The organism is Modestobacter sp. Leaf380, from assembly GCF_001424485.1.
GTDB lineage: Bacteria > Actinomycetota > Actinomycetes > Mycobacteriales > Geodermatophilaceae > Klenkia.
This window is the reverse complement of record NZ_LMQC01000012.1, coordinates 621039-736381: the sequence shown is the minus strand read 5'-3', so window position 1 is coordinate 736381 and position 115343 is coordinate 621039. Positions and strand designations below refer to the sequence as shown.

The window sequence follows — 115343 nt, the reverse complement described above, 5'->3', positions numbered from 1 at the left end:
AACCTGGTCTGGGTCAACGACTGCCACGGCGACACCTACGCCAGCGTCGCGTTCCGCGGCGCGCTGTACCTGGCCGGGCACCCGCACGTCTGCGAGTCCATCGGCGGCTACCCCGAGCAGGACCCGCGGGTCAGCAAGTTCGCCGTCGCCGTCGACCTGGCCGCCCAGGGCACCAACACCTGGGGCTCCTTCTACGGTCAGCCCTCCTCCTCGCTGCTGCACTGGTACCCCGACCTGAACGTCGGCTCGGTCAGCGGCTCCTACCAGGCCGGCTGGGACGTCGCGGCCTCCGGGGACTACCTGCTCTACGGCGGTGAGTTCACCCGCGCCGGTGGCACCGCCCAGCAGGGCCTCGTCCGCTTCGCGATGCCCAACGCCGCCCCCAACAAGGTCGGCCCCGTCTCCGACGTCGGCATCACCCCCACCGCGGTGTCCGTTGCCGCGGGCTCGGTCCGGGTCACCTGGACCGCCGCCTACGACAACGACAACGCCAACCTCAGCTACAAGGTCGTCCGCGCGGACAAGCCCACCACGCCCGTCTTCGAGACGACCGGCAGCTCCAGCTGGTGGAACCGCCCGACCATGGGCTTCGTCGACCGCGCCGTCGTCGCCGGCACCAGCTACACGTACCGCGTGACGGTCACCGACCCGGCCGGGAACACGGCCACCCGGGGCAGCGTCACCGTGCGCGCCTCGTCGGCCGCCCTGTCCCCCTACGCGCAGACGGTGCTGTCCGACGGCGCCACCGGCTACTGGCCGCTGGACGCACAGACCGGTGCCACCAGCTACGACTACGTGGGCATGTCCGACGTCGTCTCGGCCGGTGGGCTCACCCCGGCGCCGGGTTCCGCGCTGGGCACCACCTCGCTGTCCGGTGACGGCACCGCCGCGGCCCGGGGCACCGTCGGTGCCACCGGCGCCGCCACGAAGGTCCCGGACACCTTCAGCGTCGAGCTCTGGTTCTCCACGACGGCCACGACCGGCCGCCTGGCCGGCTTCGGCAACTCCACGACCGGCGGCAACTCCGCCTACGACCGCCACCTCTTCCTCGACGGCAGCGGCAAGCTCGTCTTCGGCGTCTACACCGGTGCGATCGAGACCCTCACCACCTCCCGCCCGGTGAACGACGGGCAGTGGCACCACGCGGTGGCGACGATGTCGGACCAGGGGCAGGTCCTCTACGTCGACGGCGTCAAGGTCGGCTCCGACCGGCGGGTCACGGCCGGCCAGGACTACCGCGGCTGGCTGCAGTTCGGCACCGGCAACCTCGGTGGCTGGGGCGTGCCCGCTGAGTTCAGCGGCCAGCTGTCGCAGGCCGCCTTCTACCCGACCGCGCTGGGCACCGCCCAGGTGCGTGCCCACTACACGGCCTCGGGCCGCACGCTGAGCAGCACCCCGGCCCCGACCGACGTCTACGGCGCCGCCGTGGCAGCGGACGAGCCCACGACGTACTGGCGCCTGGACGACGCGGCGAACGCCACCAGCGCGGTCGACGCCTCCGGCTCCGGTGCCGTCGGCACCTACACCGGCGAGGTCTCCCGGGCCCAGTCCGGCGTGACCCTGCCCGGCACCGACTCGCGGGCCATCGACCTGGACGGTCGCGGCGGCTACGTCGTGTCCTCCCAGCGCACCGACGACCCGACCACCTTCACCGCTGAGACCTGGTTCAACACCACCTCGAGCAACGGCGGGCGGCTCATCGGGTTCGGCAGCACCCAGGACGCCTGGAGCAACAACTACGACCGGTTCGTCTACATGTTCGCCGACGGCCGCCTGCGGTTCGGCGTCTGGGCGCCGGGTGAGGCCGTGATCGACACGCCGCGCGCCTACAACGACGGCGACTGGCACCACGTCGTGGCGACCTTCGGGTCCACCGGCATGGCGCTCTACGTCGACGGCGCGCTGGTGCAGACCAACGGCAACACCTCGGTCGCCGGCTACGACGGCTACTGGCGGCTGGGCTCGGACAACATCTGGGGCGGCGCGAACACCGCGGCCTTCGACGGCCTGCTCGACGAGGCCGCCGTGTACGACCGTGCCCTGACCGCGCAGCAGGTCGCCGCGCACTGGACCGCCGCGGCCCAGGCCTCCACCACCCCGACCCGTCCGGCGGACGCCTACGGTGCCGCCGTCTACGACTCGGCCCCGTCGCTGTTCTGGCGGATGGACGAGGCGTCGGGCTCCTCGGCCGCCGCTGCGGGCCCGGCCGGTGGCCGCGGCACGTACACCGGCGACCCGACCCTGGCCGTCGCCGGCCCGCAGCTGGCGGGCACCACGGCCAACACCGCGGTGACCTTCGACGGTGTCGACGACGGCCTGTACTCCCGCACGGCGGTCACCAACCCGACCGTCTTCACCACCGAGCTGTGGTTCTCCTCCACCACGACGCGGGGCGGCAAGCTGATCGGCTTCGGCACCCAGCAGTCCGGCCGCAGCGGCGGCTACGACCGGCACGTCTACCTCGAGCCCTCCGGGCAGCTGACCTTCGGCACCTACAACGGGAACCTGAACACGGTCACCAGCCCGGCGGCCTACAACGACGGCACGTGGCACCAGGTCACCGCCTCCATCGGTGCCGAGGGCATGCGGCTCTACGTCGACGGCGCCCTCGTGGGGTCCTCGACGAACACGGAGTCGCAGGTCTACACCGGGTACTGGCGGGTCGGCGGGGACAACAGCTGGTCCGGTGACCCCTACGTCGCCGCGACGATCGACGAGGTCGCCGTCTACGACCGGCAGCTCGCCGCCGCCGAGGTGGCCGCGCACTTCACCGCCTCGGGCCTGGGCCCCGACGCCACCCCGGTGGCCCGCTTCACCTCCACCGTGGACGGTCTCAGCGCCACCTTCGACGCCTCGACGTCCTCCGACGTCGAGGGGCCGGTCGCGGCGTACAGCTGGGACTTCGGCGACGGCAGCACGGCGACCGGCACCCCGGTCACCCACCGGTACCCGACCGCCGGGGACCACGTGGTCACGCTGACCGTCACCGACGCCAAGGGCCAGGAGAGCAGCACGACCCAGACGGTGACCACCGTCCTCCCGCCGCCCAACCAGCTGCCGACGGCGTCGGCCACGGTGACCGCCACGGGTCTGGACACGGTCGCCGACGCCAGTGGGTCGACCGACCCCGACGGCTCGGTCGTGTCGTGGACCTGGGAGTTCGGTGACGGGTCCTCGGGGTCCGGCGTCTCGGCCGCCCACACCTACGCCGGTGACGGGACCTACGTCGTCCGGCTGACCGTGACCGACGACGACGGCGGCACCGCCTCCACCACCCGCAGCGTCACGGTGGCCGCGCCCAACCAGGCGCCGACGGCGCTGGCCCGGGTGACGGCGACCGACCTGGTCGTCGCCGCCGACGGCCGGGGCTCCGCCGATGCCGACGGCACCATCGCCTCCTGGGCCTGGGCCTTCGGGGACGGCGGCACCGGTACCGGGGAGACCACCTCGCACACCTACACGGCCGCGGGCACCTACACCGTGGGCCTGACGGTGACCGACGACGAGGGGGCGACCAGCTCGACGACCACCTCGGTGACCGTCGCGCCGGCCCCGCCGGCGAACACCCCGCCGACGGCGGTGGCCTCGGCCACCGTGACCGACCGCTCGGTCAGCGTCGACGGCCGGTCCTCGACCGACGCGGACGGCCGCATCGTCTCCTGGGCCTGGGCCTTCGGGGACGGCGCGACCGCCACCGGGGCCACGGCGTCGCACACCTACGCGACCGCCGGCACCCGCACCGTGACCCTCACGGTCACCGACGACGCCGGCGCGACGGCGACGACCACGCGTGACGTGGTCGCCACCGACCCGCCCAACCAGGCGCCGACGGCGGGCATGACCGTGTCCGGTTCCGCCCTCACGGTCTCCGTGGACGGCCGGGCCTCGGTCGACGCGGACGGCACCGTGGCCGCGTGGTCCTGGACCTTCGGGGACGGGCAGTCGACCACCGGGGCGACGGCGACGCACACCTACGCGACGCCGGGCACCTACACGGTGACCCTCACCGTCACCGACGACCGGGGCGCCACCGCCTCGACCACCCGGTCGGTGACCGTGGCGCCGGCCTCGCCGACGGTGCGCGCAGCGGACGCCTTCGGGCGCACCGTCACGGGCGCACTGGGCACCGCCGACACCGGCGGCGCCTGGACCCCGAGCTTCGGGGCGGCCCGCCTGTCGGTCACCCCGGGGACGGCCCAGCTCGCGCTGACCAGCCCGACGAACCAGACCGGGGCCTTCCTGGCGGGCGTCTCGTCCTCCGCGGTGGACCTTCGCACGACGGTCAGCCTGTCGGGTGCGGTCACCGGGGGCGGCACCACGGTCTACGTGACCGGACGCCGGGTGGGGCTCAACCAGGAGTACCGCCTGCGGCTGCGGTTCCAGTCCAACGGAGCTGTCGGCGTCGCCGTCACGCGCCTGTCGGGTTCGGCCACGGAGGTGGTCCTCGGCAACGAGGTCACCCTCCCGACCCGCTACACCGCCGGGCAGGTGCTCCAGGTCGCCCTCACCGTGACCGGCACCGGGACGACGACCGTCAGCGGTTCCGTCTGGGCCGAGGGGGCCTCGGCCCCGACCACGCCGACGCTCACCCGGACCGACACGACCGCGAGCCTGCAGGCCCCCGGCGGGGTGGCCCTCACGGCGTACCTGTCCGGCTCGGCCACCAGCGGGACCGTGGCCCGGTTCGGGGCCCTGACCGTCACCGACGTGCCCTGACCGGCGCCCGGCGGGCACCCCGCTCCTGACCCACCCGGACCGGGCGGCGTCGACCTCACGGTCGGCGCCGCCCGGTCCGTGCGTACGCCCCCACGCCGTCGGCGTGACGCAGCGTCATCCGGCACGGACGACGCGTCCGCGCGCGCCCGTACGGGGGACACCGCGCCCCGAGATCCCCCGCTCGGGTACTACCCAGAGTGACCGCTCGCAGGACAGGCTCCCAGGTGGCTGCTCTCAGCCCTCGTGCTCCTTCACGGACGGTGACCAGAACTGTGAACCCCTCTCCTCGGCCGCGCCGGCTGACCCGCGTGCTCAGCGCCCTCGTGGCGGGCCTCGTCGTCGGCACCCTGCCGGGGGCTCCCGCGCAGGCTGCCGACGACGCCCCGGTCCTCGCGACCACGAGCCCGGCGCCGGCCACCACCGTGGCCGCGGACGCGCTGCCGACGGTCCAGGTCGACGGGGTCGTGTGGTCCCAGGTGGTCGTGGGGGACACCGTCTACGTCGCGGGCCGGTTCGCCAACGCCCGCCCGGCCGGTGCCGCGGCCGGCACCAACCTCACCCCGCGGGCCAACCTGCTCGCCTACGACATCCGCACCGGGGCGCTGCTGCCCGGCTGGGCGCCGGCGCTCAACGCCCAGGCGCTCGTCGTCACCGCCTCCCCGGACGGGTCCCGGGTCTACGTCGGCGGCGACTTCACCACCGTGGACGGCGAGACCCGCCGCCGCGTCGCGGCCCTGGACCCGGTCACCGGTGCGCTGGTCCCGGGCTTCGCGCCCGCGGTGACTGCCTCGGTGCGGGCCCTCGTGGCGACGGCGGACACCGTCTACGTCGGCGGCGACTTCAACGCCGTCGGCAGCGCGTCCCGGCTGCGGCTGGCGGCCTTCAGCGCCGCCGGCGCGCTGCTGCCGTGGGCGCCGGCCACCGGCCCCGGGCGGAACCGGGACGGCAGCACCGCCACCAGCGCCGCCGTCAGCAGCCTGGTGCTCACCGGCGACCAGGTCGTCGTCGGCGGGCGGTTCGGCTCGATCAACGGGACGGCAACCAGCGGCGTCGGCGCGGTCGACGCGGTCACCGGCGACGTCCGGCCCTTCGCGCTCGGCCAGCGGATCACCAACCAGGGCGACGACTCCGGCGTCACCAGCCTGTCCACCGACGGCAGCACCGTGTGGGTCGGGGCCTACGACTTCTCCGGCCCGGGCAACGCCGAGGGCGTGCTCGCGGTGACCGCGGCCGGCGGCGCCCTGGTGTGGGACGCGGACTGCCGCGGTGACACCTACTCGACCTTCCCGGTCGCCGGCGCGGTGTACGTCGCCGGCCACCCGCACGTCTGCAGCAACATCGGCGGCTTCCCCGAGGTGAGCCCCCGGGTGAGCCGGTTCGGCATCGCCTACACGCAGGCGACGACCGGCACGGTGGGCAACGGCACCTGGGGCAACACCGCGTTCCGCGGCGCCCCTGCCCCCTCGGTCATGGACTGGTACCCGACCATCACCCCCGGCACCTTCACCGGTCAGGGACAGGCCGGCTGGAGCGTCACCGGCACCGCGGACTACGTCGTCTACGGCGGGGAGTTCCCCCGCGTCAACTCCGTGGGCCAGCAGGGCCTGGTGCGGTTCGCCGTCCGGGCGAAGGCCCCCAACCGGGTGGGCCCGGTCGCCGGGAGCCTCGCGGCCCCGACAGTGACGGCCGGTGGCGCCGGTTCCCTGGCGGTCACCGTGCCGACGACGTCGGACCGGGACGACCGCTCGCTGACCTACACGCTGCTGCGCGACGGCGACCCGACCCCGGTGGACACCCAGGTCGTGGACTCGCTGTTCTACGCACCCCGCACGGTCGCCCTCACCGACCGCGGTCTGGACCCCTCCTCGACCCACTCCTACGTCGTCCAGGCGCAGGACGCCTGGGGCAACACCGTGCGCAGCGCCGCGACGACGGGGACCGTCAGCGCCGAGCCGCTGCCCTCGGCCTACACCGACCGGGCGGTGGCCGACGGCGCCACGTCGGCGTGGCCGCTGGGGTGGCTGTCTGCGGGGTCCAGCGGTGACGCCACCGGGCGTGCCCCGCTGACCGTCCCCGCCGGTGTCTCCGCCCAGCCGACCGGCGCGATCGCCGGCGACACGAGCGGGTCCTTCCGGCTCGACGGCACGACCGCCTCCCGGATGGTCGCCGGGGTGGCCGCCGGCGCCAAGGCCGCGCCCTCGACCTTCTCGCTGGAGCTGTGGTTCGCCACCTCCTCGACCACCGGCGGCCGGCTGGCCGGCTTCGGGAACTCCGCCACCGGCGCCAACGGCAGCTACGACCGGCAGGTCTACCTGGACGCATCGGGCCGGGTGCACTTCGGCGTCAACAACGGCAGTCGCCGCACCGTCGCGGGCCAGGCGGCCTACAACGACGGTGCCTGGCACCACGTCGTCGGCAGCCTGGGCAGCGGCGGCATGTCGCTGTGGGTGGACGGCGTCCTCGTGGGCACCGACGCCTCGGTGACCAGCGGCGCTGCCTACAACGGCTTCTGGCAGGTCGGCGGGGGGCCGCTCAGCAGCTGGCCGAACGTCGGCCGGACCGACCTGGTCGGCCAGGTCGACGCGGTCGCGGTGTACCCGACCGTGCTGCCCACGGCGACGGTCCGGGCCCACGTGCTCGCCGCGGGTGCCCCCGGCCGGTGGACCTCGGCGCCCACCGACCCCTACGGCGCTGCCGTGCACGCCGACGCCCCGTCGCTGTCCTGGCGCCTGGACGAGCCCTCCGGCACCCGCGTGGCGGGCAACCAGCCCACCGGTGACGGCGGGACGGGCCTGCTCACCGGCGGCGCGTCCCTCGGCGCGGCCGGCAGCACCGAGACCCCCGGCCGCGCCGCGGGCTCGGCGCTGTCCCTCGACGGGTCCGACGACGGGCTGGTGACGACGGTGTCGCGCCCGGCGCCCACCACCTCCTCCCAGGAGCTGTGGTTCGCCTCCACGACCACCCGCGGTGGCGAGCTCATCGGCTTCGGCAGCGCCCAGTCCGGCACGTCGGCCACCACCGACCGGGTGCTGTCCATGCGCACCGACGGGCGGCTGAGCTACACCGCCACCGCCGGCACGTTCCTGGGCGCCACGGTGACCCTGGCGTCGCCGTCGGCCTACAACGACGGGCGCTGGCACCACGTCGTGCTGACGTCCGGCGCGGGCGGCACGGCGCTCTACGTCGACGGCCGTCCCGTGGCCGCGGACACCCGCACCGTCGGCCGGTCGATGACCGGCTGGTGGCGGGTCGGCGGCGACCGTGGCGGGTCCGGCATCGGCACCTGGTTCGCCGGCCGGGTCGACGACGTCGCCGTCTACCCGACGGTGCTGTCCGCCACGCAGGTCTCCGCGCACTGGGCGGCAGCGCAGACCGTGCCCAACCAGGCCCCCGCGGCGGCGTTCACGGCCACCACGACGGATCTGTCGCTGGACGTCGACGCCGGGTCGTCGACCGACGCCGACGGTCAGCTGACCGCGTGGGCGTGGGACTTCGGCGACGGGACCACGGCGACCGGACCCACCGCGACGCACGTCTACGCCCGTCCCGGTGACCGCACCGTGACCCTCACGGTGACCGACGACGACGGCGCCACGGCCACGGCGACCCGCACGGTCACGGCCACCGAGCCCCCGAACCGGGAGCCGGTCGCGGCGTTCACGGCGACGCCGGCGGACCTGGTCGTGCAGCTGGACGGCTCGGCCTCGGCCGACCCCGACGGCACGGTCGCGGGCCTGGCCTGGGACCTCGGTGACGGGCGGACCGCCACCGGGGCGCAGGTCACGCACACCTACTCCGGGCCCGGCACGTACCGAGTCCTGCTCACGGTGACCGACGACCGGGGCGCCACGGCGACCACCGAGCGCCAGGTCACCGTGACCCGGCCCGCGGTCTGGGTGCTCGCCTCCGACGCCTTCACCCGGACCACGGCCCCCGGCCTGGGGACGGCGGACGTCGGGGGACCGTGGACCACGGCCAACGGCAGCACCCGGCTGTCCGTGGCCGACGGGGCCGCCCAGCTCGCCCTGCCCACCGCCGGCAACCTGACCGGGACGTACCTCGGGGGCGTCTCCGCCACCGGTGTGGACGTGGCGACGTCGGTGCGGCTGACCTCGGCCCCCACCGGCGGCGGGACCTACGCCTACGTGACGGGCCGCCGGGTGGACACCAACCTGGAGTACCGGGTGCGGCTCCGCTTCCTCACCGACGGCACCGTCCGGGCCGCGGTCACCCGGTTGTCCGGCACCACCACCGAGGCCCTGCTGGGCGCCGAGGTCACCGTGGCCACCGGCCACACCGCCGGCCAGCTGCTCCAGGTCCGGCTGCAGGTCGCGGGCACCGGGACGACGACGGTCACGGCGTCCGTGTGGGCCGACGGCGCCGACCGGCCCGCCACCCCGTCGCTGACCCGCACCGACGACACCGCCGCCCTGCAGGCGGCCGGCGGGGTGGGCCTCGCCGCCTACCTGACCGGGTCCTCGACCGCCGGGACCGCGGTCCGCTTCGGACCGCTGACGGTCACCGCCGCGCCGTGACGCGGGAGGTGCCGGTGCGGCGGGTCACCCCGGGAGCCCTCGCACCGGCCCCGCCCCGCGCGGCGACCACGGCCCGCCCGCCCGACGTGCTGGGCTGTCCGGCGTGACGCAGCCCCCCACCAGTCCGCCTCCCACCGGCCCGGCGCGGCCGGCCCCGCCACGGGACCGGCGGCGGCTGGTGGGGGCGTTGGTGGCCCAGGGCACCCTCGCCGTCTCCGGCCTCGTGCTGCAGGTGGCCGCCGCGCGTGAGCTCGGTGCCGCCGGACTGGCCGCGTTCTCGCTGGGTTATGGCGCCGTGGTCCTGGTGACCGCGGTGTGCAGCGGTCTCGTCGGTGACTCGCTCACCGTGCTCGACCGGCACGACCCCGGGGTCCGGGCGGCGCTGCACCGGCTCGCGACGGGCGTCGCCGTGGGGACCGGCCTGCTCGGGGCCGTCCTCGCGGCCTGGGCCGGGTGGGGCGGGCTGGCGGCCGCGGCCTGGGTGGGCCTGGCCACCCTCGCCTTCGTGGTCGAGGACGTGCTGCGGCGGCTGATGATGGCGACCGGGGGCTACTGGAAGCTCCCGGCCGTCGACCTGGGGGGCGCCGCCGTCGCACTCGGCGTCCTCGCGGTGTCCGCCTCGCGGTCCCCGCTGGAGGTGGTGGACCTGTTCGCGGCCCTGGCCGTGGGCCAGCTGGTCTCCTGCGCCCTGGCGGTGCTGCTCCTGCCCGGTGGGGAGCGGCCGGGCCGGCCGTGGCGCGGTGCCCACCTGCGCGTGGTGCTCGCCTTCGGCGTCTGGCGGGCGGCCGGGCAGACGGTGCGCCCGCTGACCCTCACCCTGGTCCGGCTGGTGGTCATCGGCGCCGCGGGGGCGGCGGCGTACGGACCCGTGGAGGCGGCCCGTGTGCTGACCTCGCCCACCCTCGTGCTCGTGGCCGGCCTGGGGTCCTTCCTGCTGCCGTGGTTCGCCGCGGCCCGCCACCGGCCGCCGGGCGAGCTGCTCCGGCGGGCGGACCGGGCCGCCCTGGCAGCCGCCGGTCTGGTCGCCGTGGTCGTGGGCGTCACCGTCCTCGCCACGCCGTGGCTGGGGCCGCTGCTGACCGACGGGGACTACCCGGTCCCGTCGGCCTCGGTGGCCGGGTGGGGCGCCTACGCCGTCACCGGCGCCCTGCTGCTGCCCTACGCGGGGCTGGCCTCGGTGCACGGCGCGCAGCGCGCCGTGCTGGGTTGGCGGACCGTGGAGATGGCTGCGCTGCTCGGGGTCCTGGTGCTCGTGGTCCTGCGCCCCACGGCCGCCGAGTGGGCACCAGCGGTCCTGGCCCTGGGCCCGGTGGGTGCAGCCGCCGCCGTGCGCTGGCGGGTGCTGGTCCCGCGGTCGCGCCCGGCCGTGCCGACGTCCTGAGCGGACGGGCTCAGCGGCGCCGGCGTCCCGCGACCGCGGCCACCCGGGCGACGATCGACTCCTGGTACTGGCCGATGCCGAACCGGGCGACGGCGGAGTCGCGGCCGGCGTCGGCCAGGGCCGCAGCGCTGTCGGGGTCGCGCAGGAGCTCCTCCACCGCGTCGGCGAGCGCGGTGGGGTCCCCCGGGGGGACCGACCGGCCGGTCCGTCGGTCGGTCACGATCTCCCGCAGGCCCTGGACGGCGCTGGCCACGACGGGGCGCCGGGCCAGCTGCCCCTCCACCGCCACGTTGCCGAACGGCTCCGCGCGGGAGGGCACCAGCACGACGTCCGCACGGTCGAGCACCGGCCAGGTCGGCGAGGTGTAGCCGGCCAGCCGCACGTGTCCGGCGAGGTCAGGGCGGGCGGCGCGCTCGCGCAGCTCGTCCTCGAACCACTCGTAGCCGGGGAAGACCGTGCCGTGCAGCTCGAGGTCGACGTCCAGCCCCCGGGCCCGCAGCAGGGCGGTGGCCTCGACAGCGACGTCGCTGCCCTTGCGCGGGGCGAGCCGGCCGACGAGCACCAGCGTCGCCGGTCCCGTACCGCGGGGCTCCACGCGGGGCTCGGCGGGCGGGCCCGGGACGCCGTTGTGGACCACGGTCGTCCGGGCCCCGAGCCGGGGGAGCGCCCCGAGCAGGGCGTCCCGTGCCGCGTTGCTGTTGACCACCACGCTCGTGGCGAGCAGCAGTGGCGCGTTGAGGACCCAGGCCTGCCAGCGGGGCAGGTCGGACTCCGCTTCGTGCACGTGGACCAGCGCGGGCACCCCGAGCGCGCGGGCGAGGGGCAGCCACGAGGGGACGGTGACGGTGTTGACGTAGACGGCGTCCGGCCGGGTGGAGCGGAGCAGCCGCCAGCAGGGGACGACGCTGCGCAGCACGTCCCGCACCAGCGTCAGCGCCCCGCGGGGGCGCAGCAGGGCCTTGCGGAGCACCGGGACCGGGAGCGCGACGACGCGCGCCCCGGCTGCGGTCAGCGGAGGGGTCAGTGGCCCGTCCGCCGGCAGGGTGACCGTGACCGTCCACCCGGCGCCGACGAGGGCCCGGACGCTCTCGACCAGCTGGAGGTCCGACCCGTACAGGTCCGAGGAGGGGTGCGCGACCAGGACGCGCGGTGCACGGTCAGCCACGGGAGCCCACCAGGACGGGGTCCGCGGGCGCAGGTGACCCGGCCGCCGGGGGCGGGTCGGCCACCGGGAGCCCCCGGGTGCCGCGCTCGCCGGCGAAGGACACGGTCAGCAGGACCAGCAGGGCGGGCGTGGCGTCGAGGAGGCCGCTCTCGAGCAGGCTGCGACCGCACACGAAGAACAGCAGCCCCGCGGCGGCCGGCCAGGCTGCCGCCTCGAGGTGCCGCAGACCGCGGGCGGCCGCGACGACCCACGCGGCTGCAGCCAGCACACCGACGACACCGGCCTGCACGAACGCCGAGACCCAGCTGCTGTCGAGCAGCTGCTCGTTCCACCACTGGCCGGCGACCGGGATGAGCTTCACCGAGAGACCGGCCCCGAAGGCCCACTGCCAGGTCGAGTCGGCCCAGTCCAGCGCCGCCTCCCAGGCGATGAACCGGGAACCCAGGGTGCTGTTGCCGGAGGCGTCGGTGCGGTCGACGAAGGAGCTGACGGCACTGGTGGAGGCGATGAGGAGGGCGCCCGCGGTGACCGCGAGCCCGGCGCCGGCGACCAGGCCGACCTGGGGGCGGCGCAGCCGCAGCGCGCCCACGCCGACCGCCAGGAGCACGACGAGCAGCGAGGTGCGGGACCCCGTCAGCCACAGGACGCCCGCGGCGACGAGGAAGACCACGGCGTGGCGTGGGCGGCCGCGGCCCAGCAGGGTCGGCCAGGCGGCGCCGATGACGACGACCCCGGCCAGCAGGGCGATCTCGTTGGGGTTCAGCGGGGGCAGGCCCCCGAAGAGCCGTCCGCCGGTCCAGGTCGCCAGGCCGGTCAGCGCGGCGACGCCGCCGACGATGCCGCAGGCCCAGACCACCGCGGTGAGCAGCGCTGTGGCGCCCACCGCGCGCAGCAGCAGCCGCACGGTGACGGCCATGATCGCGACCCGGACGGCGACGACGGCTCCCGCGACCAGCGTGCCGTGCTCGGCGGCACCGAGCACGGAGGCCACGAGGAGGACCGCGAGGACCCACAGGGTGCCGGTGCCGACCCGTCGTCCGGGCCGGCCCGAGCAGTCCAGCCGCCAGGCCAGGACGAGCGCGGCCAGGCTGACCAGTGCCTTGGCGGCGACGACGGGGTCGACACCGCCGGAGAAGACGTCGCCCCGCCGCCAGGCCACGCTGCCGGCGACCACCAGGAGGGTGGGCAGCAGCGCGGCCAGCGGCGGGCGGGCGAGCTCCGAGCGGGTACCGGGAGTGCGGGTCACCACGTGTCGGAGCGGGGCACGCGGGCCGTCACCCGGGCGGGACGACGGCCGGAGGCGGCCGAGGCCCGGCGCGACGCCCCGGCGACCCGGTTGCTGCGGGGGACGGCGGCCGGCTCGACGCCGGACAGGACGGGCCGGGCGGCTGCGTCGGCGGCCTCGTCCGGCGTCCCCGGTTCGGCCGGGAGGGCAGGTGCGGGGGAGGTCAGCGGTGCCCACCCGGGGTCGGCCGCGACCAGTCGGGGCGCGGCCGGTCGATCGGCCGCCAGCTGACGGGCGGGGGTGAGGCCGGGGACCGTGCCCCGCGCCGGCCCGGTCCGCTGGGACACGGCGGAGGTGGGGGCGGTGGTCGCGGTGGGGGGCGGGGTCTCCGCGGTGGCCGGGGCCGAGGGGACGCGGGCGCTGTCGCCCGCGGGCTCTGCCGGGACGCTGGTCGAGGGTGCGGTCGCCGCGCCGGGGACGGGAGCCTCGGTCTGGCGTCGGCGGGTCCGACGTCCGCGGCCGGGGAACCCGCCGGAGGGGCCGGAGAGGAAGACGACGCCCACGACCGTCGCCTCGACGCCGTCCAGCAGCTGGCCGAGCTCGAAGACGTCGACCCGGTCGGCGCTGCCCGCAGGACAGACGACGACGACCCCGTCGCTGGCGGCGACCTCGCTGCGCCAGCGGGTCAGCGCGGCGTCCCAGGGGACGGTGACGAACTCGACGTCGGGACGGGCGGACGCGGTCTCGGACCCGGCGAGGCTCTCGGCGAGGACGGGACGGGTGCGCGGGGCGCCCTCGGCCGGTGCGGCCGGGGTGGTCGACACGTCGGGCTGGTCGGCGCCGACGGCGGACGTCGTCCGGCCGACCCCGACGCCCCGGCGGGTGAGCACCTGGGTCAGGTCGTCGGCCAGGGCGGCGACGGCACGGTCGCCGCGGTCGGTGGGGGACACCAGCACCACGCGGACCGGGCCGCTCTGCGCGCGGCGCTCGATGCGGCGCGCGAGCACCTGGGCGGCGCGGTCGGAGGGCTCGCGGCTCGTCCCGGAGGACAGCACGTCGGGCACCGAGGCGCCCCAGGCAGCGCGCACGTCCTCGGGGGTCCAGACCCGGAGGTCCATCCGGTCGCGCAGCAGGGCGGCGGCGAGCCCGGAGCCCAGGCCGCACACCAGACCGAGCGCCAGCAGCAGCACCACCTGGGGACTGGTCGGCGACGTCGGGACGGTCGCGGGGTTGGTGACGGTCAGCGCCACGGGGCTGGTGCCCTCGCCGGTGGTCTCGAGCCGCTCGACGGCGGAGCTGAACTCCTCCGCGACCGCGTCGGCGATCCGGGCCGCGCGCTGGGGGTCGGCGTCGGTGACCGAGATGTTGATCTGCGAGGTGTCGGCGGGGTTCTCCGCCACGATGCCCGCGCGCAGCTCGGCCAGCGTCGTGTCCAGGCCGAGGGTGCCCAGCACCGGCTCGAGCACCTCGGCGCTGCGGGCGACGTCGGGGTAGCTCTTGACGCGCTGCTGGACGAACTGCGAGCTGGTGTTCGTCTCGGTCGTGCTGGACACGAACACCTGGGTCTGGGCGGTCCACGTCTTGGGGCTCGCCAACGCGGCGAACAGGGCGATGCCGAGGCAGACGACGAGCAGCGCCGCCAACCACCTCCAGCGGCGCGTCAGCACCGCCGCGTACTCGCGCAGCTCCACCAGTCCTCCGTGACCACTCGTCTGGGCGCCGTGTGGTCACGGTGCCGTCGTCCTGCAACGGAAACTACGGCCGCCCGGGGCCCAGGACACCGCCCAGCGCCGTCGCCGCCACCCGTCCGAGGGAGGACCACTTCCCTGATCACCGGACATGGTGCCAGACTCCCAGTCACTCTCGGTGGTCGAGCCGTGACCAGCACATGCAGCGCTGAGCTGCGGTCTTGCGGTCCAACGACTCACACCGACGAGTGGTGACGCGCTGCTTCGTCACACAGAGTCGTCTTCTCGCCCTAAGCTCGGTCCGCCCGGTCCCGGGCCGGCCATCGTCGTTGGAGGAACCCCTTGCCTGTCGTCGGCTACGCACCCGGTGCTTACGACCTGTTCCACATCGGGCACCTCAACGTGCTGCGGCACGCGGCGGAGCACTGTGACCACCTCATCGCCGGCGTCGTCGCGGACGACGTCCTGGAGCTGACGAAGGGCCGGACCCCGGTCATCCCGCTCGCGGAGCGGATGGAGATCGTCGGCGCCCTGCGCTTCGTGGACCAGGTGCACGCCGAGGTCGTGCCGGACAAGGTCGAGACCTGGCGCCAGGTCGGCGGGTTCGACGTCATCTTCAAGGGCGACGACTGGCGTGGCACCGAGAAGGGCGAGCGCCTCGAGGCCGACTTCGCCGCTGTCGGTGTCCGGGTGCACTACTTCCCGTACACGATGCACACCTCGAGCACGATCCTGCGCCGCGCCCTGGACGTCATCGACGCCCCGGAGCCGGTCGGCCGGGTCGCTCGCGCCCTCACCTCCTGAGCCGCAGGCTCAGCCCACGCCCCACGGACGGGTGTTGACCACCCGGTCCGCCGTGATGCCCACCTGCGCGGCCCGCTCGCACCCGGCGCCCTGCCAGTCGAGCTGACCGGGCGCGTGCGCGTCAGTGTCGATGGAGAAGTCGCAGCCGATGTCGGCGGCCAGCTGCAGCAGCCGCATCGGCGGGTCCAGCCGCTCAGGGCGTGAGTTGATCTCCACCGCGGTGCCGTTGTCCAGGCACGCGGTGAAGACGGCCTCGGCGTCGAAGTCGCTCTCCGGCCGGGGCCGCTGCTTCTTGCCGCCGGCCTGCTCCCGCTCCACCAGGAGACGGCCGGTGCAGTGCCCGAGGACGTCGGTGTGCGGGTTGGCGACGGCGGCCAGCATCCGCTCGGTCATCTGGGCCCGGGTGGCCCGCAGCTCGGAGTGCACGCTGACCACGACGACGTCCAGGCGTCCCAGCAGCTCGTCGGACTGGTCGAGGGAACCGTCGCTCAAGATGTCGCACTCGATGCCGGTGAGGATGCGGAAGGGCGCCAGCTCCTCGTTGAGCTCGGCGACGACGTCCAGCTGGCGGCTGAGCCGCTCCGCGGTCAGGCCGTTGGCGACGGTGAGCCGGGGGGAGTGGTCGGTCAGCGCCAGGTAGTCGTGCCCGATGTCCCGGGCGGCCTCGGCCATCTCGCGGATGGGGCTGCCGCCGTCGGACCAGTCCGAGTGGCTGTGCAGGTCGCCCCGGAGCGCGGCCCGCAGCTCGCCGGCGGGACCGGTGAGCGGCTGCACGGCGTGCCGCTCCTCCAGGTCGCTGAGGTAGGCGGGCACGTCGCCGGCCTGCGCCTCGACGATGACGGCAGCGGTCTTGTCGCCGATGCCCTTGAGGTCCTTGAGGGTCCTGGTCCGCACCCGGCGGGCGATCTCGGCGTCGTCCAGACCGTCGACGACGGTGGCGGCGGTGCGGAACGCCTTCACCCGGTAGGACGGCTCGCGGGCGCGCTCCAGGAGGAAGGCGATCCTCCGGAGCGCGCCCGCGGGTGTCATGGCCGTGCTGATCGGTGCGTGGTGCTCAGAGGCCCGCGGACTTCTTGGCCTTCCTGGCCTGCTTCACGATCTTCTTCTGGGTCTTGCCGCGGCTGGCCTTCTTCTGGGCCTTCTCCGCCTTCTTCTGGGCCTTCTCGAACTTGGCCTCGGCCTTGGAGATGGCCTTGTCGCTGGCGCGACGGACCCGCCAGCTCGCGGAGGGCTTGCCCTCGGTGTCGACGGCGGCGATCAGCAGCCCGCCCAGCAGGCCGGCGTTCTTGAGGAAGTGCGCCTGGTTGGAGAACTTCTTCTCGTCGTCGCTGTCCTCCCAGAAGCGGTGGCCGGCCAGCGTCGTGGGCACGATCGAGCCGGCGAGGGCGAGCGCCGACAGCCGGGGGAAGACGCCCAGGGCGAACAGGGCGCCAGCACCGACCTTGATCCCGGCGTCGACCTTCACCCACTGCTCGACGTCCTTGGGGACCTCGATGGGCAGCTGCTTGTCGGCCTGGTCGGCGATCTGGCCCACGATCTTGCGGGCTCCGGGGACCCGGCTCTGCGGGTTGCGCAGCGTGCTGATGCCCCCGTACACGAACGAGGCGGCGAGCAGGGGCCGAGCGATCCGGCGGACCAACATGGGGGTACCTCTTCCTTCGACGACGTCAGCGCGTTCTGTGCCCCCTCGTGCAGCGGGGCAACCCTGATCGCGACCGTAGTGAGCTGTGGCCCGCGGCGCCTGGGGAGCAGGGTGCCGCCGGGGCCGTCCGCGCTCAGTCGTACGGGTTCGTCAGGACGGCACCGGCCTCCAGGACCGCGAACGTCACATCGGGTCCGTCGGTGGTCGTCGTGCCCGGGACGGCGACCTGGGCGCCGCCGTCGACGCTGAACGTGCCGCCCCAGGTCACGGTGAGGTTCGCCGTGTACGTGCCCGACGAGTAGGAGTGCGTGACCGTCTGCGCCGGGTAGGGCGCCCCCGGGTCGCTGGTGGTCAGGTCGGTGCCGTCCCCGGTGTGCCAGGTGAACGTCTGCGCGCCCGCCACGATGACCACGGCGAAGCCCCGGATGTCGACGGTGAACGTCTGCTGCGTCGGGCTGTCGGTGAAGAACACGACCGGGAGCCCGACCAGTGCGTTGCCGGGTGGCTGCTGGCGCGTCGTCAGCTGGGGGAGCGGCAGGGTCTGGAAGTAGCGGAAGACCTCGTCGGGTGACGGAGGTGGGTTCAGGGCGGTGACGTCGACGCAGGACTGGCCATTTGTTGCCCACCCCCCGAATGGCGTTCCAGGGGGCGCATCGATAGCTGCTGGTAGAAGCCCATCAACGGGAACGGGCTGCCCCACTGCGTCGAGGGCTTGGGCAAGACGTTGTCGTTGAATCAAGTAGTACGTGATCACCCGCCCTTCAGTCGCAGGGCAGGTCGTGGTGCCTCTGTTGCAGGCGCCGTTGTTCGCGTCATCGACTTGGCATGGTGTCTGTAGACGCCACCGGTACAAGGGGGCCGGCGGTGCGGTATTTGTCGCAATCCGCAGCCCAAGGGCATCCGCGTCAGAAACGTCTGCTGCATACAAGCTGATTGATCCCTCGCCCGCACCTGTCTCAAGGCAGTTCAAGAGCGGACACGGTGCGGGGGCTGCAAGGGCTGTCGCGGTCAGGGGGGTCAGAATGAACGCGCCGACCAATCCGATCAGCGCGAACAATCGCCTCATTCGATTGTCAAGTCGGAGACGGTCCAGGAATCCAGGGCGGACGCCCACGTCAGCTGACCGCCTGAGCTTCCGTATCGGGACTCGGCCGCCGTGTAAGCGGGAACCTCGGCGCCCGTTCCGTCAAGGACGCGAACCTGGGCCTGAGACAAGTCGACAGAGAAGTCCATCGTGTCCAAGATCGCTGTCGGTAGGGAAAGCGCATTGATGGTAATTGCGCCTCCGTCGTAGCGAAACCCTTGAGCAGAGAAGTAGTCGACACCGTCCGCGAGTCTGCGGCATGTCGTGCATTCGGCGCTCAGCTGCCGGATGAAGTCACTTTGGAGGCTCACTTGGCTTGCGTTAATTAGGGCCACGTAATATTCGACGAAGGCCTCGGCTCCCGCGGGCGTTCGCTCCCGAGCCTCCACTGGCATCGGCAGGTCAGCCGGCCCCAGCGGCTCCAACTCCGCGGAGCTCTCCGCCCCCTCCGATGCGGTCGGGAGGGTGTCGTTCGCCGGCGTCTCCGCGGTACACCCGCTCACCAGCACCGCCCCGACCACAGCGACCAGCAGCACCCGCAGACCTCGTACCCGCATCCCACGCCCCCGAGCCGACCGACAGTGCGCGGGAGTCTATGCAGGTCAGGGCCTCGTCACGAACCTCGCTGTGGACGGGGACCGTCAGCGACTGCAGTACACGGTCAGCTGCTGACGCTTGGTGAAGACGAACTCGGTCTGCGCGGCACCGGTCTCGCCGTCGTAGGCCACCGTGAGCGGGCCGGACCGCGACTGCACCCGCAGCTCACGCACCTGGAACTGCGCGTAGGACCGGCTGTGCTCGCTGGCCCCCAGCAGGGTCGCCAACACCGCCCGGCTGCGGCCGAAGCGCAGGTCGGCCCGCAGGTACTGGACGTCCAGGAGCCCGTCGGCCAGTGAGGGGCGCCAGGCGGGGGACAGTCCGCGCGGGGTGTAGACGCCGTTGCCCACGAAGAGGATCCACACCGACACCTCCCGGCCGTCGACGACGAGCCGCACGGGGTGCCCGGTGCGCAGCACCTGACCGGCGGCCACGGTCATCGCCAGCCACTTGCCCATCCGTCCGGACAGGCGGTCCCGGCGCCGCACCATCTCCGGGTAGCTGCCGATGCTGGCGGTGTTGAGGAACGGGGTGCCGTTCACGGTGGCCACGTCCACCTGGACGCCGTCGCCGGCCTCGACGGCGGCCGCCGCCTCCACCGGGGTGGCGACGCCGACGTCGCGGGCGAAGTGGTTGAGCGTCCCGGCCGGCAGCACGGCCAGGGGCAGCCGGTGCTCGAGGGCGACCGCAGCGGCCGCGGCGACGCTGCCGTCGCCGCCGGCCACGCCCAGGGCCCGCGCGCCGTCCCGAACGGCCTGCTGGAGCACGTCGGTCACCGACTCCTGCGGCGTGATGTCCCGCACCACGGCCCGCGGCAGCAGGGAGGCGATGTCACTGGCCGGGTCGTAGTCCTCCCGCCCGGAGCGCGGGTTCACCGCGATGACCATGCCCTCGCCGCCGGGCAGCGGGGGAGCGTCGAACGCCGTCCGCACCCGGGCCGGCTCGGTCGGGCGGACCCGCCACCAGTGCTGGCTGGCCGCGGCGATCGCCCCGCCGACGGCGAGACCGGCGACGACGTCACCCGGGTAGTGCACGCCCACGTGCACCCGGGAGTAGCCCACGCCCAGCGCCACCGGCGCGACCAGCGCCCCGGCCCACGGGCTCTCCAGGGCGACCCCGGTGGCGAACGCCGCCGCCGACGCCGAGTGCCCGCTCGGGAAGGACAGCGTGTGCGGTGCGCGGTCGAGCGCCCGGGACGACGCGACCGCGTCCAGGTCGGGCCGCACCCGCCCGAACACCCGCTTGAGGACGACGTTCACCAGCGCGCTGGACACCGCCATCGACCCCAGCCCGCGGACCGCGGCCCGGCGCGGTGCGCCCTTCTTCCAGCCCAGCAGCAGACCGACGACCAGCCACAGCTTCCCGTGGTCGGCGAACTCCGACAACCGGCGCAGCCAGCCGTCCACGCGGGTGGTGGGCAGCCGGCGCACACGGGCCTGCAGCCGGGCGTCGAGCAGACGGGGGGAGGGCACGGGGTCCGACGCTACGACCCGCATCCCCCCGTGGGGTGAGACGCCCTCCAGGTCAGGGGTGCTGCCGGTCGATGGACGGGGTGACGACGACGGAGCTCCACCGTCACCACACGAACCACCACACGAGGGACTGACACGACGTGCGCACCAGGGTCCGACTCCTCCCACTGCTCGCCGCCACGCTGATCGGCGCCACCGCCACGGCGGGCCCGGCGCTGGCCGAGGACCCGGTCAGCCCGACCACGGACCAGACCGCGCCCGACCCCTCGACCCCCACTCCGCCGCAGCCGCCCACGCCGCAGCCCCCGGCGACGACGCCCACCCCGCCGGCGCCGGTCGACCCGGTCCCCACGCCCGCCCCGACCCCGGTCGCCAGCGACCCGGTGCCCGTCGCCGTCACCCCGCCCGTCGTCGAGGCCCCGCCGGTCGCGGTGGTCGACGCCGGGCCGGCCCCGGTCGCCGCCCCCGTGGTCGCCGCTGGTCGGACCCCCACGCGTCCGGCCGCGGGGCAGGTCGCGCCGCGGACGTCGCAGCCGCAGGTCGTCGTCCCCGAGCAGCCGACCACCGGCGGTTCGGCCGAGGCCGACACCGCCACCGGCATCGCCGCCTCGGCCGCTGACCAGGCCCGTCAGGGCGCCCAGGCCGCCGCCGAGAGCGAGACCGGGCAGCTGCTCGCCACCTCCTACGCCGCCCGCGCCCAGGCCGCTGCCGGCGCCGACGCGTCGGCCTCCGCCACCCTGGTGGCGCTGGCCCTGGACGAGGCCCGCACCGCGCAGGAGCTGCTCGCCGGTCAGGTCGAGGCCATCGGGGCCTCCGCCGCGGAGGCCCACGCCGCGCTCGTCGCGGCGAGCACCGCCCGCGACCAGGTCGCCGCACTCCCGCAGTCGGCACCCGGCGTCGCCGGGCAGACCGCCTTCGCCGAGACCGTCGTCGCCGCTGCCCGGGTGTCGGCCGACCGGGCGGACGCCGCCGTCGCCGCCGTCGGCGCGCTGACCGCCCCGGTGCAGGACGCCGTGGCCACCCTGGCCTCGCTGCTGGACCGGCTCGACCCGGCTGCCAGCAGCACCCCGCTGCCCGACGTGGCCGCCGTCTACGCCCTGGGCGGGGTCGTCGTGCTGGGGGTCGGCGTCGCCGGCACGACGGCGCTCAGTGCCCGCCGCAGCACGGTGCGCCGTCGCGTGGCGGCCCGGCACTTCGCCTTCTGAGCGCTCAGCTCCTCTGGCGGGCCCGGTAGGCCGCCACCGTCGAGCGGGACGAGCAGGTGTTGGAGCAGTACCGCCGGCTCGCGTTGCGCGAGGTGTCCACGTAGACGTTCCCGCAGCCCTCGGCGGCGCAGACCCCCAGTCGCTGCCAGCCGTGCTGCACCACGAGCTGGGACAGCCCCATCGCCACCGTGGTCGTCAGCTGGTCCAGGGCGCCGGCCTCGGGTGCGGCGTAGTGCAGGTGCAGGTCGCCGTCGTGGTCGGTCGCGTAGGGCCGGGGCGCGGCCAGCGCGAGCAGTGCGTTGAGCCCGCCGATGACGTCGGCCTGCGTCTGGGCCCGGGCGACCTCGCGGACCAGGTCCGACGTCGAGGCCACCGCCTTCGCCTCGCGCGCGGTGAGGTCCAGTGACGTGCCCTCGGTGAACCACTCGTCGTGTGCGGTCAGGAAGGCCGGCAGCCAGTCCTCGGCGGACCGGTCCACGTTGGCCAGGTCGATCGCCAGCTCGACGGCGTTGGAGCCGTAGTCGTCGTAGTCCATGGGACCCCTTCGCCCTCGACACGCCCTGTAGGCGTCGTCACTTGGTTGACTCCCTACGCACGATCTCCTACCGTCGGGAAGACGTAGGGACCCAACGGGTGTTGGCCCCCTACGATTCCCCACTCGTACGTCTGAAGTGAGCACAGTCATGCGTCAGTACCTCACCGTGTGGCGGCTGCCGTCCGCCCCGGTGCTGCTGGTGGCCGGCTTCGCCGGTCGCCTGCCCTCGGCGATGGTCCCGTTGGCCCTCCTCCTCCTGGTCCAGCAGCAGACCGGTTCCTACGCCGTCGCCGGCCTGGCCTCGGCCACCTACGGGATCGCCATGGCGGTGATGGCCCCGGTGCTCGGCCGTCTCGCCGATCGTCGCGGAGCACGGGTGATCCTGCTCGTGCAGTCCGTCACCTACCCGCTGCTGCTCCTGGCCCTGGCCGCCGTCGTGCTGACCTCCACGTCCACCCCGGCCGTCCTCGGCGCCTCGGCCGCGGCCGGGATGAGCACGCCGCTGGTCAGCGGCACCGTGCGCGCGCTGTGGTCCCGGGTGGACCCCGCCGTCCGGCCGACGGCCTACGCGCTGGACGCCACCACCACCGAGCTGGTCTTCGTCGCCGGCCCCACGACGGTGGCCACGCTGACGCTGTTGGCCAGCCCGGTCGCCGCGATCGCCGTCGCCGGTGTGCTGACCGTGGTCGGCACGCTGGGCATCGCGTCCTCCGGCGCGATGCGGGCCTGGCAGCCCGCCGTCCCGGTGCAGCGCAGCCTCTTCGCCACCGTCCGGGTGCCCGGCATGCCCCGGGTGCTGGTCAGCGGGACGGCGCTGATGCTCGGCTTCGGTGCGATCGAGGTGGCCGTCCCGGCGTTCGCCGACGCCGCCGGCTCGCCGGGCCTGTCCGGCGTCCTGCTGGCCACCTGGTCGCTCGGGTCGGTCGCCGGTGGGCTCTGGTTCGGCGCCCGGGTGCTGTCGGCGTCCCTGCCCCGGCTCTACCGCTGGGGTCTGCTGGGGACGACGATCGGCATGCTCCCGCTGGCCGCCGTCTCCTCGCCCCTGCTGCTCGGGGCCCTGCTCTTCCTGGGTGGTACCGCCATCGCCCCGACGCTGACCGTGCAGAGCTCGCTGGTCGGGTCCATCGCCCCGGCCGACGCCACCACCGAGGCCTTCACCTGGCTGTCGACGATCGCCTTCGGCGCGTCGGCGGTCGGGGCGGCCCTGGGTGGGGCGCTCGTGGAGACCACGTACGGGGTGGGCGGTGCGTTGGTGCTGGCCACGGGCGCGGCGGCCCTGGCCGTCGTCGTCACCCTGCTGCCCGGACGCCGGGTGCCGGTGTCGGCCGTCCGGGAGACCGTCGCCGCCTGAGGGACCCCCCCGGTGGCACCGGTCGGAGGCGCTGGTAGTCTTCGTCCTCGGTGCCTCCGGGGGAACCTGGTGGCCCGGGAGGCTTCGCCTAGTCCGGTCTATGGCGCCGCACTGCTAATGCGGTTTGGGTTTTGGCCCATCCCGGGTTCAAATCCCGGAGCCTCCGCGCGACAACTGAACAGCACGACCACGCACCCGTAGCTCAACGGATAGAGCATCTGACTACGGATCAGAAGGTTAGGGGTTCGAATCCCTTCGGGTGCACGTCTGGTTGAGACAGCGCCGGCCCCCGCACTCCTCGTGAGTGCGGGGGCTGACGTCTTTCTGGGGTCAGCCCCACGGGCCGATGAACCGCTCCCCGGGTGTCGTCCCCAGCAGGCGGGCCACCACGTCGGCCACCGGGTCGGCCGCCGTCCGGACCCCTGTGGTGTACCCGGCCGAGGGCACCGGGACCGCCGGCAGGGCCACCGAGGGGCGGGGCTGGTTCGTGGTCGCCTGGACCGCCGCGGTCGTCTGCAACCGGACGAGGGTGCGGTTGTCCGCTGCACCCCAGCCGACGAGCGTGGTCCCGTCGGCGGTGAAGACGTTCCCCGTGATGAGGATGTTCATCGCCGAGGCGGGGGTGTTCGTCGCGTCGTCCTTGGCCATCAGCTGGTAGCCGGAGCGGTCGGTCGGGGCGCCGATCACGTTGTTGCTCACCGTGATGTCGCGGGTGGTCCACGGGACCGTCAGGTCGGGCTGCGGTCGGCGGGCATCGCGGCCCGACGTGGCGGTGGCCTCGCGACGGGCGTCCTGACGCAGGCCGATCTGGTAGCGGGTGTTGCCGAAGACCGCGTTGTTGAGGACCTGCACGTTGCCGGTGTCCAGCGCCATCACGCCCCACGTGTGGCCGGAGACCGTGTTCGCGGCCACCGTGCCGGTGTCGGAGAGCTCGAGCATGATCCCGGCGCTGTCGCCGTTGTCGCGCACCTGGTTGCCGATCACGGAGAAGCCGACGACGGACTCGTCGAGCCAGATGCCGAAGACGTCCAGGTTGTCCGACACCACGTTGCGGGAGATCTCGATGCCGCGGGTCCGGGTCACCTTGATGCCGCCGGCGCTGGGCCCGCGGTTGAAGTGCTGGGTGTTGTTGCCCTGCAGCAGCGACTCGACGACGACGCTCCCGTCGGCGTTGTTGCCGTGCACGCCGGTCATGCCGTTGGCCCGGGAGGTGACGTGGGTCAGCGTGATCCGCGGCGCGACCATCGACACCCCCTGGGTGGCGTTGTCCTGGACCACGACGTTGGTCATCAGGCTGCCGGCGCTGAGCCCGGAGAAGACGACGGTCCCCATCTCGGGGAGGGACGTGGCGTACCGCTGGACGCCGATGCCGCGGAGCACGACAGGGCCGGTCAGGTTCAGCGCCCGTCCCAGGTCGCTGGCGCGGACGTCGCGCCCCGTGGGGTCCTCGCCCACGGTCAGCGTGTCGGCGACGGTGTCCACGGAGAACTGCCCCGGCCCCGGACGGACGCCGCTGGGCACCTGCTCGACGGGGCGGCCGTCGAGGAAGAGCTGCTGCGGGTCGGCTGCCATCGGGTGGGCGGCGTCGACGAACCCGGCGACGTCGACACCGCGGGTGAAGCTCCTGGAGGTGTCGAAGGCCGCGGTCCAGCCGGTGGACACCCACACCCCGCCGGCCGCGGTCCAGGCCGGCACCGGGCGGCTGCCGTCCAGCCAGACCCCCTCCCCGGGGAACGACTGGATCGTGAGCGCCTTGCCCCAGGGCGTGGTGATCGACTCGTGGTAGCTGCCACCGCGCAGGACGATCGTCGCCCCCGACGGGGCGCGGGTCACGGCGGCGCCGAGGGTCGCGAGCGGGGCGGCGAGGGTCCCGGGGTTGCTGTCGACGCCGGCAGCGGCGTCCACGACCACCGCGTCGGAGGGGACGGGGTACGCGGTCGAGCCCACGGGCTGCGCGCCGGGGTCACCCTGGCTGGCGGTCTGCCAGGGCCCGACGGGACCGGCGCCGGCCGCCCCTGCTCCGGTGGGCACCGTGGCACCGGTGGGCACCGTGGCTCCGGTGGGCACCGTGGCTCCGGTGGGCACCGTGGGGGCGGTGGACATCGTGGGGGCGGGGGTGCCCGGGTCCTGGGGGCCGGCAGCCGGGGCGGGCCCGGGGGAGCCGGGCGGTGCGGTGGACGCCTCGTCCGGGACCGGTGCCGGTGCGGGGGTGTCGTGTGCCGGGGCCGTGGCGGCCACCGAGCCGGCCTCCGGTGGTGCGGGGGCCGTTGCGTCCACCGTGTCGGGACGTGCCGTCGGCAGGAGACCGCCGGCCGGGGTGCCGCACCCGGTCAGCAGCAGCGCGGCCGAGGTCAGCACGACCAGCACCCGGCCCGAGACGGCGCGGGAGGCGGGTGCACCGGTCCAGGGGCTGCGTGCGGGACGTCGCGCCACTGTCGTCCTCCGCCCCTGACCCGTCGTCCTCGGCGCCCAGGCGACCGTCCCCTGCGCAGGGGCCACCAGTGTGGTCGGCAGGGCGATCCGCGTACTGGAGTCAGTTCCCCCGTCCGGGTGTGTCCGTCGGCCGAGGGGCTCTGCTGGCTCCGGCGCTGACGACGTGTCAGTGTCTGGGGTCACGGCGACGTGGATCGAGCCGACCGTCGGCGCGCGCACCAGCCCACCGCCCGAGAGGACCCGACTTGGCCGCCATCACCTACGACCGCGCCACCCTGACGTACCCGGGTGCCGAGCGTCCCTCGGTCAACGCCCTGGACCTGGAGATCGCCGACGGGGAGTTCCTCGTGCTGGTCGGTCCCTCGGGGTGCGGCAAGTCCACGTCGCTGCGGATGCTGGCCGGGCTGGAGGACGTCACCGAGGGCAGCATCCGGATCGGTGACCACGACGTCACCCACGTGCCGCCCAAGAACCGGGACATCGCGATGGTGTTCCAGAACTACGCGCTGTACCCGCACATGACCGTCGCGGAGAACATGGGCTTCGCCCTGAAGATCGCCGGCATGGACAAGGCCGAGGCCCGCCGCCGCGTCGAGGACGCCGCCCGCATCCTGGACCTCACCGACTACCTGGACCGCAAGCCCAAGGCCCTGTCCGGCGGCCAGCGTCAGCGGGTGGCGATGGGCCGGGCCATCGTGCGCCAGCCCAAGGCCTTCCTGATGGACGAGCCGCTGTCCAACCTGGACGCCAAGCTCCGGGTGCAGACCCGCACCGAGATCGCCGCCCTCCAGCGCCGGCTGGGCACCACCACCGTCTACGTCACCCACGACCAGGTCGAGGCCATGACGATGGGCGACCGGGTCGCCGTCCTCAAGGACGGGTTCCTGCAGCAGGTCGACACCCCGCGCAACCTCTACGACCGCCCGGCCAACGTCTTCGTCGCCGGCTTCATCGGCTCCCCGGCGATGAACCTGGTCGAGGTGGAGCTCACCGAGGGCGGTGCGCTGCTGGGCGGGCAGACGATCCCGGTGCCCCGTGCCGCGCTGGCCGAGCTGGCCGGCCGCGGTGCCCGCACCGCCACCATCGGCTTCCGGCCCGAGTCCGCCACCCTCACCACCGCCCAGACCGGCGTGCCCTTCGAGGTCGCCGTGGTCGAGGAACTGGGCTCCGACGCCTTCGCCTACGGCTCCCTGGCCGGCGCCGCAGCCGGCACCGAGAACCGCTCGGGCATGACCACCATCCGAGTCCCCGGCCGCCGCCCCCCCATGAAGGGCGAGACCGTCCACCTGGACATCGACACCACCGAGCTGCACGTCTTCGACGTCGAGTCCGGCGCCCGGGTCGCCACCTCCTGACCCACGACGGGCCGCCCGGGTGACCGGGCGGCCCGGCGGGCTCAGAGCGGGAAGCTGACGTACTTCGTGGAGAGGTACTCGGCCAGGCCCTCGTGGGCGCCCTCCCGGCCCAGGCCGGACTGCTTGACCCCGCCGAAGGGCGCGGCCGGGTCGGACACGACGCCCCGGTTGATGCCGACCATGCCGAACTCCAGCGCCTCGGACAGCCGCAGCCCGCGGGCCAGGTCGCCGGTGAAGACGTAGGCGACCAGGCCGTACGGGGTGGAGTTGGCCTGCTCCAGCATCTCGGCGTCGGTGTCGAAGGTGATGATCGGCGCGACCGGGCCGAAGGTCTCCTCGACCACGGCCGCCGACCCGACGGGGACGTCGACCAGCACCGTGGGCGGGTAGAAGAACCCGCGCCCCTCGGGCCGGGTGCCCCCGGTGACGACTCGGGCACCGGCGTCGACGGTGGACCGGACGATGCGGTCGACCTTGGCGACGGTCTCCTCGTTGACCAGCGGGCCCAGCCCGACGCCCTCGTCGTCCCCGCGGCCGACCTGGACCGCGCCCATGCGCTCGGCGAGCTTGCCGGCGAAGGCCTCGGCCACCCCGGACTGGACGTAGAACCGGTTGGCGGCGGTGCAGGCCTCGCCGCCGTTGCGCATCTTCGCCAGCATCGCGCCGTCGACGGCGGCGTCGAGGTCGGCGTCCTCGCAGACGACGAAGGGCGCGTTCCCGCCGAGCTCCATCGAGGACACCAGCACCTGGTCGGCGGCCTGCTTGAGCAGGATCTTCCCGACCTCGGTGGACCCGGTGAAGCTGATCTTCCGCAGCCGGGGGTCGGCCATGGCGGTGGCGACGACGTCCTTGGCGTTCATCGTCGGCACGATGTTGACCACGCCGTCGGGGACGCCGGCCTCGGTGAGCAGTCGGGTGAGCAGCAGCGCGGTGAGCGGGGTGTCCTCGGCGGGCTTGATCACCACGGTGCAGCCGGCGGCCAGGGCCGGGCCGAGCTTGCGGGTGAGCATGGCGGCCGGGAAGTTCCACGGCGTCACGAGCAGGCAGACCCCGACGGGCTGGCGGGTGACGACGGTGCGGGTGCCCCCGGCCGGGGCGACCCGGTAGTCGCCGTCGATGCGCACGGCCTCCTCGGCGAACCAGCGGAAGAACTCGGCGGCGTAGGTCAGCTCGGCCTTGGCGTCGGCGGTGGCCTTGCCGTTCTCCCGGGTCATCAGCAGTGCGAACTCCTCGGCCCGGGCGGTCATCGCCTCGAACGCGCGGCGCAGCATCTCCCCGCGCTGCCGTGGCGGGGTCGCGGCGAACCCGGGCAGGGCGGCGTACGCGGCGTCCACGGCGGCGGTCACGTCGTCGGTGGTGCCGTCGGCCACCCGGGCCAGGACGGTCTCGTCGGCCGGGTCGAGCACCTCGAAGGTGGCCCCGGAGGAGGAGTCCCGCCACTGCCCGCCGATGAACACCCCGGTCGGCAGCGGGGAGGGGATGCCAGGGATCTGCGCGTCGCTCGTCACCGGCCCATCCCACCACTCCCGGGCGGGTCTCAGCAGCGCCGGAACCCCGCGACCACCACCTCGCCGTCGGCGAACGCCGCGCCCCGGGTCTCCAGGACGGCCAGGGTCGCCGCCGCCCGGGTGCACGGGAAGCCCCAGCGGGCCTGCACCCGGTCGCTGGCGGTCTGCATCGCCTGTCGGCTCAGCGCCAGGAAATCGGCCACCGGGTAGGCGTTCCCGGCGGTGAAGACGTCCTCCACCACCAGGGACGGCGAGTACACCCACTGCGAGCGGCCGTCGGGCCAGTGCACGTCGAACTCGACCTCGGGCACGCACCCAGTGTGTGGGGCGGGGCGCCGGTCCTGGCGGTCTGGCCGCGTTGGTCGGTCTCGCTCAGCAGTGAGGAGCCATCATCTTGCCGGCTGCCCCGCCCACGACCACTGTGACCCACGCCACTCAGTGGCGTCAACCCCTCGTCGGCGCGCCACCCGCCCCGGCCGGCACGACGACCACCGGCACCGGTGAGTGCCGCAGGATCCGGCTCGCGGTCGACCCCAGGAAGACCCGGGCGAGGGGCCCGAGCCGGGAGGACCCGACGACCAACAGGTCGCCCGACGCCCAGGGAACGGCGGCCAGCGCACCCGCCCAGCCGGCACCGCGGGCCACCACGGTCTCCGGCGGGTCGCCCTCCCAGGCGCCGACGACGTCGTCCAGGCGGCCCTGGGCCTGGGTGGCCCACTCCTCGCTGACCGTCTGCTCGATCCGCAGCCCGGTCTCCGAGGGCAGCATCGCGGCCCGCTCCGGGGCGAAGGTGACCAGTCGGACCGGCACGCCCCAGCGCCGGGCCAGTCGCCGGGTCCAGGTCAGCGCCTCCGCCGAGCGGGCGGTGCCGGCCCACGCGCAGGTCAGTCGGGACGGAGGTCCGACCGGCCCGCAGTCGCGGGGCGCGAGCGCGAGCGGCACCGGGGAGCTGTGCAGCAGCCGCTCGGCCACCGAGCCGGCGGAGAACCGGCCGGTCGGCGCCGCGGCGGCGGCCCCCAGCACGAGCAGCCCGGCGTCCTCCCGGCGGACGGCGTCGACCAGCCCGGCCGGCTCCGACGTCGCCCGGACGACCGTGCCGCGCACCTCGTCCACCCCGAGCGACCGGAGTGCCCCGACCGCGGCCTCCTGCCGCTCCCGCACGGTGGTGTCCCGCCAGGCCCGGTACTCCCGGTCCACCCGGGACACGATCGGGGCGTCGGGGTCCGGCGGCACCACCGAGGCCACCACCAGGGGCTCGGCCGAGGCGAGGGCGACCGCGGCGGCCAGTCGGAGCGGGGAGTCGTCGTCCGCACCGGCCCAGCCCAGGACGGTGGTCACCGGGGCTCCCGCAGCGTCGAGTGCGTGCGGGAGTACGTCACGTAGACCAGGGCGGCCAGTGCCAGCCAGCCGGCGAACAGCGCGAACGTCGTCCCGGACAGCCCGGCGATCAGGTAGAGGCAGAACGCGACCGACAGCACCGGGACCACCGGGTAACCGGGCACCCGGAAGCCGCGCGGCAGGTCCGGCGCGGTCCGCCGCAGCACGACGACGCCCACCGAGACCACCGAGAAGGCGACCAGGGTGCCCATCGAGGTCAGGTCGATGAGGAAGTCCAGCGGCACGAACCCGGCGAGCAGGCCCACGAAGAGCGCGACGGCGACCGTGCCGCGCAGCGGGGTCAGCGTGCGCGGGTCCACCCGGCTGAACAGCGACGGGATCATCCCGTCCCGGCTCATCGAGAACAGGATCCGGGTCTGGCCGTACATCGTCACCAGGGTCACCGAGAAGATCGACACGACCGCCCCGGCGGCCAGCAGGACGCCGGGCCAGGACGCCCCGGTCACCCGCTCCAGGATGACCGCGAGCCCGGCCTCCTGGCCCTCGAACTCCGCGGCGGGCTGGGCGCCGACGGCCGCGAAGGCGACCAGCAGGTAGACGACGGTGACCACGACGAGGGCGCCGAGGATCGCCAGCGGCAGCGTGCGGCGCGGGTTGCGCACCTCCTCCCCGGCCGTGGACACCGCGTCCAGGCCGATGAAGGAGAAGAAGATCGTCGAGGCAGCTGCGCTGACCCCGGCCACGCCCATGGTGGCGAACGGCGTCAGGTTGCCGCTGTCGAAGCCGGTGGCGGCGATGACGACGAAGAGCAGCAGGACCGCGACCTTGACCACGACCATCACCGCGTTGGCGGTCGCGGACTCGCTGGCCCCGCGCACCAGCAGCAGCGCGCACAGCGTGACCAGCACGATCGCCGGCAGGTTGACCACCCCGCCGGCGCCCGGGGCGGCGGACAGCGCCTCCGGGATCCGCCAGCCCACGGTGTCGCTCAGGAGCTGGTCCAGGTACTCCGACCAGCCGACGCTGACTGCGGCGGAGCTGACCGCGTACTCCAGCACCAGGCACCAGCCCACCGCGTAGGCGACGACCTCGCCCAGCGTCGCGTAGGCGTAGGAGTAGCTGGACCCCGAGACCGGGATGGTGGAGGCCAGCTCGGCGTAGCAGAGCGCGGTGAACCCGGCGGTCACCGCGGCGATCACGAAGCTGAGCACGACGGCCGGGCCGGCCTCGGGCACCGCGGTGGTCAGCACGAAGAAGATGCCCGTGCCGATGGTGGCGCCGATCCCGAAGGCCATCAGCTGGAAGGTGCCGATGCTGCGGGCCAGGCCGCCGTCGGTCTCCTCGGTCAGCGCCGACACGGGCTTGCGGCGGAAGAGCTGGCTGCGGACCGTCGGTGCACTCACGGGTGGTCCCCTCTCGCCGCGGGCAGGTGCCCGACGACGGTGGTGGCCCCCGTGGCGGCTGTCAAACCCGGCGCAGCACCTCCGGGGAGAGCTGGTCGACCGCCGTGTGCCCGGTCAGGCCGAGCGTCAGGTCGAACTCGCCGACGACGTCCTCCACCACCTGCCGGACGCCCTCCTCGCCGGCCAGTCCGAGCCCGTAGACGTAGGACCGGCCCAGCAGGCAGGCCCGGGCGCCCAGCGCGACCGCGACGAAGAGGTCGGCCCCGCTGCGGACGCCGCTGTCCAGCAGCACCGGCACCCGGTCGTCGACGGCCGCCACCACGTCGGGCAGCGCGTCCAGCGCACCGATCGAGCGGTCCACCTGGCGGCCGCCGTGCGTGCTGACCACCAGGCCGTCGACCCCCTCGTCGAGCGCCCGCCGGGCGTCGTCGGGGTGCAGGACGCCCTTGAGCAGCAGCGGCAGCCGGGTCTGCGCCCGCAGCCAGGCCAGGTCGGTCCAGGTGATGGAGGGTCGGGAGTAGATGGCCAGGAACGTCTCGACCGCGGCCCGGGGGAGCGGCGAGCGCAGGTTCTCCACCAGCGACCCCGGCCACGCCCGGGCCATCCCGACCAGCGCCCGGACGGCGGCCGGCGTCGGGCGGGGCTGCGGGTCCCGGGGCGCCGCGGTTGCCGCGCGCTCCTCGACCAGCCGGCGGAACACCGGGTCGGAGGTGTACTGCGCGATGCCCTTGCCCAGGGCGAAGGGCAGGTGCCCCAGGTCGAGGTCGCGGGGGCGCCACCCCAGCATCGTGGTGTCCAGGGTGACCACGACCGCCTCGCACCCGCTGGCCTCGGCCCGCTGCAGCATCGAGGAGACCAGGTCGTCCGACGTGGACCAGTAGAGCTGCATCCAGCGCGGGCTGTCGCCCATCGCCGCGGCGGTGGTCTCCATCGGCACCGAGGCCTGGTTGGAGAAGACCATCGGCACACCGGTGTCCGCGGCGGCGCGGGCGACGGCGAGGTCGGCCTCCCGGTGCACCAGCTCCAGCGCCCCGACCGGGCCCAGCAGCAGCGGGGCGGGCAGCCGGCGGCCGAGGAGCTCGACGGAGGTGTCCCGCGCGCTGACGTCGCGCAGCACCCGGGGGACGACCTGCCAGCGGTCGAAGGCGGCCCGGTCGGCAGCCACGGTGGACTCCCCGCCGGCGCCACCGGCCACGTAGCCCAGCGCCCGCGCGGTGAGCTTGCGGCGGGCCGCGGCGGCCAGCGCGGTGTGCACCGTGGGCACCCGCGGACGGCGGCCGTAGACGCCTGCCCGGTAGACCTCGTCCTGCCGTCGCCGTCCGGTGCCTGCCCCTGCGGTCATGCCGCGACGCTAGTGAGCTGCTGCACACCGTGCCACGGACGGCGTGGGCGGCCACGGGCGTGCTCGGCCCGGACCCCCGGCCCGGACCCCCGGCCCGGACCCTCGGACCGGGACCCGGGCGTCACACCCGCCACCTGCGCCCCGACACACCGCCCGACACGCCTGCGGAACGGCCCCGGCTCGACAAACGTGCAGGTCCCGTGGACATCATGGGTCGCCCGGGGAGCGTCCCCGCCGGCACCGGACGGGGGTGTGGGGTGCGCAGCGCAGTGTCCGCGGTCCCCGGCGCGCACCGGCCGGCCGCCCGCCTCGCCGTCACCCTGGCCGTCCTCCTCCTCGGCGGGATCGTGACCGCCGGCCCCGCCGCGGCGATCGAGGACCCGACCCGCCCCAGCGGCCGGGTCGTGTACGGTCCGAACTGCACCGACGGGTTCGTCCGGATCGCCGTCACCAACGGGTCCGAGCCGCTCACGCTCACGATGGGCTACGACGGGGTCGCCGCCGGCCCGGCCACCGAGCTGGCGGCCGGCGCCCAGGCCACCCTGCAGGGCCGCGAGGTCGACTGGGGCACCACCGTCGTCGTGGACGTCGCCGTCGAGGGCGCCGACGGGCCCGAGGACCCGCTGACCTTCCGGGACTACACGCGCCCCACCGAGGCCGACTGCGCCGCCGTGGCCCCGCCGACCGGCACCGAGCCGACGACGAGCGCCCCGACGACCACCCCGGTGCCGACGACGACGGTGCCCACGACGACACCCGCACCCGCACCGACGCCGACGACGCCGCGGCCCACGCGGCCGACGCCCTCGCCCACCGCGTCCCCCACCACGACGGCTCCCACCACGACCGCACCGACCACCACACCGACCACCACGCCGCCCGCCACGACGGCGCCGCCGGCCACCCCGAGCGGCCCCACCGCGGCCCCCACGCCGAGCGGTCCGCTGGGCGGGACCGTCTCCTCCGGTCAGGTCTCCCCGGGCAGCGTGGTCACCGTGCGCGGCACCGGGTTCACCCCCGGCGAGGAGGTGACGGTGTCCCTGGGCGGGGTCGCCGCGCCGCTGGCCACGGTCACCGCCGACGAGCTCGGCCGGGTCGAGGCCGTCGTCCAGATCCCGCAGGACGTGGTGCTGGGTTCTGCGACCGTGCAGCTGCTGGGCCGGGCCTCCGCGGCCAGCACCGCCGTGGACCTGGAGATCGCCGCCGTGCAGACCCGCGACGACGGCCGGGGCGCACCGTGGCCGCTGATGGCCGCGGGCCTCGCCCTGCTGCTCCTCGCGGTGGCGCTGGCCGCCGCGGCCGCCCGTCGTCCCCGCCGGGACGACTGGGCGTCACCCGGCACCCCCGGCTGAGCGCCGTCCCCGAGGTGGTCAGGCACGGCAGGCACGGTGACCCCGGCGACCGCGCCCACGTCGACCGCCCGTTGGACCCGGCCGCCACGGTCCCCCGGGACCTGCGGGGGCTCGCCGGGGCCCGGCCCTCGGTGACCGAGACCTGGACCCGGGTCCTGCAGGTGCACGCCCGGGTGGGCGTCCGGCTGGACGCCGCGCTGCGGGCCCAGCACGGGCTGTCGCTGGCCGACCTGCGCCTGCTGTCCCTGGTCGCGGCCGTCGGCGGCGAGCGGGCCTCGGTGGGCCGGTTGGCCGAGGACGTCGGGTCCTCGCGTGCCGGGGTGGGTCAGGCGCTCGCCCGGCTGGCCGAGGACGGCTGGGTGGTGCAGGAACGCGGTGTCGGCGACCGGCGCACGACCAGCACCCGGCTGACCGAGGGCGGCGTCGACCGGCTGGCCGCGGCGCAGGCCACCCATGACGCGCTGCTGGGCCACCTGCTGGGGGTGCTGGGGGAGGACGCCGGCCGCGTCACCGACGCCCTCACCCGGGTGGCCGCGGTGGCGCGGCCGCCGCACTGACCTACTGCAGGTAGCTCTCCACCTGCGGCTCGGGGCGCTCACCCGCGGCGTCGGGGTCCTCGCCGTACTGCCGCTTGGCCCGGCGCTGCCGCAGCAGGTCCCAGGCCTGGTCCAGGTGCCGCTCCAGCTCGGCGACCCGGGCCCGCTGGTCGTCGCCGTGCTCGGCGGCGGTCTCGCGGAGCTGGTGCTCCTCCTCGACCAGCTCGTGGATCCGGCCGAGGATGTCCTTCTCGTCCATGCTGCGCTCCTGTCCTCAGGGCGGCTGGTGCCGCCGTCCACCGTGCACCGTGCCCCGGAACGGCCCGGTCAACCGGTCAGGGCGCGGTCGACGCCGCCGGCTCCTCGGGCACCCAGCCCTCGACGAAGGCGGCCAGCCGGCGGGACACGGCGCCGCCGGCCCGGCCCAGTGCCAGCAGCGCGGCCCGGTCCAGCGGCACCCGCAGCGTCCGGTGGTCGCCCGCCCGGCGGGCCACCGCGTGCCCGTCGGCCACCAGCTCGGGCCACGGCCGCTCCAGCTGCGCCCGGACGGCGGCCAGCGCGGCCGCGGTGGGGCCGGCGTTGCCCTCGACCATCGCGGTGACGAAGGCCGGGTCGCTGCCGATGACCCGGGTGCCGCTGGCGAAGCTGCCCGCGGCCAGGCCCAGCGCCAGCGGGCCGGCGTCGGCGGCCGCGGCGGCGAGGGCCGCGGCCAGCAGGTGCGGGACGTGGCTGATCGCGGCGACGGCGTCGTCGTGCTCCCGGGCGGTGACCGGCACGACCTCGGCCCCGACGGCCAGGGCCAGCTCGGCCACCCGCAGCCAGCGCGGCAGCTCGGTGTCGGGCTCCAGGCACACCGCCCAGCGGGCGCCGCGGAACAACTCCGGGTCGGCGGCGGCGTGGCCACTGCGCTCGGTGCCGCACATCGGGTGACCGCCGACGAAGCGGGTGCCGAACCGGGCGCCCAGGGCGGCCAGCACGGGGGCCTTCACCGAGCCCAGGTCGGTGACGGTGGCGTCGCCGTCGACCTGCAGGTCGTCCAGGGCGGTGCCCAGGGCCGGGATCGGGGTGGCCAGCACGACGACGCCGGACAGCTCACGGCCGATCGTGACCCCGCGAGAGGCGGCGGCCGCACGGGCGGCCGGGTCGGTGTCCCAGCCGGTGACCGGGCGGCCCGCCGCGACCAGCGCGGCAGCCAGCGACCCGCCCAGCTGTCCCAGCCCGACGACGCAGACCGGCGGCGCGGGCATCGTGGGCACCGGCAGGCGGCTCACCGGAGCTCGTCGGGCGCCGGGGTGGGACCGGCCGGCCGGGTGCCGGGGCCGGCCACGGGCGGCGGCGGGGGAGCGGTCTCGATGACCACGACCGGGTCCAGCAGCTGGGTGGGCGCGACCGGGGGCGGGGAGTCGTCGGTGGGCAGCTCCCACTCGGTGCCCAGCCGGAACACCCGGGCCAGCGCGGTGGCCACCATCCGGCCGTCCTGGGCCCGGGCTTCGATCCGGTAGACCGCGGTCCGGCTGCTGCGGTGCACCTCGGTGCCCTCGGCGGTGAGCACGTCGCCCGGCCGGCCGGCCGCGAGGAACTCGGTGTGCACGTCCTGGGCGACGGCGAGCGTGCCGTGGCTGTTGCTCACCGCGGCGTGCACGACGTCCAGCAGGCCCATCGTGGCGCCGCCGTGCGCCATGCCCACGGCGTTCAGGTGCGCCGGGCCCACGGTCATCGAGGCGCGCGCGTAGCCCGGTCGGACCTGCTCCAGGGTGATGCCCAGCTGGGCCGCCAGGGGGTCCGCGGCCAGCGCCGCGAACAGCGCCGGGGGGACGTCGGGCTCGGTGGGGTCGGACACGTCGGCGATGATCGCACCCATGACGCCGCAGTCGTTCCTCCTGAGCGCGGAGCTGGCGGACCACGTCCGGGCCTCCTGCGACCCGCCGGACGACGTCGTCGCGGACCTGGTCGCCGAGACCGCCGCGATGACTGCCGACGACGACGGCCGCCCGATCCACCAGGTCGCCCCCGAGCAGGCCGGGTTCCTGCAGCTGCTCACCCGGCTCGTCGGGGCGCGCTGGGCGGTCGAGATCGGCACCTCCACCGGGCTGTCCGCGTTGGCCATCGCCCGCGGCCTGCCCGCCGACGGCGGCCTGCTGTGCCTGGGCCGCGACGGGCACCGGACCGCCGTCGCGCGCCGGTACTGGGCCCGCGCCGGCGTGGACGAGCGGATCGAGCTGCGCCTGGGAGAGGCCGCCGAGCTGCTGGCCGCCCTCCCGCTGCAGCCCACCTTCGACCTGGCCTCCGTCGACGCCGACGCGACCGGGTACGCCGGCCACGTCGAGGCGCTGCACCCGCGGCTGCACCCCGGCGGCCTGGTGCTGCTGGACCACACGCTGCGCGCCGGCCGGGTGCTGGACCCGCAGGACGACGACGACCGGGCCATCGCGGCGCTCAACGCCGCGCTGGCCACCGACGAACGCTGGGAGACCGTGTTGCTGCCGATCGCCGACGGACTGACGTTGCTGAGGAAGCGGTGAACGAGGGAGCGGTGGGCGAGGAGCCGGTGGGTGGGGACGCGGAGGAGTCCGTCACCCAGGTGCTCGCCTCCTGGGCCGTCCGGGTGGAGAAGAAGGCCGACCGTTGGGAGGTCGAGCTGCTCGCCCAGGACGCCTCCGACGAGCTGCCCGTGCTGGAGCGGGCGCTCGGCGCCCCGGGCACCAGCTGGCCGGGGCCCTACGTGCTGGTCGTGGACACCCGGCTGTACTTCGTGGCGCTCACCCACGGCCCCGGCGGCATGGTGCGGGCGCTGATCAGCGACGTCACCCTGCAGGAGTGGCTGCTGGCCAGCGAGCTGGTCGAGCGCTACGGCATCGACCCCGGCGACCTCGACGCCGCCGACGAGGCCGAGGACGGCTGGCCGGCCGGGGACCTGGACCTCTTCGGCGACGCCGGCCTGCCCGCCGACGAGCTGGCCCCGATCCTGGCCGCGGACCTGTGGGCCGACGAGATGGTGGCCGCCGTCGCCGCCCGGCTGGGGTTCGCCGACGAGCTCGCCGCCGCGGTGCGCCCGTGACCGCCCGGGTGACCGCCGTCGTGTTCGACCTGGGCGGCGTCGTCACCACCAGCCCGCTGGCGGCGTTCGGCGACTACGAGCGCGAGGTCGGGCTGCCCGAGGGCACCGTGGCCCGGCTGAACACGACCAACCCGCACGACAACGCCTGGGCCCGCTTCGAGCGCAGCGAGCTGGACACCGACGGCTTCGTGGAGGTCTTCGAGGCCGAGGCCCGCGCGGCCGGGCACGACGTCGACGCGACCCGGGTGCTCGCCGCGCTGCACGGCCGGGTGCGCCCCGAGGTGGTCACCGCTGTCCGCCGCCTGGGGGACGCCGGGCTGCCGCTGGCGCTGCTGAGCAACAACGCGGCCCCGATGGACCCCGAGGGCGAGCACGGGCCGCTCATGGAGCTCTTCGACGTCGTCGTGGAGAGCTCGGTGGAGGGCATCCGCAAGCCCGAGCCCGCGATCTACCCGCTGACCCTGGAGCGGCTGTGCCGGGCAGTGGCCCGCGAGATCGACCCGACCGAGGTCGGCTACCTCGACGACCTGGGCCCCAACCTGAAGCCCGCCCGCGCGCTGGGCTGGCAGACCGTCAAGGTCGTCGACCCGGCCGACGCGCTGGCCGAGCTCGCCCGGCTGACCGGGGTCGACCTGACGTGACCCCCGAGCAGGCGATGGACCGGGCCCTGGAGCTGGCGGCGCAGGCGCCGGAGTGGGGCGACGCGCCCATCGGCGCCGTCGTCCTGTCCGCGGGCGGGGAGGTGCTGGCCGAGGCCGCCAACGAGCGGGAGAAGGTCGGGGACCCCACCGCGCACGCCGAGGTGCTGGCCCTGCGGGCTGCCGCCGCGGCGCACGGGGACGGCTGGCGGCTCACCGGTGCGACCCTCGTCGTCACCCTCGAGCCGTGCACGATGTGCGCCGGGGCGGCCGTGCTGTCCCGGGTCGCCCGGGTCGTCTACGGCGCCGACGACCCGAAGGCCGGGGCCGCCGGCTCGCTGTGGGACGTCGTCCGGGACCGCCGGCTCAACCACCGCCCCGAGGTGGTGGCCGGCGTCCGGGCCGCGGAGTCCGGCGCGCTGCTACGTGCCTTCTTCGCCGCCCGACGCGGCCTGTAGTGTGCTCGACGGTGGCGTGTCCGAGCGGCCGAAGGGTCCCGCCTCGAAAGCGGGTGAGGTGAAAGCCTCCGTGGGTTCAAATCCCACCGCCACCGCCAGCAGCTGAGGGCGGCACCCACGCGGGTGCCGCCCTCGCTCGCCCGTGCGGCGTCTCAGCGCGCGGCCTGCTCCACCGAGCCGGCCAGTCGACGCAGCTGCTGCTGCAGCGCCACGGTCTCGTCGGGGTCCAGTGCCATCGCCTCGCGCACGCCGGCGTGGATGCCGCGGGCCCGGCCGCGGAGGGCGTCCCCGGCGTCGGTCAGCGTGATCGTGACCGACCGCTCGTCCTCGGCCCGCCGGGTCCGGACCAGCAGCCCCTTGGCCTCCAGGCGCTGCAGCAGCGGGGTCAGCGTGCCGTAGTCCAGGTGCAGGTCCTCCGCGATGGCCTTGATCGGCTGGGCACCGCGGCGCCACAGCAGCACCAGCACCAGGTACTGCGGGTAGGTGAGGTCCAGGTCGGCCAGCAGCCGGCGGTAGAGCCCGGTGACCGCCCGGGAGGCCGCGTACAGGTCGAAGCAGAGCAGCTCGGACAGCTCGGCGGCGTCGTCGTCCATGCCGTGATCATCCTCGGCGCCGCCACCCGGGAACAACCTCGTGCACGAGGTGTTGTGCGGGACGGAGACCGCATCCCGCGGTCGGACAGAGAGGGCACCCCGATGACCACCCTGACCGTCGGCACCGAGAACGGCGCACCCGTCGAGCTGTACTACGAGGACCACGGGGCCGGCCGGCCCGTCGTGCTGATCCACGGCTGGCCGCTGTCCGGCCGCTCCTGGGAGGCCCAGGTCCCCGCCCTGGTCGAGGCCGGGCACCGGGTCGTGACCTACGACCGGCGCGGCTTCGGGAAGTCCTCCCAGCCGTGGGAGGGCTACGACTACGACACCTTCGCCGCGGACCTGCACGCCCTGCTCGAGCACCTGGACCTCCGCGAGGTGACCCTGGTCGGGTTCTCCATGGGCGGGGGCGAGGTGGCCCGCTACGTCGGCACGTACGGCACCGAGCGGATCGCGAAGGCCGTGTTCGCCGCCGCCGTCCCGCCGTTCCTGGGGAAGTCCGACGAGAACCCGGACGGCGCGCTGGACGCGGCCACGGTGCAGTCCTTCCTGGACGCGATCCGCAGCGACCGGGTGGCCTTCGTCGACGGCTTCGCCAGCAACTTCTTCGACGCGGACGGGGAGCAGACGGTGAGCCAGGCCGTCCGCGACCACTCCGCGGACATCGCCGCCTACGCCTCGCCCAAGGGCACGTACGACTGCGTCGTGGCGTTCTCCGGCACCGACTTCCGCCGCGACCTGGAGGCCTTCACGATCCCGGTGCTGGTGCTGCACGGTGACTCCGACGCCGTGGTGCCCTTCGAGGCCAGCGGCAAGCGCACCGCCGCGGCGATCCCCGGTGCCGAGACCGTGGTGATCGCGGGCGGACCGCACGGCGTCAACGCCTCGCACCCGGCGGAGTTCAACGCGGCCCTGCTGGACTTCCTGGCCCGCTGACGCACCGGCTGGGCCCGGGGTGGCGCACCCGCCCCGGGCTCAGACCGCGACGTCGAGGTCGACCAGCAACGAGCCGTCCGGGGCCTCGACCAGGGTGAACCGGTGCTGCTCGACCAGCTGCTCGCCGTCCTCGACGTAGGTGACCTGCGCGGTCGCCTCCAGCGAGCCGTCGGTGGCGCTCACCGGGCCCAGCACCACGTCGTCGAAGCGCCGCCAGAACGACGTGTAGTTGCCGCGGCTCGCCGCGTCCTGCAGCTGCGGTCCGGTCAACCCGTAGGCGGTCTGCGGGTCCTCGGGCAGCAGGGCGTAGTACGAGGCGAGGGCCGCGGCCACCTCGTCGGCGGTGACGACGTCCGGCTCGGTGGTCGGCGGGGGCTCCGTGGTGGGGGCCGTGGTCGGCTCGGTGGTCGGCGTCGGCGTCGACTCCTGGCCGGCCCCGTCCGTGGTGGGGTCCGGCGCCGGCGCCGGGGTGCTGCTGCCGGCCGGGTCGGCCGTCGTCGGCCCGCCGCTGTCCCGGGTCCCCAGCCAGACCCCGCCCGCGGCCAGCAGCGCCACCAGCGCCACGACCGCGGCCACCACCGGCCCCCGTCGCCGCCGGGTGGGACGGGCGCCGACCTGCGGGCCGGCGGCTGCGGGACGTGGCTGGGCGACCGGCCGGGGCTGCGGGCTCGGCGGGGGCTGTGCGTTCGTCCGCGGCGGGGCAGTCGTGCGCGGCGGGGGCACCGGCACGTCGGTCCGGGTGGCCGAGCGGGCCGGCGGCAGCGGCACCGTGGTCAGCGGCGTCCGGGCGTCCAGGACGGCGGTCACGTCGCCGTCGGAGCCGGCCGCGATCCGGGCCAGCTCGTCGCGCACCCGGCTCATCTCCGGGCGCTGCGTCGGGTCGGGCGCCAGCATCCGCTGCAGCGGTCCGGTCAACGCCCCCGAGCGGACCGGCGGGTCGGCGTCGCCGGCCGCCACCCGGTGCAGCAGCTCCAGGCTGTTGCCGCTGGAGCCGAAGGGCGGGTCGCCCTCCAGGGCGGTGAACAGCGTCGCGCCCAGCGACCAGACGTCGCTGGCCGGCCCGGGCTCCTCGCCCCGCGCGACCTCGGGGGACAGGAAGGCCGGCGTGCCGGTGACCATGCCGGTCTGGGTCAGCCGCACGTCGCCGGTGGCGTGCGAGATGCCGAAGTCGGTGATCTTCACCAGGCCCTCGAGCCGGCCGCCCTGCCCGACCAGCACGTTGCCCGGCTTCACGTCCCGGTGCACGATGCCGGCCGCGTGGGTGGCGGTCAGCGCGTCGGCCAGCTGGGCGCCGATCTGGGCGACCTGCTGGACCGGCAGCACCCCGGCCGAGGAGAGCACGTCGGCCAGGCTGCGCGAGGGCAGGTGCTCCATCACCAGCCACGGTGAGCCGCCGTCGTCCACGACGTCGTAGACGGCGATCGCGTGCGGGTGGCTGACCCGGGCCGCGATCCGGCCCTCGCGCATCGTCCGGGCGTGCTGCTGCGCCGCGGCCTCCGGGGAGACCCCCACCGGCAGCACGACCTGCTTGACCGCGACGTCGCGGCCCAGCCGCTCGTCGGTGGCCAGCCAGACCGCGCCCATCCCGCCGCCACCGATGCGGGACAGCAACCGGTACCGGCCGGCCACCCGGTGGCCGGGACCGGGACTCGTCACCGCAGCGACGCTACCGGCGCGGGACGGGGGCCGCTCAGACGCCGGCGGGGGTGCCGTAGCGCTTGGTGTACTCGGCCTGCGCGCCCTCGGGGAGGGCGTCGAACAGGTCGCCGAGCTCGTCCTGGCTGCCGGCGGGCAGGTCGTCGAAGAGCTGGGACCAGGTGGGCGGGTCGTCGTAGCTGCGGGTCAGCAGCAGCTCCCAGGCGCGGGACTGCCGGTCCCGCTGGTCGCGCCCGGCCACCATCCGGGTGAAGTACCGGTCCTTGGCGGCGTCCTTCTCCGCGCGGGTGGCGTCCGCGGGCAGCCCGCTGGGGTCGGTCTCGGTCAGCGCGGCGACGATCGCGTCCACCACCTCGGGGCGGACGGGCTCGGTCTCGGCGGTCATCTCGGGGCACTCCTGGGTCGGGCTCGGGGTCGGTGGCTGCGAGCTTGCCCGGTGGAGCGGTGCTCCACCACACCGGCGACGAGGCGGTGCGGTGCCGCAACGGCGCGCCCACCAGGCCCTACGGTGTCGGCTGATCGCCGTCCTCGGGACGGTCGGGGGACCCCCCGGGGAGACCACCCGGGGCAGCGAGGAGCTTTCACATGGGCGAGATCAAGACACAGTCGGCGCGACCGGCCCGGCCCGGCAAGGCGGTCAGCCGCCGGACCCGGATGGCCAAGCCGGCCCCCGCGGCCCACACCGTGCGCCGCCAGCGCCCGGTCCTGGACCCCACCTTCGCGCAGAAGACCCGGTACCGGTTCGACAACGCCCTGGCCAAGGGCCCGGCGGTGGTCATCGGCTGGCTCGCCGCCCTGACCCTGGCGATCTTCGTCCTCTTCGGCGTCCTGTTCTGGGTCACCGGGCTGACCGGGGTCAACGGCGGCGCTGCGGTGTCGAACCCGCTGGAGGGCATCTGGCAGGCGATGCTGCGCGTCGTCGACGCCGGCACCTTCGCCGGGGACAGCACGTGGCCGGTCCGGCTGCTCTCCTTCGTCGTCACCCTGGCCGGCATCTTCATCGCCGGCAGCCTCATCGGGCTGATCGCCAACGGCGTCGACCAGCGGATCGAGGGCCTGCGCAAGGGCCGCTCGGACGTGCTGGAGACCGGCCACACGCTGGTGCTGGGCTGGTCGCCGCGGATCGGCGCGATCGTCAGCGAGCTGGTGGTCGCCAACGAGAGCGAGAAGGACGCCGCCGTCGTCGTCCTGGGGGTCGAGGACAAGACGGTCATGGAGGACACGTTGTCCGCCGCCGTCCGCGACCTGGGCACCACCCGGGTCGTCTGCCGCTCGGGGTCGCCGGCCAAGGCCGACGACCTGCGGATGGTCAACCTGCTCGGCGCGCGCTCGGTGATCGTCATGGGCGCGGGGTCCGGGGACGCCGACGCGATCAAGGCCGTGCTGGCCATCAAGACCCTGGACCCGGACTTCAGCGGCCCGCGGGTGGTCGCCGAGATCGCCGACCCCACCTACGCCGCCAGCATCCAGACCCTGACCGACCAGAAGGTCGTCACGGTCAACTCCGACCACGTCATCGCCGAGATCACCGCCCAGTCGTGCCGGCAGTCGGGGCTGTCCCAGGTGCTGCGCGACCTGCTGGACTTCGCCGGCGACGAGGTCTACTTCTCCTCCTTCCCCGAGCTCACCGGCGCCACGTACGCCGACGTGCTGGTCGCCTTCGACCGCGCCTCGGTGCTGGGACTGGCCCACGCCGACGGCAGCGTCGAGGTCAACCCGCCCGCCGACCGGGTCGTCGTCGCCGGGGACGAGGTCATCGCCGTCGCCGAGGACGACTCCACCTTCACCTGCACCGGTGTGCGCGCCGTCGAGCCCTCGGTGCCGCTGGTGGCCACCGACGAGGTGCCGCAGACCACCCACCTGCTCGTGGTCGGCTGGTCGGTGCTCGGCCCCAAGGTGGTCCGCGAGATCGACCAGTTCGCCGTCGACGGCACGGTCGTCGACGTCGTCGTCGACCCGGCGCTGGTCGACCCGGCCGACGTCCGGGTCGAGGGCCTGACGCACTCGCAGCTGCGGGTCTTCGCCTCCTCCGCAGGCCCCGACGAGCTGGCCACGCTGGTCGCCGACCAGACCTACGACCAGGGCATCGTGCTCAGCTACCGGGACGCCGTCGAGGCCGCGGACGGCGACGCCCGCACGCTGCTGACCCTGCTCGCGCTGCGCCGGGTGTGGCCCTCGGGCGGCGAGCGGTCGGTGCGGATCGTGGCCGAGGTCCTCGAGCGCGACGACGTCGAGCTGGCCCAGGCCGGCGGTGTCGACGACTGGATCGTCAGCGACGAGGTCACCAGCCTGATGCTGGCCCAGCTCTCCGAGCGCACCGAGCTGGCCCAGGTGTTCCTGGACCTGTTCTCCCCGGACGGCGCCCGGCTGTCCTTCCGGCCCGCACACCGCTACGTCGGCACCGCGCCGGTGGGGTACGGCTCGATCGTCTCCTCCGGCGCCCTGCGGGGGGAGTCCGTGCTCGGCTGGCGGGTCTCCGCGACCGGGTCGGTGCACCTCAACCCGCCCAAGTCCGCCGTGGTGACCCTCGAGGCGGCCGACCAGGTGCTGGTGGTGGAGAGCCGGGGCTGAGTCGCCCCGAGCCGCCCGGTAGTCTGGGCGGCGCAACTGGAGGATTCGCCTAGTGGCCTATGGCGCTCGCTTGGAAAGCGGGTTGGGTGCAAGCCCTCGGGAGTTCGAATCTCCCATCCTCCGCAGGTACAGCCCGGCCACCGCGCCGAGCATGAGCAGGCCCCCCACCAGTGCGGTGGGGGCCAGCCGCTCCCCGAGCAGAACCGTGGCCAGCGCCGTCGCGGTCAGCGGCTCGAGCAGCGTCACGATCGAGACCACCGCCGCGGGCACCGCCCGGACGCCGGTGAAGAACAGCCCGTAGGCCAGCGCCGAGGGCACCGCGCCCAGGTAGACCAATAGGGCCAGGGCGACCGGGTCGCCGGTCGTGTCCAGCCCCGCCAGCAGCGCCACCGGGGTCAGTGCGAGCGCGCCGACGGCGAAGCCCACCGTCGTCGTGGGCACCCCGGCCGGCACCCGGGACGACGTCAGCACGACCGCGGCGTAGGCCACCGCGCAGCCCAGCGCGGTCAGCGCGCCGAGCAGGACCGCCGAGCCGGTGTCCTCCGCCGCCGAGACGCCCACCAGCAGCACCAGGCCGACGAGCGCGACGGCCAGGGCGACCACGGTGGCCCGGTCGGGGCGGCCGTGCCCGAGCACGGTGCCGCCGACCGCGATGAGCAGCGGGGCCGCGCCCAGCGCCACCAGGGTGGCGATCGAGACCCCGGCCGCGCCGACGGCGAGGAAGTAGGCGGCCTGGTAGGCCCCCAGCCCCAGGCCCACCAGCAGCAGCCGGCCCCGGGCGCCGCCGGTGCCCACCGGCCGGCGGCGCGCCAGGTGCAGTCCCACCAGCACGACCGCGCCGACCGCCATCCGGTGCCAGGCGACGTCGAGGGGGTCCAGGTCGGTGCGTCGCAGCACCGCGTCCCCGGCGACACCGGAGGTGCCCCAGCAGAGCGCGGCGAGCACGACGAGGGTGAAGCCGCGGGCCGGGGTGGTCACGGGGAGATCGTCGCGGAGCCGTCCACCGGGTTCGCGGCGGTGTCCTCTAGACTCTCCGGCAGACCCCTCGTGCGGCGTCAACCTGTGAACCTCCCCAGGGCCGGAAGGCAGCAAGGATAAGCGGGCTCTGGCGGGTGTGCGGGGGGTCCCTTCGTGTCCCGGGCAGGGTGCCGCGCACGGTCACAGCGCACGCACATCTCGCACAGCCCGCTCTCATCCCGGACTGGTTCACTGCATGAACCTTCAACCGCTGAGGAGCGCTCCGTGCCCAGTCGCCGCACCTGGACCATCGCCGGGGGTGTCGCCGCGCTCGTCGTGGTCGGCGCCGTCGCCGGCCCGCTCGTCTACGCCGCCCTCGAGGACGACGCCCCGCCCGCGCAGACCGTGCAGGCGCAGGAGTCCGACGTCCCGCTCACCGAGACCACCGACGGGACCTGGACCATCGGCCCGGGTTCCTCCGCCGGCTACCGGGTCGACGAGGTGCTCAACGGCGCCGACGTCACCGTCGCCGGCACCACCGACCAGGTGACGGGCTCCGTCGTCGTCGCCGAGGGCGACCTCGCCTCGGCCGACGTCACCGTCGACGTCGCCTCGATCACCACCGACAGCGACCGCCGGGACTCCTACTTCCGGGACGACGTCATGGAGGTCGACGCGAACCCGACGGCCACCTTCGCCGTCACCGACGCCGTGGACCTGCCCGAGCTCACCGGCACGCCGGTCACCGTCCCGGTCGCCGGCACGCTGACCCTGCACGGGGTCACCCAGCCGGTCACGGTGGACCTGTCCGTCGTCCGGACGGCGGACGGGGTGCAGGCCTCGGGCTCGATCCCGGTCACCTTCGGCGACTACGACGTCACCGCGCCGGACCTGGGCTTCGTCAGCGTCGAGGACGCCGGCTCCGTCGAGTTCTTCCTCGCCCTGACCCAGTAGCGCTCACCCGGCAGGAGTGTCGGGGGCGACCCGTAGCCTCAGGGCGTGGCTCTGGCGCTCTACCGCAAGTACCGTCCGGCGACCTTCGCCGAGGTGGTCGGCCAGGAGCACGTCACCACCCCACTGGTGAACGCGGTCGAGGGCGGGCGGATCAACCACGCCTACCTCTTCAGCGGTCCCCGGGGCTGCGGGAAGACCTCCTCCGCGCGGATCCTGGCCCGCTCGCTGAACTGCGAGCAGGGTCCGACGGCGACGCCGTGCGGGGTCTGCGTCTCCTGCGTGGCGCTGGCGCCGGACGGCCCCGGGTCGATCGACGTGATCGAGATCGACGCGGCCAGCCACGGGGGTGTGGACGACGCCCGTGACCTGCGGGAACGGGCGTTCTTCGCCCCCGTGCACAGTCGCTACAAGGTCTACATCGTCGACGAGGCCCACATGGTCACGACGGCGGGCTTCAACGCACTGCTCAAGGTCGTCGAGGAGCCGCCGGAGTTCCTGGTCTTCGTCTTCGCGACGACGGAGCCGGAGAAGGTGCTGCCGACCATCCGGTCGCGCACGCACCACTACCCGTTCCGGCTCGTGCCGCCGACCACGCTGCGCAAGCTGCTGGAGTCCACCTGCGAGCGGGAGGGCGTCACGGTCGAGGCGACCGTGTTCCCGCTGGTGGTGCGGGCCGGCGGTGGCTCGGTGCGCGACTCGCTGTCGATCCTGGACCAGCTGCTGGCCGGTGCCGGGCCCGAGGGCGTCACGTACCGCACGGCGGTGGGCCTGCTCGGGGTCACCGACGACGCCCTGCTCGACGAGACCGTCGACGCCCTGGCCGCGCACGACGCCCCCGGGGTCTTCCAGGCCGTCGACCGGGTGGTCGAGGCCGGTCACGACCCGCGCCGGTTCGCCACCGACCTGCTGGACCGCCTCCGCGACCTCATCGTGCTGGAGGCCGTGCCCGAGGCCGGTGGCAACGGGCTGCTGGACTGCCCGCCGGACCGGCTGGACCTGATGAGCCGGCAGGCCACGTCCATGGGTGCCGCGACGCTGTCCCGGCTGGCCGACACCGTGCACGAGGGCCTGACCGAGATGCGGGGCACGACCGCGCCCCGGCTGCTGCTGGAGCTGGTCTGCGCGCGGATGCTGCTGCCCGGCGTGGACGGCTCCGCGGTGGCCACCCTGCAGCGACTCGAGCGTCTCGAGCGGCGGATGTCCATCGCCGGGGAGCACGCCGGGCGCCCGGCGGCCGAGGCGGCGCCCGCCCCCCAGCGGCCGGTCGAGTCGCCGCGACCGGTGGAGGCGCCCCGGGATGCTGCTGCCGAGGAGGCCCGGCGGCCCACGTACGTGCGCCCGTCCCAGGCCCGGGAGGAGCCGGCGGCCCGCCCGGTCGCGCGGGCCGAGGAGGCTGCGCCGACCCAGGCCGCGTCGACCCAGGCCGCGCCCCCTCACGACCCGCCCGTCCCGGCCGCCGCGACGCCGCGCCGGGCCGAGCCGGCCCCGTCCGCGGCTCGCACGCAGGGGGAGGCTGTGGCCCGACCGGCCGAGCCCGCGCCCGAGCCCTCCTCCGAGCGCACGCCCGAGCCGTCGCCCGCCGCCCGACCGGCGGCAGCCGCGTCGGCTCCGGCGGTCCCGGCGCCCCCGGCGGAGGAGGTGGACGGCTGGCCCGTCACGACCGCCCCGGGCAGTGCGCCCGCCCGGTCGACGTCCGCCCCGGCTGCTCCCGCCGCCCCGGCGGCCGAGGTCGACGGCTGGCCCGCCACGGCCACCCCGGGTGCGGCGCCCGCACGCCCGGCTGCGGCGTCGCCCCCCTCCCCGGCCGCCGAGCGGTCGCGCCCGCAGGCGTCGTCCGGCGAACCGGACATCCCGCTGCCCCCCGAGCCGACCGACGACGAGGACTGGCCGCAGCCGTCCCGGCCCACGGCCGCGCCGGCGGCGCCGTCCGTGCCCGCCGCGCCCGCCGCGTCCGCGACCCCGACCGGGGCACCGGCGGCCGATCGCCCCGAGCCGCGGGCCGCTGCCGAGTCCTCCCCGGCCCCGCGCGGTGGTGAGCCGATGCCGCTGGTGTCGGCCAACCCGCCCGAGGAGCAGTCCGACGACGGCGAGCTGACCACGGCCGACGTCCGGCGGATCTGGCCGGAGCTGCTCAGCGTGGTCAAGGGGCACAAGCGGACCACCGCGGCCCTGCTGCAGAGCGCGACCGTGCACGACCTGGCCAACGGGGTGCTGACCCTGTCCACCACCTCACCGGCGCTGTCCCGGCGGCTGGGCGACGACCTCAACAAGGACGTCATCCGCGAGTCGCTCAACCAGCTGCTGGGCGTGCGCTGGCGGGTGGCCACCCTGGTGGACACCCCGGGTCAGCCCGCGGCCGACGCCCCGCCCGTGCCCCCGGAGCAGGCCCGGGCCGCGGCCCGTGCGGCCGAGTCCGCCGAGGCCGACGAGCTGATGGCCGAGCGGGCCGCCGACGTCACCGGCCCGGACGCCCCGCCCCCGGTCGACCCCGAGCAGGCCGCGCTGGCCCTGCTCAAGGCCCAGCTGGGCGCCCACCCGATCGACAGCTGAGCCCGGGCGTCGTCCTGCCCCGAGTGTCCTGCCCCGGGTGCCCTGGGCGCCCTGCCCGGGACGCCGACGGGGGCGCCCACCCGCAGGTGGACGCCCCCGTCACCGACCCCTCGACGAGGGGCCTCCCTCAGTGCGCCATCACGGGTGCTGCGTCGGGGTCGTGCTCGACGGCGCCGTGGGGGAGCAGCAGACCGCAGACGACCGCGCCGACGGCGAAGATGCCGGCCGACCAGGCGAACACGGTCGTGTAGCTGGAGACCGAGGCCTGCAGCATCGCGGCCGGGTCGCTGGGGTCCACGCCGACGAGTGCGTCGGTGGCGGCAGCCGCGGCCAGCGCGGAGAGCACCGCGGTGGCGATGGAGCCACCGATCTGCTGGAAGGTGTTCACCGCGGCCGAGGCCACGCCGGCGTCGTCGGCGCGGACGCCGAGGGTGGCGGCGGCGAAGGCCGGTGCGATGACCAGGCCGATGCCCAGGCCGACGACGACCAGGCCCGGGAAGACGTGGGTCCAGTAGCCGCTGTCGACGTCCAGGGTGGTGAAGACCAGCATGCCCAGCGCGCCGACGACGAAGCCCAGCGCCACCGGCACCTTGACCCCGACCCGGGCGACCAGCGCCGGGGAGGTCTGCGCGGCGATGGTCAGCGCGACGATCATCGGCAGGAACGCGACGCCGGTGGGCAGCGGCTCGTAGCCCAGCACCGTCGTCAGGAAGTAGGTCAGGAAGAGGAAGACGCCGAACATGCCGGCACCGACCACGCCGACCGCGACGAACGCGCCACCGCGGGCCCGGTCGGTGACCACCCTCATGGGCAGCAGCGGGTGCGCCACCCGGGTCTCGACGACGACGAAGGCGACCAGCAGGACGACGCCCGCGGCGATGAAGCCCAGCGTGGACGTCGCCGTCCAGCCGTCGGTCTCGGCACTGGCCAGGCCGTAGACGAGCGAGACGAGGCCGGCGACGCTGAGCAGGGCACCGGGCACGTCCAGGCCGGGGGCGTCGGCGGAGCGGGAGGCGCGACGGGGCAGGAAGACCAGCGCACCGACGACGGCGGCGACCGCGATCGGGATGTTCACGTAGAGGCACCAGCGCCAGGACAGGTACTCGGTGAGCGCGCCGCCCAGGATCAGGCCGATGGCGCCGCCGGCGCCGGAGATGGCGCCGAAGACGGCGAAGGCCCGGCCGCGCTCCCTGCCGTCGGTGAAGGTGACGGTCAGCAGCGACAGGGCGGCCGGCGCCAGCAGGGCACCGAAGACGCCCTGGGCGCCGCGGGCGGCCACCAGCACGCCGAAGCCGTCGGCGGCACCGCCGACGGCGGAGGCCAGCGCGAAGCCGACGAGGCCGACGAGGAAGACGGGCTTGCGGCCGACGAGGTCGGCCAGGCGGCCGCCGACCAGCAGCAGGGAGCCGAAGGCCAGGGCGTAGGCGGTGACGATCCACTGCCGGCTGTCGTTGCCGAAGCCCAGGTCGGCCTGCGCGGTGGGCAGCGCGATGTTCACGATCGTGGCGTCCAGGACGACCATCAGCTGGGCCAGGGCGACGACGCCCAGCACCAGCCAACGGCGGCGGTCGCTCGCGTCGTGGGGGGCGTCGGAGGCCGTGCCGGTGCTCGGGGTGGCACCCGGGCCGGTCTCGGTCGTGCTGGTCATGCGTCCTCCGGTACGAAGTGGAACGGTCTTTCCGGTTCTTCCGAGAGGCTAGCAACAGAACCGGAGGACTTGTTCCGCTTCGGTTACGATGGCGTCATGTCCTCCGTCACGTCAGCCGCGGACACCGCCGTCCGGCCGCTGCGCAAGGACGCCGAGCGCAACCGGGCCCTGATCCTGGACGCCGCGCGCGAGGTGTACGCCGCCCAGGGCCTGGACGCCGGGTTCGACGAGATCGCCCGCGTCGCCGGGGTCGGCGTCGGCACCGTCTACCGCCGCTTCCCCGAACGCGCGGACCTGGTCGAGGCCCTCTTCGAGCAGGAGGTCGACGCCGTCGTCGCGCGGGCCGAGCAGGCCGCCGCCGACCCGGACCCCTGGCGCGGGCTGCGCGAGTTCCTGAGCTGGGGCGTCGAGGCGCAGGCCGCCGACCGCGGGCTGGCCCAGGTGCTGGCCCTGGCCGGGCACGGGCACGAGCGGGTCGCCACGGGCCGCGAACGGCTCCGGCCGGCGGTCGCGGCGCTCGTCCGGCACGCCCAGCGCGCCGGGGTGCTGCGGGGCGACGTCACCGAGCTCGACATCGGCATCGCCGTCGCGATGATCAGCCGGGTCGGCGGCACCGACCGCAGCCAGCTGCGCGAGCGCTACGTGACCCTGGTGCTCGACGGCCTGGCCGTGCGCCGGGACGGGCCCTCCCCGCTGGCTCCCGTGCCGGCGTCGGAGGACGACCTGGCCTGCATCGTGGCGCCCGCGCGCGGACGCTGACGACCCACCGGTCCAGTCACCGGTCCAGGAAGGCCAGCACCCCCGTCGCCAGCTGCTGGGCCAGTGCCTGCCGGCCCTCGGGGGAGCTCATCAGCGCCGCGTCCGCCGCGTTGCGCATGTTGCCGCACTCCACGTAGACCGCCGGGACGGTGTTCAGGTTCAGCCCGGCCAGGTCCGGGCGGCTGTCCAGGCCGTCGGTGCCCAGGTAGTCGCTGACCGGCTCGACCGCGGTGAGGGCGTCCCGCAGGGCGACCGCGAGCGCCTGCGTCGAGGCGGCCACCTCGGCGCCGCCCGGGTCCCGGGAGGAGGTGATGACGTGGAACCCGCGGGAGCCGGGGGCCGCGCCGTCCCCGTGGACCCCGACGAACGCCGCCGCGCCCACCTGCGCGCCCAGCTGCCCCCGGACGTCGACGCACGGGCCGACGCCGGTGTCGTCGGGGCGGGTCAGCACCACCTGGACGCCGGCGGCGGTGAGCAGGTCGCGCAGCCGCAGCGAGGTGTCCCAGGTGAAGGAGTGCTCGGCGTACCCGGCGTCGGTCGAGGTGCCGGTGGTGTTGCACGGCTTGGTGCCCCCGGTCCCGTCCGGGACCGGGGCGTCGACGACCGCCGGTGCGGCCGCGTTGCCCCCGTTGTGCCCGGGGTCGATGACCACCACCGGCGCCGTGGTGGCGGGCGCCGGGGGCTCGGCGGTCGGTGGCGGGGTGGTGGTGGGCGGAGTGGTGGTGGGCGGGGCTGTCGTCACCGGGGGGCCGCTCTCGCTGGATCGGGCGGATGCCGACGGGGACGACGCCGACGACGACGCCGGGCCCGGACCACCGCCACACCCGGCCAGGACCAGCACGGACGCCGCCAGCAGGACCGTCGCTCGTCGCACGGACAGCAGCGTGCCACGGCCGACCCGACGGCCAGCGCATACGCTCGGGGGCATGCGACCCGGTGGACAGCCCGACATGCAGCAGCTCATGAAGCAGGCGCAGAAGATGCAGCAGCAGCTCGCCGCCGCGCAGGAGGAGCTGGCCCAGGCCGAGGTCACCGGCACCGCCGGTGGCGGCATGGTCACCGCGACGATGACCGGCAGCGGTGAGCTGACCGCGATCACGATCGCGAAGGACGCCGTCGACCCCGACGACGTCGAGACCCTCCAGGACCTGGTGGTGGCCGCCGTGCGCGATGCCAACCGGGCAGCGGGCGAACTCACCCAGACCACGATGGGCCCGCTGGCCGGCGGCATGGGCGGCATGGGCCTGCCCGGCTTCTGAGCCCCACCCGCCAGCACCACCGAGCACCACCCGACGAGCGTCGAGAGCAGGAGCCCCCGTGTACGAAGGCGCCGTCCAGGACCTGATCGACGAGCTCGGCCGGCTGCCCGGGGTGGGGCCCAAGAGCGCGCAGCGGATCGCCTTCCACCTGCTGGCCGCCGACGCGACCGACGTCGGCAGGCTGGTGGCCTCGCTGCAGCGGGTGCAGGCCGAGGTCCGGTTCTGCGTGACCTGCTTCAACGTGGCGGAGAACGAGCAGTGCCGGGTGTGCCGTGACCCGCGGCGCTCGCTGGACGTCATCTGCGTCGTCGAGGAGCCCAAGGACGTCGTGGCGATCGAGCGGACCCGTGAGTTCCGCGGCCGCTACCACGTGCTGGGCGGGGCGATCAGCCCGATCGAGGGCATCGGACCCGACGACCTGCGGGTCAAGGAGCTGATGACCCGGCTGATGGACGGCACGGTCACCGAGCTGATCATCGCCACCGACCCCAACCTCGAGGGCGAGGCCACCGCGGCCTACCTGGCCCGGCTGATCAGCCCGATGGGGCTGGCGGTCTCCCGGCTGGCCAGCGGGCTGCCCGTGGGCGGTGACCTCGAGTACGCCGACGAGGTCACCCTCGGCCGCGCGTTCGAGGGCCGCCGCCGCATCGACGCCTGAGGCGTCACTGCCAGGCGAGGGCGGAGCGGGTGGCCCAGTAGGCCTCCGGGGTCTCGGCGAGGTCCGGCAGGTCCACGGCCAGCCCGCGGGCGTCGGCGTTGGAGCGCAGCTGGGCGACCGTCACGGCCCCGCTGAGCACGACGTCCACCCACGGGCGCGCCAGCACCGCGGCCAGCGCGACGGCGTCCGGCGCGACCCCGGCAGCCGCCGCGGCGGTGCGGACGGGGGAGTCGGCGGGCAGCCCGCGGTCGGTGAGCCGCCCGTTGGCCACGCCCTCCTTGACCACCACCCGCAGACCCGCGGCGTGCGCGTCGGCCAGCGCGGGCCCGGCCGAGGTCTCCAGCAGGTTCCAGGTGCTCTGCACCGTGTCGAACAGCCGGGCGCCCCCGACCTGCAGCTCGGTGCCACGCCGGACGGCGTCGGCCTGGCGCGGGCCCGACGTCGAGAACCCCAGCTCGGTGCCGGCGTCACGGATCCCGGCGAGCCGCTGCAGCAGGGCCTCGTCGTCCCACAGGGGGCTGTCCACGGTGAGGGAGTGCACCTGGTGGAGTCGCAGGCGGTCACCGAGCAGTGCCCGGGTCTCGGCCCACTGGCGCTCCAGGGTGGGCAGGTCGTGGGTCTTGACCTCGTCGGCGTCGACCGTGGGGTCCTCGGCGGTGTAGGTGTAGCCCCACTTGCTGGCCACGAAGGGGTCGTCGGGACGGCCGGCGAGCCAGCCGCCCAGGAACCCCTCCGCCCGGCCGTAGGAGCGGGCGGTGTCCAGGTACCCGATGCCGAGGTCGTCGACGGCGGCGTCGAGCAGCTCGTGCGCGCGGGCGCGCAGCAGGTCGGGGGAGCGGTCCCCGGGCAGGTCGGCGTCCCGGCCCAGGGTGATGTACGCGGGGCGCCCGACGGCGGCCAGGCCCAGTCCCAGGACGGCGGTCATGGGCCCATCCTGCCGATGCCGTCGGACGCCGTGGCGAGTGACCCACGTCATTGCCGCGGAAAAGGGACGCCCGAGGTCTCGATCCGGTGACGATCACCCCGTCGGGTCACACGCCCGTCACAGACGGGGCTTAACGTCCCGTCTCGCGCCGGGACGCCTTCCTGTCACCGGCCGATCAGGCTCCAGCTCATCCGGCCCGAACGGGCCGAGAAGGCAGGTCTTCCGCGATGCACCGTCGCCCCACCCGTGTGCTGGCCGCTTCCGCGGCCGCCCTCACCGCCCTGACCATGGCGGCTTGTGCCTCCAGCGACCGGGACGACTCCGGTTCTGCCGAGGGCGGCGAGTCCTCCGGCGGCACCTTCGTCTTCGGCGCCGCCGGCGACCCGACGATGTTCGACCCGGCGTTCGCCACCGACGGCGAGTCCTTCCGCGTCACCCGGCAGATCTACGAGGGCCTGCTCACCAACGAGCCCGGCTCCGCCGACCTGGCCCCGGCCCTCGCCGAGAGCTACGAGGCGTCCGAGGACGGCCTGACCTACACCTTCGACCTCCGCGACGACGTGACGTTCCACGACGGGACGCCCTTCAACGCCGAGGCCGTCTGCTTCAACTTCGAGCGCTGGTACAACTTCGAGGGCCTGGCGGCCAGCCCCGCCGCCTCGGAGTACTGGCAGAACAACTTCGGCGGCTTCGCCAGCACCCCCGACGTCCCCAGCCTGTACGCCGGCTGCGAGGCCACCGACGAGTTCACCGCCGAGGTCAGCACCACCCAGGTCACCAGCCGGTTCCCCGCGGTCCTGGCGCTGCCGTCCTTCGCCATGCAGAGCCCCGAGGCCCTGGAGCAGTACCAGGCCGACGAGCTGGGCGGCAACGGCGACGCACTGACCTACACCGAGTACGCCATCGAGCACCCGACCGGCACCGGGCCCTTCCGCTTCGACAGCTGGGACCAGGGCAACGGCGAGGTCCGCATCGTGGCCAACGAGGACTACTGGGGCGACGCCCCCGGCGTCGACGAGATCGTCTTCCGCTCGATCGCCGACGGCAACACCCGCCGGCAGGAGCTGCAGGCCGGCTCCATCGACGGCTACGACCTCGTCGCCCCCGCGGACTACCAGACGCTGGAGGAGGGCGGCTTCCAGGTCCTGCCCCGCGACCCGTTCAACATCCTGTACCTGGGCATGAACGGCGGCGGGGTCGAGGGCACCAGCGCCAACCCGGCCCTGCAGGACGTCCGCGTCCGGCAGGCCGTCGCGCACGCCATCGACCGGGAGACCATCGTCAACTCGCTGCTCCCCGAGGGCGCCGAGGAGGCCATCGAGTTCGTGCCGCCGGCCGTCGACGGGTGGTCCGAGGACGTCACCACCTACGACTACGACCCCGACCGGGCCCGCCAGCTGCTCACCGAGGCCGGTGCGCTGAACACCACGCTGCGCTTCTACTACCCGACCGACGTCAGCCGGCCGTACCTGCCGGACCCGGCCGCCATGTTCGAGGTCATCAGCCAGAACCTGACCGACGCCGGGTTCACCATCGAGCCCGTCTCGCTGCCGTGGAACCCGGACTACCTGGACGCCGTCCAGGCCGGTCAGGCCGACATCCACCTGCTGGGCTGGACCGGTGACTACAACGACGCCTACAACTTCATCGGCACGTTCTTCGCCGACGCCGGCGGTGGGCGGATGAAGGCGGAGTTCGGCGGCTGGGAGGCCCCCGAGGTCTTCTCGGCACTCGCCGCCGGTGACAGCGAGCCCGACATCGACGCCCGCGGCGAGCTCTACGCCGAGGCCAACGCCGCGATCATGGACTTCCTCCCGGCGGTCCCGGTCTCGCACGCCCCGAACGCCCTCGTGGTGGCCGCCGACGTCGACGGGCTGGTCCCCAGCCCGCTCTCGGCGGAGGACTTCTCCACCGTCACGATCGGCAACTGACCCACCCTCCGGCCGGTGCCCCCTCGCGGGGGTGCCGGCCGGAGGTCCGTCCGGGCCCCGCCGGCCCGGCCCCCCGACCGAGAGGCTGACCCGCGCGTGCTGCGCTTCATCGTCCGCCGGCTCCTGCAGCTGGTCCCGATCCTGCTGGGGCTGTCGGTGCTGCTCTTCGCCTGGCTCCGGGCGCTGCCCGGGGGCCCGGCCCAGGCCGCCCTCGGCGAGCGCGCCACCCCCGAGCGGGTCGCCGCCTACAACGAGGCCTTCGGGCTCAACGAGAACATCGTCGTGCAGTACCTGAAGTTCCTGGGCCGGGCGGTCCAGCTGGACTTCGGCACCTCCGCGCGCACCGGGCAGTCGGTCACCTCCGAGTTCCTGCTCCGCTTCCCCGGCACCATCGAGCTGACCCTCTTCGCGATGGCCTTCGCCATCGGCCTCGGCGTCCCGCTGGGCTACCTGGCGGCCAAGCGGCACGGCGGGTTCGTCGACAACGCCTCGGTCATCGGCTCGCTGCTCGGGGTGACGATCCCGGTGTTCTTCCTGGCCTACCTGCTCCGCCTGCTGTTCGCCGTCGAGCTGGGCTGGCTGCCCGGGTCCGGCCGGCAGGACGTGCGCATCGACGCCACGCACATCACCAACTTCTACGTCCTGGACGGCCTGCTGACCCGCGAGTGGGACGCCGCCTGGGACGCCGTCACCCACCTGGTGCTGCCCGGCATCGCCCTGGGCACCATCCCGCTGGCCATCATCGTGCGCATCACCCGCGCCGCGGTCCTCGACGTGGTGAACGAGGACTACGTCCGGACCGCCAACGCCAAGGGGCTCAGCGTCACCACCGTGCGCAACCGGCACGTGGTCCGCAACGCGCTGCTGCCGGTGTCCACCACCATCGGCCTGCAGACCGGGCTGCTGCTGTCCGGGGCGGTCCTCACCGAGACCGTCTTCGCCTTCGGCGGGGTGGGGTCGGCGCTGCGACAGGCGATCAGCGACCGCGACTACGCCCTGCTGCAGGGCTTCATCCTCATCCTGGCGGTGGTCTACGTGCTGGTGAACCTGCTGGTCGACGTCTCCTACGGGCTGCTCGACCCCCGGGTGCGTGCCCGGTGAGCGCCCCCACCCTGACCCCGGGCGGACGCCGCCGGGAGAAGATCGACGAGCTGGCCGCCCGCGCCGGGACGCTGTCGGCCGGCACCGGCGGGGAGTCCCTGCTGCGCAGCGCCGTCCGGCGGCTGCGCCGGGACCCGGTGGCCATCACCGGCGCGGTCATCGTGCTGGTGTTCCTCGTCGTCGCCGTCCTCGCCCCGTGGCTGGCCCCGCGCGACCCGTTCGCGCAGACCCTGCTGTCCGAGGTCCGGCAGGGCTCCATCCCCGGTGCCCGCGAGGGCTTCCCGCTGGGCGTGGACCAGCTGGGCCGCGACGTCCTCAGCCGGCTGGTCTACGGCTCGCGCCAGTCGCTGGTCATCGGCGTCGTCTCCACCGTGCTCGGCGCCGCCGTCGGGATGCTGCTGGGCATCCTGGCCGGCGGGCTGGGCGGCAGGGTCGACACGGTCGTCATGCGCTTCGTGGACATCCTGCTGTCCATCCCCGGCCTGCTCATGGCGATCAGCGTGTCGGTGCTCCTGGGGGCCAACCAGCTGTCGCTGATGATCGCCATCGCGGTCACCCAGGTGCCGGTCTTCGCCCGCCTGCTGCGCGGGTCGATGCTGGTCCAGCGGGACAGCGACTACGCCCTGGCCGCCCGCGCGCTCGGGGTCAAGCGCCGCACGATCGTGCTGGGCCACGTGCTGCCCAACTCGCTGTCCCCGGTGATCGTGCAGGCCACGCTGTCGCTGGCCACGGCGATCATCGAGGCCGCCGCGCTGAGCTTCCTGGGCCTGGGCGACCCCGACATCAGCCGGCCCGAGTGGGGCGCCATGCTCGCCAGCGCCCAGGCCGTGCTGTCGGTCCGCCCGGAGCTGGCCGTCTACCCGGCGCTGTGCATCATCGTGGTCGCGCTCGGCTTCACCCTGCTCGGGGAGTCGCTGCGCGAGGCCCTCGACCCCAAGTTCCGCAGGTGAGCGCCGTGAACCCCCTGACCACCCCCGTCCTCGAGGTCGAGGACCTGCGGGTCCGCTTCCAGCGCCGCGGCGAGCCCGCGACCCTCGCCGTCGACGGTGTCAGCTTCTCCGTGGCGCCCGGGGAGACCGTCGGGCTGGTCGGGGAGTCCGGCTGCGGCAAGTCCGTCACCTCGCTGGCCACGATGGGCCTGCTGCCCTCCCGCGGCGTGCAGGTGGACGGCTCGGTCCGCCTGGACGGACGCGAGCTGCTCGGCGCCGGGGACCGGACGCTGCGCAAGCTGCGCGGCAAGGACATGGCGATGGTCTTCCAGGACCCGCTGTCCTCGCTGAACCCGACGGTCACCGTCGGCCTGCAGGTGACCGAGGTGCTCGCCCAGCACCGCGGCCTCAAGGGCGAGGCGGCCAAGGCCGAGGCCGTCGACCTGCTGGACCGGGTCGGCATCCCCGACCCCCGGCGCCGGCTGGGGGAGTACCCCCACCAGCTGTCCGGCGGCATGCGCCAGCGGGCGCTGATCGCCATGGCCCTGGCCTGCTCGCCGCGCTTGCTGATCGCCGACGAGCCGACCACCGCCCTCGACGTCACCATCCAGGCCCAGATCCTCGAGCTGCTCCGCGACCTCGTGCAGGGCTCGGGGACGGCGCTGGTGATGATCACCCACGACCTGGGCGTCGTCGCTGGCCTGTGCGACCGGGTGCACGTGATGTACGCCGGCCGGATCATCGAGACCGCCGAGCGGCGCGACCTCTTCGCCCGCCCCCGGCACCCCTACACCGGCGGGCTGCTGAACTCCGTGCCCCGCCTGGACAGCGGCCGCGGGACCCCGCTGACCCCCATCCGCGGGTCCGCCCGGGACACCATCCCGTGGGCCCAGGGCTGCGCGTTCGCCCCGCGCTGCGACTCCGCCGAGGACGACTGCCTGGTGGAGGTGTCCGGCTCCGAGGTCGACCTGGTCACCGAGCCGGGCGGCCGGGAGCTGCGCTGCCGGCACCCGCTGACCCCCGCCGTCCCGACCACTTCCCCGCTGACCCCTGGAGCGACCTCGTGACCGACGCCGGACCGCTGCTGCGCGTCGAGGGGCTGCAGGTGCACTTCCCGATCAAGCGCGGGGTCTTCGTGGACCGCACCGTCGGGCACGTCAAGGCCGTCGACGGCGTCGACCTCACCATCGACCGGGGGACGACGTACGGGCTGGTCGGCGAGTCCGGGTGCGGGAAGTCGACGCTCGGGCGGGCGATCCTGCGCCTGGAGGAGCCCACCGCCGGGCAGGTCTGGTTCGACGGCGTGGACGTCGCCTCGCTCAAGCCCGAGCCGCTGCGGCACATGCGCCGGCGGATGCAGATGGTCTTCCAGGACCCGCTGGGCTCCCTGGACCCGCGCCAGGACGTCGAGTCGCTGCTGGCCGAGCCGCTGAAGGCGCACGGCCTGGGCGGGGACAAGGCCGCGATCAGCACGCGGCTGCGCGAGCTGCTGGACGCCGTCGGGCTGCCCACGGCCGCGCTGCGCCGCTACCCGCACGAGTTCTCCGGCGGCCAGCGCCAGCGCATCGGCATCGCGCGGGCCATCACCGTCGAGCCCGACCTGCTCATCGCCGACGAGCCGGTGTCGGCCCTGGACGTCTCGGTGCAGGCCCAGGTGCTCAACCTGCTGGAGGAGCTCCAGGAGCGTCTCGGCCTGACCTACCTGGTCATCGCGCACGACCTGGCCGTCGTCCGGCACATCAGCGACGTCGTCGGGGTCATGTACCTGGGCTCGCTGGTCGAGCAGGCGCCGGCGGACTCCCTCTACGAGCAGCCGCTGCACCCCTACACCCGCTCGCTGATGAGCGCCGTCCCGGTGCCCGACCCGGTGGTCGAGGACGCCCGGGAGCGGATCCTGCTCTCCGGTGACCTGCCCTCGCCGGCCGACCCGCCCTCGGGCTGCCGGTTCCACACCCGCTGCCCCTGGCGGCAGGAGACCCGCTGCGACGACGAGGTGCCGGTGCTGCGCGAGCTCGCGCCGGGCCACCTGGTCAGCTGCCACTGGGCCGAGGACGTGCGGGACGGGCGGCTGCTGCCCAAGGGCCCGGACGAGGTGGCCGCCACGCAGGGCGTGTCGGTCGCCGCGACCGGCGGCCGGGCCGCGGACGACGCGCTCGTCGGCGGGGTCGACGAGCCGATCAGCTACCTCTGAGGGGCGCCCCCTCGCCGGCGTGGGGGTCAGCCGGCGAGGGGGCGGACGCGCCAGCCCTCGGCCGTGCGGCGGTACTGCAGCCGACGGCTGGCGGTGTCGGCGTCGCTGACCCAGAAGGTCAGCTCCCGGGGCACCAGGCGCCAGCCAGTCCAGCCCTCGGGCGCACCCGCCGCGGGCTCGCCGGCCGCCCAGCGGGCCACCCGCTCGGCCCGGGGGAGGGCGGCCAGGGCGTCGTCGTTGAGCCAGGCGAGCCGGCGCAGGTAGGGGGAGCGGGCCGTGTACGCCGCGGCCAGCTCGCCCGGTGAGCAGCGGACGACGTCCCCACGGACGACGAGCTGGCGGCTGAACGCGGGTGCGAAGACCACCGTCATCGCCGCCCGCGGGACCGCGGCCAGCTCGTGGGCCTTGGCGCTGGACGCCGACGTGTGGAAGGCGAACCCGGTCCGGTCGACCGCCGACAGCAGCACGGTGCGGGCGTTCGGCCACCCGTCCAGGCCCTGCGTGGACAGCGTGACCTGCGGCCGGTCGGGGTCGTCGTCGGCGGGCAGCCAGGAGACGGCGAGCGCGACCGGGTCGGCGGGCGGTGCGGTGTCGGCGTGGACCTCGGCCCCGAGCGTCACCGGATGATCGCGCCCTTGGTGGGGCCGGCGTAGTCGGGGTTGAGCTTGCCCGGGTTGAGCAGGCCGTCGGGGTCGGTGCGCCGGGCCACCTCGACGGTGCGGGCCAGCTGGAAGTCCACGTTCCACTGGTGCGGGTCGTGCACGCCCACGCCCAGCTCGCCCAGCGCCGCGATCCCGGCGTACACCTGCTCGGGGCTCTGGTAGACCCCGGCGAGCATCCCGATCGGCGTGGTGTGCCCGGCCTCGATGTGCAGCAGACCGCCCTCGAAGACGGCCTCGACCTCCCCCAGCCGGTCGACCAGGGCGTCGCCGCCCACCTCGAGGTGGAAGTACACGCCGGGTGCGGACTTCTGCAGCCACTCGATGGGGTGGTTGTAGCTCAGCATCGAGATCGTCAGCGCGGTCTGGGCGCCCTCCCGGACGTCCTCGACCCGGCCGCCGGCGGCCTCCACGATCGCGGTGACCTCCTCGACGGTGGCCAGGTCGGCGATCACCCGCAGGCTCGCGCGGCCGGGCACGAACGCCTGGTCCTCCGGCAGTGCGGCGGTGATCACCGGACCGTCGGCGGAGGCCAGCCGGGGGAGCGGGTCCAGCCTGCCCAGCGGCCGGACGACGGAGAACGCCGACGCGGCGTCGGGGAAGCTGGCGTAGACCCCGCGCCACTCCTGCAGCGGCTCGAGCCGGACGGTGGCCCGGGCGATGACGCCGGCGGTGCCGTAGTTGTGCACGTACAGGTCGGCCTCGGCGTCCTCGACGTGGACCAGCTCCGCGGACCCGGTGGCGTGCACGACGTCGAGGGCCTGCACGAACCCCATGTGGTTGGCCCCGTGCGCGATGCTGCCCGTGCCGCCGGACCCGCCGGCCAGGAAGCCCCCGATCGAGGACTGCGCGGTCGAGGGGTACATCCACAGCTGCTGGCCGGTGGCGTGCGCGGCACGCTCCAGGGCGACCATCGGGGCGCCGGCCTCGGCGGTGACCCAGCCCTCGCCGACCTCGACGACCGCGCGGGCGCGGGACACGTCGAGGACCAGGCCACCGGGCATCGGGATGGCCTGGCCGTAGTTGCCGGTGCCCTTGCCGCGCGGGGTCACCCCCACCCCGTGCCGGACGGCGGCCGCCACGGCCAGCCCGATCTCCTCGGCGGTGGTCGGGAAGGCGACCAGGTCCGCGACGCCCAGCGGCAGCTGCTCGGCGATGATCGGGGACATCCGGCTGCCGTCCACCGAGGCCCGTTCCCGGACCCGCAGCTCGCTGCTGACGTTCTTCTCCCCGAGCAGCTCGACGAGCTCGGACTCCAGGGCGGCGACAGCGGTGGGGGCAGCGGCAGGCGGGGCGCTCATGCCGGCGATCGTCGCTGCCCCGCGTTGCGCCCGTGTGACGACCGGGGCACGGCGTCGTCACCCCGTCGGAACACGCGCGCGGCACCCTGCCGGGCGTGAGCTTCTTCAGCGACGTGGAGCGCGACCTCGTCGTCGCCGGGCGGACCGTGCTGGCCGACGGGGTGCTGGCCGTGGACCTCGTCTCGCACAACGGACGGGACCTGCCGGCCTGGACGCCGGGGTCGCACCTGGACCTGCTGCTGGGCCCCGGCCTGGAACGGCAGTACTCGCTGTGCGGCGACCTGACCGACCGCACCCGCTGGCGGGTCGCCGTGCTGCGCGAGGACGCCGGCCGGGGCGGGTCGGTCGCCGTCCACGAGCGGGTCGAGGTCGGGCAGCGGCTGCGGGTGCGCGGACCGCGCAACCACTTCCCGTTCGACCCGGCCGCCGGTGCCCGGCACCACCTGGTCGCCGGGGGCATCGGGATCACCCCGCTGCGGTCGATGGCGGCCGCCGCCGAGGAGGCCGGCGCGGACTGGACCCTGGACTACGCCGGTCGCTCCCGGTCGACGATGGCCTTCGCCGACGAGCTCGCCGCCGCCCACCCGGGACGGGTGCGGGTGCTGGCCGCCGACGAGGGAGGCCGCCTGGACGTCGGCTCGCTGGCCGCACTGCCGGCGGGGGCCCAGGTGCACGTCTGCGGCCCGGCCCGGCTCATCGACGCCGTCGTCGAGGCCGGCGCCGCGCTCGGGCTGACGGTGCACGCCGAGCGCTTCGAGGCCGTGGAGTTCGGCGCCCCCGTGTGGGACGGGCCCTTCGAGGTGGAACTGGCGCTGTCCGGCACGACCGTCACCGTCGAGCCGGGGCAGACCGTGCTCGAGGCGGTGGAGGCCGAGGACGTGCTGGTGCTGAGCTCCTGCCGGGAGGGCACCTGCGGCACCTGCGAGACCCCGGTCCTGGAGGGCGACGTCGAGCACCGGGACTCGATCCTCAGCGACGGCGAGCGGGCCTCGAACACGGTGATGATGGTCTGCGTCTCCCGCGCCGCCGGACCCCGGCTGGTGCTCGACCTCTGAGCCGGGGCCGTGCAGCGCGGACCCAGGGCGTGGGGGTCCCGCCCCTCGGCCCCCGGGTGGGACACCATGTGCGGCATGTCGCGCCCGTCCGCCCTGCTCACCCGCACGCTCGCCGTGCTCGGCCTGGTCGCCGCCCCGCTGCTGCTGGCGGCTCCGGCGTCCGCGGAGGAGCCCTCCCGGCTGGCCGGCCAGCTCACCGACGACGCCGGCGTCCTGGACGACGAGGGCCGCCAGCAGGTGGAGGAGGCGCTGCAGCGGCTGCAGGACGAGGACGGCACGCAGCTCTTCGTCACCTTCGTGGCCACCTTCGACGGACTGAGCGGCCCGGACTGGGCCGCCGAGACCGCGGAGCTGTCCGGGCTGGGCACCAGCGACGTGCTCTTCGCCGTCGCGGTCGAGGACCGGTCCTACGGCGTCGACGTGCCCGAGGGGTTCCGGCTGGACGCCGGCCAGGTCGACGACCTGGTGCTCAGCGACGTCGAGCCCCCGCTCGGCGACGACGACTGGGCCGGTGCGGCCACCGCCTTCGCCGACGGGCTCGTCCCCGGGTCCGTGCCGTGGGGCCTGCTCGGCGCGGGCGCCGGGGTGCTGGCCGTGGGTGGAGGCGGGTACGCGCTGGTCAAGCGCCGCCGGGATGCCGCAGCCGAGGCCGAGCGGGTGCGCGCGGCCGGCCCGTTCCCGGACGAGAGCACCGAGCAGCTCACCGCCCGCGCCAGCGAGGGGCTGCTGGCCGTCGACGAGGCGCTGCGCACCTCCCAGCTGGACCTGGACTACGCCAAGCTGCAGTACGGCGAGGCCGGCGTCGCCCCGTTCGCGGGCACCGTCGCGACCGCCCGCCAGGAGATGCAGCAGGCCTTCACGATCCGCCAGCAGCTCGATGACGAGGTCCCCGAGGACGACCCGACCCAGCGCCGGATGCTCGCCGACCTGCTCGGCCTGGTGAAGTCCGCCGACGACCGGCTCGACGCCCAGGCCGCCGAGTTCGCCCAGCTGCGCGACCTGGAGGCGAACGCCCCCCAGGTCCTCGACGGCCTCGCGCCCCGGGTCACCGCGCTCACCGGTCGGCTGCCCGCCGAGGAGCAGAAGGTCGAGCAGCTGCGCCGGCGGTGGGCGCCCAGCGCCGTCGCCCCGGTCGACCAGGCGGTCCCGCAGGCGCGTGAGCAGCTGGCCTCCGCCGAGCACGCGGTCACCGCGGCCCGGGCCGAGCTCGCCGCCGGGCGCACCGGCGGGGCCGTGCCGTACCTGCGCACCGCCGAGGCCGCGCTGTCCGGGACCCAGGCCACCCTGGACTCGGTCGGTGCCCGGGCCCAGGAGTTGGAGACCGCAGCCACGACCGTGCCCGCCGCCCGCGCCGAGGTGCAGGCCGGCATCACCGCAGCCCGGTCCGTCGACCCCACCGACGCCGCCGCGGTCGCCGGCCCGGTCGCGCAGGCCCAGGAGGCGCTGACCGTCGCCGACCAGCTGGCCGGCGGCACGGCACCCGACCCGATCGCCGCGCTGTCCCGGCTGGACGCCGCCGACGACGCACTGGACACCGCCCTCGCCGGGGCCCAGCAGGCGGCCACCGCCCGCCGGGACGCCGCTGCCCGCGCCGAGCGTGCGGTGACCACCGCCCGCAGCGCGGTGAACGCCGCCGCCCTCGCCGTGTCCTCGGGGCGGGACGTCGCCAGCACCGTGCCGCGCACCCGGCTCAGCGAGGCCGAGCGGCACCTGGCCGCGGCCGAGGCCGCCCTGCTGGCCGACCCGGCCACCGCACTGCGCGAGGCCACCGAGGCCAACTCGCTGGCCGACACCGTGCAGAGCTCCATCAGCGACGCCCGCCGGGACCGGGAACGGCAGTCCTCCTCCTACTCCGGGGGGTTCTTCGGTGGCAGCGGGGGTGGCTGGTCCAGCGGTGGGTCGTTCGGCTCCTCGGGCCGGTCCGGCCGCTCGTCGTCGTCCGGGCGGTCCTCGTCGTCGGGCCGACGGAGTTCCGGTGGCAGCTCCGGCGGCCGGCGCAGCAGCGGTGGCCGCTTCTGAGCGGTCCCTCCGAGGCGCCGCGGCACACAGCGGAGTGGGGGACCATGGGGTCATGCGACCCCTCTCCCGACTCCTCGCCGGGACCGCCGTCGGCCTGACCGTCCTGCTCGCCGGTGCCGGTGCGGCGTCCGCGGAGGAGCCGTTCGCGCCCGTCGACCGCGTCACCGACAACTCCGACGTGCTGTCCAGCGCCGAGGAGCAGCAGGTGCAGGACGCGATCGACGTGCTGCAGCAGGAAGACGGGACGTCGCTCTTCGTCGTGTACGTCGACTCCTTCGAGGACCTCAGCCCGGCCGAGTGGACACAGCAGAGCTACACCGACGGCGGGCTCGGCGGCAGTGACGTGCTGCTGGCCGTGGCCACCGACACCAACCGGGTCGGCGCGGGCACCGCCGAGACCGGGACGGATCTGCAGACCATCGTCGCCGAGGACGTCGAGCCGCTCCTGGCCCAGGGCGAGTACGCCACCGCGGCGACCACGTTGGCCGAGCAGCTGCAGCCCGGGGACGGGGGCAGCATCGCGCTGGGCGCGCTGGCGGGCATCGCCGTCGTCGGCGGCGGCGGGTACGCGCTGCTGCGCAACCGACGGAAGAAGAAGGCCGCCGCCGCCTCGGCCCAGGTCCGCCGGGAGAAGGAGGAGGCCGAGGCCGCCGCCCGCGACCCGCACCACGGCACCCCCACCCAGCAGCTGACGTTCCGGGCCAGCGAGGAGCTGCTCGGCCTGGACGAGGCGGTCAAGACCTCCGAGCTGGACCTGGCCTACGCCCGGTCGCAGTACGGCGACGGCCCGGTGGCCGGCTTCGGCGAGGCACTCGCGGAGTCCAAGGCCGAGCTCTCCCGGGCGTTCACCATCCGCCAGGAGCTCGACGACGACATCCCGGAGGACGAGCCCACCCAGCGGCGGATGCTCACCGAGCTGCTGGAGCTCACCGCGTCCGCCCGGGGCCGGCTGCAGGGCCAGCGCGAGGCCTACGCCGAGCTGCGGCACCTGGCCGACTCCGCGCCCGAGGCACTGGAGGCACTGACCCCGGTGGCGCAGCGGCTGCGCGACCGGCTGCCCGACGGCGACCGGACCCTGGTCTGGCTGTCGGAGCGGTACGCGCGGTCGGCCTGGGCCCCGGTCGCGGACAACGTGGACGAGGCGCGGGCCCGGATCGACCGGGCCGAGCAGCTGGTGGTCGCCGGCCGGGCCGAGATCGAGGCCGGTCGACCCAACGGTGCGGTGCCCGCCGTCCGGGCGGGCGAGGACTCCCTCTCCGAGGCCGGCACGCTGCTGGACGCCGTGGACCGCACGGTCGCCGACCTGCGGGACGCCCCTGGCCACTTCGAGGCCGTGCGGGCCGAGACCGAGCGCGACATCGCCGAGGCGCACGCCATGCTCAGTCGGGGCGTGGACACCCCGGGGCTGCGCGAGCAGCTGGCCCGCGCCGAGGCGGCGCTGGCCGGGACGGTCGGCCAGTTGCAGCCGGCCGACGGCTCGCTGCCCGACCCACTGGCGGTGACCCGTCGCCTCGACGAGGCCGACCTCGCCCTGGAGGCGGCGCTGGAGCCCGCGCGCGACCTGCGTCAGCAGCAGGAGCGGGCCACCGCCCACCTGCAGCAGGCCATCCGGGCGGCGGATTCCTCGGTCGCCTCGGCCGGGGACTTCATCACCACCCGCCGCGGTGCGGTGGGCAGCTCGGCGCGCACCCGGCTCGCCGAGGCGGAGCGGTACCTCGACGAGGCGTCGCGCACCGGGTCGACCGACCCCATCGCGGCGCTGCGCGCGGCCCAGCGCGCCGACGCACTGGCCCAGCAGGCCATGCAGGCCGCCCAGCAGGACGTGGCGCAGTACCAGGACGGCGGCTACGGCGGCGGGTACGGCCAGGGCTACGGCCGCGGCGGGTACGGCCGGGGCTACGGGGGCAGCGGCTTCGGCGGCGGGCTGGCCGGTGGTCTCCTCGGCGGGCTGCTCATCGGCGGTCTCGGCGGAGGCAACGGAGGCGGTTTCGGGGACGGCGGCGGTGGAGGGGACTTCGGCGGCGGGGACTTCGGGGGCGGCGGCGACTTCGGCGGCGGCGGCTTCTAGCCACCCCAGATCGCCCCAGCCCCCGGCATGGGAAGCTCTACACCCCCTCGCGCGCCCGATGCGAGGTGTAGAGCTTCCTTTGCCGGAGCAGGAGCGGCCGCGGGTCAGCGCTCGCGGCCGCGGGCCTTGAGCGGTACCGGGGGCATCGGCGGGGCGCCGGTGCGCTCGCCGTCCTCGAAGCCGTCGACGTGGCCGAACCGCTCGCCGGACTCCCACTGCTCGCGGAACCCGGCGACCTCGTCGCCGCTGCGGCCGACGAAGTTCCACCACATGACGATCTGCTCCTCGAAGGGCTCCCCGCCCAGCAGCAGCAGCCGGCTGGGCTGCTCGGCCCGGACCCGCACGGTGCTGCGGCCGGTGCCCAGGTAGAGCATCGAGCCGTGCGCCACCGGGGCGCCCTCGACGACGGAGTCACCGGAGGACGCCAGCACGGCGTGCTCGAAGCCGGGCTCCAGCGGCAGCTCGACGTCCGCCCCGGCCGCCAGGGCCAGGTCCACGCCGACCAGCGGGGAGTACGCGGTGCCCGGCGAGGTGGCCCCGCCCAGCGAGCCCATCAGCACGGTCGCCGTCACCCCGTCGGAGACGAAGCCGGGCAACGTGGCGTGGTGCTCGAAGGCGGGGGCGACGTCCCGGACGCCGTCGGGCAGCGCGACCCACAGCTGAGCCCCGTGCAGGAGTCCCGGGTGGGCGACGGGGGACTGCTCGCTGTGGCTGATCGCCCGCCCGGCGGTCATCAGCGCCAGCTCGCCGGCACCGAAGAGCACGTCGCTGCCCAGGGAGTCCCTGTGGTGCACGGTGCCCTCGATCAACCAGGACACCGTCTGCAGCCCGGTGTGCGGGTGCGGCAGGACCTGCATGCCGTCGGTGCCGGCGACGTCGTCGGGACCGTAGTGGTCGACGAACGCCCAGGCGCCGACCATCCGGCGGCCCAGCGTCGGCAGCAGCCGGCGGACCTGCATGCGCTCGCCGAGGGTGACGGTCTTGCCGGGGAGCAGGTCCAGGGCCGGGCGGGGTGCGACGCCCCCGAGCCCGCCCAGCACGTGGGTGTCCGGACGGGGCTCGAGGTCGCTCACGTCAGTCAGCTTGCCCACGCACGCCCGTGTGCGCGACGTGTTGTGCCGGGATGGAGCCGAGCCGGCCGCCCTGCCAGTCGGTGAAGGCGTCCCGGACCTCCTCGCGGGTGTTCATCACGAACGGCCCGTACATGGCGATGGGCTCGCGGATCGGGCGGCCGCCCAGGACGACGACGTCCAGCGACGGCGTGCGGCTGTCCTGGTTCAGGGCGCCCTTGACGGTGACGGTGTCCCCGGGCCCGAAGACGGCGAGCTGGCCGCCGGTGACCGGCTGGTCGCCGGCGCCCACGGTGCCGTTGCCCGACAGCACGTAGACCAGGGCGTTGAAGTCCGGCTCCCACGGCAGGTCCAGGGTGGCGCCGGGGGCGATGGTGGCGTGCACCATGGCCATCGGGGTGTAGGTCGTCCCCGGGCCGGCGTGGCCGCCGACGTCCCCGGCGATGACGCGGAGGAACGCCCCGGCGTCCGGGCTGGCCAGCAGCACCGACTGGTCGGCGCGCAGGTCCTGGTAGCGGGGCTCGACCCACTTCTGCGCCTTGGGCAAGTTCACCCACAGCTGCAGGCCGTGGAAGAGGCCGCCGGAGAGCACCAGGGACTCCGGGGGCCTCTCGATGTGCAGGACGCCGCCGCCGGCGGTCATCCACTGGGTGTCACCGTTGGTGATCGACCCGCCGCCGCCGTGGCTGTCGGCGTGCTCGAAGGTGCCGTCGATGATGTAGGTGACGGTCTCGAAGCCGCGGTGCGGGTGCCAGGAGGTGCCCTTGGGCTCACCCGGGGCGTACTCGACCTCGCCCATCTGGTCCATGTGGATGAAGGGGTCCAGGTCGCGCAGGTCGACGCCGGCGAAGGCGCGGCGGACCGGGAAGCCCTCGCCCTCGAAGCCGCGCGGGGCGGTGGTGACCGAGCGGACGCGGCGCCGCACGGTGCCGGGCGCGGGCACCGGGACCCGGGCCAGCGTGGTGGTGTCCTCGACGGTGACGGCGGGCATCCCGACCTCCAGGTTGCTAGTTGAGTGCTCAACTGCTTGCGAGGACCCTAACCCGCGCCCACCCGGATGTCTTCCCCCGCCCGCGGTGGCATGGGATCCCCCGCACATGGCACGAGCGGCCTTCTGTATGCGGGGGATCCCATGCCGGGGCGGGTCAGCCGGCGGCGTGGCGGCGGATCACCTCCGCGTAGGCCAGCGCGCTGTCCTTCGGCGTCCGGACCTGGGTGTCGTAGTCGACGTGCACGATGCCGAAGCGCTGGTCGTAGCCGCGGGCCCACTCGTAGTTGTCCAGCAGCGACCAGGCGAAGTAGCCACGGACGTCGGCCCCGAGTTCGATGGCGTCGGTGACCGCGGCCAGGTGGTCCATCAGGTACCGGACCCGCTGCGGGTCGTGCACGGCGCCGTCGGGGGAGACCTCGTCCGGCCAGGCCGAGCCGTTCTCGGTGATCACCAGCGGCAGGCCCGGTGCGGTGTCCCGCAGTCGCAGCAGCAGGTCGGTGAAGGCGTGCGGGGTGACGCCCCAGCCCATCGTCGTGGTCGGCCCGGTCGGCGGGACCTCCTCGACCCGCTCGCCACCGATGAAGGAGCTCGCCTTGCCGGTGGGCTCCTCGGTCGCCCGGACGACGGACCCGAAGTAGAAGTTGACGCCCAGCCAGTCCAGCGGGGTGGCGATCAGCTCCAGGTCGCCGTCCTCGATCGGCAGCGGGGCGCCGGCGGCAGCCAGGTCCTCGGCGACGTCGGCCGGGTACTCGCCGGTGACGACCGGGACCAGGAACATCCGGTTCTGCTGACCATCGAGGCGGCGGGCGGCGTCGACGTCGGCGGGGGAGTCGCTGGCCGGCGTCATCGGGGTGAAGTTCAGGGTCAGCCCGCAGGAGTCCGCCCCGCGCTCGCGCAGCACCCGGGTGGCCAGGCCGTGGCCCAGCAACAGGTGGTGGGTGGCCCGCGAGGCCTCGACGGCGTCCCGGTGCCCGGGTGCGTGCTGGCCGGCCATGTGCCCCAGCAGCGCGCTGCACATCGGCTCGTTGAGCGTGGACCAGTGCGACACCCGGTCCCCGAGCCCGTCGTAGAGGACCCCGGCGTAGTCGGCGAAGCGCTCGGCGGTGTCCCGGGAGGTCCAGCCGCCCTGGTCCTGCAGGGCCTGCGGCAGGTCCCAGTGGTACAGCGTCAGCCACGGGTCGACGCCGGCCTCCAGCAGCTCGTCGACCAGCCGGCGGTAGAAGTCCAGGCCGCGCTGCTCGACCCGGCCGGCACCCTCGGGCAGCACCCGGGACCAGGAGACGGAGAACCGGTAGGCCGCCAGGCCCAGGTCGGCCATCAGCGCGACGTCCTCGCGGTAGCGGGCGTGGTGCTCGACGGCGACGTCCCCGGTGTGGCCGAGGTGGGTCTTGCCGGGGGTGTGGCTGAAGGTGTCCCAGATCGAGGGGCCCCGGCCGTCGACGTCGACGGCCCCCTCGATCTGGTAGGCGGCGGTGGCGGCGCCGAAGACGAAGCCGGGCGGGAAGACCAGCCCGGTGGCGGTGGTCTCGCGGGTGTCGGTGGTGGTCACGCGGGTCTCCAGGTGGGGTGGCGCGTCAGTCGACGCGGGTGCCGGTGGTGGGGTCGAAGACGTGCACGGCGTCGGGCCGGGTCAGCACCCGGACGGTCGAGCCGACGGCCGGGGCCTCCCGGCTCGCGGTGCGCAGGACGACGTCGTCGACGTGCAGCGGGCTGTCGTCGGAGCCGGCGAGCCGGCCGTGCACGTAGGCGTCGGAGCCCAGCTGCTCGACGAGGGTGACGACGACGGGCAGGCCCTCGTCGCCCAGCACGAGGGACTCCGGCCGGAAGCCCACGGTGACCTGGCCGTTGCCGGCGGCGGCCCGGTCCAGCTGGGTGCGGGGCACCGGCAGGACGGCGTCGCCGACCCGGACCCCGCCCTCGACGGCGTCCCCGGTGACCAGGTTCATCGCGGGGGAGCCGATGAAGCCGGCGACGAAGACGTTGACCGGCCGGTCGTAGAGGTCCCCGGGCGGGGCGCACTGCTGCAGCACGCCGTCCTTGAGGACGGCGACCCGGTCGCCCATCGTCATGGCCTCGACCTGGTCGTGGGTGACGTAGACGGTCGTGGTGCCCAGCCGCTTCTGCAGCGCGGCGATCTGGGTGCGGGTCTGCACGCGGAGCTTGGCGTCCAGGTTGGACAACGGCTCGTCCATCAGGAAGACCTGCGGGGACCGGACGATGGCCCGGCCCATCGCGACGCGCTGCCGCTGGCCGCCCGAGAGCGCCTTGGGCCGGCGCTCGAGGTGGTCGGTGAGGTCCAGGATGCCGGCGGCCTCGCGGACCCGGGTGCCGATCTCGGCCTTGCCGACGCCGGCCAGCTTCAGGGCGAAGCCCATGTTCTCGGCGACGGTCATGTGCGGGTAGAGCGCGTAGTTCTGGAAGACCATCGCGATGTCGCGGTCCTTGGGCGGGGAGTCGGTGACGTCCCGGTCGCCGATGAGGACGGAGCCGGAGTCGACCTCCTCCAGGCCGGCGAGCATGCGCAGCGAGGTGGACTTCCCGCACCCGGAGGGGCCGACCAGGACCAGGAACTCGCCGTCGGCGATGTCCAGGTCCAGGGCGTCCACGGCGGGGCGGCCGGTGGCGGTGTACCGGCGGGTGGCGGCGGCGAAGGAGACGGTGGCCACGGGTCAGCTCTCTGTGGGGGAGGGGGTGGGGGTGGTTCGGACCGGTGTCATCCCTTGACCGCGCCCTGCATGATCCCGCCGACGATCTGCTTGCCGAGGACGGCGAAGACGATGAGGACGGGCAGGGTGCCGAGGATGGTGCCGGCCATGATCACGGCCCGCTGGGGCACGTAGCCCGAGCCCAGGCCGGCCAGGGCGACCTGCACGGTGGGGTTGGCCTGGGTGAGGGCGATGATCGGCCAGAAGAACTCGTTCCAGGCGGTCAGGAAGGTGAGCATCGCCAGCACGGCCATCGCCGGGCGGGCCACCGGGACGACGATCGACCAGAAGATCCGGTGGGTGGAGGCGCCGTCGACGCGGCCTGCCTCCAGCAGCTCGTCGGGCAGCGCCGAGGTCAGGAACTGGCGCATGAAGAAGACGCCGAACGCGCTGACCAGTGTGGGCAGGACGACCGCCTGCAGCTGGTTCACCCACTGCAGGTCCGCGATCATCATGAACAGCGGGATCACCGCGAGCTGGGTGGGCACCATCATCGTGCCGATCACCAGCGACAGCAGCAGTCCCTTGCCGCGGAAGCGCAGCTTGGCGAAGGCGAACCCGGCCAGCGTGCAGAAGAGCACCGTGCCGATCGTGATGCTGCCGGCGACGAGCACCGAGTTCAGGATCGCCTTGCCGATCGGTGCCTGCTCCAGGGCCAGCCCGAAGTTGGTGAACAGGTCGGCGTCGGGCAGGAACGGCGGCGGGGTCGCCGCGATCTCGGCGTTGGTGTGCGAGCCGGCGACGAGGGTCCAGTAGAGCGGGAAGACCGAGACCAGCGCGGTCAGGGTCAGCAGCACGTAGGTCACCGGGCCGGCCTTGCCGGACGTGGTGCCCCGGCCGCCGCGGCGGTCGGTGGGCCGGTCGACCGGCTGGACCGAGGTGGTCTCGGTCCCGGGGAGTGCGAGGGTCGCCATGCCGGTCTCCTACCGGTCGGCCCGGGCGCGGAGGCGGCCGACGACGGCGTTGGCCCCCACGACCAGGAGGATGATCAGGAACATGGCCCAGGCGGTCGTCGCGGCCTGGCCGATGTGGAAGTTGGTCCAGCCCTGCTGGTACATCAGCAGGCCGAGGGTCTGGTACTGGCCCGAGGACCCGCCCGACGTCGTCCCGTTGCCGGCGAAGAGCAGCGGCTCACCGAACAGCTGGACCGCACCGATGGTCGACACGACGATCGTGAAGAGGATCGTGGGCCGCAGCGACGGGATCGTGACGTGCAGGAACTGCTTCCACCGGCTGGCGCCGTCGATCTCGGCGGCCTCGTAGAGCTCGCCGGGGATGGACTGCATCGCGGCCAGGTAGATCAGCGCGTTGTAGCCGGTCCAGCGCCAGGTCACGATCACCGCGATGGCGATCTGGCTGGTCCAGGTGCCGGCCTCCCAGTCGACCCGGTCCAGGCCGACGGCCTCCAGCGCGGTGTTGATCAGGCCGTAGTCGCGGCCGAAGAGCTGGGCGAAGACCAGCGTGGCCGCAGCGATCGACGTCGCGTAGGGCATCAGCATCACGGTGCGGAAGAAGGTCCGGCCGCGGAGCTTGTAGTTGAGCAGGTGGGCCAGGCCCAGGGCCATGCACAGCTGGGGGACCGTGCCCAGGATGCCGATGGTCAGGGTGTTGCGGGCGGCGTTCCAGAAGAACTCGCTCTGCAGCAGGTTGCGGTAGTTCTCCAGCCCCACGAAGGTGCCGCCGTCGATGTCGGACAGGCTCGTGCGGTGCAGGGACACCCACGCGGTGTAGAGGAACGGGTAGAGGCTGAAGGCCGCGAAGACCAGGAAGAACGGGGCCACGTAGGCGTAGCCCCAGCGGTTGCGCGTGAGCGTGGTCCGGCGGCGGGCCGGCGGTGCGTCGGGGGTGGGCGGGTCGACGGGCACGGGCGCGGTGGTCGGCGCCGCGCTCGGACTCTGGCTCGCGATGGTCATGCGTGGCCTCGAGGTGGTCGGGAGCGGGTGGGGCGGGGTCCTGGGTGGGGTGTGCAGGTGCCCGGGAGCGGGTCGTCCGCTCCCGGGCACCGCGTCACGGTCCGGCGGGTGCCGGCGGGTCAGCCGCCGACGGCCTGCTCGGCGGCCTCGAGGGCGTTCTGGAAGGCCTCGTCCGGACTCGTCCCGTTGGTCGCCACGTCCGTCAGCGCGGTCGTGAAGGCCTCCTGGATCTGGGTGTCGTACGGCCCGATCGGGGTGCGCTGGATGTTGGCCGCGGACTGGCTGAAGATCTCCCCGGTCGGTGCGTCGCTGAAGTACGGGTCGGTGAACCCGACGACCGCGGGGTCCTCGGCGGCCTGCGGGCTGGACGGGAAGTGCGCCGCCTCGGTGAACACCCGGACCTGCTGCTCGGGTGCGGTCAGCCACTCGACGAGCTCGGTGGCCGCCTCGACGTTCTCCCCGTTCGAGGGGACGCCCAGCCAGGCGCCGCCCCAGTTGCTGGCGCTCTGCTCGGCGCCGGGCAGCGGGGCGATGTCCCACAGGCCCGCGCCCTCGTCACCCATCTGCGAGGTGATGTAGCCCAGCATCCAGGCGGGGCAGGCGATGGTGGCGAACGCGCCGTTGGAGAACGCGGCGTTCCACTCGTCGCCGAACTGGGAGAGGTTGGCCGTCAGGCCCTCCTCGGCCGCCTGGCTGGCGAAGCCCCAGGCGGAGTCGACGCCGTCGCTGTCGCCCGGGATCGGGTTGCCCTCCTCGTCGTTGTAGGCCAGGTCGCCCTGGTACACCGAGGAGGAGAAGATGCTGGCCGGGCTGTCGACGAACGCGCTGCCCGCGGGGGTGCCGGGGGCGGCCTGGTACTGCCGGGCGACGTCGAGGTAGTCGTCCCACGTGGACCAGAGCTGGCCGACCTGCTCGCGGTCGGTGGGCAGCCCCGCCTGGGCGAAGAGGTCGGTGCGGTAGCACATGGCCTGCGGACCGGAGTCCGTCCCGAGGCCCAGCACGCGACCGTCGTCGGTGGAGGCCTGGCCCCACTTCCAGTCGTAGAAGTTGCCCTCCAGCTCGTCGGCGTTGTCCAGCGAGGCGAAGTCGACGAAGGAGTCGGCGTGGTTGCGGGCGACGTCGGCGATGAAGCCGATCTCCAGGCCCTGGATGTCGTCCAGGCCGGAGCCGGCGGCCAGCCGGGTCTGCAGCGACTGGTAGTACGCCGCGGACTGGGCGATGTTGTTCTGCTCGATCGTGACGTTGGGGTGCAACTCCATGTACTCCTCGTAGAGGCCGGAGTTGTCCAGGTCCATCGTGCCGAACGTGCCCACGGTCAGGGTGACCGGAGCATCGGGGTCGTAGGGCTCGTCGCTGGCGTCGGAACCGCCGCACCCGGCGGTCAGCAGGGCGACGGCGAGGACCGCCCCGGTGAGCGCCTGAGCCCTTCGGGAGTGGGACATCGAACCTCCTGTGGAAGCCGCCGGGGCGGGGCATCGGTGCCCGCCGGCGGAAGCCGTGAGAACGCTCTCACGGGCTGGCACAGAGAGTGGTAGCCGTCACAGGGAACTGTCAAGGGTCTGTTCCGGAAATGTGAGAGCGCTTCCACGAAGCCCTTCCCAACGGGCCCCTGGTGCCGCACGATGGGTCTGCGGCCGACGGCGCCGTGACCAGGTCGGACGCCGGGAGGAGCACCGTGAGCAGCTCGAGCACCCGCACCGCCGTCCCCACGCTGGACGAGGTGGCGGTCCTGGCCGGCGTGTCGCGGGCGACCGTCTCGCGGGTGGTCAACGAGTCCCCGAGGGTCAGCCCCGAGGCCCGGGAGGCCGTGCACGCGGCGATCGCCGAGCTGCGGTACGTGCCCAACCGGATGGCCCGCAGCCTGGTCACCCGGCGCACCGACACCATCGCGCTGGTGCTCTCCGAGCCCAACAGCCAGGTCTTCTCCGACCCGTTCTTCGCCAGCATCGTGCACGGGGTCTCCGCCGCCCTGGCCGACACCGACCTGACCCTGGTGCTGCTCACCGCCCGGGACGCCCGCGAGCAGCAGAAGATCGGCCGCTACGCCCGGCAGGGCCACGTCGACGGCGTCGTCCTCATGTCGCTGCACAGCGAGGACCTGCTGCCCGACATCCTCAGCGACGCCGGCGTCCCGCTGGTGCTGTGCGGACGCCCCTACGACGGCCGGGCGGTGGCCTACGTCGACGCCGACAACGCCGGTGGCGCGGCCGTGGCCACCCGCTTCCTGCTCGAGCAGGGGCGACGGCGGATCGCCACGGTCACCGGCCCGATGGACATGATCGCCGGGGTCGACCGGCACGCCGGCTGGGCGCGCGCCCTCGCCGACGCCGGCCGGGCCGTCGATCCCGCGCTGGTCGCGCACGGGGACTTCACCGAGGCCGGTGGGGAGGCCGCGATGGCCCGGCTGCTGACCCAGTGCTCGGACCTCGACGCCGTCTTCCTGGCCTCGGACCCGATGGCCGTCGGGGCGCTGCGGGCACTGCGGGCGGCCGGACGACGGGTGCCCGAAGACGTCGCCGTCGTCGGGTTCGACGACGCCGCGGTGGCGCTGACCTGCGACCCGCCGCTGACCACCGTCGCCCAGCCACTGGACCGGATGACCCGCCAGCTCACCGAGCTGCTGATGGCCCAGATCGAGGGCACCGCAGGGCCCACGGAGTCCCGGGTGTGCGAGACCGAGCTCGTCCGGCGCGGCACGGCCTGACCTCGCCCGTGCGGGCCGGTGGCGTGCCCGCGGGGTGACCGCTCGTGGCGACACACCACGAGTCGGTGGGGTTCCGGTCCCGGACGTCGCCGTCGCCCCGCGTGTCGTGGTGCGCTCGGCGCCGAGACGCCGACCACGGTGCGGCAGGGGCCGGTGGCCCCGGACCCCAGGAGACCACTGCACATGGGCCGCCATGCCCCCCGCCCCGACGCCCCCCGCCCCGAGACACCACGCCCCGGCGCCGCCCGCCCGGACGCCGGCCCACCGGCCACGGGCGGGCACCGTGCCGCGGCCCGGCACGGCCGCCGGACCACCCGCCCCGGGCCGGCCGCCGTCGGCATCGCCGCGGCCACCGTGCTCGCGCTGGCGGCCGCGGCCTGGGTCGTGACCCGCCCCCGGGACGACGCGGCCGCCGCCCCGGCCGCCTCCTCCTGCCGGGTCGACGACACCGTCCGGGTCTCGGTGGTGCCCGAGGCCGGGGCGCTGGTGCGGCGCGTGCTGTCGGGGCCGATTCCGCTGGAGGGCGGGGGCTGCACGGTCGCCGAGGTCCGCACCCAGGAGCCGCTGCAGACGCTGGCCGCGCTGTCCGGTGGCGACGTCGCCGCGCAGCCGCAGGTGTGGGTGCCCGACGACGCGTCCTGGGGTGCCCGCGCGGGCGCTGCCGTCGCCTCCGACGCCGGGGTGCTGGGTCAGACCTCGCTGGTGCTGGCCACCAGCCGGGCGGTCGCCGACGCACGCGGGTGGACGGCCACCCCACCGACCTGGGCGCAGGCCCTGGACGGTCCCGGCGTCGCACTGGCCGACCCGCTGGCCGGCGCGGCGGGCCTGGTGGCGCTGGCGGCCGTGCAGACCGCGCTGGGCCCCGGGGACGCCGCCGACACCGCCGTCGCCCGCCTGGTGCTGGGTGCCGGGGGCGGGGCGTCCCCGGGCGCCGCGCTGGCCGACGCCGTCGCCGGCAGCACCACCGCGCCGGTCGCCGTCGTCACCGAGCGGGAGGTCGCCGCGGCCACCGCCGACGGCGCCGGCGACCTGGTGGTGGTCGTCCCCGCCGAGGGGGCGCCCGTCCTGGAGCTGCCCGTGCTGCGCACCGTCGCCGGCACCGACGACGCCGCGGCCGTCGACGCGGTCCTCGGCCGGCTGACCGACGCCGCACGCGAGGGCCGGGCCGTCCGCGCCGAGGGCTGGCGGGACGCCGACGGCCGCGGGCCCGACGACGACGCCGGCCCGCCCGCCGTGCTGCAGCTGGACGCAGCCACCCTGGACGCGCTGCCGGACCGGGTGGCCTCGCTGGTGACCCCGAGCCGGCTGCTGACCGTCGTCGACGTCTCCACCTCGATGGACGCCCCGGCCGGGGGCGGCACCCGCGCCACCCTCGCGCGCGACGCGCTGACCTCGGCGCTCTCGGTGCTGCCCGACCGCACCACCGGCGGGCTGTGGGTCTTCGCCGCCCGCCTGGAGGGGGACCGGGACTGGGCGGAGGTCCTGCCGATGCGGCCCTTCGGCACCGTGGTCGACGGCCGGGACCAGCGGGACCTGCTGGCCGAGGAGTTCGCCTCCCTCCCCGACCGGCTGTCCGCCGGCGGCACCGGGCTGTACGACACCGTGCTGGCCGCGGTCCGGTCCGCCCGGGAGGGGTTCGACCCGGCGACGGTGAACACCGTCGTCCTGCTCACCGACGGCACCGACGACGACCCGACCGGCCCGTCGGAGGCCGAGCTGCTCGCGACGCTGGCCGCCGAGGCCGACCCGGCGCGGCCGGTCCAGGTCGTCGCGGTCGGCCTGGGTCCCGACGCGGACCTGTCGGTGCTCGAGCGCATCGTCGGGGTGACCGGCGGGGCCGCGTACTCGGCCCAGGAGGCCGACGACCTGCGCGACGTCCTCGTCGAGGCGGTCCGCAGCCGGCCCTGAGCCCGGGGGGCCGCCCGTGGACCGGCCGTGGACCGGCCCAGGTCACGGCCCGGTCGCGGTCGGCGCGCGCCGAAACGCGCCGTTCACCGGCGCTGACTAGGTTCCCCCCATGGCGGACCTCTTCGACGGCTACCCCCTCGGGGAGCAGTGGGACGAGATGTTCGGCGCACCGGCCCAACCCAGGCCGCCCTACGCCGGGCTCTTCAGCTCCCTGCAACCCATGTCCGGGGAGGAACTGGCCGCGCGCGCCGACGTGCTGAGCCAGACCTACCGCGACGCCGGGGTCACCTTCGCGCACGCGGGGGAGGAGCAGCCCTTCCCGCTCGACATCGTGCCGCGGGTCATCGGCTCCGACGAGTGGGCGCACATCGAGCGCGGCGTCGCCCAGCGGGTGCACGCCCTCGAGGCCTTCCTGGCCGACGTCTACGGCGCCGGGCAGGTGTTCGCCGACCGCATCGTGCCGCGCAGCGTGATCACCACCAGCGCGCACTTCCACCGGGCCGCGCACGGGCTGGTCCCGCCCAACGGCGTCCGGGTGCACGTGAGCGGCATCGACCTGGTCCGCGACGAGGCCGGGGACTTCCGGGTGCTGGAGGACAACCTCCGCAGCCCCTCCGGGGTCAGCTACGTCATCACCAACCGGGCCGCGATGAGCCAGGTGCTGCCCGAGCTGTTCGGCGACCACCGGATCCAGCCCGTCGCGGACTACCCGACCAAGCTGCTCGCGGCGCTCAAGGCGTCGGCGCCCTCGACGGTCGGGGACCCGACGGTCGTCGTCCTCACCCCGGGCGTCTACAACTCCGCCTACTTCGAGCACGCCCTGCTCGCCCGCCAGATGGGCGTCGAGCTGGTCGAGGGCCGCGACCTGGTCTGCTCCGGCGGCCAGGTCAGCATGCGGACGACGGACGGCCAGCAGCGCGTGGACGTCATCTACCGGCGCATCGACGACGAGTTCCTGGACCCGGTGCACTTCCGGTCGGACTCGGTGATCGGCTGCGCGGGCGTCCTCAACGCCGCCCGGGCCGGCCGGGTGACCATCGCCAACGCCGTGGGCAACGGCGTCGCCGACGACAAGCTCATCTACACCTGGGTCCCCGACCTGATCCGGTACTACCTGAACGAGGAGCCGGTGCTGGCCAACGCCGACACCTACCGCCTGGACGACGCCGACGCCACCGAGTGGGTGCTGTCGAGCCTGGACCAGCTGGTGCTCAAGCCGGTCGACGGCTCCGGCGGCAAGGGCATCGTCATCGGCCCGCGCGCGGACGAGAAGACCCTCGCCGAGCTGGCCGTGAAGGTGCGCGCCTCCCCGCGGGACTGGATCGCGCAGAAGCCGATCGGGCTGTCGACGTCCCCGACGCTGATCAACGGCAAGATCGCGCCCCGGCACGTGGACCTGCGGCCCTTCGCGGTCAACGACGGCACCGACGTGTGGGTCCTGCCCGGCGGGCTGACCCGGGTCGCGCTGCCGGAGGGCGAGCTGGTGGTCAACTCCAGCCAGGGCGGTGGCTCCAAGGACACCTGGGTGATCTCCGGACCGCGCCCGGCCACCGAGGCGCCCCCGGCCGACCGCACCCAGATCGAGTTCACCACCGCGGACCTGCCGGCCGAACCGCCGGCCCAGGACCCGGGCCCGGCCAACGACAACGCGATCGCCCAGGGCCAGCAGCAGCAGCAGGGCCGGGAGCCGGAGGCCCTCTTCCCCCTCGACACCCGCGAGCTCGCGCCGAGCCTCCGGAAGGGGCCGTAATGCTCAGTCGCATCGCCGAGTCGCTGTTCTGGATCGGCCGCTACGTGGAGCGCGCCGACGACACCGCCCGCATCCTCGACGTGCACACCCAGCGGCTGGTCGAGGACCCGTGGATCGACGAGCAGCGGGCCTGCCACAACCTGCTGGCGCTGATGGGCGTGCCCTGCCCGCTGGAGGAGGCCGACACCGAGCGGGTGCTGAGCACGCTGGCCTTCGACCGGGTGGCGCCCAGCTCCATCGTCGGCGCGCTGTCCGCGGCCCGGGAGAACGCCCGCGGTGCCCGGGAGGTGCTGTCGGCGGAGATCTGGGAGTCGCTCAACGTCACGCACAACGCGCTGCCCCAGCAGCGCACCATGGCCCGCCGGTACGGCCCGCACTCGCTCTACCGGTTCGTCCGGGAGCGCTCGGCGATGGTCTTCGGCCTGGCCGACGCCACGATGAGCCGGGACGAGAGCTGGCTGTTCCTCATCCTGGGCCGCTCGCTGGAGCGGGTCGACATGACCAGCCGGATGCTGTCCACCCGGGTCCTGGCCGGGGACGCCGCGCCGTCCTGGACGCTGGTGCTGCGCTCGACCGGGGCCTACGAGCCCTACCTGCGCACCTACCGGGGCGCGGTGAACTCCAGCCGGGCGGCGGAGTTCCTGCTGCTGGACCGGCTCTTCCCGCGCTCGGTCTTCGCCGCCCTGGAGCAGGCCGAGGGCTGCCTGGCCGAGCTGGAGCGCTCCAACGTCCGTGACGGACACCGGATCGGTGTCTCCGGGGAGGCACACCGCATCGTCGGGCGGGCCCGCACGATGCTGGAGTTCATGGGCACCGACGAGATCCTGGCCAAGCTGCCCACTCGTCTCGACGAGCTGCAGCGCACCTGCTCGGCCGCCAGTGAGGCCGTCACCAGCAGGTTCTTCACCGAGCAGGCGCCCCAGGTGTGGGTGCCGGAAGGCGTGGGGTGACCCCGGTGGGGCAGCACCAGTCGCAGGGGCCCGTCGTGCGGGCCTCCTCCGTGCAGACCGGGCAGCAGGCCGCCCAGTCGCAGTCCCAGGTCGCACCGACGCCGGACCGGTGGCGGCTGCAGGTCGTGCACCGGACCCGGTTCCGCTACGGCGGTCCGGTCCGGACCTCCTACAACGAGGCCCGGATGACCCCGGAGAACACCACCCGGCAGACCACCCTGCGCTCGCGGGTGGAGATCGAGCCGGCGGCCACCGTGCACGCCTACCGGGACTACTGGGGCTCCACGGTCACCGCGTTCGACCTGCACGGCCCGCACACCGAGCTGGCCGTCGTGGCCACCTCCGTGGTCGAGGCCGGGCTCGAGCCCGACCCGGCACCGGTCGTGGACTGGGCGCAGCTGGCCACCGCCGACGTCGTCGACCGGTTCGGGGAGATGCTGCGCCCCACGCCGTTGACCGCGATGGACGCCCCCGTGGTCCGCGCCGTCCGGGACGTCGTCGGGGACGCCGACCCGCGGGAGGCCGGGCACCGGGTGTGCCGCTTCGTGCACGACCACATGCAGTACCTGTCCGGGTCGACCAACGTGAAGACCAACGCCATGCAGGCGTGGACGTCGGGCAAGGGCGTCTGCCAGGACATGGCGCACGTGTCCGTCGGGCTGCTGCGTGCGCTGGGCATCCCGGCGCGCTACGTCTCGGGCTACCTGCACCCCCGCCCCGACGCCCCGGTCGGCGAACCGGTCAAGGGCGAGAGCCACGCCTGGGTCGAGTGGTGGGACGGCAGCTGGACCGGCTACGACCCCACGAACGTCGTGGAGATCGGCACCCGCCACGTGACGCTGGGTCGCGGCCGGGACTACAAGGACGTCCCGCCGCTCAAGGGCATCTTCTCCGGCCCGCGCAGCGAGGGGCACTCGGTCGTCGTGGAGGTCACCCGGCTGGCCTGACCCGGGCACCGCCGTGTGACCTGCACGAACGCGACACGATCTGTTGTCACACAGCCTCCGGACCGACGGTCGTCGGGTGGGGCACGCTGCCTGCGGTCGGGCGCCACGTCGGCGCCCGTGAGGCGGGGAGTGCGCGTGCGGACGAGTTCGACGACGAGGGCGGCCGCGGTGGCGCTCAGCCTGGGGCTGCTGCTCACCGGCTGCGAGACCGGCGGCGAGGAGGTCCCCGAGGAGACCGGTGCGGCCGCGGGCGAGGGCTGGACGGTGATGCTCTACTCGATGGCCGACACCGACCTGGAGGCCGCGCTGCTGGGTGACGTCGGCGAGCTCGCCGGGGTCGGGTCGCAGGGCGAGCTGAAGATCGAGGCGCTGGTCGACCGGGCCGCCTCGGACGAGGAGCCCAGCTACAGCGGTGCCGACCTGCTCGACGCCGGCGCCTGGTCGGGGGCCCGCACCTTCTCGGTGCAGCCCGACAGCCTGGAGCTGCGCGAGGACCTGGGTGACGTCGACACCGCCGACCCGCAGGTGCTGGCCGACTTCATCGCCGCCAGCGTCGAGGCCTCGCCGTCCGAGCACTACGCGCTGGTCCTCAGCGACCACGGGGCGGGCTGGCCCGGCGTCGGCGCCGACGAGTCCGCCGGCCAGTCCACGATGGACCTGGCCGGACTGCAGACCGGCATCTCCGACGGCCTGGCCGCCGCCGGGCTGGACCGGCTGGACCTGGTGGGCTTCGACGCCTGCCTGATGGCCACCTACGAGACCGCCGCCACGATGGCCCCGCTGGCCGACCGGATGATCGCCTCCGAGGAGCTCGAGCCCGGACACGGCTGGGACTACGCCGCCTTCGGCGTCCTCACCGACCCCGCGACCGACGTGGACACCCTGGGCCGGGCCGTCGTCGACGGCTTCAACGCCCAGGCCACCGCGGAGGACACCGTCGACCAGACGACGCTGTCGCTGATGGACCTCACGCAGCTGCCCGCCCTGGACGAGGCGATGACGGCGCTGGCCGGGGTGCTCACCGACCGCGCCGCCGACCTGTCCCCGGCCGTCGGCAGGGCCCGCTCGACGACGCTGGCCTTCGGTGCCGACCCCGACCCCTCGCGGTCCACCGGGCAGGTCGACCTGGGGCAGCTGGCCGGTGAGATCAGCGTCGCCGCCCTCGACGTCGCCGACGAGGCCGACGCCGTGACCCGGGCACTGGGCGACGTCGTCACCTACCAGGTCGATGGCAAGGCCTACCTGGGCGCCACCGGGATGAGCGTCTACTTCCCGGCGGAGGCCGAGTACTACGCGCCGGCCTACGCCGACGTCGTCGCGGCGGGTGCCTGGTCGGCGTTCCTGGACGCCTACTACGGCGCGGGTCAGGCGGTGCCGGAGGGCGACCAGCCCGCGTTCGAGACCGGGGACGGGCTCAGCGTCGCCTTCGACGCCGACGGCCTCACCGTCTCCGCGCCGCTGGCCGCCACCGGCGCCGCCTCGGCCCGGGTCGTCTACGGCCAGCGCCAGGACGACGGGTCGCTGCTCATCACCGGTGACGAGGAGGGCACCGTCGGCGAGGACGGCACCGTCTCGGGGTTCTACGACCTGACCGGGTTCACCATCACCGACGGCCAGGACACGATGGACGCCTACCTGTCCCTGGACAGCGACGAGGACTCCCCGCTGTTCACCGTGACCGTGCCGCTGGACTACGTGGCCCCCGGTGGCAGCCGGGACGCAGCCGAGCGCATCCGGCTGTCGATCACCATCGACCAGGACGCCGGTGAGGTGACTTCGGAGGCCTACTACGCCGAGTCCGGTGACGGCCTGTTGGCCGAGTTCACCCCGGACCCGGAGGGCCTGGTCTTCACCCTGCTCCAGGCCGAGGACGGCTCCTGGGTCTCCCCGGAGGGACCGGGCCTGTTCGCCGACCTCCCGGGCCTGCAGTACGGGTTCGACCGGCTCCCCTCGGGGACGGCGCTGTACGTCGCGCTGCTGGTCGCCGACTTCGCCGGCAACGAGACCGCCCTGGACGCCGAGGTCACCGTCCCCTGACCTGACGCCCGACCGCGAACGGCCTCCCGCACCGGTGACGGTGGGGGAGGCCGTTCGTGCGCGCGGGGGTGGTCAGGGGGTGCGGCGACCGGCGTCCGGCAGGAGCAGTCGGGCCGGGAGGCCGGCGGCCTCGCCCGCGGGCGTCATCGGCGGCTGGCGCTCGACCGACGGCGGGACCCGGGCCCGCCAGGCGTCGGACTGGGCGGACAGCCACGCGTCGCCCAGGTCGGTGAGCCGGCCGTCGCCGCGCAGCGGTGCCCAGCCCAGCCCGATGCGGACCGCGTCGGCGGTCGCGACCAGGCGGGTGCCGATGCGGCGACGGCGGTACCGGGCGGCCACGTACACCTGGTCGACCGCGCCGGAGGTCGGGGACCAGCGCACCGCGCCCACCTGGTCGGCCCAGGTGACGCCGGCGGTGGCCAGGTCGTCGACCCCGACGACCCGTCCGTCGGGGAGCGCGTCGGTGGAGAAGGCCACCAGGTCCACGGCGTCCCCGCTCCCGGCTGGCCCGAGGGCGAACCAGAGGTGCGGGGAGCCGGGCGCCAGGTCGGGGGACACCCGCACCAGGGCGGGCACGTGCCCCTCGTCGTGTACGTGCGCCTCGGCCAGCCATCCGGCCGGGTGCGCCGGGGGGCCGGGCAGGTCCACGACCGTCCCGTCGGGGAAGCCGGGACCGGCCACGGACACCAGGACGCTGCGGCCCTCGGGTGTGCGGTGCCGGCCGTACCAGACCGCGGTCCCGAGGGTCCGCGGCCTGCCCGCAGGGGTCACGCCCGCTGACGCCGCCGGCCGGTGGCCACGGTGAGGGCGGCGCCGGCGCCCAGGGCGAGGACGCCGAGACCGACCAACGGGCCCACCTCGGCGCCGGTCGTCGCCAGGGCGGGCGACCCGGCAGCGGACACGGCAGCGGACACGGCGGCGGACACGGTGAACGTCGCGGTCGAGGTCGCGCCGCTGGTCAGGCCGGTCGCGGTGACGGAGTGCGGGCCCGCCTCCAGGCCCGCGGGGAGGGTGAAGGTGAAGGTCGCGACGCCCTGGGCGTCGGCCACCACGGTGCCCAGGTCGACGGGGGTGGAGAAGAGGGTGCCGCGCACCGTCTCGCCGGGGGTGAAACCGCTCGCCGTGATCGTCTGCTGCCGGCCGGCGGCGACGGTCGCCGCGGCGACCGTGGCGGCGCCCGGTGTCGTCGTGGGCGCAGCGGTCGTGGGCGGCGTGCTCGTGGGCGGGGTGACGACGGGCGGGGTGACGACGGGCGGGGTGGTGTCGGCGACCGTCAGCCGCAGCGGCGCGTCGCGCTCGGTGACGGTGGCCGCGGCCGGGACCGCGAACGGGTGGGCGGCCGAGGCCGGGGCCGGGATGCCGCCCGGGCCGCGCGTCTGCACGACGAGGTGGTCACCGGGCAGGTACCCGCCGTCGAAGGTCGCGCGGCCGTCGGCCCCCGTGGTCGCGGTCACCGGGGTGGAGCCCGGTGCGCAGGTCCCGGCCGTGGCAGGGCACAGGGTGAACTGGGCGCCGGCCAGCGGGCCGCTCCCGGTCAGGGCGACGCCGAGGGTGCGGTAGCCGTGCCGCACGGGCAGTTCCAGCGCGCTCCCCCCGGGGCCCGCGGGAGCCGCCCCGGCCGGGGTGTACCCCGGGACCGTGATCGGTGTGGTCGGCACCAGCAGCTGACCGGAGGCCGGCAGACCGACCAGCGTGGCGGTGAAGACCGAGTCGTCCGGCAGGTCGGCCACGATGCCGACGGAGGGACCGGCGTTCGTCGTGGGGATCGCACTGCCGGCCGGGAAGACGCAACCGCCGCTGCCGACGAAGGTGCAGACGGCCGATGCCGTGGACGGGACGCCGAGCTGCTGGCTGAAGCGGAGCTCGACCTGGGCGCCGGTCAGGGCCAGGACCCGACCGGCGGGCAGGACGTCGGGTGTCAGCGTGAGGTGCAGCTTGCCGGTGCCGAAGCTGGCCCCGGCCGGGGTGGCCGCCTGCGGTGCCCCCTCCGTGTCGGCGGCCGCCCGGGACGTCAGCACCTCGGCCGGTGCCGCCTGCGACTCCGACGGGGAGGACACCGGGCTCGACGGGTCGGACACCGGCGTCGGCGCCTCCTCGGCCAGCGCGCCCGGGGCCACCGCCGTCCCCAGCGCCAGCGTGCCGAGCACCAGGGCACTCAGGCGGGCGGTGCGGGGCAGGGCACCGCGAGCAGCGACGAGCATGGGAGTACCTCTTCCGGACGGGCGTCGCCGTCCGCACGGCGCATCACGCAGAGCATGCGGTGCGACACGCGGCATCACGGTCACCGCCACGGCGTGTCGCGGTGTGGACGTGCTGGTCGGAGCGGTCGTCGGCGAGGTGGCACCGACCTGGGAGACTCGAGTCCTCATGACGACTCCGCTCAACCTGGTCTCGCTCGAACGCGTCTCCAAGGCCCACGGCACGACCTCCCTGCTCGACGACGTCTCCCTCGGCATCTCTGCCGGTGAGCGGATCGGCGTCGTCGGGCGCAACGGCGGGGGCAAGTCGACGCTGCTCTCGGTGCTCACCGGCGTGGAACCCCCCGACTCGGGCCGGGTCACGATGCGCAACGACATCGCGATGGGCGTGCTCGACCAGGCGGGCACGCTGCCCGAGGGCACGACCGTCCACGACGTCGTGCTCTCCGGGTACGCCGCGGAGCACGAGTGGGCCGCCGACCCCGCCGTCCGCTCGGTGCTGACCGGCCTGGAGCTGGACCGGCTCGGCCTGGACGCACCCGTCGCCCCGATGTCCGGTGGCGAGCGCCGCCGGGTCGCCCTCGCCGCCCAGCTGGTCCGCCCGCTGGACCTGCTGGTCCTCGACGAGCCCACCAACCACCTGGACGTCGAGGGCGTCGCGTGGCTGGCCGAGTACGTCAAGCAGCGCGCCGGCGGCATGGTGGTCGTCACCCACGACCGCTGGTTCCTCGACGAGGTCTGCACGACCACGTGGGAGGTCGCCGACGGCTCGGTCTACGCCTACGACGGCGGCTACTCCGCCTACACGCTGGCCCGCGCGGAGCGCGCCCGGATCTCCAGCGTCACCGAGGAGCGCCGGCTCAACCTGGTCCGCAAGGAGCTGGCCTGGCTGCGCCGTGGCCCGCCGGCCCGGACCAGCAAGCCCAAGTTCCGCATCGACGCAGCCCAGGCGCTGATCGCCGACGAGCCGCCGGCCCGGGACAAGCTGGCGCTGGCGAACTTCGCCGCCCGCCGGCTGGGCAAGACCGTCTTCGAGCTCGAGCACGTCGACTACGCCGTCCCCACCGAGGACGGGCCGCGCTCGCTGTTCCGCGACCTGGACTGGAACGTCGGCCCGGGCGACCGGATCGGCATCGTCGGGGTCAACGGCGCGGGCAAGACCTCGCTGCTCAAGATGCTGGTCGGGGAGAACGAGCCCGATGCGGGCGCGGTGAAGACCGGGCAGACGGTCTCGCTGGCCTACCTGTCCCAGCACGTCACCGAGCTGCCGCCCAAGGCGCGCGTGCTCGAGGCCGTGCAGGACGTCGCCCGGGTCGCCCGGCTGGGCAACCAGGAGATCTCGGCGTCCACGCTGGCCGAGCGCTTCGGCTTCGCGGCCAGCCGGCAGTGGACCCCGGTCGGAGACCTCTCCGGTGGTGAGCGGCGGCGGCTGCAGCTGCTGCGGCTGCTGATGGCGGAGCCCAACGTGCTGATCCTCGACGAGCCGACCAACGACCTGGACATCGACACCCTCACCGCGCTGGAGGACCTGCTCGACGGGTTCCCCGGCACGGTGCTGGTGGTCAGCCACGACCGGTACTTCGTCGACCGGGTCTGCGACACCGTGGTCGCGCTGCTGGGCGACGGCTCCCTCGCGCAGCTGCCCGGCGGGGTCGAGGAGTACCTGCGCCGGCGGGCCGCCGGCGGTGCCCCGCTGACGACCGCCTCCGGTGGTCAGTCCGGCGACCTGTCGACGACGGCCCGGCCGGCCGTGTCCGCGGCCGATGCGCGGGCCGCCCGCAAGGAGGCCTCCAAGCTCGAGCGACGGATGCTCAAGCTGGACGGCGAGGAGAAGAAGCTGCACGACCAGCTGGCCGCCGCGGCCACCGACCACGCCAGGGTGGCCGAGCTCAACGTGCAGCTGCTGGCCGTGCAGGCCGAGAAGGAGCAGGTCGAGAGCGACTGGCTGGCCGCGGCGGAGCTGGCCGAGGCCTAACGCGCGTCCTGGCGGGCCCCGCCCCGGGTGGGGGCCGCCGGGCGGTGCTCGTCGTGGTGGCACCGCTGCTGGTGGGCCAGGACGTCGGCCAGCCGCAGCCGACGGTGGCTGCCCGGCTGGTCGTAGGGGATGGCCCCGTGGTCCAGCAGGCGCACCAGGGTCGGCCGGCTGACGCCGAGCAGGTCCGCCGCCTCCTGGGTGGTGAGCAGCTGCTCGTGCCTGCTCAGGGTCACCGCGGCGCCGTCGGCGAAGGCGTCGGCGACGAACTGCAGCGCCTCGTCGAGCTCGGCGGGCAGCTCCACCTCGGTCCCGTCGGACCCGCGCAGCACCCACGGCCCCGGCGGCAGTGCCGCCAGGTGTGACCGGGGCGGCAGCACCGTCGACTCGCGCAGGTGGTGGTCCACGGGGCAGACTGTAAATCGAACGAATCGAACGCGCGCGTCCTGAGCCCGTCCGGCGGCGCCGACAACCCTCTGGAGACCCGTGGGCCTGCTGCTCCTCGCACACCTGGTGGCCGCCGTCCTGGCGCCGCTGCTGGTGCGCTGGTGGGGCCGCTCCGCCTACTACGCACTCGCCCTGGTGCCCGCGGCCGGCTTCGTGTGGCTGGCCACCCGGCTGTCCACCGTCCTGGACGGCGGCACCGTCGAGGAGCGGACCACCTGGATCCCGGCGCTGGACCTGCACGTCACGCTGCGGCTGGACGCGCTCGCGCTGGCCGTCGCGGCGCTGGTCACCGGGGTCGGTGCGCTGGTCTTCGTCTACTGCGCCCGGTACTTCGAACGCGACGACGAGGGGCTCCGCCGGTTCGCCGGTGTCCTGATGGCGTTCGCGGGCTCCATGCTGGGCCTCGTCGTCGCCGACGACATGCTGCTGCTGTACGTGTTCTGGGAGCTGACCACGGTCTTCTCCTTCCTGCTGATCGGTGGCAGCGGTGCCAAGGTGGCCGGCCGCCGCGCCGCGCAGCAGGCGCTGATCGTCACCACCGCCGGCGGCCTGGCGATGCTCGTCGGGCTGGTCATGGTCGGCCAGGCCAGCGGCAGCTACCTGCTCAGCGAGGTCGTCGCCGACCCGGGCACCGGCCCCGTCGTCACCGTGGGGGTGCTGCTGGTGCTGGCCGGCGCGGTGACCAAGTCGGCGATGGTGCCCTTCCACTTCTGGCTGCCCGCCGCCATGGAGGCCCCCACCCCGGTCAGCGCGTACCTGCACGCCGCCGCGATGGTGAAGGCCGGCATCTACCTGGTCGCCCGGCTGGCCCCCGGCTTCGCCGACACCCCGGGCTGGAAGCCGGTGGTCGTCGGACTGGGCCTGGCCACCATGCTGCTGGGCGGCTACCGGGCGTTGCGCCAGTACGACCTGAAGCTGCTGCTGGCCTTCGGCACCGTCAGCCAGCTGGGCTTCCTCATGGTGCTGGTGGGCAGCGGCAGCCGGGAGGCCGCCGCCGCCGGGATCGCCATGCTGCTGGCGCACGGGCTCTTCAAGTCCACCCTCTTCCTCTCCGTCGGGGTCATCGACCACACCTGCGGCACCCGCGACCTCCGCGAGATCTCCGGCCTGGGCCGCCGGGTCCCGGTGCTCGCCGTCATCGCCGGCCTGGCCGGCGCCTCGATGGCCGGGCTGCCGCCGCTGCTGGGCTTCGTGGGCAAGGAGGCGGCGTTCACCGCCTTCCTGGACGGCGGCCTGGCCGACCGCACCTGGGCGCTGCTCACCCTGCTGGGCCTCGTCCTCGGCTCGGTCCTGACGGTGGCCTACACCGCCCGGTTCCTCTGGGGGGCCTTCGGCACCGGCGGCTCGCTGCGGCACTGCGACGCCGACCGCCCGGCCCCCGAGCACCTGCACCGCCCCGGCCCGGCCTTCCTGGCCGCCCCGGCCGTGCTCGCCCTGCTCGGGCTGGCCGCCGGCCCGCTGAGCCCCGCGCTCGAGCCGCTGGTCGCCCGGTACGCCGACACCCTGCCGCTGGTCGCCGAGGAGGCCGAGTCCCTCGCCCTGTGGCACGGGCTGCAGCCGGCCCTGCTGCTGTCCCTGGTCACGGTCGGCGGCGGTCTGGCGCTCTTCACCGCCCGCGACCTCATCGCCCGGCTGCAGCGCCGGCTGGCCGTCGACGCCTCGGCCGACGAGGGCTACTGGCACACCATGCGCGGGCTGGACCGGGTCGCCCAGACCACCACCCGCCGCACCCAGCGCGGCTCGCTGCCCACCTACCTCGGCGTCATCCTCGTCGTGCTGGTGGCCCTGCCCGGCTCCGTGCTCGTCTTCCGGGCCCCGTGGCCGGAGGAGATGCGGCTGTGGGACACCCCGGTGCAGGCGCTGATCGGCGTCGTCGTCCTCGGTGCGGCCGCGCTCGCCGTCCGCATCCGGCAGCGGCTGTCCGCCGTCCTCGTCGTCGGCGTCACCGGCTACGGGGTCGGCGTCCTGTTCGCCGTGCAGGGCGCCCCCGACCTCGCGCTCACCCAGTTCCTGGTCGAGACGTTGACCCTGGTCACCTTCGTGCTGGTGCTGCGCAAGCTGCCCAAGGACATCTCCGACCGGCACCAGGCCAAGGAGCGCACCGCCCGCGGCCTGATCGCCGTCGCCGTCGGACTGCTCATGGGCGGGGTCGGCGTCGTCGCCCTCGGCGCCCGGACGGCGACCCCGGTCTCGGTGGACTACCCGCAGCAGGCCTACGAGTTCGGCGGCGGCGAGAACATCGTCAACGTCACGCTGGTCGACATCCGGGCCTGGGACACCATGCTCGAGGTCTCGCTGCTCGTCGTCGTCGCCACCGGGGTGGCCAGCCTGGTCTTCCTGCGCGAGCGCACCGGCGCGGTGGCCCGGGCCACGGACGCGGCCACCACGACGTCGGAGGCCAGGCGTGCCCCGCGGGACCGGTGGCTGGCCGCCAGTGCCACGCTCGCCCCGCAGCGGCGCTCGGTCATCCTCGAGGTCGTCACCCGGGTGCTGTTCCACACCATCGTCGTGCTCAGCGTCTACCTGCTCTTCAGCGGCCACAACGTGCCCGGCGGCGGGTTCGCCGGCGGCCTCGTCGCCGGTCTGGCGCTGGTGCTGCGCTACCTGGCCGGCGGCCGCTACGAGCTCGGTGAGGCCGCGCCGGTCGACCCGGGCAAGCTGCTCGGCGGCGGGCTCCTGCTGGCCGGCGGCACCGGCATCGCCGGCCTCGTGCTCGGTGCCGACGCACTGCAGACCACCATCCTCGAGCGCACCGTGCCGGTCCTCGGTGACGTCAAGCTGGTCACCTCGCTCTTCTTCGACATCGGCGTCTACCTGATCGTCATCGGCCTCGTCCTGGACGTGCTGCGCAGCCTCGGCGCGCAGATCGACGCCGACGACGAGGAGGACGACGACGAGGGCCCGCAGGAGGACGGCGACGGCAGCGGCAGCGGCGCCGTCGGGTCCGGCGCCGGTGGCCTCGCGGGGTCCGTCAGTGGCAGGGGCGCCCGGGACGACGGCCCGCACCCCGAGTCCCGCCAACCCGACCCGGCCGGCCAGGGAGGTGCCCGATGACCCCCACCGTGGTGTTGCCGGTGATCGTCGCCGGGCTGTACGCCGCCGGTGTCTACCTGCTGCTGGACCGCAGCCTGACCCGCGTGTTGCTGGGCTTCCTGCTGCTGGGCAACGCGACGAACGTCCTGCTGCTGTCCGCCGGCGGGGTGGCCGGTCTGGCGCCGATCCTGCCCGTCGACGACGAGTCGGAGATCAACGACCCGCTGCCGCAGGCCCTGGTGCTCACCGCCATCGTCATCACCTTCGGCATCTCGGCGTTCGTGCTGGCGATGATCTACCGCTCCTGGCGGCTGGTCCGCGACGAGGTCGTCCAGGACGACGCCGAGGACCTCCGGGTGGCCACCCGGGAGGAGATCGACGCCGACGAGCGCGACCCCGAGCTGCTCAGCCCGGCCGACCGGGGACCCGGCGACGGGTTCAGCGTCGAGGCCGGGCCGCACCCCGCCGACGGCACCCCCTCCGACGACGTCGGGCTGGAGCTGGCGCAGGTGGAGGCGGCCGAGAACGAGTCCGCGGAGGCCCGGGCGGTCGGCGACGTCCCACCCACCCGCGCCGGCGGGGAACCAGCACACCGGGAGGAGGAGCACTGATGGAGGACCTGATCCGGGTGCTCACCCCGCTGCCGGTGCTGCTGCCGCTGCTGGGTGCCGCCGGCGCGCTGTTGGTCGGCCGGCACCCGCACCTGCAGCGGGCACTGAGCATCGTCGTGCTCTCCGGCGTGCTGGCCGTCTCGGTGTCGCTGCTGTTCATGGCCGACGCGCAGGGCGCCACCTCGGTGTCCGTCGGTGGCTGGCCGGTGCCGCTGGGCATCGTGCTGGTCGTCGACCGGCTGTCGGCGCTGATGCTGGTCGTGGCCAACACCGTGACCCTCGGCGTGCTGGTCTTCGCCGTCGGCCAGGGTGTCGCCGACGGCGACGAGACCGACACCCCGCTGTCGATCTTCCACCCGACCTACCTGGTGCTCGTCGCGGGCGTGAGCAACGCCTTCCTGGCCGGGGACCTGTTCAACCTCTACGTCGGCTTCGAGGTCCTGCTGGCGGCCAGCTACGTGCTGCTCACCCTGGGCGGCACGGCCGGTCGCATCCGGGCCGGCATTACCTACGTGGTGGTCAGCCTGATGAGCTCGCTGGTCTTCCTGGCCGCGATCGGCCTGGTCTACGCCGCCACCGGCACGGTGAACATGGCCCAGCTCGCCGTCCGGCTCGGGGACCTGCCCGAGGGCACCCAGCTGCTGCTGCAGTCCATGCTGCTCGTCGCGTTCGGCATCAAGGCCGCGGTCTTCCCGCTGTCGGCCTGGCTGCCCGACAGCTACCCGACCGCCCCGGCGCCGGTCACCGCGGTCTTCGCCGGTCTGCTGACCAAGGTCGGCGTCTACGCGATCATCCGCACGAACACCCTGCTGTTCCCCGACGGGGCGCTGGACGACCTGCTGCTGTGGGCCGCGCTGGCCACCATGGTGGTCGGCATCCTGGGTGCGGTCGCGCAGACCGACGTCAAGCGGATGCTCTCCTTCACCCTGGTCAGCCACATCGGCTACATGGTCTTCGGCATCGCCCTGGGGACGACGGCCGGCTTCGCCGGGGCGATCTTCTACGTCGTCCACCACATCGCCATCCAGACCACGCTCTTCCTGGCCACCGGTCTGGTCGAACGACGCGGGGGGACGACGAACACCGAGAAGCTGGGCGGGCTGGCCAAGGCGTCCCCGTTGCTGGCGATCCTGTTCTTCGTGCCGGCGATGAACCTGGCCGGCATCCCGCCGCTGTCGGGCTTCATCGGCAAGCTCGGCCTGCTGGAGGCCGGCGTCGCCGTGGGCGGGGTGGGCCCCTACGTGTTGGTCGCCGGCGCCGTCGTCACCAGCCTGCTCACCCTGGTCGCCATCGCCCGCGTGTGGGGCCGGGCGTTCTGGCGCCCGCGCGCGGTGGACACCGCCGAGGAGGACGTCGCCGCGGTGCGCCCCGCGACCGGCACGGCGACCACCACCGAGGAGCTCCAGGCGGCCACGCTGCCGGTGACCATGGTGGCGGCGACCGCCGGGTTCGTCGCGATCACGGTCGCGATCACGGTCTTCGGCGGGACGCTCTACGGCGTCGCCGACCGGGCCGCGGCGGACCTGCTGGACCGCACGCCCTACCTGGAGTCGGTCTTCGGCGACCGGGTGATCGAGTGACCGCGCAGGTGACCCGGCTGCGCCAGCAGGTGCCTCTGCTGGTCTGGCTGGTGCTGGTCTGGATGCTGCTGTGGGGCACGTTCTCCTGGGCGAACCTGCTCTCCGGGACGGTGATCGCCCTGGTGATCACGACGCTGCTGCCGCTGCCGAGCGTGGAGACGACGGGCCGCTTCCGCCCGCTGGCCGCCCTCCGCTTCCTGGGGCGCTTCCTGGTGGACCTGCTGGTGTCCAGCGTCGAGGTGTCCTGGTTGGCGTTCCGGCCCGGCCGGCACCGCTCGGCGATCATCACCGTGCAGCTGCGCACCGACTCGGACCTGCTGCTGACCGTCATCGCCGAGGCGCTGTCGCTGGTGCCGGGCTCGCTGGTGCTGGACCTGGACCGCGAGCACTCGGTGATGGCGATCCACCTCGTGCAGGTGCGCGACCTGGAGCACGTGGAGCGGCAGCGGGCCAACGTGCTGGGCATGGAGGACCGCGTCGTGCGGGCCTTCGGCTCTGCCGCCGACATCGCCCGGCTCGACGAGCCCGGCACCACCACCCCGGAGACCGAGGGGACCGAGAGGATGAGCCAGCGGTGACCGTCGTCGCGATCGCCTGCTTCGCGCTGCTGGGTGGCGGCGCCGTGCTGATCCTGGCCCGGCTCGCCCTGGGCCCCTCGCTGCTGGACCGGGTGGTGTCCACCGACGCACTGCTCGTCACCATCGCCTGTGGCATCGCCGTCTACTGCGCGGTCTACCGGGACATCTCGCTGGAACCGGTGCTGCTGGTCGTGGCGTTGCTGGCCTTCGTCGGTTCGGTGTCGGTGGCCCGCTACATCGGCGGCATGCTGGTCTCCGCCGAGACCCCCACCGACGCCACCCCGTCCGACGCCGACCTGGCCGGCCACCCGGAGCCCGCCCCGTGAGCCCCGCCGACGTCGTCGCCTCGGTGTGCCTGGTCGCCGGCTGCTTCCTCTGCCTGACCGCGGGCCTGGGTCTCATCCGCTTCCCCGACGTCCTCAACCGGATGCACGCCGCCACCAAGCCCCAGGTGCTCGGCGTGCTGCTGGTGATGACCGGCGCCGTCATCCGTCTCGCCGGGCAGCCCATCGTCTGGATGCTGGTGCTGGTAGCCGTCTTCCAGCTGATCACCGCACCGGTCAGCGCGCACATGGTCAGCCGGATCGCCTACCGCCGCCGGCACGTCCGCCGCGACCTGCTGCTGGTCGACGAGCTGGGCCGCCCCGGCACCGCGCCCCCCACCCGCCCCCACCCCGAGCACCCCGAGGGCGACCCCGACGCCGACGAGCCCGCCGACGGCCCCGAGTCCGGCCCCCGCACCACCTCCTGACCCCCCCGAGCCGTCGCGAGGCCCCCGAGGTCGGTGTCGCGGCTCCGCGCCCGGTCCCGCTGGGTGGCTCAGCCGCCCAGCTGGTGGCTCAGCCGCCTCCGCTGGGTGGCTCAGCCGCCCAGCTGGTGGCTCAGCCGCCTCCGCTGGGTGGCTCAGCCGCCCAGCTGGTGGCTCAGCCGCTGTCTACGGTGGCTCATCCCCCCGGTAGGCGGCCCATCTCTGCGTCCCGGGCCGGACACGGCCGACCGTGCGCGGGTGGGTCTCGAAGGGCAGGAGGACCGGGACCGGGGCTGCCACCATGGTCGCGATCCGATGCGCCGTCTGCGCCCAGTCCCGGTGCACGTCGGAGGACGCCAGCCGGATGACGCGGATCCCCAGGGCACGCACCGCGTCCTCGGCTCGCTTCTCCTCCCACAGGACGGTGGAGGGGGCCCGACCGCGGTAGGGATCGGTCATCTTGACGCGGCCGTCGCACTCGATGGCGATGGCCTGCTCGGGCAGGTAGCCGTCCACCACCTTCAGGAGCGAGCCGGCCACCCGGATCTCCACCTGCAGCTGCGGTGCGGGGAGCCGTGCGCCCGTGTGGCGCACGCGCCACGCGGTCTCCAGCCACGACTCGGCGCGACCGTCGGAGAGGGCGACGGCCCGACGGGCAGCAGGCAGGCCCTTGATGGTGGGCTCGCGGACGAGCACCGCTTCGAGACCGTCCGCAGTCACCAGTCCCCGGAGCAACGCGTCGTCCAGTGCGGCGACCGCGTCGAGGACCGGCCAGCGTCGGGCGCAGTCCACCAGCGTGCGGGCGACCGTGGTGACCGGGAACGGACCCAGCGCGGTGACCTCGGCAGGAGGCAGTTCGGCCCGGTGGATGCGGTAGCCCCGTCCGTCCCGCCAGCGGTGCGGGTCGGTCAGCTGGAGGACCGGTGCACCCTCGTCGGGGACGAGGAGTCCGTGCAGCAACGCCGCCGTCCGACCGCTGGCGACCGTCTCGGGGCGGTGTAGTCGCCGGAGGAGGGCCAGCAGCTCCAGGTGCAGCCGGCGGCCCGCGGTGCTGGCTTCCAGCTCGGCTGTCGAGCAGTACTGCCCGCGGCGCAAGGCGGTCCAGTGCCTGCCCGCCAGCCGAGCCCGGATCTCCTCGTCCGTCCACCCGTCGGCGAGGGCGCGGCTGCGGCTGATCAGGAGGTCCGTCCACGATGCCAGCGGCAGGGTTGCGGTCACCCCGGGAGCATCACCGCGCCGAGCGGACACCGGAGCACGAACACTGCGGCTGTGGACGGACAGGCCTGATGTGGACGTCGACCTGCCCCACCGCCGAGCATGTGCAACCCACCGCGCTCATCACCCACCGGACTCCTCAACCACCCGGCTCAGCCGCCCAGCCGGGTGATGAGCCACCGTCGATGGGTGGTCGACCCCCAGCTGGACGGCTGAGCCACCCAGCAGGGACGGCGGCGGACGGGGTGCGCCGGACCGAGCGGTCCTACCTCAGCGCAGGGCGCGGTTGACGGCGCTGACCACCGCGCGGAGGGAGGCGCTGACGATGTTGGGGTCGATGCCCACGCCCCAGAGCACCCGCTCCCCGACGGCGCACTCGACGTAGGCGGCTGCACGGGCGTCGCCGCCGGAGGACAGCGCGTGCTCGGCGTAGTCCAGCACCCGGACGTCGACGTCGATGCCGTGCAGGGCGTCGACGAAGGCGGCGATGGGGCCGTTGCCGCGGCCGGTCAGGGTGACCGGGACGCCGTCGTCGACGAGCTCGACGGTCATCTCGTCGGGGCCGCCACCACCGGCGACGTGCCGGTGCCCGGCGAGGGACAGCCGACCCCAGGGCGCGTGCGCGTCGGGCAGGTACTCGGAGGAGAACGCCGCCCACATCTGCTCGGCGGTGACCTCGCCGCCCTCGTCCTCGGTGTGCCGCTGGACGACGGCGGAGAACTCGATCTGCAGCCGGCGGGGCAGGTCCAGCTGGTTCTCGGTCTTCATGATGTAGGCGACGCCGCCCTTGCCGGACTGGCTGTTCACCCGGATCACGGCCTCGTAGCTGCGGCCGACGTCCTTGGGGTCGATCGGCAGGTACGGCACGGCCCACGGGATGTCGTCGACGCCGACCCCGGCGGCCGCGGCGTCGGCCCGCATGACCGCGAAGCCCTTGTTGATGGCGTCCTGGTGGGAGCCGGAGAACGCGGTGTAGACCAGGTCGCCGCCGTAGGGGTGCCGCTCGTGCACGCCGATCTGGTTGCAGTACTCGACGGTGCGGCGGATCTCGTCGATGTCGGAGAAGTCGATCTGCGGGTCGATGCCCTGGCTGAACAGGTTCAGGCCCAGGGTCACCAGGTCGACGTTGCCGGTGCGCTCGCCGTTGCCGAACAGGCAGCCCTCGATGCGGTCGGCGCCGGCCCGGTAGCCCAGCTCGGCGGCGGCGACGGCGGTGCCGCGGTCGTTGTGCGGGTGCAGGGAGAGCACGACGGAGTCCCGGCGGCCCAGGTGGCGGTGCATCCACTCGATCTGGTCGGCGTAGACGGTCGGCTCGGCCATCTCGACGGTCGCCGGCAGGTTGAGGATCGTCGGGTTGTCCGGGGTGGGCTCCCAGACGTCGGTGACGGCGTCGCAGATCTCGACGGCGAACTCCAGCTCGGTCCCGGTGAAGGACTCGGGGGAGTACTCGTAGCGGATCTCGGTCTCGGGCATGCCCTCGGCCAGCTTGCGGACCAGTCGGGCGCCGTGGACGGCGATGTCGACGATGCCGGCCTTGTCGCTGTTGAACACGACCCGGCGCTGCAGCGTGGAGGTCGAGTTGTAGAGGTGCACGATCGCCTGCTTGGCGCCGACCAGGGACTCGAAGGTCCGCTCGATCAGCTCGTCGCGGGCCTGGGTCAGCACCTGGATGGTGACGTCGTCGGGGATCAGCCCCTCGTCGATCAGCTGCCGGACGAAGTCGAAGTCGGTCTGGCTGGCGGCCGGGAACCCGACCTCGATCTCCTTGTAACCCATCCCGACCAGCAGCTCGAACATGCGCCGCTTGCGGTCGGGGGTCATCGGGTCGATCAGCGCCTGGTTGCCGTCGCGCAGGTCGACGGCGCACCAGCGGGGCGCGGCGGTGGTGGTCGCGGCCGGCCAGGTGCGGTCGGGCAGCTCGACGCCGGTGAACGGCGCGTACTTGCCGATCGGCATCGGCGAGGGCTGCTGGGTGTTGCGGGTGTGCGGGTGGGTGCTCATGGGTCTGCTCTCCGGGTGTGCCGTGGTGTGTGGTCCGGCAGCGCGGTGGAGACACGCGCGATCACCGCGGCGAGGGAGCCGACCTAGGAGAGGGCCTCGCCGCGGCACGTAAGGAGGAGGCTGCCGCGCACGTCGGACACGGTAGCAGCGTCGGCGCCGCGGGATGTGAGGATCACCGGTGTGACGGTCTTCCTGCTGGTCGCGGGCCTGGTCCTGCTGGTGGCGGGCGGTGAGCTGCTGGTCCGTGGGGCGAGTGGGCTGGGTCGGGCGCTGGGGGTCTCCCCGCTGGTCGTCGGCGCGACCCTGGTGGCGACGGCCACGTCGGCCCCGGAGCTCGCGGTGTCCGTCGACGCGACGCTGTCGGGGTCGCCCGGCCTGGCGGTCGGCAACGCGGTGGGCAGCAACACCGTCAACATCCTGCTGGTGCTGGCGGTCGCCGCCCTGATCCGCCCGCAGTCCGGGGCGCGGACGCTGCTGCGCTTCGACCTGCCGGTCGCCCTGGGCCTGGCGGTCCTGCTGCTCGTGCTGGGTCTGGACGACGAGCTGGGCCGCCTGGACGGCGCCCTGCTGGTGGTCGGACTGGTCGGCTACCTGGCGCTGTCGGTGGTCCGGGGACGGCGGGCGGACAGTGGGGCGGCGACGACGGAGGAGGCTCCCCGTCGGCCGCTGCGGGACGGCGTCTCGGTGCTGGTCGGCGTCGGGCTGCTGGTGCTCGGTGCCCGCTGGCTGGTCGACAGCGCCAGCGAGATCGCCGCCTCGCTCGGCCTCAGCGACCTGGTGATCGGGTTGACCGTCGTGGCGATCGGCACGGCGATGCCCGAGATCACCACTGCGGTGGTGGCCGCGCTCAAGGGCGACACCCAGCTGGCGGTCGGCAACGTCGTGGGCAGCAACGTGGCCAACCTCGGCCTCGTGCTGGGCGTCCCGGCGTTGCTGGTGCCCGGGGGGATCGCGGTCGACCCGGCGGCCGTGCGCTTCGACGTCCCGGTGATGATCGCGGCGACTCTCGCGCTGGCCGTGGTGCTCTACACCGGGTCGCGCGTCAGCCGGTCCGAGGGGGCGGTGCTGCTGGCCTGGTTCGTGGCCTACACCGCCTACCTGGTGCTGGACTCCGCCGACCACGACGCGGTCGGCCCGTTCAGCCTCGTGCTGCTCTGGTTCTGCCTACCGGTCACCGTCGTCGGTGCTGCCGGGTTCGCCGTCCGGGAGGCCCGCACGGTCGGCTGAGACCCGGGTGCCCGGGGCGAAGGGGGCACCGGACAGCCGCGCCGCCTGGCCGATCTCGAAACCGGCGATGGGCACGGTGAACAGCTGCAGCGCGATCGACAGCAGCAGTACGACCACTGCGGCTGGACCGGGGTCCAGCACGACCACGCCGAGCAGCACCATGACCAGGCCCAGCCCGCCGGCCTTCGCGACGGCGTTGGTGCGGTTGTAGAGGTCGGGCAAGCGGACGAGGCCGATGCCGGCGACCAGCATCAGCAGCACGCCGGTCAGCAGCAGGACGTCACCGAGCACGGTCTGCACGCTCATCGGGACCGTCCGACCACGAGCCGGGCCAGCGCCACGGTGGCCAGGAAGCCGACCAGCGTGCCGATCAGCACCAGGTCCAGCAGTGCCGGGGTCTGCAGCCGGACGGCGAGCAGGGCCACCGCGCACAGGGTGACCAGGAACCCGAAGTCCACGGCGAGCACCCGGTCGGCGTCGGTCGGCCCGACGACGGCCCGAACCGCGGCCACCAGCAGGCACAGCGCCAGCAGCACCAGCGCGCCGTCGAGCACCAGGTCCTGGGCGATCACGCGTCGCCTCCCGTCCCGCGCCAGGCGGTGAGCATCCGGTCCTCCAGGTCGCGCAGCGAGGCGAGCTCGTCCGCGGGGTCGGTGGCGTGCATCGCGTGCACGGTGAGGACGCCGTCCCGCCGGTCGACGACCAGCGAGCCGGGGGTGAGTCCGACCAGGGCGACGAACGAGGCCACCTCGGCGTCGGTGCGGCAGCGCAGCCGGTGGTCCACGACCACCGGCTCCAGGGTCAGGCGGGGCCGGAGCACCTGCCCGGCGACCCGGACGTTCGCGGTCAGGAACCGACCCAGGTACACGGCGACGAAGGACGCCACGTGCCACAGCCTCATCGTCCGGTCACCGCCGAGACCCAGGCCGTGGGGTCGGCCAGCTGCTCACCGGCGACGGTCGCCGCGGCCAGCAGCGGCTCGGCCCAGATGCCGAGCACGAGCGCTGCACCGGCCAGCAGCAGCGGCGGGCCGACCAGCGTCCAGCTCGCCGTCCGGGTGGCGACGGCGACCGACCCACCCGTCTCGCGCTCGGGAGCACCGTCGGGCGAGCCCCAGAAGACGCCGTTCCACAGTTTCAGCATCGACACCAGCGTCACCAGGCTCACCGCGACGACGGCCAGCAGCACCCACCAGGGTCCGTCGGCGGCCGCGGCCGAGGCGAGCTGGAGCTTGGCCACGAAGCCCGACGTCGGGGGGATGCCGACCAGCGCCAGGGCGGAGCCGGCGAAGGCGACGGCCAGCCAGCGCTCGCGGTGCACCAGGCCGCCGCCGAGCTGGTCGAGCACGTCTGTGCCGTACCGCACCTCGACGGCGCCACCGACCATGAACAGCGCGGCCTTGACCAGTACGTACTGGACCAGGAAGAACGTGGCCGCAGCGAGTCCGGCGGCGGTCGACAGCCCGAGCCCGACCAGCACGTAGCCGATCTGGCTGACCATGTGCGAGGTGAGCACCGGGCGCACCGCGCTGGAGCCGACCGCGGACAGCACGCCCACGACCATGGTCAGCACGGCGACGGCCGGCAGCACCCACAGGAAGCGCGGGTCACCGTCGAAGAGCACCGAGTAGAGCCGGAAGAGGGCGTAGAGCCCGACCTTGGTGAGCAGCCCGGAGAACAGCACGGTGACGGCGGGCCCGGCGACGGAGTACGAGCCGGGCAGCCAGCTGTGCAGCGGGACGACGGCGGACTTGACCGCCATCGCCAGCAGCACCACGCTCGCGGCCAGCGCTGCGGGCACGCTGCCGGCCGCGACCCCGGCCAGCTCGCCCAGCTGCACGGTGCCGGTGACGCCGTAGAGCAGCCCGATGCCGCCCAGGAAGAGGGTGGAGGCCAGCAGGTTGATGCTCACGTAGAGCCGGGCGCCGGCGACCCGCTGGCGCCGACCGGCGAGCCCGAGCAGCACGTAACTGGGGATCAGGACGACCTCGACGAAGACGAAGAGGTTGAACAGGTCGGCGGTGGACAGCGCGCCGGAGACCCCGGCGCTCATCACCAGCACCAGCGGGGTGAAGGTGTGTTCGCGGTCCTCCCCGGTCCCGATGGCGTAGACCAGCCCGAGCAGGGTGACCGCCGCGGTGAGCAGCAGCACCAGCGCGCCGAACGCGTCCAGTGCCAGCACGACGGCGATGCCGGCGGGCCAGCCGCCGACCTGTACGACCGGCACCTCGCCGGTGAGGGTGCGGACCAGCAGGACGGCCGCGGCGACGACGACCAGCGCGGTGCTCCCGATGCCCACCACCCGGCCCAGCGCGGCCGAGCGGGGGAGCAGCAGCAGGACAGCGGCCGCGACCAGCGGCAGGGCGACCGGGGCGACGAGCAGCGCGCTCACGAGGGACCCCGGGCGTCGTCGTCGCCGAGGTCTCCGGACCCGGCTCGCAGCAGGCCGAGCAGGTAGACGGTGACGGCGAAGGCGATGACCACCGCGGTGAGCACGAAGGCCTGGGGGAGCGGGTCGGCGGGCTCGCCGGCCCCGTTGCCGGGCAGCGCGAAGCCGCCCCGGTCCCCGCCGGCGGCCAGGACGAGCACGACCATCGCGTGACCGAGCAGCACGAACCCCAGGACGACCCGCAGCAGGCCGCGCTGCAGCAGCAGGAAGACCCCACCGGCGACGAGCACGCCGACGACGACCGCGGGGCTCACGCGGCGCTCCGCTCAGCGGACACGGGGGCCTCCACGGTCTCGGTCTCGGCTCGGGGGTGGGACCCCAGCGACTGCACGACGGCGACCACCAGGGCCAGCACCATCAGCCAGACGCCGACGTCGAAGAGCAGGGCGGAACTGATCCCCACCGGGGTGTCGAAGGGGGTGAGCAGGGCGTCCCCGGCCAGCAGCGGGACCAGTCCGGTGCCCACAGCCAGCACCGCACCGGCGCCGACCAGCACCCGCGGTCGCAGCCACCGGCTGCTCGGGACGACGCCGGTCGCCAGGTGCCGCAGGGCGACGGCGATGCCGGCCACCAGGGCGGCGATGAAGCCACCGCCGGGCTCGTCGTGCCCGCGCCACAGCAACCAAGCCGACAGGGCCAGCATCCCGGGGGCGAGCACCCGGGTGCCGACCCGCAGCAGGACGTCGTCGGTGTCCCCGCGGGCGGTGCGGGTGGTGGCGGTGGTGCCCAGCAGCAGCAGGCCCAGGGCTGCCACCCCGACCACGACGGACTCCAGCAGGGTGTCCAGCCCGCGGAAGTCGACCAGCACGGTGTTCACCACGTTGGTGCCGCCGGTCAGCTCCTGCGCCCGGTCCAGGTAGAACGCACCGGCGTCCGACAGCCCCCGCCGCCCGGTCAGGGCCGCGGTGGCGCCGGCCGCGACCAGCCCGACGGCGAGGGCCAGCACGGCGGTGGGCAGCCAGCGCGGGCCGGGGTCGGGCAGCCGAACCGGGCGCCCGCGCAGCACCAGCACCAGCACGACGGCGGTGAGCACCTCGACCAGCAGCAGCGTGATCGCCACGTCGAGGGCACCGGAGAGCAGCAGCCACAGCGCCACGAGGAGCCCGGCCACCCCGACCAGGGCCACCAGCGCGAGAGTCCGCCGGGCGAGGGCCATCCCCACCACCGAGACCGCCAGCAGCCCGGCCACCAGCCAGCGTCCGGGGTCGCCGGCGTCCCCGGCCGGGGCGAGCGGCCCGAGGAGGACGGTTCCGGCGGCTCCCAGCGCGACGACGGCCAGCAGCGGGCGGGCCAGGTGCGCGGCCAGCGAGCCGGCCCGGTCGAGGGCGCCCACCCGGCCGCCCACGGCGAGCAGTCCGGCGTGGGCGCGGTCGAACAGGCCCCGGCCGTCAGGCAGCCGGAGGCGTTGCAGGGCGTCGTCCACCCGGTCGCGCTGCCAGAATAGCAGCAGCCCCAGGACCACCGTGACCACCGACATCGCGAGCTCGGGGCTCAGCCCGTGCCAGGCGTAGACCGAGGGCGGGGTGGAGCCGGGCAGCGCGTCGGTGGTGGCCGAGTCGATCACCGGGTCCAGCAGCGACACCGTGGGGCCCAGCAGCACCCCGGCCGCAGCGGCCACGACGGCCGGGGCCAGGAAGGAGGGCCGCGGGTCGTAGAGGTCGGGCTGAGCGACCGGGCCGCCGAACGCACCGTGGACGATGCGCGCCCCGTAGGCGAACGTCAGCGCGGAGGCGGTGACCGCCAGGGCGCCCGCGACCGGCCCGGCCCAGGGCGTGACGTCGGCGGAGAGCAGCCCCATGAAGAGGTACTCCTTGCTGACGAACCCGAGCATCGGGGGCACCCCGGCCATCGACAGCGCGGCGATCCCGGTGGCGGCCGCCGTCCACGGCATGACCCGGCGCAGCCCGGAGAGCTCACGGATGTCCCGGCTGCCGGTCTCGTGGTCGACGATCCCGACCAGCATGAAGAGGGTGGCCTTGAACAGGGCGTGCGCCACCGTGTGCAGCAGCGCCGCGGCCAGCGCGGTCGACGTCCCCACGCCGATGACGGCGACCAGCAGGCCGAGCTGGCTGACCGTGGAGCGGGCCAGCATGCCCTTGAGGTCGTGCTCGCGCAGTGCCTGGACCGCACCCAGCAGGGCCGTCGTCAGCCCGACCGAGATCAGCGCGGCCGACCAGGCGGTCTGGTCGGCGAAGAGCGGGCTGACCCGGATCAGCAGGTAGATGCCGGCCTTCACCATGGTCGCGGCGTGCAGGTAGGCGCTCACCGGCGTCATCGCGACCATCGCGCCGGGCAGCCAGGACTGGAAGGGGAACTGGGCGCTCTTGGTGAAGGCGGCCAGTGCGACGCACGCCGCGATCGGGACGGCGTAGGGGCTGTCCAGCACCACCTCGGGGGCGGCGAGCACCGCGGACAAGCGGGTGGTGCCGGTGGCCAGGGTCAGGAGGACGACGGCGACCAGCAGTGCCAGCCCGCCCGCCACGGTGACCACCAGCGCCTGCCTGCCGGGCCGCGCCGCCGCAGCGCCCGCGGTCGACACCAGCGCGAACGAGCAGAGGGTGGTGACCTCCCAGAACACGTAGAGCAGCACCAGGTCGTCGGCCAGCACCAGACCGACCATCGCGGCGGCGAAGAGGGCCAGCAGCGGGTAGACCGGGCCGCGGGCGACGGCCTCGCTGACGTAGCGGGTGCAGTAGGCCATCACCAGCGCACCGACGACGAGGGCGACCAGGCTGAAGACCAGGGAGACGCCGTCCAGGCGCAGCGCGAGCGAGACCCCCAGCGAGGGGATCCACCCGGCCTCCCAGTCGACCGTGCGATCTGCCAGGACGGTGGGCGCGGAGGAGACCAGCAGCGCGGCGACCGCGAGGAAGCCGGCGGCGAGCGCGTACCCGGCGTTGCGGCCCAGGACACGGACCAGCAGCGGTGCCAGCAGGGCGAGCCCGAGGAGGACGCCGAGCGCGACGACCAGGCTCACCGGCGGCGGCCGGGGACGCGGTGACGTCGGCGCACACCAGCTCCTGTCGCAGTGGACCACCACCCGCGGACCGGGACGGCCCTACTGACCCAGTGTGGCGGAAGTTGACCTCTCACGCACCTCGAACGAGCCTCTGGCCTGCGGTTTCGTCGCGCAACCGATCAGAAGGAGTGGCTCCGGCGCAGCCGGATCGGCCGGCCGTCGGGGTCGTGCACCAGCCGGTACAGCGGCGTGGCCCACAGACGTTCCACCCGGGTCAGCTCGGGACGGCGGTGCGGTCGGATCCGGCCGGGCGGGCGCGGCCCCACCCGCCCACCGGCGTACCAGGCCTCCAGCGCGTCGGCCGACGCCACGCAGGCGGCCACGAACTCGTCGGGGTCGACCAGTCCCTCGTCGTCCTCGCGGTCCAGGTGCTCCCGGGCCAGTTCCAGGCGCAGGTCCCGGGCGAAGGTGCGGGCGCCGTCGCCCAGGCCGGCCGGGTCGCGGGGCTCGCGGGGGTCCTGGGTGGGGTCCAGCACGGCGTTGGACAGCTCGCTGTCGTGGGTCCAGGAGCGGCGGTTCATGTTGTCGCTGCCGACCTCGGCCCAGACGTCGTCCACGACGCAGACCTTGGCGTGCACGTAGACCGGCGTGCCCTCGTGGTTCTCCAGGTCGAACACGTGCACCCGGCCCGGGGCCGCCTCCTGCAGCAGCTGCATCGCCTGGCCCTGGCCGTGCTGCTGGGGCCGCTCGGAGAAGGCGCCCTGCTGGTCGGGCACCCGGGGCACGACGACGACCAGCTGCAACGTCTCGTGCTCGCGCAGCGAGGAGGCCAGGTGGTCGGCGATGTCGGTGGACCACAGGTACTGGTCCTCCAGGTAGACCAGCCGTCGCGCCCGGGTCAGCGCCTTGGTGTAGCCGCGGGCGATCGACCGCTCGCCCTCCGGGGCGAACGGGAAGGGCGGCCAGACCTTCGGGTAGGTGCGCAGCGTCTGCACCACGTGCGGCCCGCACTCCGGGGGCGCCGGCGGCTGCTCGGGGAGCGGGGTGGGGTCCATCTGGTTGCGGCCCAGCCACTGCAGGGTCTTGTCGTGCAGCCAGGCCACCGGGTTCTCCGAGGCCGGGCTGGTCGGGTCGTCCCAGCGCTCCCGGAAGCAGTCGTCCAGCACGCCGACGACGGGCCCGCGCAGCTGCAGCTGGACGTCGTGCCAGGGCGGGGTGTCGCCGTAGGCGTCGGACATGTCCTGGGGCTGGGGGTCGCCGAGGTGCTCGGCGTCGTCCCGGCGGGTGTTGCCCAGGTCGATGCCACCGGCGAAGGCGACGTCGCGCGAGGGGTCCCCGGGGTGCCGGCAGAGCACCAGCTTCTGGTGGTGGCTGCCCATCCGGCGCACCCGCTGGTCCCGGACGACGACCGCACCGTCCTCCTCCAGCTCGCGGTCCAGGCTGGCGTTCTGCTCCTTGGAGAAGCTCAGCCCGTCCCAGTGCGAGCGCCAGACCAACCCGCGGACGCAGACCCCGCGCCGGGCCGCCCGGGAGAACAGCTGGTCCACGGTCGGGCCGTCCGGTCGCAGCTTCTGCCCCGGGTCGCCGCGCCAGTCGGTGAAGAACAGGTGGTCACCGGGGCCCAGGTCCTCGACGGCGTCGACCAGCCGGTCGAAGTAGGCGGCGCCGTGCACCAGCGGTTCGGCCAGGTTCCCGGCCGTCCAGGCCGGGATGGCGGTCGCCGGGTTGTCACGCTCGGCGGTGGTCAGCAGCCAGTGGTCGACGTCCTCGTGGTCTCGGGGCACCCGGTGATCACACCACCGCGAGCCCGTCGGCGCTGGTCCGCAGCCCGCCGACGGTAGGCTGCGGCCCCGTGGCCCTGGTCGTTCAGAAGTACGGCGGTTCCTCCGTCGCCAACGCGGAGCGTGTCAAGCGCGTGGCCGAGCGGGTCGTGCAGGCCAAGCGCGCCGGCCACGACGTCGTCGTGGTGGTGTCCGCGATGGGCGACACGACCGACGACCTGCTGGACCAGGCCTCCCAGATCACCCCCGACCCGCCGGGTCGCGAGCTGGACATGCTGCTGACCGCGGGTGAGCGCATCTCGATGGCGCTGCTGGCGATCGCCATCTCCGTGCACGGCTACCAGGCGCGGTCGTTCACCGGCTCGCAGGCCGGGGTGATCACCACGTCCAGCCACGGCAAGGCGCGGATCATCGACGTCACGCCGGGCCGGTTGCGGTCGGCCCTGGACGAGGGCTCGATCGTCATCGTCGCCGGGTTCCAGGGCGTCAGCCAGGACACCAAGGACATCACCACGCTGGGTCGCGGCGGTTCGGACACGACCGCGGTCGCGGTCGCGGCCGCGCTGCACGCCGACGTCTGCGAGATCTACACCGACGTGGACGGCGTCTTCACCGCCGACCCGCGGATCGTCCCCAACGCCCGACGGCTGGACACCGTCACCTACGAGGAGATGCTGGAGCTCGCCGCCTGCGGGGCGAAGGTCCTCATGCTGCGGTGCGTCGAGTACGCCCGCCGCTACAACATCCCGGTGCACGTCCGCAGCTCCTACTCCCAGCTCCCCGGCACCACGGTGTCCGGTTCGATGGAGGACCTCACGGTGGAACAGGCCATCATCTCCGGCGTCGCGCACGACCGGAGCGAAGGCAAGATCACGGTCTACGGCGTCCCGGACCGACCCGGCGAGGCGGCCCAGCTGTTCCGCGTGCTGGCCGACGCCGAGATCAACATCGACATGATCGTGCAGAACGTGTCGACGTCGGCCACCAAGCTCGCCGACATCTCCTTCACCCTGCCCAAGAGCGACGGGCCCACCGCGCTCGCCGCACTGGAGAAGGTGAAGAACACCGTCGGCTTCACCGACGTCGTCTTCGACCAGCACATCGGCAAGGTCTCGCTGGTCGGTGCCGGGATGCGCTCGCACCCGGGCGTCTCGGCCAAGTTCTTCGGTGCGCTGGCCGACGCCGGGGTCAACCTCGAGCTGATCAGCACCTCGGAGATCCGCATCTCCGTCGTCTGCCGGGACGCCGACGTGGACCTCGCCGTCCGCGCGGTGCACGACGCCTTCGAGCTCGGCTCCGACGTCGAGGCCGTGGTCTACGGGGGTACCGGACGATGAGCCGCCCGCTGCACCTGGGCGTCGTCGGCGCGACCGGGCAGGTCGGCGTCGCGATGCGGCAGATCCTGGCCGAGCGGGACTTCCCGCTGGCCTCGATCCGGTTCTTCGCCTCCGCGCGCTCGGCCGGCACCACCCTGCCCTGGGGCGACGGCGAGATCACCGTCGAGGACGCCTCGACCGCCGACCCCACGGGGCTGGACGTCGCGCTGTTCTCCGCCGGCGCCACCACCTCGCGTGCCCAGGCCCCGCGCTTCGCCGCGGCCGGCGTGACGGTCATCGACAACAGCTCGGCGTTCCGCAAGGACCCGGCCATCCCGCTGGTCTGCAGCGAGGTCAACCCGGGTGACATCGCGCTGGCCGGCGAGGGCCGGATCATCGCCAACCCGAACTGCACCACCATGGCCGCGATGCCGGTGCTCAAGCCCCTGCACGACGAGGCCGGCCTGGTCCGGATCATCGCCTCGACCTACCAGGCCGTCTCCGGGTCCGGCGTCGCCGGCGTCCGGGAGCTGCACGGGCAGGCCCGGGCCGTCGTCGCCGACGCCGACCGGCTGGCCTACGACGGGTCGGCGCTCGCCTTCCCCGACCCGGCCGTCTACGTCGCGCCGATCGCGTTCAACGTGCTGCCGATGGCCGGCTCCGTCGTCGACGACGGCTCGTGGGAGACCGACGAGGAGCAGAAGCTCCGCAACGAGTCCCGCAAGATCCTCGGCATCCCGGACCTGCGGGTCTCCGGCACCTGCGTCCGCGTGCCGGTCTTCACCGGCCACTCGCTGTCGCTCAACCTGGAGTTCCAGCGTGAGCTCACCGTGCAGCGCGCCCGCGAGCTGCTGACCGGCGCCCCCGGCGTCGAGCTGGTCGACGTCCCCACGCCGTTGCAGGCCGCGGGCAACGACCCCTCCTACGTCGGCCGGGTCCGGCAGGACGGCCCCAACGGGCTGGCCCTGTTCGTCTCCAACGACAACCTGCGCAAGGGCGCGGCCCTCAACACCGTGCAGATCGCCGAGCTGATCGCCGCCCAGGCCTGAGGCCGGCGCCGGGGGCGTGGGTCGGGTACCCCGACCCACGCCCCGGGTCTCAGGGCGTGACGTGCCGCAGGGCGAAGGACAGCGCCACCTCGACCTGGCGGATGGTCTCCTCGATGACCAGCGACCCGTGGCCGGCGTCGAAGCGGTAGACCTCGTGGTCCTTGCCGCCGGCCTCGAGTGCCGCGAGGTAGTTGTCGATCTGCCGGATCGGGCAGCGCGGGTCGTTGGCCCCGGCGACGACGAGCACCGGCGCGGTGACGGCGTCGACGTAGGTCAGCGGGGAGGACCGGACGTACACCTCGCGGACCTCCTCCGGTGACCCGCCGAACAGCGCCCGGTCGTAGGCCCGCAGGCCCTCCATCTCGTCCTCGTAGGCGGCCAGGTAGTCCGCCACCGGCACCTCGGCGATGCCGGCGGCCCACCGGTCGGGCTGGGTGCCCAGCCCCAGCAGGGTGAGGAAGCCGCCCCACGACCCGCCCGACAGCAGCGCCCGGGCCGGGTCGACGACGCCCTCGGTGACCAGCGCGTCGTAGGCGGCGGCGACGTCCTCGAGCTCGGTGAGGCCCGGCCGGCCGGTGAGCGCGTCCCGCCAGGCGCTGCCGTAGCCGGAGGACCCGCGGTAGTTGACGTGCACGACGGCGTACCCGGCGTCGACGTAGGCGGCCCGCCGGGCGCGGTAGGAGTCGTCGTCGGCGGACTCCGGGCCACCGTGCACCAGGAAGGCGGTGGCGAAGGGGCCCTCACCGGCTGGCCGGACCAGCAGCGCGTGCACGTCGCCGCCGGGGCCGGGCACCCAGCGGTCCTCGACCGGGTAGGCGGCCGGGGGCTCGTCGCCGGGGGCGGCCAGCACGACCGGGCCGTCGGCCCGGCGGATCACCGGGGGCCGCTCGGAGGAGGACCAGGCCAGCTCCACCGAGCCGTCGGGGCGGGCGGTGGCACCGCGGACGACGCCGCGCGGGGTGTCCAGCTGGGTCAGGGTGCCGGTGGTCAGGTCGTAGCGGTACAGCTCGCTGCGCGCGGCGTGGTCGTGCCCGACCAGCAGTGCCGAGCCGTCGGGGTACCAGCCGGCGGTGACGTCGCCGGGCAGGTCCAGGACCACCTCGGTCTCGGCGTCGTCGGCCAGGTCCCACAGCAGCAGCTCCTCGCGGCCGCGGCGCTCGTGGCCCACCAGCAGCCGGAGGTCACCGGGCACGGGGGAGAAGCCCAGCGCGTGCAGGCCCAGGCCCTCGCCGTCCCACTTCTCGGCCACCACCCACGGGCTGTCGGCCTCGGTCTGGCAGTCCTCACCGGGCAGGGCGGCGACGTCGAGCACCCGCAGCGCGGGGTAGCGGGGGTCGCCGTGCTCGGAGTGCGAGAGCACCAGTCGGTCCTCGTCGCGGGACAGCGCGTCGACCGAGGCGGTGTCCGGTGTCCGGTAGACCACCCGCGGGGTGGCCCCGTGCGGGGCGACCCACAGCTCGCTGCCGTCGTCGGTCGAGCGGCCGATCGCGGTCAGGGTGCGCCCGATCTCCAGACCCGCCGGGTACGCCGGGCCCACCTCGGGGACGGCGACGACGTCCTCGCCGCCGGTGAAGGGCTGGGTGCGCCAGACGCCGAACTCGTCGCCGTCGGTGTCGGCGAACCACCACACCTGCTCGCCGTCCGGGCTCAGGGTGGCCATCAGGGTGCCGTTGGGCCGGTCGGTGACCTGGCGCTGCGCGCCGGTGTCCCGGTCCCAGGTGTACTGCTCGACGACGCCGCTGACGTCGGAGGCGAACAGCGAGCGCTGCGGTGCGTCCTCGGCCCAGTCGGGCAGGCTCACCCGTGGCGCGCGGAACCGGGCCTGCCAGCGGCCGGTGATCTCGGGGGACAGAGCAGGGGAGTCCACGTCCTCATCCTGCCCGCCGGGTCAGCGTCCCCCGGCCCCGGACCCCGCGACGACGACCGGGGGGTCCACGGCGGCGTCCCGGACGTCGCCGATGAGCTGCTCGAGCACGTCCTCCAGGGCGACGACGCCGACCACCTCGCCGTCGGAGACCACCCGGCCCAGGTGCACGCCCGCCTCCCGCATCGCCTGCAGCACCTCGGGCAGCGGCTCGTCGACCGACAGCTCCACGAAGTGCTCCAGTGCCTCGTCGGGGAAGGGGGCGTCCCGGTCCGGCGTCCCCAGCACGTCCTTGACGTGCACGTACCCGGCCCAGCCGCCGTCGGGGGCGCACACCGGGTAGCGGCTGAAGCCGTGCTCGGCGACGACGGCCTCCAGGTCCCGCGGCGTGGCGTCCCGCGGCACGGTGACCAGCGAGGCCGAGGGCAGCAGCACCGAACGGGCGTCGTGGGTCTCGAAGGTGAGCGCCCCGGTGGCCAGCTCGCTGACCTCCTCGCCGAGCAGCCCCTGGCTGCGCGACTGGGTGATCATCGAGCGGATCTCGGTGCTGTCGAAGCTGGCCGACACCTCGTCGGTGGGGGTGACCCCGAACAGCCGGACGAACCCGTTGGCCGTGGTGTTGAAGAACCAGATGAGCGGCTTGAGCACCGTGACGACCTTCGCCATCGGCGGTCCGAGGGCGATCGCCGCGCGGTCCGGGCCGGCGATGGTGATGTTCTTGGGCACCATCTCGCCCAGCACCATGTGCAGCACGGTCACGATCGACAGCGCGACGACCAGCGCGATCGGGTGCAGCAGCTGCTCGGGGGCGCCCAGGGCCTCCAGCGGCACCTCGATCAGGTGCGCCACGGCGGGCTCGCCGACCGCGCCCAGGCCCAGCGAGCACAGCGTGATGCCCAGCTGGGCGCCGGCCATCATCTGCGACACGTTCCGCATCGCGGCCAGCGTCTTCCGGGCCCGCGCCGACCCGGCGGCGGCCCGGGGTTCGATCTGGTCGACCCGGGCCGAGACCAGGGCGAACTCGGCGGCCACGAAGAACGCGTTGCCCAGCAGCAGGGCCACCAGCACCGCCAGGGCCAGCACGTCGCTCATGCCTGCGCCACCTCCCGGGAGACCTCGTGCTGACGGGCGGCGAGGTCGTCCTCGTCGTCGGGGCGGGGCAGCGGGTCGGCGTGCAGCAGCGCCACCCGGCGGCCCTCCAAGCCGGCCACGGTCAGCCGGTGGCCCTCGACGTCCACGGTGTCGCCCTGTACGGGCAGCCGGGCCAGCCGCTGGGTGAGGAACCCGGCGACCGTCTCGTACCGCCCCTCGGGGACGGCGATGCCGGTCCGCTCGCGGACCTCGTCGGGGCGCAGCAGGCCGGAGACCTCCCAGCCGTCCTCGCCGCGGCGGCGCAGCTGCCGCAGCGGCCGGTCGGTCTCGTCGGTGATCTCCCCGACCAGCTCCTCCACGATGTCCTCCAGGGTCACGATGCCGTGCGTCGCGCCCCACTCGTCGACGACGAGGGCGAGCTGCAGGCCCTCCTCGCGCAGCAGGTCCAGCAGCGGGTCCAGGTGCAGTGCGCTGGGGACGGCGAGCACCGGGCGGGCCAGCTCGCCGGCGGTGCGGGTGTCGCGCTCGGCCTCGGGGACGGCGACGGCCTGCTTGACGTGCACCAGCCCGGTGACGTCGTCCAGGTCGGTGTGCCAGACCGGGAAGCGGCTGTTGCCCGAGGCGACCGCGGCGGCGATGACCTCGGCGGCGGTCGCGGTGTCGGGCAGGGTGACCAGCCGGGTCCGCGGGGTCATCACGTCGGTGGCGTACTTGTCGCGCAGGCCCAGCGAGCGGTCCAGCAGCCGCGCGGCGGTGGGGGACAGATCGCCCTCCTCGGCGCTGCGCCGGGCGACGGCGGCCAGCTCGCCGGCGCCGCGGGCGTCGTCGAGCTCCTCGCGGGGCTCGAAGCCCAGCGACCGGACGATGGCGTTGGCCAGCCGCTGCAGCCCCCGTACCGGGAGGCCGAAGACCCGGGTGAAGGCCCGCATGCCGGGGGCGACGGCGGCCGCCACGGCCAGCGGGCTGGCGATCGCCAGGTTCTTGGGGCCGAGCTCGCCCAGCAGCATCTGCAGCGTGGTGGCCAGGGCGATCCCGAGGAACACCGAGACCGCGGTGGCCGCGCCGCCGGAGAGCCCGACCGACTCCAGCGGGCCCTCGAGCAGTCCGCCGATGGCCGGCTCGGCCAGGAAGCCGACCAGCAAGGTGGTCAGCGTGATCCCGAGCTGGGCCGCCGACAGCTGGGTGGACAGGCCCTTGAGCGCCTCGACGACGCCGGCCGCACCCCGCCGTCCCTCATCGGCCGCCTCGCGGGCCTGTCCGCGGTCGACGGTGGTGAAGGAGAACTCGGCGGCGACGAAGAACCCGGTGAGCACGGTGAGCACCACCGCGGCCAGCAGGAGCAGCCACTCGGTCATCGGTCGGCGTGCGGGGAGGTGGACATCGCGTCCAGGGTGCGCGTTGCGGAACGCAACCGCTCGCTGGCGCCGGTCACGTCACACGCGGACGGCGGCCCGGTGCGCCTCGCGACGGGCGCGAGCCATGCGCAGCAGGTACACCGGGCTCGGCGGCACCCAGCCCAGTTGCCGGGCCAGCCCGAGGTCGTCGCGGACCGCCCAGTGCTCGATGACCAGACCGTCCGCCACCCGGAACCAGTGCGTCTGTGCGACCGCGAACGTCCGGCCACGGGACGGGAAGGCCTGCTCGACCGACCCGTCCGCCCGGTGCACGGCGAACGGCCCCTGCTGGCGGCCCTCCATCCGGCAGGAGACCGCCGCGGTGCCCGTGGAGACCGCCACGTCCTCGACCTCCCACCGCAGGTCCGCGAAGGCGGCGCGCAGCCAGAGCGCCGAGGCCAGGAAGCCCTCGGGGCCGGGGACCCGGCACGCCGGTGGTTCGGCCTGCGACTCCCGGTTGACCGCGCCGGGGGCGACGCAGGCGTGGAAGTCTGCGAGGTCTCCTCCGGCCATGGCGGCGATGCTGGCCAGCGCCGGCGAGGCGCTCTCGGGCAGGGTGCGGGTCGGGTCCAGCGTCGGTTCCTCGCTCCGTCGGTGTGGTCACGCTCCACTCATTGGAGCGTCACTCCACTGAGTAGTGTGGCCCTCGTGCCCGCGCCGGACAAGCCCTCGTTGCGGACCCAGCAGGCGGCCCTGACCCGGGCCCGGGTGCTGGGCGCCGCGCACGACTCCTTCATCGCGGTGGGCTGGGCGGGCACCACCGTGCGGGCGGTGGCCGACGGCGCCGGGGTCAGCCTCCAGACGGTCTACAACACCGTCGGTGGCAAGGCCGCGCTGCTCAAGGCCGTGTACGACCGCGCCGTCGCCGGCGACGACGAGCCGGTGACGATCGCCGAGCGGGCCCAGGTCGCCGCCATGCGGGCGATGACCGACCCGGGCGAGCTGCTGGACGCCTACGCCGATCTCGGCCGGCAGCTGGCCGAGCGCGCCGCGCCGCTGTCGGCGGTGGTGCTGTCCCAGGCCGGGGCCGGCGAACCGGCCGTGCGGGCCTGGGTGGCCACCATCGACGCCGAGCGGGCCACCGGCACGCGGCGGGTGGCCGAGCACCTGGCCGCGGCCGGGTGGCTCCGCCCGGGGGTCGACCTGGACGAGGCGGCCGACGTGCTGTGGGCGGTCACCGCGCCGGAGGTCGCGGTGCGGCTCGCGGTCACCCGGGGCTGGGGCTGGCGGCGCTACGGCGGGTGGCTGGCGCTCACGCTGCGGGCCGCCCTGCTGCCCTGACCCGGCGGCTCAGGACAGCAGCTGCTCCACCCG

95 protein-coding genes, 4 tRNA genes, 1 other RNA gene and 1 pseudogene (2 of these 101 cut by a window edge) are annotated in these 115343 nt (G+C 74.6%); 50 read left to right on the top strand and 51 right to left on the bottom strand.

What is annotated here, in order from left to right; translation table 11 throughout:
* The 3 genes from ASG41_RS11585 to ASG41_RS11575 form a co-directional block, all read left to right on the top strand.
* Nucleotides 1-4716, top strand: the 3' portion of a protein-coding gene (locus ASG41_RS11585) for a PKD domain-containing protein (RefSeq protein ID WP_056294199.1). The gene continues 1002 nt to the left of window position 1, outside the view; the window shows 4716 of its 5718 coding nt (coding positions 1003-5718); its start codon lies beyond the left edge, outside the window; the stop codon is at nucleotides 4714-4716.
* Between the two features lie 308 nt (nucleotides 4717-5024).
* Nucleotides 5025-9251, top strand: a complete 4227-nt coding sequence (locus tag ASG41_RS11580) for a PKD domain-containing protein (RefSeq protein WP_056294196.1) — start codon at nucleotides 5025-5027, stop codon at nucleotides 9249-9251.
* Nucleotides 9252-9441: 190 nt separating this feature from the next.
* On the top strand, nucleotides 9442-10632 hold the full coding sequence (locus ASG41_RS11575) for a hypothetical protein (protein WP_235564737.1): 1191 nt from the start codon (nucleotides 9442-9444) through the stop codon (nucleotides 10630-10632).
* 10 nt (nucleotides 10633-10642) lie between these two features.
* Here ASG41_RS11575 and ASG41_RS11570 read toward each other — a convergent pair whose 3' ends face one another.
* Genes ASG41_RS11570 through ASG41_RS11560 form a run of 3 tightly spaced genes read right to left on the bottom strand, consistent with a single transcriptional unit; the run spans nucleotide 10643 to nucleotide 14713 of the window.
* Nucleotides 10643-11797 carry a glycosyltransferase gene (locus ASG41_RS11570; protein WP_056294193.1) on the bottom strand — a complete coding sequence of 385 codons (1155 nt, stop codon included), beginning with the start codon at nucleotides 11795-11797 and terminating at the stop codon, nucleotides 10643-10645.
* A complete protein-coding gene (locus ASG41_RS11565) occupies nucleotides 11790-13043 on the bottom strand; it encodes a hypothetical protein (protein ID WP_157519284.1) in 1254 nt (417 codons plus the stop codon). The genes ASG41_RS11570 and ASG41_RS11565 overlap by 8 nt, the downstream gene beginning before the upstream one ends.
* A complete protein-coding gene (locus tag ASG41_RS11560) occupies nucleotides 13040-14713 on the bottom strand; it encodes a YveK family protein (protein WP_056294189.1) in 1674 nt (557 codons plus the stop codon). Before ASG41_RS11560 ends, ASG41_RS11565 begins: the two co-directional genes overlap by 4 nt.
* A 339-nt stretch (nucleotides 14714-15052) precedes the next feature.
* Between ASG41_RS11560 and ASG41_RS11555 the strand changes: the two genes are divergently transcribed.
* Nucleotides 15053-15514, top strand: coding sequence for an adenylyltransferase/cytidyltransferase family protein (locus ASG41_RS11555; protein WP_056294186.1), 462 nt, complete (start codon nucleotides 15053-15055; stop codon nucleotides 15512-15514).
* A 9-nt stretch (nucleotides 15515-15523) separates the two neighbouring features.
* On the opposite strand, the gene ASG41_RS11550 is transcribed toward ASG41_RS11555, so the two are convergent.
* From ASG41_RS11550 to ASG41_RS11530, 5 genes are all read right to left on the bottom strand, one after another.
* Nucleotides 15524-16543 (bottom strand): PHP domain-containing protein, encoded by a 1020-nt coding sequence (locus ASG41_RS11550; protein ID WP_056294183.1) that lies wholly within the window; start codon nucleotides 16541-16543, stop codon nucleotides 15524-15526.
* Between the two features lie 25 nt (nucleotides 16544-16568).
* A complete protein-coding gene (locus ASG41_RS11545; RefSeq protein ID WP_056294180.1) occupies nucleotides 16569-17156 on the bottom strand; it encodes a DoxX family protein in 588 nt (195 codons plus the stop codon).
* 133 nt (nucleotides 17157-17289) lie between these two features.
* Nucleotides 17290-17628, bottom strand: coding sequence for a hypothetical protein (locus tag ASG41_RS24775; protein WP_235564736.1), 339 nt, complete (start codon nucleotides 17626-17628; stop codon nucleotides 17290-17292).
* Between the two features lie 590 nt (nucleotides 17629-18218).
* Nucleotides 18219-18776: a DUF6318 family protein gene (locus tag ASG41_RS11535; RefSeq protein WP_056294173.1), complete on the bottom strand. Its 558-nt coding sequence runs from the start codon at nucleotides 18774-18776 to the stop codon at nucleotides 18219-18221.
* A gap of 105 nt (nucleotides 18777-18881) precedes the next feature.
* Nucleotides 18882-20309, bottom strand: a complete 1428-nt coding sequence (locus ASG41_RS11530; RefSeq protein ID WP_162245553.1) for a bifunctional phosphatase PAP2/diacylglycerol kinase family protein — start codon at nucleotides 20307-20309, stop codon at nucleotides 18882-18884.
* Between the two features lie 140 nt (nucleotides 20310-20449).
* On the opposite strand from ASG41_RS11530, the gene ASG41_RS11525 reads away from it, so the two are divergent.
* Nucleotides 20450-21514 (top strand): hypothetical protein, encoded by a 1065-nt coding sequence (locus tag ASG41_RS11525; protein ID WP_056294165.1) that lies wholly within the window; start codon nucleotides 20450-20452, stop codon nucleotides 21512-21514.
* 4 nt (nucleotides 21515-21518) lie between these two features.
* Here ASG41_RS11525 and ASG41_RS11520 read toward each other — a convergent pair whose 3' ends face one another.
* A complete protein-coding gene (locus ASG41_RS11520) occupies nucleotides 21519-22049 on the bottom strand; it encodes a CGNR zinc finger domain-containing protein (RefSeq protein WP_056294162.1) in 531 nt (176 codons plus the stop codon).
* A gap of 148 nt (nucleotides 22050-22197) precedes the next feature.
* Between ASG41_RS11520 and ASG41_RS11515 the strand changes: the two genes are divergently transcribed.
* From ASG41_RS11515 to ASG41_RS11505, 3 genes are all read left to right on the top strand, one after another.
* A complete protein-coding gene (locus ASG41_RS11515) occupies nucleotides 22198-23400 on the top strand; it encodes an MFS transporter (protein ID WP_056294160.1) in 1203 nt (400 codons plus the stop codon).
* A gap of 77 nt (nucleotides 23401-23477) precedes the next feature.
* Nucleotides 23478-23566 (top strand) — tRNA-Ser (locus ASG41_RS11510).
* A gap of 25 nt (nucleotides 23567-23591) precedes the next feature.
* Nucleotides 23592-23664 (top strand) — tRNA-Arg (locus ASG41_RS11505).
* A 66-nt stretch (nucleotides 23665-23730) separates the two neighbouring features.
* Here the strand turns inward: ASG41_RS11505 and ASG41_RS25275 are convergent.
* A complete protein-coding gene (locus ASG41_RS25275) occupies nucleotides 23731-25833 on the bottom strand; it encodes a right-handed parallel beta-helix repeat-containing protein (protein ID WP_056294157.1) in 2103 nt (700 codons plus the stop codon).
* Between the two features lie 245 nt (nucleotides 25834-26078).
* Here ASG41_RS25275 and ASG41_RS11495 point away from each other — a divergent pair, with 245 nt between their 5' ends.
* Nucleotides 26079-27188 carry an ABC transporter ATP-binding protein gene (locus ASG41_RS11495; protein WP_056294153.1) on the top strand — a complete coding sequence of 370 codons (1110 nt, stop codon included), beginning with the start codon at nucleotides 26079-26081 and terminating at the stop codon, nucleotides 27186-27188.
* A gap of 41 nt (nucleotides 27189-27229) precedes the next feature.
* Here the strand turns inward: ASG41_RS11495 and ASG41_RS11490 are convergent, their stop codons facing one another.
* The 5 genes from ASG41_RS11490 to ASG41_RS11470 all read right to left on the bottom strand — a co-directional run bounded on the left by ASG41_RS11490 (nucleotide 27230) and on the right by ASG41_RS11470 (nucleotide 32779).
* Nucleotides 27230-28696: an NAD-dependent succinate-semialdehyde dehydrogenase gene (locus tag ASG41_RS11490; RefSeq protein WP_056294148.1), complete on the bottom strand. Its 1467-nt coding sequence runs from the start codon at nucleotides 28694-28696 to the stop codon at nucleotides 27230-27232.
* 29 nt (nucleotides 28697-28725) lie between these two features.
* Nucleotides 28726-29007 carry an MSMEG_0570 family nitrogen starvation response protein gene (locus ASG41_RS11485; RefSeq protein ID WP_056294145.1) on the bottom strand — a complete coding sequence of 94 codons (282 nt, stop codon included), beginning with the start codon at nucleotides 29005-29007 and terminating at the stop codon, nucleotides 28726-28728.
* Between the two features lie 133 nt (nucleotides 29008-29140).
* Nucleotides 29141-30034, bottom strand: coding sequence for a universal stress protein (locus tag ASG41_RS11480; protein ID WP_056294142.1), 894 nt, complete (start codon nucleotides 30032-30034; stop codon nucleotides 29141-29143).
* Entirely contained in the window at nucleotides 30031-31437 is a 1407-nt protein-coding gene (locus tag ASG41_RS11475; RefSeq protein ID WP_056294139.1) for an amino acid permease, read from the bottom strand. The genes ASG41_RS11480 and ASG41_RS11475 overlap by 4 nt, the downstream gene beginning before the upstream one ends.
* Before the next feature lie 61 nt (nucleotides 31438-31498).
* Nucleotides 31499-32779: an alpha-hydroxy-acid oxidizing protein gene (locus tag ASG41_RS11470; protein ID WP_056294135.1), complete on the bottom strand. Its 1281-nt coding sequence runs from the start codon at nucleotides 32777-32779 to the stop codon at nucleotides 31499-31501.
* A 257-nt stretch (nucleotides 32780-33036) separates the two neighbouring features.
* On the opposite strand from ASG41_RS11470, the gene ASG41_RS23575 reads away from it, so the two are divergent.
* Together ASG41_RS23575 and ASG41_RS11460 are read left to right on the top strand one after the other, a co-directional pair.
* On the top strand, nucleotides 33037-34131 hold the full coding sequence (locus ASG41_RS23575) for a hypothetical protein (RefSeq protein ID WP_157519282.1): 1095 nt from the start codon (nucleotides 33037-33039) through the stop codon (nucleotides 34129-34131).
* Between the two features lie 14 nt (nucleotides 34132-34145).
* Nucleotides 34146-34688 (top strand): MarR family winged helix-turn-helix transcriptional regulator, encoded by a 543-nt coding sequence (locus ASG41_RS11460; protein WP_056294127.1) that lies wholly within the window; start codon nucleotides 34146-34148, stop codon nucleotides 34686-34688.
* 1 nt (nucleotide 34689) lies between these two features.
* On the opposite strand, the gene ASG41_RS11455 is transcribed toward ASG41_RS11460, so the two are convergent.
* The 3 genes from ASG41_RS11455 to ASG41_RS11445 all read right to left on the bottom strand — a co-directional run bounded on the left by ASG41_RS11455 (nucleotide 34690) and on the right by ASG41_RS11445 (nucleotide 36528).
* Complete coding sequence (locus ASG41_RS11455) at nucleotides 34690-34926, bottom strand: DUF2630 family protein (RefSeq protein WP_056294124.1); 237 nt, start codon at nucleotides 34924-34926, stop codon at nucleotides 34690-34692.
* A 76-nt stretch (nucleotides 34927-35002) separates the two neighbouring features.
* Nucleotides 35003-35938 (bottom strand): prephenate dehydrogenase/arogenate dehydrogenase family protein, encoded by a 936-nt coding sequence (locus ASG41_RS11450; RefSeq protein ID WP_056294121.1) that lies wholly within the window; start codon nucleotides 35936-35938, stop codon nucleotides 35003-35005.
* On the bottom strand, nucleotides 35935-36528 hold the full coding sequence (locus ASG41_RS11445; protein ID WP_082556797.1) for a PaaI family thioesterase: 594 nt from the start codon (nucleotides 36526-36528) through the stop codon (nucleotides 35935-35937). The genes ASG41_RS11450 and ASG41_RS11445 overlap by 4 nt, the downstream gene beginning before the upstream one ends.
* Between ASG41_RS11445 and ASG41_RS11440 the strand changes: the two genes are divergently transcribed.
* The 5 genes from ASG41_RS11440 (at nucleotide 36527) to ASG41_RS11420 (ending at nucleotide 38919) form a co-directional block, all read left to right on the top strand.
* The gene (locus ASG41_RS11440; protein WP_056294117.1) at nucleotides 36527-37189 is read left to right on the top strand and encodes an O-methyltransferase; all 663 of its coding nucleotides are present in this window, start codon (nucleotides 36527-36529) and stop codon (nucleotides 37187-37189) included. The two genes, ASG41_RS11445 and ASG41_RS11440, sit on opposite strands and share 2 nt — an antisense overlap.
* The gene (locus ASG41_RS11435) at nucleotides 37186-37725 is read left to right on the top strand and encodes a tRNA adenosine deaminase-associated protein (RefSeq protein ID WP_235564735.1); all 540 of its coding nucleotides are present in this window, start codon (nucleotides 37186-37188) and stop codon (nucleotides 37723-37725) included. The genes ASG41_RS11440 and ASG41_RS11435 overlap by 4 nt, the downstream gene beginning before the upstream one ends.
* Nucleotides 37722-38366 carry an HAD family hydrolase gene (locus tag ASG41_RS11430; RefSeq protein ID WP_056294113.1) on the top strand — a complete coding sequence of 215 codons (645 nt, stop codon included), beginning with the start codon at nucleotides 37722-37724 and terminating at the stop codon, nucleotides 38364-38366. The genes ASG41_RS11435 and ASG41_RS11430 overlap by 4 nt, the downstream gene beginning before the upstream one ends.
* Nucleotides 38363-38821, top strand: coding sequence for a nucleoside deaminase (locus ASG41_RS11425; RefSeq protein ID WP_056294110.1), 459 nt, complete (start codon nucleotides 38363-38365; stop codon nucleotides 38819-38821). Before ASG41_RS11430 ends, ASG41_RS11425 begins: the two co-directional genes overlap by 4 nt.
* A 10-nt stretch (nucleotides 38822-38831) precedes the next feature.
* A tRNA-Ser gene (locus ASG41_RS11420) sits at nucleotides 38832-38919 on the top strand.
* 54 nt (nucleotides 38920-38973) lie between these two features.
* On the opposite strand, the gene ASG41_RS25270 is transcribed toward ASG41_RS11420, so the two are convergent.
* Nucleotides 38974-39414 (bottom strand): MarR family winged helix-turn-helix transcriptional regulator, encoded by a 441-nt coding sequence (locus ASG41_RS25270; protein WP_056294107.1) that lies wholly within the window; start codon nucleotides 39412-39414, stop codon nucleotides 38974-38976.
* 102 nt (nucleotides 39415-39516) lie between these two features.
* On the opposite strand from ASG41_RS25270, the gene ASG41_RS11410 reads away from it, so the two are divergent.
* Nucleotides 39517-40350 carry an alpha/beta fold hydrolase gene (locus tag ASG41_RS11410; protein ID WP_056294906.1) on the top strand — a complete coding sequence of 278 codons (834 nt, stop codon included), beginning with the start codon at nucleotides 39517-39519 and terminating at the stop codon, nucleotides 40348-40350.
* Nucleotides 40351-40389: 39 nt separating this feature from the next.
* On the opposite strand, the gene ASG41_RS11405 is transcribed toward ASG41_RS11410, so the two are convergent.
* Nucleotides 40390-42006, bottom strand: coding sequence for a serine/threonine-protein kinase (locus ASG41_RS11405; RefSeq protein WP_157519280.1), 1617 nt, complete (start codon nucleotides 42004-42006; stop codon nucleotides 40390-40392).
* Between the two features lie 34 nt (nucleotides 42007-42040).
* Entirely contained in the window at nucleotides 42041-42391 is a 351-nt protein-coding gene (locus tag ASG41_RS11400) for a hypothetical protein (RefSeq protein ID WP_056294100.1), read from the bottom strand.
* Between the two features lie 200 nt (nucleotides 42392-42591).
* On the opposite strand from ASG41_RS11400, the gene ASG41_RS11395 reads away from it, so the two are divergent.
* Both ASG41_RS11395 and ASG41_RS11390 read left to right on the top strand, forming a co-directional pair.
* A complete protein-coding gene (locus ASG41_RS11395) occupies nucleotides 42592-44577 on the top strand; it encodes a hypothetical protein (RefSeq protein WP_056294095.1) in 1986 nt (661 codons plus the stop codon).
* Between the two features lie 38 nt (nucleotides 44578-44615).
* Nucleotides 44616-44700 (top strand) — tRNA-Ser (locus ASG41_RS11390).
* A 63-nt stretch (nucleotides 44701-44763) separates the two neighbouring features.
* On the opposite strand, the pseudogene ASG41_RS23050 reads toward ASG41_RS11390, so the two are convergent.
* A pseudogene (locus ASG41_RS23050) lies at nucleotides 44764-45555 on the bottom strand (DMT family transporter); the annotation flags it as partial.
* Nucleotides 45556-45613: 58 nt separating this feature from the next.
* Here ASG41_RS23050 and ffs point away from each other — a divergent pair.
* The 3 genes from ffs (at nucleotide 45614) to ASG41_RS11375 (ending at nucleotide 49038) form a co-directional block, all read left to right on the top strand.
* Nucleotides 45614-45709, top strand: an RNA gene (gene ffs / locus ASG41_RS23045) — signal recognition particle sRNA small type.
* A gap of 110 nt (nucleotides 45710-45819) precedes the next feature.
* Entirely contained in the window at nucleotides 45820-46488 is a 669-nt protein-coding gene (locus tag ASG41_RS11380) for a YceI family protein (protein ID WP_056294087.1), read from the top strand.
* Between the two features lie 45 nt (nucleotides 46489-46533).
* Nucleotides 46534-49038, top strand: a complete 2505-nt coding sequence (locus ASG41_RS11375) for a DNA polymerase III subunit gamma and tau (protein WP_056294084.1) — start codon at nucleotides 46534-46536, stop codon at nucleotides 49036-49038.
* 127 nt (nucleotides 49039-49165) lie between these two features.
* On the opposite strand, the gene ASG41_RS11370 is transcribed toward ASG41_RS11375, so the two are convergent.
* The gene (locus ASG41_RS11370) at nucleotides 49166-50686 is read right to left on the bottom strand and encodes an MFS transporter (RefSeq protein WP_056294081.1); all 1521 of its coding nucleotides are present in this window, start codon (nucleotides 50684-50686) and stop codon (nucleotides 49166-49168) included.
* A 96-nt stretch (nucleotides 50687-50782) separates the two neighbouring features.
* On the opposite strand from ASG41_RS11370, the gene ASG41_RS11365 reads away from it, so the two are divergent.
* A complete protein-coding gene (locus ASG41_RS11365) occupies nucleotides 50783-51445 on the top strand; it encodes a TetR/AcrR family transcriptional regulator (protein ID WP_056294078.1) in 663 nt (220 codons plus the stop codon).
* Nucleotides 51446-51461: 16 nt separating this feature from the next.
* Here the strand turns inward: ASG41_RS11365 and ASG41_RS11360 are convergent, their stop codons facing one another.
* The gene (locus tag ASG41_RS11360; protein ID WP_200938830.1) at nucleotides 51462-52319 is read right to left on the bottom strand and encodes an N-acetylmuramoyl-L-alanine amidase; all 858 of its coding nucleotides are present in this window, start codon (nucleotides 52317-52319) and stop codon (nucleotides 51462-51464) included.
* A gap of 52 nt (nucleotides 52320-52371) precedes the next feature.
* Here ASG41_RS11360 and ASG41_RS11355 point away from each other — a divergent pair, with 52 nt between their 5' ends.
* Both ASG41_RS11355 and recR read left to right on the top strand, forming a co-directional pair.
* On the top strand, nucleotides 52372-52704 hold the full coding sequence (locus tag ASG41_RS11355) for a YbaB/EbfC family nucleoid-associated protein (RefSeq protein ID WP_082556796.1): 333 nt from the start codon (nucleotides 52372-52374) through the stop codon (nucleotides 52702-52704).
* A gap of 58 nt (nucleotides 52705-52762) precedes the next feature.
* A complete protein-coding gene (gene recR / locus ASG41_RS11350; RefSeq protein ID WP_056294067.1) occupies nucleotides 52763-53362 on the top strand; it encodes a recombination mediator RecR in 600 nt (199 codons plus the stop codon).
* 4 nt (nucleotides 53363-53366) lie between these two features.
* Here the strand turns inward: recR and ASG41_RS11345 are convergent, their stop codons facing one another.
* The gene (locus ASG41_RS11345) at nucleotides 53367-54287 is read right to left on the bottom strand and encodes an aldo/keto reductase (RefSeq protein ID WP_056294064.1); all 921 of its coding nucleotides are present in this window, start codon (nucleotides 54285-54287) and stop codon (nucleotides 53367-53369) included.
* A 227-nt stretch (nucleotides 54288-54514) separates the two neighbouring features.
* Here ASG41_RS11345 and ASG41_RS11340 point away from each other — a divergent pair, with 227 nt between their 5' ends.
* The 5 genes from ASG41_RS11340 to ASG41_RS11320 all read left to right on the top strand — a co-directional run bounded on the left by ASG41_RS11340 (nucleotide 54515) and on the right by ASG41_RS11320 (nucleotide 60439).
* Nucleotides 54515-56218 (top strand): ABC transporter substrate-binding protein, encoded by a 1704-nt coding sequence (locus ASG41_RS11340; RefSeq protein ID WP_056294060.1) that lies wholly within the window; start codon nucleotides 54515-54517, stop codon nucleotides 56216-56218.
* A 96-nt stretch (nucleotides 56219-56314) separates the two neighbouring features.
* Complete coding sequence (locus ASG41_RS11335) at nucleotides 56315-57319, top strand: ABC transporter permease (protein WP_056294059.1); 1005 nt, start codon at nucleotides 56315-56317, stop codon at nucleotides 57317-57319.
* A complete protein-coding gene (locus ASG41_RS11330) occupies nucleotides 57316-58269 on the top strand; it encodes an ABC transporter permease (protein WP_235564734.1) in 954 nt (317 codons plus the stop codon). The genes ASG41_RS11335 and ASG41_RS11330 overlap by 4 nt, the downstream gene beginning before the upstream one ends.
* 5 nt (nucleotides 58270-58274) lie before the next feature.
* Nucleotides 58275-59315, top strand: a complete 1041-nt coding sequence (locus ASG41_RS11325; RefSeq protein ID WP_235564733.1) for an ABC transporter ATP-binding protein — start codon at nucleotides 58275-58277, stop codon at nucleotides 59313-59315.
* Nucleotides 59312-60439, top strand: a complete 1128-nt coding sequence (locus ASG41_RS11320; protein WP_056294056.1) for an ABC transporter ATP-binding protein — start codon at nucleotides 59312-59314, stop codon at nucleotides 60437-60439. Before ASG41_RS11325 ends, ASG41_RS11320 begins: the two co-directional genes overlap by 4 nt.
* Nucleotides 60440-60465: 26 nt before the next feature.
* Here the strand turns inward: ASG41_RS11320 and ASG41_RS11315 are convergent, their stop codons facing one another.
* A complete protein-coding gene (locus ASG41_RS11315) occupies nucleotides 60466-61059 on the bottom strand; it encodes a pyridoxamine 5'-phosphate oxidase family protein (protein WP_056294053.1) in 594 nt (197 codons plus the stop codon).
* A complete protein-coding gene (locus tag ASG41_RS11310; protein WP_056294050.1) occupies nucleotides 61056-62399 on the bottom strand; it encodes an FAD-binding oxidoreductase in 1344 nt (447 codons plus the stop codon). Before ASG41_RS11310 ends, ASG41_RS11315 begins: the two co-directional genes overlap by 4 nt.
* Before the next feature lie 95 nt (nucleotides 62400-62494).
* On the opposite strand from ASG41_RS11310, the gene ASG41_RS11305 reads away from it, so the two are divergent.
* The 3 genes from ASG41_RS11305 (at nucleotide 62495) to ASG41_RS11295 (ending at nucleotide 67541) form a co-directional block, all read left to right on the top strand.
* The gene (locus ASG41_RS11305; protein WP_056294047.1) at nucleotides 62495-63454 is read left to right on the top strand and encodes a PDR/VanB family oxidoreductase; all 960 of its coding nucleotides are present in this window, start codon (nucleotides 62495-62497) and stop codon (nucleotides 63452-63454) included.
* 75 nt (nucleotides 63455-63529) lie between these two features.
* Nucleotides 63530-65473 (top strand): TPM domain-containing protein, encoded by a 1944-nt coding sequence (locus tag ASG41_RS11300; RefSeq protein WP_056294045.1) that lies wholly within the window; start codon nucleotides 63530-63532, stop codon nucleotides 65471-65473.
* Between the two features lie 52 nt (nucleotides 65474-65525).
* Nucleotides 65526-67541 (top strand): TPM domain-containing protein, encoded by a 2016-nt coding sequence (locus ASG41_RS11295; RefSeq protein ID WP_056294041.1) that lies wholly within the window; start codon nucleotides 65526-65528, stop codon nucleotides 67539-67541.
* A 104-nt stretch (nucleotides 67542-67645) separates the two neighbouring features.
* Here ASG41_RS11295 and ASG41_RS11290 read toward each other — a convergent pair whose 3' ends face one another.
* From ASG41_RS11290 to ASG41_RS11260, 7 genes are all read right to left on the bottom strand, one after another.
* On the bottom strand, nucleotides 67646-68614 hold the full coding sequence (locus ASG41_RS11290) for a pirin family protein (protein WP_056294039.1): 969 nt from the start codon (nucleotides 68612-68614) through the stop codon (nucleotides 67646-67648).
* A 1-nt stretch (nucleotide 68615) separates the two neighbouring features.
* The gene (locus ASG41_RS11285) at nucleotides 68616-69602 is read right to left on the bottom strand and encodes a pirin family protein (protein WP_056294036.1); all 987 of its coding nucleotides are present in this window, start codon (nucleotides 69600-69602) and stop codon (nucleotides 68616-68618) included.
* A gap of 154 nt (nucleotides 69603-69756) precedes the next feature.
* A complete protein-coding gene (locus ASG41_RS11280; protein ID WP_056294034.1) occupies nucleotides 69757-71151 on the bottom strand; it encodes a GH1 family beta-glucosidase in 1395 nt (464 codons plus the stop codon).
* Between the two features lie 25 nt (nucleotides 71152-71176).
* Entirely contained in the window at nucleotides 71177-72268 is a 1092-nt protein-coding gene (locus ASG41_RS11275) for an ABC transporter ATP-binding protein (RefSeq protein WP_056294031.1), read from the bottom strand.
* Between the two features lie 47 nt (nucleotides 72269-72315).
* Nucleotides 72316-73221 (bottom strand): carbohydrate ABC transporter permease, encoded by a 906-nt coding sequence (locus tag ASG41_RS11270; RefSeq protein WP_056294028.1) that lies wholly within the window; start codon nucleotides 73219-73221, stop codon nucleotides 72316-72318.
* A gap of 9 nt (nucleotides 73222-73230) precedes the next feature.
* The gene (locus ASG41_RS11265) at nucleotides 73231-74172 is read right to left on the bottom strand and encodes a carbohydrate ABC transporter permease (protein ID WP_235564731.1); all 942 of its coding nucleotides are present in this window, start codon (nucleotides 74170-74172) and stop codon (nucleotides 73231-73233) included.
* 167 nt (nucleotides 74173-74339) lie between these two features.
* Nucleotides 74340-75662 carry an ABC transporter substrate-binding protein gene (locus ASG41_RS11260; protein ID WP_056294022.1) on the bottom strand — a complete coding sequence of 441 codons (1323 nt, stop codon included), beginning with the start codon at nucleotides 75660-75662 and terminating at the stop codon, nucleotides 74340-74342.
* Between the two features lie 233 nt (nucleotides 75663-75895).
* On the opposite strand from ASG41_RS11260, the gene ASG41_RS11255 reads away from it, so the two are divergent.
* From ASG41_RS11255 to ASG41_RS11230, 6 genes are all read left to right on the top strand, one after another.
* On the top strand, nucleotides 75896-76924 hold the full coding sequence (locus ASG41_RS11255; RefSeq protein WP_056294019.1) for a LacI family DNA-binding transcriptional regulator: 1029 nt from the start codon (nucleotides 75896-75898) through the stop codon (nucleotides 76922-76924).
* Between the two features lie 183 nt (nucleotides 76925-77107).
* The gene (locus ASG41_RS11250) at nucleotides 77108-78832 is read left to right on the top strand and encodes a VWA domain-containing protein (protein WP_056294016.1); all 1725 of its coding nucleotides are present in this window, start codon (nucleotides 77108-77110) and stop codon (nucleotides 78830-78832) included.
* A gap of 109 nt (nucleotides 78833-78941) precedes the next feature.
* Entirely contained in the window at nucleotides 78942-80582 is a 1641-nt protein-coding gene (locus ASG41_RS11245) for a circularly permuted type 2 ATP-grasp protein (RefSeq protein WP_056294014.1), read from the top strand.
* A complete protein-coding gene (locus ASG41_RS11240; RefSeq protein ID WP_056294009.1) occupies nucleotides 80582-81532 on the top strand; it encodes an alpha-E domain-containing protein in 951 nt (316 codons plus the stop codon). Before ASG41_RS11245 ends, ASG41_RS11240 begins: the two co-directional genes overlap by 1 nt.
* Nucleotides 81533-81537: 5 nt before the next feature.
* Nucleotides 81538-82479, top strand: a complete 942-nt coding sequence (locus tag ASG41_RS11235) for a transglutaminase family protein (protein WP_235564729.1) — start codon at nucleotides 81538-81540, stop codon at nucleotides 82477-82479.
* A gap of 135 nt (nucleotides 82480-82614) precedes the next feature.
* Nucleotides 82615-84516 carry a clostripain-related cysteine peptidase gene (locus ASG41_RS11230; RefSeq protein ID WP_157519276.1) on the top strand — a complete coding sequence of 634 codons (1902 nt, stop codon included), beginning with the start codon at nucleotides 82615-82617 and terminating at the stop codon, nucleotides 84514-84516.
* A 72-nt stretch (nucleotides 84517-84588) separates the two neighbouring features.
* Here ASG41_RS11230 and ASG41_RS11225 read toward each other — a convergent pair whose 3' ends face one another.
* Nucleotides 84589-85287: a hypothetical protein gene (locus tag ASG41_RS11225; protein ID WP_056294003.1), complete on the bottom strand. Its 699-nt coding sequence runs from the start codon at nucleotides 85285-85287 to the stop codon at nucleotides 84589-84591.
* Nucleotides 85284-86717 carry a prealbumin-like fold domain-containing protein gene (locus ASG41_RS11220; RefSeq protein ID WP_056294001.1) on the bottom strand — a complete coding sequence of 478 codons (1434 nt, stop codon included), beginning with the start codon at nucleotides 86715-86717 and terminating at the stop codon, nucleotides 85284-85286. The genes ASG41_RS11225 and ASG41_RS11220 overlap by 4 nt, the downstream gene beginning before the upstream one ends.
* A 166-nt stretch (nucleotides 86718-86883) precedes the next feature.
* On the opposite strand from ASG41_RS11220, the gene ASG41_RS11215 reads away from it, so the two are divergent.
* Nucleotides 86884-88689 carry an ABC-F family ATP-binding cassette domain-containing protein gene (locus tag ASG41_RS11215; protein ID WP_056294895.1) on the top strand — a complete coding sequence of 602 codons (1806 nt, stop codon included), beginning with the start codon at nucleotides 86884-86886 and terminating at the stop codon, nucleotides 88687-88689.
* Here ASG41_RS11215 and ASG41_RS11210 read toward each other — a convergent pair.
* Nucleotides 88686-89093, bottom strand: coding sequence for a helix-turn-helix domain-containing protein (locus ASG41_RS11210; RefSeq protein WP_056293998.1), 408 nt, complete (start codon nucleotides 89091-89093; stop codon nucleotides 88686-88688). The two genes, ASG41_RS11215 and ASG41_RS11210, sit on opposite strands and share 4 nt — an antisense overlap.
* 79 nt (nucleotides 89094-89172) lie before the next feature.
* Between ASG41_RS11210 and ASG41_RS11205 the strand changes: the two genes are divergently transcribed.
* The 6 genes from ASG41_RS11205 to mnhG are packed head-to-tail and all read left to right on the top strand — an operon-like array spanning nucleotide 89173 to nucleotide 95686.
* Nucleotides 89173-92187 carry a Na+/H+ antiporter subunit A gene (locus tag ASG41_RS11205; protein WP_082556794.1) on the top strand — a complete coding sequence of 1005 codons (3015 nt, stop codon included), beginning with the start codon at nucleotides 89173-89175 and terminating at the stop codon, nucleotides 92185-92187.
* Nucleotides 92184-92777, top strand: a complete 594-nt coding sequence (locus ASG41_RS11200; RefSeq protein ID WP_082556793.1) for a Na(+)/H(+) antiporter subunit C — start codon at nucleotides 92184-92186, stop codon at nucleotides 92775-92777. The genes ASG41_RS11205 and ASG41_RS11200 overlap by 4 nt, the downstream gene beginning before the upstream one ends.
* Nucleotides 92777-94357, top strand: coding sequence for a Na+/H+ antiporter subunit D (locus ASG41_RS11195; protein ID WP_056293996.1), 1581 nt, complete (start codon nucleotides 92777-92779; stop codon nucleotides 94355-94357). Before ASG41_RS11200 ends, ASG41_RS11195 begins: the two co-directional genes overlap by 1 nt.
* Nucleotides 94354-94935: a Na+/H+ antiporter subunit E gene (locus ASG41_RS11190; RefSeq protein ID WP_056293993.1), complete on the top strand. Its 582-nt coding sequence runs from the start codon at nucleotides 94354-94356 to the stop codon at nucleotides 94933-94935. The genes ASG41_RS11195 and ASG41_RS11190 overlap by 4 nt, the downstream gene beginning before the upstream one ends.
* A complete protein-coding gene (locus ASG41_RS11185) occupies nucleotides 94932-95261 on the top strand; it encodes a monovalent cation/H+ antiporter complex subunit F (protein WP_056293989.1) in 330 nt (109 codons plus the stop codon). The genes ASG41_RS11190 and ASG41_RS11185 overlap by 4 nt, the downstream gene beginning before the upstream one ends.
* Entirely contained in the window at nucleotides 95258-95686 is a 429-nt protein-coding gene (gene mnhG, locus ASG41_RS11180; RefSeq protein WP_056293986.1) for a monovalent cation/H(+) antiporter subunit G, read from the top strand. Before ASG41_RS11185 ends, mnhG begins: the two co-directional genes overlap by 4 nt.
* 183 nt (nucleotides 95687-95869) lie before the next feature.
* On the opposite strand, the gene ASG41_RS11175 is transcribed toward mnhG, so the two are convergent.
* On the bottom strand, nucleotides 95870-96901 hold the full coding sequence (locus ASG41_RS11175) for a hypothetical protein (RefSeq protein WP_056293983.1): 1032 nt from the start codon (nucleotides 96899-96901) through the stop codon (nucleotides 95870-95872).
* A 267-nt stretch (nucleotides 96902-97168) separates the two neighbouring features.
* On the bottom strand, nucleotides 97169-98899 hold the full coding sequence (gene leuA, locus ASG41_RS11170) for a 2-isopropylmalate synthase (protein ID WP_056293980.1): 1731 nt from the start codon (nucleotides 98897-98899) through the stop codon (nucleotides 97169-97171).
* A gap of 180 nt (nucleotides 98900-99079) precedes the next feature.
* Between leuA and ASG41_RS11165 the strand changes: the two genes are divergently transcribed.
* Nucleotides 99080-100126: a calcium/sodium antiporter gene (locus ASG41_RS11165; protein ID WP_056293976.1), complete on the top strand. Its 1047-nt coding sequence runs from the start codon at nucleotides 99080-99082 to the stop codon at nucleotides 100124-100126.
* Here the strand turns inward: ASG41_RS11165 and ASG41_RS11160 are convergent.
* The 7 genes from ASG41_RS11160 to ASG41_RS11130 form a co-directional block, all read right to left on the bottom strand.
* Nucleotides 100064-100432, bottom strand: a complete 369-nt coding sequence (locus ASG41_RS11160) for a monovalent cation/H(+) antiporter subunit G (protein ID WP_082556792.1) — start codon at nucleotides 100430-100432, stop codon at nucleotides 100064-100066. The two genes, ASG41_RS11165 and ASG41_RS11160, sit on opposite strands and share 63 nt — an antisense overlap.
* Nucleotides 100429-100698: a monovalent cation/H+ antiporter complex subunit F gene (locus tag ASG41_RS11155; RefSeq protein ID WP_235564728.1), complete on the bottom strand. Its 270-nt coding sequence runs from the start codon at nucleotides 100696-100698 to the stop codon at nucleotides 100429-100431. The genes ASG41_RS11160 and ASG41_RS11155 overlap by 4 nt, the downstream gene beginning before the upstream one ends.
* A complete protein-coding gene (locus ASG41_RS11150; protein ID WP_082556791.1) occupies nucleotides 100695-101027 on the bottom strand; it encodes a Na+/H+ antiporter subunit E in 333 nt (110 codons plus the stop codon). Before ASG41_RS11150 ends, ASG41_RS11155 begins: the two co-directional genes overlap by 4 nt.
* A complete protein-coding gene (locus ASG41_RS11145; RefSeq protein ID WP_056293971.1) occupies nucleotides 101024-102517 on the bottom strand; it encodes a proton-conducting transporter membrane subunit in 1494 nt (497 codons plus the stop codon). Before ASG41_RS11145 ends, ASG41_RS11150 begins: the two co-directional genes overlap by 4 nt.
* Nucleotides 102514-102828: a sodium:proton antiporter gene (locus tag ASG41_RS11140; protein ID WP_056293968.1), complete on the bottom strand. Its 315-nt coding sequence runs from the start codon at nucleotides 102826-102828 to the stop codon at nucleotides 102514-102516. The genes ASG41_RS11145 and ASG41_RS11140 overlap by 4 nt, the downstream gene beginning before the upstream one ends.
* On the bottom strand, nucleotides 102825-105551 hold the full coding sequence (mbhE, locus tag ASG41_RS11135; RefSeq protein WP_056293965.1) for a hydrogen gas-evolving membrane-bound hydrogenase subunit E: 2727 nt from the start codon (nucleotides 105549-105551) through the stop codon (nucleotides 102825-102827). The genes ASG41_RS11140 and mbhE overlap by 4 nt, the downstream gene beginning before the upstream one ends.
* Nucleotides 105552-105712: 161 nt before the next feature.
* Nucleotides 105713-107317, bottom strand: a complete 1605-nt coding sequence (locus ASG41_RS11130) for a phospholipase D-like domain-containing protein (RefSeq protein WP_056293962.1) — start codon at nucleotides 107315-107317, stop codon at nucleotides 105713-105715.
* 68 nt (nucleotides 107318-107385) lie between these two features.
* Between ASG41_RS11130 and ASG41_RS11125 the strand changes: the two genes are divergently transcribed.
* Nucleotides 107386-108651 (top strand): aspartate kinase, encoded by a 1266-nt coding sequence (locus tag ASG41_RS11125; RefSeq protein WP_056293959.1) that lies wholly within the window; start codon nucleotides 107386-107388, stop codon nucleotides 108649-108651.
* On the top strand, nucleotides 108648-109679 hold the full coding sequence (locus ASG41_RS11120) for an aspartate-semialdehyde dehydrogenase (RefSeq protein WP_056293956.1): 1032 nt from the start codon (nucleotides 108648-108650) through the stop codon (nucleotides 109677-109679). The genes ASG41_RS11125 and ASG41_RS11120 overlap by 4 nt, the downstream gene beginning before the upstream one ends.
* 49 nt (nucleotides 109680-109728) lie before the next feature.
* Here ASG41_RS11120 and ASG41_RS11115 read toward each other — a convergent pair whose 3' ends face one another.
* From ASG41_RS11115 to ASG41_RS23980, 4 genes are all read right to left on the bottom strand, one after another.
* Complete coding sequence (locus tag ASG41_RS11115; protein ID WP_056293953.1) at nucleotides 109729-111546, bottom strand: prolyl oligopeptidase family serine peptidase; 1818 nt, start codon at nucleotides 111544-111546, stop codon at nucleotides 109729-109731.
* A gap of 21 nt (nucleotides 111547-111567) precedes the next feature.
* Nucleotides 111568-112635, bottom strand: coding sequence for a hemolysin family protein (locus tag ASG41_RS11110; RefSeq protein ID WP_056293950.1), 1068 nt, complete (start codon nucleotides 112633-112635; stop codon nucleotides 111568-111570).
* Nucleotides 112632-113990: a hemolysin family protein gene (locus ASG41_RS11105; protein ID WP_056293948.1), complete on the bottom strand. Its 1359-nt coding sequence runs from the start codon at nucleotides 113988-113990 to the stop codon at nucleotides 112632-112634. The genes ASG41_RS11110 and ASG41_RS11105 overlap by 4 nt, the downstream gene beginning before the upstream one ends.
* 78 nt (nucleotides 113991-114068) lie before the next feature.
* Nucleotides 114069-114542 carry an ester cyclase gene (locus ASG41_RS23980; protein WP_082556790.1) on the bottom strand — a complete coding sequence of 158 codons (474 nt, stop codon included), beginning with the start codon at nucleotides 114540-114542 and terminating at the stop codon, nucleotides 114069-114071.
* A 135-nt stretch (nucleotides 114543-114677) separates the two neighbouring features.
* Between ASG41_RS23980 and ASG41_RS23975 the strand changes: the two genes are divergently transcribed.
* Complete coding sequence (locus tag ASG41_RS23975) at nucleotides 114678-115310, top strand: TetR/AcrR family transcriptional regulator (protein WP_162245552.1); 633 nt, start codon at nucleotides 114678-114680, stop codon at nucleotides 115308-115310.
* Nucleotides 115311-115319: 9 nt separating this feature from the next.
* On the opposite strand, the gene ASG41_RS11090 is transcribed toward ASG41_RS23975, so the two are convergent.
* On the bottom strand, nucleotides 115320-115343 hold the 3' end of the coding sequence (locus ASG41_RS11090; RefSeq protein ID WP_056294890.1) for an amidase family protein. It continues 1320 nt past the right edge of the window; only the last 24 of its 1344 coding nucleotides appear in the window; its start codon lies beyond the right edge, outside the window; its stop codon occupies nucleotides 115320-115322.

Excerpts from the sequence above, each read along its gene's own strand:
- ASG41_RS11365 (WP_056294078.1), top strand. The coding sequence starts at position 50,783 with ATGTCCTCCGTCACGTCAGCCGCGGACACCGCCGTCCGGCCGCTGCGC.
- ASG41_RS11410 (WP_056294906.1), top strand. The coding sequence starts at position 39,517 with ATGACCACCCTGACCGTCGGCACCGAGAACGGCGCACCCGTCGAGCTG.
- ASG41_RS11340 (WP_056294060.1), top strand. The coding sequence starts at position 54,515 with ATGCACCGTCGCCCCACCCGTGTGCTGGCCGCTTCCGCGGCCGCCCTC.
- ASG41_RS25270 (WP_056294107.1), bottom strand. The coding sequence starts at position 39,414 with ATGGACGACGACGCCGCCGAGCTGTCCGAGCTGCTCTGCTTCGACCTG.
- ASG41_RS11550 (WP_056294183.1), bottom strand. The coding sequence starts at position 16,543 with ATGACACCCGCGGGCGCGCTCCGGAGGATCGCCTTCCTCCTGGAGCGC.
- ASG41_RS11470 (WP_056294135.1), bottom strand. The coding sequence starts at position 32,779 with ATGACCGCAGGGGCAGGCACCGGACGGCGACGGCAGGACGAGGTCTAC.
- ASG41_RS11400 (WP_056294100.1), bottom strand. The coding sequence starts at position 42,391 with ATGACCGCCGAGACCGAGCCCGTCCGCCCCGAGGTGGTGGACGCGATC.
- ASG41_RS11215 (WP_056294895.1), top strand. The coding sequence starts at position 86,884 with ATGACGACTCCGCTCAACCTGGTCTCGCTCGAACGCGTCTCCAAGGCC.
- ASG41_RS11455 (WP_056294124.1), bottom strand. The coding sequence starts at position 34,926 with ATGGACGAGAAGGACATCCTCGGCCGGATCCACGAGCTGGTCGAGGAG.
- ASG41_RS11105 (WP_056293948.1), bottom strand. The coding sequence starts at position 113,990 with ATGACCGAGTGGCTGCTCCTGCTGGCCGCGGTGGTGCTCACCGTGCTC.
- ASG41_RS11195 (WP_056293996.1), top strand. The coding sequence starts at position 92,777 with ATGGAGGACCTGATCCGGGTGCTCACCCCGCTGCCGGTGCTGCTGCCG.
- ASG41_RS11520 (WP_056294162.1), bottom strand. The coding sequence starts at position 22,049 with ATGGACTACGACGACTACGGCTCCAACGCCGTCGAGCTGGCGATCGAC.
- ASG41_RS11445 (WP_082556797.1), bottom strand. The coding sequence starts at position 36,528 with ATGGGTGCGATCATCGCCGACGTGTCCGACCCCACCGAGCCCGACGTC.
- ASG41_RS11285 (WP_056294036.1), bottom strand. The coding sequence starts at position 69,602 with ATGCCCGCCGTCACCGTCGAGGACACCACCACGCTGGCCCGGGTCCCG.
- ASG41_RS11515 (WP_056294160.1), top strand. The coding sequence starts at position 22,198 with ATGCGTCAGTACCTCACCGTGTGGCGGCTGCCGTCCGCCCCGGTGCTG.
- ASG41_RS11160 (WP_082556792.1), bottom strand. The coding sequence starts at position 100,432 with ATGAGCGTGCAGACCGTGCTCGGTGACGTCCTGCTGCTGACCGGCGTG.
- ASG41_RS11110 (WP_056293950.1), bottom strand. The coding sequence starts at position 112,635 with ATGAGCGACGTGCTGGCCCTGGCGGTGCTGGTGGCCCTGCTGCTGGGC.
- ASG41_RS11120 (WP_056293956.1), top strand. The coding sequence starts at position 108,648 with ATGAGCCGCCCGCTGCACCTGGGCGTCGTCGGCGCGACCGGGCAGGTC.
- ASG41_RS11370 (WP_056294081.1), bottom strand. The coding sequence starts at position 50,686 with ATGACCAGCACGACCGAGACCGGCCCGGGTGCCACCCCGAGCACCGGC.
- ASG41_RS11150 (WP_082556791.1), bottom strand. The coding sequence starts at position 101,027 with ATGAGGCTGTGGCACGTGGCGTCCTTCGTCGCCGTGTACCTGGGTCGG.
- ASG41_RS11270 (WP_056294028.1), bottom strand. The coding sequence starts at position 73,221 with ATGGCGACCCTCGCACTCCCCGGGACCGAGACCACCTCGGTCCAGCCG.
- ASG41_RS11440 (WP_056294117.1), top strand. The coding sequence starts at position 36,527 with ATGACGCCGCAGTCGTTCCTCCTGAGCGCGGAGCTGGCGGACCACGTC.
- ASG41_RS11310 (WP_056294050.1), bottom strand. The coding sequence starts at position 62,399 with ATGAGCGCCCCGCCTGCCGCTGCCCCCACCGCTGTCGCCGCCCTGGAG.
- ASG41_RS11260 (WP_056294022.1), bottom strand. The coding sequence starts at position 75,662 with ATGTCCCACTCCCGAAGGGCTCAGGCGCTCACCGGGGCGGTCCTCGCC.
- ASG41_RS23980 (WP_082556790.1), bottom strand. The coding sequence starts at position 114,542 with ATGGCCGGAGGAGACCTCGCAGACTTCCACGCCTGCGTCGCCCCCGGC.
- ASG41_RS11240 (WP_056294009.1), top strand. The coding sequence starts at position 80,582 with ATGCTCAGTCGCATCGCCGAGTCGCTGTTCTGGATCGGCCGCTACGTG.
- ASG41_RS11220 (WP_056294001.1), bottom strand. The coding sequence starts at position 86,717 with ATGCTCGTCGCTGCTCGCGGTGCCCTGCCCCGCACCGCCCGCCTGAGT.
- ASG41_RS11545 (WP_056294180.1), bottom strand. The coding sequence starts at position 17,156 with ATGTTGGTCCGCCGGATCGCTCGGCCCCTGCTCGCCGCCTCGTTCGTG.
- ASG41_RS11295 (WP_056294041.1), top strand. The coding sequence starts at position 65,526 with ATGCGACCCCTCTCCCGACTCCTCGCCGGGACCGCCGTCGGCCTGACC.
- ASG41_RS11395 (WP_056294095.1), top strand. The coding sequence starts at position 42,592 with ATGGGCGAGATCAAGACACAGTCGGCGCGACCGGCCCGGCCCGGCAAG.
- ASG41_RS11245 (WP_056294014.1), top strand. The coding sequence starts at position 78,942 with ATGGCGGACCTCTTCGACGGCTACCCCCTCGGGGAGCAGTGGGACGAG.
- ASG41_RS11345 (WP_056294064.1), bottom strand. The coding sequence starts at position 54,287 with ATGACCGCCGTCCTGGGACTGGGCCTGGCCGCCGTCGGGCGCCCCGCG.
- ASG41_RS11300 (WP_056294045.1), top strand. The coding sequence starts at position 63,530 with ATGTCGCGCCCGTCCGCCCTGCTCACCCGCACGCTCGCCGTGCTCGGC.
- leuA (WP_056293980.1), bottom strand. The coding sequence starts at position 98,899 with ATGAGCACCCACCCGCACACCCGCAACACCCAGCAGCCCTCGCCGATG.
- ASG41_RS11200 (WP_082556793.1), top strand. The coding sequence starts at position 92,184 with ATGACCCCCACCGTGGTGTTGCCGGTGATCGTCGCCGGGCTGTACGCC.
- ASG41_RS11355 (WP_082556796.1), top strand. The coding sequence starts at position 52,372 with ATGCGACCCGGTGGACAGCCCGACATGCAGCAGCTCATGAAGCAGGCG.
- ASG41_RS11250 (WP_056294016.1), top strand. The coding sequence starts at position 77,108 with ATGGGCCGCCATGCCCCCCGCCCCGACGCCCCCCGCCCCGAGACACCA.